Here is a 115,343-nt window from a genome sequence, read left to right as displayed (position 1 = left end):
CGATGTTGACGAGGGTCGGGACGATCGCGACCCCGCGCTCCGCGAACAGCGGAATGGTCTCCTCGGTCAGCCCGGTGGCGTGCTCGATGCAGTCGATGCCCGCCTCCACCAGCGGGGCCAACGTCTCCTCCGCGAAGCAGTGGGCGGTGACGCGGGCGCCCAACCGGTGCGCTTCGTCGATCGCCGCCTGGACCGCACCGCGCGGCCAGCAGGCGGCGAGGTCCCCGGTCCCGCGGTCGATCCAGTCGCCCACGAGCTTGACCCAGCCGTCGCCCACCCGCGCCTCCTGCGCCACGTACGCGACCAGGTCCTCGGGCTCGATCTCGTAGGCGTAGTTGCGGATGTAGCGCTTGGTACGGGCGATGTGGCGGCCCGCGCGGATGATCCGCGGCAGGTCCTCCCGGTCGTCGATCCAGCGGGTGTCCGAGGGCGACCCGGCGTCGCGGAGCAGCAGTGCGCCCGCGTCCCGCTCGGTCAGGGCCTGCTTCTCGGTCGTGGAGTCGTCGACCGCGCCGTTGGCGTCGAGCCCGACGTGGCAGTGTGCGTCGACGAGGCCGGGAAGCACCCAGCCGGACACCGTCGTCACATCGCGCGCATCCGCCGGCCGCGCGTAAGAGATCCTGCCGTCCACGACCCACAGTTCGTCACGGACCTCTTCCGGGCCGACCAGAACCCGCCCCTTGATGTGCAGCACCGCGCTCTCGCTCATGCCACGCACTGTACGAGCCGGGACACCTTCGCTGCACCGGTCCCCGCCCAGGCTATCGCGGGCATTCGCCTCGACATGGTCCACGATATCTTTTGCGGGCGAATTCCCACTTTGCGCTGAGCATAGATTTATGGTTTCTTCTTCCCCGGTTTCTCGAGCTCAAACGCCAAAGTTTCGTCAGGCCGAACACGGCAATTCAGACCCTCGTCTCGCCACGGTTACAGACGTGTGACGGACTCCACATCCGGCGGCATTTTCACCATATGTCCGGAGCAAACTTCGCATATCAACCGCCATCCGCGTGCGCGCGCACCCGCGCGTGATAACACATCGACGCCGGATCCGTAACCCCTTCCCGAGATGCGATTTCAATTTTCCCTGGGTAAATTGAATTTACATGAGCGCCGCACGAGCAGACCTGGCAGGCACCTCCAGAGAATTCCTTGAAATGCCGGAGGGGCTGGAACTCGACACCCCTCGAGTCGAGGACGGGGCCGCGATCTGGCGCATCGCGCGCGACTCGAAGGTGCTCGACCTCAACTCCTCGTACAGCTACCTGCTGTGGTGTCGTGACTTCGCCGGCACCTCGGTGGTGGCCCGGGACGGACGGGGTGAGCCGGTCGGCTTTGTGACCGGCTACATACGCCCCGAGCGCCCCGAGACACTGGTCGTCTGGCAGGTCGCCGTCGATCACGGGCAGCGCGGCCGAGGTCTGGCCGGTGCGCTCCTCGACGGACTGGCCGCCCGGGTCACCGAACGGCTGGGCGTGCGCCGGGTGGAGACCACCATCACGCCCGACAACACCGCATCCAACCGGCTCTTCACCTCGTTCGCCGAACGGCACGGCGCCGCCGTGGACCGTGACGTGCTGTTCGACGGCGGGCTCTTCCCCGACGGCGGACACCAGCCGGAGGTCCTGTACCGGATCGGTCCACTCGCGGACGCGGCCGCACCCCGCTGACGTCTGCCCCACGAACTTCGTTGTTTCCCCCCTCACATCTCTCCCAGGAGCATGCTGTGACCATCACCCCGCCCGCCCTGAGCGTCTTCGAGACCCTCGAGTCGGAGGTGCGCAGCTACTGCCGTGGCTGGCCGGCCGTCTTCGACCGAGCACAGGGCAGCTACATGTACGACGAGGACGGCCATACCTACCTCGACTTCTTCGCCGGGGCCGGAGCCCTGAACTACGGCCACAACAACCCGGTGCTGAAACGGGCGCTGATCGACTACATCGAGCGCGACGGCGTCACCCATGGGCTCGACATGGGCACCACGGCCAAACGGGCCTTCCTGGAGTCCTTCCAGAACACGATCCTGCGGCCTCGCGACCTGCCGTACAAGGTCATGTTCCCGGGCCCCACGGGCACCAACGCCGTCGAGGCGGCACTGAAGCTGGCCCGCAAGGTCAAGGGCCGCGAGTCGATCGTCAGCTTCACCAACGCCTTCCACGGCATGTCGCTGGGCGCGCTCGCCGTCACCGGCAACTCGATGAAGCGGGCCGGTGCGGGCATCCCGCTGGTGCACGGCACCCCGATGCCCTTCGACAACTACTTCGACGGCGTCGTCCCGGACTTCCTCTGGTTCGAGCGGCTGCTGGAGGACCAGGGCTCCGGCCTCAACCAGCCGGCCGCCGTGATCGTCGAAACCGTCCAGGGCGAGGGCGGCATCAACGTCGCCCGCCCGGAGTGGCTGCGCGCACTGGCCGATCTGTGCCAGCGCCGCGACATGCTGCTGATCGTCGACGACATCCAGATGGGCTGCGGTCGCACCGGCGCCTTCTTCTCCTTCGAGGAGGCGGGCATCACCCCGGACATCGTGACGCTGTCGAAGTCCATCAGCGGCTACGGCATGCCGATGTCGCTCACCCTCTTCAAGCCCGAGCTGGACATCTGGGAGCCGGGCGAGCACAACGGCACCTTCCGGGGCAACAACCCGGCCTTCGTCACCGCCGCGGCCACGTTGGACACGTACTGGATGGACAGCCAGACCGAGAAGCAGACCATCGCCCGCGGCGAGCAGGTCGAAGAGGCACTGCGCACGATCGTCGAGGAGCACCCGCAGCTCGGCGGCCAGTACCGGGGCCGCGGTCTCGCCTGGGGCGTGGAGTTCGCCGACAAGTCCCGCGCCTCGGACATCGCCTCCCGCGCCTTCGAGCTGGGGCTGCTGATCGAGACCTCGGGCCCGGAGAGCGAGGTGGTGAAGCTGCTGCCGCCGCTGACCGTGACCCCGGAGGAGCTGGACGAGGGGCTCCGGACCCTCGCCCGGGCGGTGCGCGAGACGGCCTGACGGCCCTCACATCAGGCGCTGCGACCGCACCCCCGACCGTAGAGAAGAAAGGCACCGACACCGTGATCGTCCGATCCTTCCAGGACATCGAGGGCACCGACCGACATGTGAAGTCCCAGTCCGGGACGTGGGAGAGCAAGCGCATCATCCTCGCCAAAGAGAAGGTGGGCTTCTCGCTCCACGAGACCATCCTCTACGCGGGCACGGAGACCTCGATGTGGTACGCCAACCACGTCGAGGCCGTGCTCTGCGTGGAGGGCGAGGCCGAGCTCAGCAACGACGAGACCGGCGAGAAGCACTGGATCACTCCCGGCACGATGTACCTCCTGGACGGGCACGAGCGGCACACCCTGCGCCCGAAGACCGACTTCCGCTGCGTCTGCGTCTTCAACCCGCCCGTCACCGGCCGCGAAGACCACGACGAGAACGGTGTGTACCCGCTGCTCACCGAGCCCGCCGAGCCTGCGGGGAGCTGAACCACCAAGGGGGGCGCACGACAGGGCCGTACGAGAGGAGAAGGAGCACCACCATGACCACCGCACCCGAGCGAACGGCGGATCTCTACCCGACGCGCGGTACCAGCGAGGTGATCACACCACGTCTGGATCCGGTCGTCTGGTCGGAGCCGGGGGCATCGGGCCCCATCCAGCCCTCGGAGCTGCGTGACTTCGACCGTGACGGGTTTCTCACGGTCGAGCAGCTGATCAGCCCCGACGAGGTGGTGACTTACCGGGCCGAGCTGGAACGGCTGATCGCCGACCCGCAGATCCGCGCCGACGAGCGCTCGATCATCGAGCCGAAGTCGCAGGACGTGCGGTCGGTGTTCGAGGTGCACAAGATCAGCGAGGTTTTCGCCGAGCTGGTCCACGACCCGCGCGTCGTGGGCCGGGCCCGCCAGATCCTGGGCTCGGACGTGTACGTCCACCAGAGCCGGATCAACGTCAAGCCGGGCTTCGGAGCCTCCGGCTTCTACTGGCACTCGGACTTCGAGACCTGGCACGCCGAGGACGGTCTGCCCAACATGCGGACGGTGTCCGTCTCGATCGCGCTGACCGAGAACTACGACACCAACGGCGGATTGATGATCATGCCGGGTTCGCACCGGACTTTCCTCGGCTGCGCCGGGGCCACGCCGAAGGACAACTACAAGCAGTCGCTCAAGATGCAGGACGCGGGCACCCCGTCGGACGAGGCGCTGACGAACCTCGCGGAACGGCACGGCATCAAGCTGTTCACCGGCAAGGCCGGGTCGGCGACCTGGTTCGACTGCAACTGCATGCACGGCTCGGGCGACAACATCACGCCCTACCCGCGCAGCAATGTCTTCATCGTCTTCAACAGCGTGGAGAACGCGGCGGTGGAGCCCTTCGCCGCGCCGATCCGGCGTCCGGAGTTCATCGGGGCGCGTGACTTCACGCCAGTGAAGTGAGGCGATAGCCCTCCGTATGTACGGGAGCCCCGCCCGGCTGTGGTATCCCCACGCCGGGCGGGGCTCCCGTACATCAGGCGTAGGTCAGGGGTACGTACGTCATGCCTCGGCGCCGGACAGCGCGTCGAGCAGCCGGTCGACGTCGGCGGCGGTGTTGTAGAGGTGGAAGGCGGCGCGCAGTCGGCCCGCCCGGACGGAGACGCTGATGCCGGCCTGGGCCAGGCGATCAGCGGCATGGCCGAGGCCCGGGACCGAGACGATCGCCGATCCGGGCGCCGGCACCGGCTCGTACCCCAGCCCGGACATGCCCGCGCGGAACCGGTCGGCGAGCGCCGCGTCGTGGGCCTGGATCGTCTCGGGACCGAGCTCCTCGACGAGCGCCAGGGAGTGCTGGGCGGCGACATACGAGAGGAGGTTGGGGCTCTCGTCGAAGCGACGCGCGGAGCGGGCGAGCTGCTTGACGGGGCCGTAGGTGCTCTCCCAGGGCTCCTCGCCCGCGACCCAGCCGGCGAACAGCGGGGTCAGCGCGTCGAGATCCTCGGGCACGGTGAGGAACGCGACGCCCTTCGCACCCATCAGCCACTTGAAGCCGACGGCCGCGGTGTAGTCGAAGTCCTGCGCGCTCAGCGGCAGCCAGCCCGCCGCCTGGGAGGCGTCGACGAACGTCCGGGCGCCGTGGGCGCGGGCCGCGGCCCGGATGGCCGCGAGGTCGGCGATCCGGCCGTCGGCCGACTGCACGGCGCTGACCGCGACGAGGTCGGTGCCGGGGCGTACGGCGTCGGCCAGGCCGTCGAGCGGCGCACTGCGGAAGGTGAGATCGCGGCGGACGGCGAACGGGTTGACGAGGGAGCTGAAGTCGCCGTCGGCGACGAGGACTTCCGCCCCGGAGGGCAGCGAGGCGGCGATCAGCCCGGCGTACACGGCGACCGAGGCACCGGCCGCGACCCGGGTGACGGGCACACCCACGAGGCGGGCGTAGGTGGCCCGCGACACCTCCACCGCCTCGAAGGCTCCCTCGTACGGCTCGCCGGCGGCCATGTCGTCGAGCGCGGCGCGCAGGGCGGTCAGGGACCGCGCGGGGAGCAGACCGCTCTGGGCAGTGTTGAGATAGGTGGTCCGGGGCGCGAACTCGGCTTCCGCGAGGCTCTTCTCCATACCTCCCCAATATGGGCCCCGTCGATCTTCCGGTCCATCGCAATAGCGGCCTCCGGCGGCGGGCGGTGCCGGCGGTCGTCGGCTTCGGTCGCCCGCGCAGCGGAGCCGCCCGCGGCGAAATGGTGTTGACCGCGGACGGGACCGGCATGCGACGATCACGGCCGAGCGCAACACCTGACCGTGCACCAATACCGTGCCTCAGGAGGGCCGTTGGACACCGCAGACACTTCTGACGGGGCGCTCTCCCGGAGGCGCTTTCTCCAAGCCACCGCGGGAACAGCCGCCGCAGTCGGCCTCACCGCGGAGGCCGCGGCCGCCGCCACACCCCTCACCTCCTCACCCACTTCCTCAATCACGTCGTCCCTCTCGTTCACCGCCGCCACCAACGGCTCCGCCACGCTCTCCCCGGCCCGCGACCACCTGATCGCCGAGGTGCAGAGCGTCCTGTGGTCGATCCCGCCGGAAGGTGGCCGGGCCACCCCGCTCACCCCGCCCGGTCTCGAGCCCACCCGGCCCGTCTTCTCACCCGACGGGAAGCTCATCGCGATCTGCGCCTACCGCGGGGGCGGCTTCCACATCTGGACGCTGCGCCCGGACGGTTCCGGCCTCCAGCAGCGCACCGACGGCCCGTGGGACGACCGCGGCCCCTCCTGGTCTCCGGACGGCACCCGGATCGCCTTCGCCTCAGAGCGGGGCGGCGACCCGGTGGCGGGCAGCCCCTATCGCGTGTGGGTGCTGAATCTGGCGAGCGGCGGATTGACCCGTATCACCGGACTCCCGGGACAGAGCGGTCCGTTACAGGACGGCCCCTGGGAGGACTTCGACCCGACCTGGTCGCCGGACGGTGAACGCCTGCTGTTCGTCCGCGGCCGCGTCGCCCAGACCGGGCTGGACGCGCGGACCATCGCCTCCGTACGGGCCGACGGCACGGGACCGGTGGCGGTGGTACACACCGAGTCCGCACCGGCACCGGCCCAGGTGATGGCACCGGCGGTCTCGGCCGACGGGCGGCTGGCCTACCTGCGGACCACGGCTTCTCCCGACGGGTCCTGCACCCTGGTCGTGGACGGCGAGCCGGTCACCGTGGACGGCGACGTCCTGGCCGTACCGCCCCGCTGGACCTCTCGCGACGAACTGCTGCTGTCGGTGGACGGCCGGTACGTTCTGGTGCGGCCCGAGGCGCCGGACGACGGCCGGGAGATCCCGTTCACCGCCACGATGCCGGTCGACCGGCCCCGCTATCGCGTCAAGTCCTACGACTTCGACGGCGGCGGGGTCCGCCCGGTGCGCGGAGTGCACCTGCCCGCGCTGTCCCCCGACGGACGGCAAGTGGCGTTCGCCGCCCTCAACGCCGTATGGGTGGCGGGCATATCGGGCGGGCGGCCGCGCAGGGTCGTCCGGGCGGATCCCACGCGGTACGTCCTCGGACCGGTGTGGACCCGCGACGGGCGCGCGCTGGTGTACGCCGACGACCGCGACGGCCTGTACGCGGTACGCCGGCACGACCTCGGCTCCGGTGCGGAGACCGTGCTCGCCTCCGGCGGCCGGGTCCACCCGGCGCTCTCCCCGGACGGCACCCGCCTCGCCTGCCTGGACATGGCAGGGAACCTGCTGGTCCGGGATCTCGCTTCCGGTACGGAGCGCGTGCTCGCGCCGCCCCTGAGCGCCGGCGGGCTCCCCGGCAGACCGAGCTGGTCACCGGACGGCCGCTTCCTCGCCCTGTGCGATCGCAACCGGCTCAATCAGCGGTTCCGTGAGGGCTACAACCTCATCCGGGTGGTCGACGCCGGCAGCGGCGCCGCCCGGCTGCACGCCATCGCCCCGCACGCCTCGCTCTCCGACCGCTACGACTCCGGGCCCGTGTGGTCCCCCGACGGCCGGCACATGGCGCTGATCTGCGAATCCGCGCTGTGGCTGCTTCCCGTACGGCCCGACGGGACACCCGACGGCGAGCCGCGGCGGCTGACCGACGAAGCCGCCGACCACCCGTCGTGGTCCGGCGACTCCCGCGTCCTCCTGTACCTGTCGGGGGGCCGGCTGCGGCTGCTCGATGTGCACTCCGGCTCTGCGCGCACCATCCGTGTTCCGCTCGACTACCGACGGCCGGCGCCCGCCGACACCGTGGTGCACGCCGGAAGGCTGTGGGACGGCACCGGGGAGCGGGTGCGCGAGGACGTCGACGTGGTGGTGCGGGGCGGACGGATCGCCGCCGTCGAGCCGCACCGCGCGCGGCGACCCGCGGTGCACCGTGTCGACGCGTCCCGGCGGACGGTCCTCCCCGGCCTGTGGGACGCCCACACCCACCCGTGGCAGTACACGTACGGCGGTCGGCAGACGGTGACGCAGCTGGCGTACGGGATCACCACGGCGGTCTCGCTCGGCGGCTTCGCCTACGAGCAGGCCCGGATCCGTGAGGCCGTCGCGGCCGGGGCGCTGGCCGGGCCTCGGCTGCTGACCTCGGGAGAGCTGCTGGACGGGGCGCGCGTCGCGTACAGCATGGGCAGGGCGCACCGCACCCGTGACGGGCTGCGCCGCTCGCTGGACCGGGCCGCGGCGCTCGACTGGGACTTCGTCAAGACGTACGTGCGCGCTCCTGGATGGGTGATGGAGCAGGCCGCGCGGTTCGCGCACGAGCGGCTCGGGGTCCGCGCCGGCGGCCATCTGTGCTCCCCCGGCGTCCAGCTCGGGCAGGACCTCACCACTCATCTGCAGGCCACGCAGCGTCTGGAGTACGGGCACGCCACCTCCACGACCGGGCGGGCGTACCAGGACGTGCAGGAGATCTACACGGGCACCGACTTCCGGCTGGTCGCCACGCCCTTCACGGCGATGGTTCTGCTAGGGGCCGATCCGGATCTCGCCGAGGACCCGCGAGTCAGCGCTCTGATGCCGCCCTGGGACGTCGCACTGGTGCGGCAACAGGCCGCGCAGCCGCCGAGCCCGGCGCAGCTCGCCACGCTCGGTCGGGAGATGGACGTGTACCGGCGGGTGCTGTCGGGCGGCGGGGTGGTCGCGCTGGGTACGGACGCGCCGCTCGTGCCGGTGGGCCTCGCCCTGCACCTGGGGCTGCGCGCCCTGCACCGCCACGGGCTGTCGCCGGCCCAGGCGTTGCGCACGGCGACCGTGCTCCCGGCGGTGGCGTTCGGCGCGGACCGGGATCTCGGGACCGCGGAGGTCGGCAAGTTCGCCGACCTGACGCTCGTGGACGGCGATCCGTTCACCGACTTCGACTCGCTCGTCCGGACGGTGTCGGTGGTGCGCGGCGGAGTGCCGTACGACCAGGACCGCCTGGTGCGAGCCTTCGCCGGAGCAGCGGCTTCGCGGCGCGCCGACCGCACTACGGGCGAGTGGCTGGAGGTGGGACGGCAGCTGCGGCGGGACACCTGCTGCGACACGCACGTGTGAACGGCCGTACAGGGCCTGGCGATCAGGTTCCGGGCTCAGGGCCGGCGTTCAGGTGTCCTCAGGCATCCGGGAAGCGCCACCGCCCGCGCTGGGCTGCGGCCGGTCAGGCTTCCGGCCGGCCGTTCACCCGGCGCGGCAGCCCGTACGGATTGTCGTCCCGCAGTTCCGGTGGCAGCAGGGCCGCGGGAGTGCCCTGGAAGACCACCGGTCGCAGCCAGCGCTCAATGGCGGTCCCGCCCACCGACGTCGACGTCGAGGTGGTGGCCGGATACGGACCTCCGTGGTGCTGGGCGGGCGCGACGGCGACACCGGTGGGCCAGCCGTTGACCAGCACCCGGCCTGCGAGGGGGGTGAGTTCGGCCAGCAGCGCGGCCGCCGGGCCGTCGCTCTCGGCGGCTTCGTCCTCGCCGAGGTGGACGGTGGCGGTGAGGTTGCCGGGCAGGGTGCCGAGCACCGCGGAGACCTCGGCCGGGTCCGCGTACCGTGCGACGACGGTGACAGGCCCGAAGCACTCCTCCATCAGCAGTCCGTGATCGCCGCCGTCGGCGAGCCGCGCCGCCGGGACGACGAGGAAGCCCGCGCTGACAGCGTGTTCCCCGCTCTCGCCGGGGGTGACCGGGCTCTCCACCTCGGGCAGGGCCGCCCGGGCCCGCACGCCGGCGACGAAGGCCTCCCGCATCCGTGAGTCGAGCAGCACGCCGGCCGCCGTCTCACTGACGGCACTGGTCAGCGACTTCAGCAGGCGGTCCCCCGGGTCACCCACGGGGGCGAGCACGAGCCCGGGCTTGACGCAGAACTGCCCGACTCCAAGGGTGACGGACCCGGCCAGGCCCGTCCCGATCTGTTCGGCGCGCTCGCTCGCCGCGGCTTCGGTGATCACGACGGGATTGAGGCTGCCGAGCTCACCGTGGAAGGGGATGGGTGTGGGGCGGGCGGCAGCCGCGTCGAAGAGCGCCCGCCCGCCGCGTACCGAGCCGGTGAATCCGGCCGCCGCGATGAGCGGGTGCTGCACCAGCGCCACTCCTGCCTCGAAGCCGTGCACCAGTCCCACCACGTCCTCGGGCAGACCGTGCCGCGCGGCCGCCCGGCGCAGCACGGCGGCGCACAGCTCGGAGGTGGCGGGGTGGTCCGGGTGCGCCTTGACGACCAACGGACAGCCCGCGGCGAGCGCGCTGGCGGTGTCACCGCCGGGGACGGAGAAGGCGAGCGGGAAATTGCTGGCGGAGTAGACCGCGACGACGCCGAGCGGCACCTTGTAGCGGCGCAGGTCGGGACGCGGCACGGGCCCGGCGTCCGGGTCCGCGTGGTCGATGAGGATGTCGAGGAACGCCCCCTGGTCGACGATGTCGGCGAAGGAGCGGAGCTGGTAGGTCGTACGGGCCAGCTCCCCGGTCAGCCGGCCGGGCCCGAGGGCGGTCTCCGCGTCGGCGGCCTCGACCACCTGCTCACCGGCCTCCTCGAGCAGGTCGGCGGCGGTACGGAGGAAGGCCGCGCGCACGGTGCGGTCCGCGAGGGATTCGCGTGCGGCGTGCGCGGCCCGCACCGTCCGGTCGACCTCGTCGGCCGTCGCTTCGGCGGCAACCTGCTCCCGCTGCTTCCCGGTTCGGGGGTCCACACTCCAGACTGGTGCTGCCACCGAGCATCCTCCAGCTTGCCGCATACGGGGCGCTGTTCGATATGCTGAACACTGTCCCTGTTGATGAATACTGCCGGGACTCTATTTCCGGTCGAACGAAAGGGTCAAGGGCGATGTCGGCTGCGAATGCGGAGGCCTCCGGGCGCGGGCTCGGGGAGGGCGGGGCCCAGGTGAAGTCCGCTGTGCGCACAGTGGAGTTGCTCGAGTTCTTCGCCGGGCGACCCGGCATGCACAGCCTCGCCGCCGTCCAGGAAGCTGTCGGCTATCCCAAGTCGAGCCTTTACATGCTGCTGCGCACACTCGTGGATCTGGGCTGGGTCGAGACGGACGCGACCGGCACCCGGTACGGCATCGGCGTCCGCGCGCTGCTGGTCGGCACCTCCTACATCGACGGTGACGAGGTCGTGGCCGCCGCCCGGCCCACACTGGACCGGCTCTCGGACGACACCACCGAAACCATTCACCTCGCCCGCCTCGACGGCACCAATGTCGTCTACCTCGCCACCCGGCAGTCACAGCACTATCTGCGCCCCTTCACACGGGTCGGCCGCCGCCTTCCCGCCCACTCCACGTCACTGGGCAAGGCCCTGCTGGCCACCTACTCCGACGAGCAGGTGCGCAAGCTGCTCCCCGAGACGCTGAGCGCGCTGACCGAGCACACGATCACCGATCGCGAGCAGCTGATCGAGGAGCTGCACGTCGTCCGCGAGCAGGGCTATGCGGTGGACCGCGAGGAGAACACGCTCGGGCTACGCTGCTTCGGGGTGGCGATCCCGTACCGCACCCCGGCGCGGGACGCGATCAGCTGCTCGGTGCCTGTGGCCCGGCTGACACCCGGACACGAGCAGATGATCAAGGATGCGCTGTTCGACGCCCGCGACCGGCTGACCCTCGCCACCCGCCGACTCTGACGGATCACGCCGCCGTCCCACTGAGCGTGCCCGCCGGCAACCGCCGCCCTGGCGAAGCGCGGGCCGGGCGGGCTGGCTCGTCACCGCCCGACCCGCGCGCTCAGGGGGCGCCCGGCCCGGCGGTCAGGGCGGACCGGACCGCGGCGAGGTCGGCGTCCGAGGCCAGTCCGGCGTGGTAGAGCCGGAGTTCGGTGGCCCCGAGCGCGCGGGCGTGCGCGGCGTCGGCGGCCAGCGTCCGCGGGCTGCCGCCCATGCCGGAGACGATGGTGAAGTTGGCCGCCAGAGTGGTGCGGTCGGTGCGGTGTGCGGCGAACGGAGCCAGTACGGCGGCCCGTTCGGCCTCCGAACCGGTGCAGGGCAGTACGGCACCGTCCGCGTGGGCCAGCAGGCCCGCCGGGTCCACGCCGACGTTGGCTCCGCAGCGGTGGACGCCCGGGTCGGCGTGCAGCAGGACCCTGAACTCCGGCCCGGCCGCCCCCCGTACCGCCGCGACCGCCGCCTGCTGGAGGTCCTGCGCCACACGGCGGCGCCACACGCGCGTGGCGGCGGCCAGGTCAGCGCCGAGCAGCTTCTCCACTTCCGCCCATTCGCCCGCGCGGTCTCCCGGCCCCGGCCCCGAGTCCCCGGCCCACAGCGGCGCCATGGCCCGCAGGACGGTCGGCCGCAGTTCGTCGGGGTCGGCACCCGCGCCGGCGTAGCCGTCCTGACACACCCCGCAGAAGCAGAGCGACATCAAGTACTGCCCCGCGCCGCCGAGCCGGACCCCGGCGGTCTTGTCGTGGGCGTGGAGGTGGGCTAGGCCGTACCAGCCGCAGGACTCCAGCTCGGTGCCGCGCGTGCCGGGTCGTACGGCCGCTTCCGCCGCCAGGGAGACGACGTACTCCCGCACTTCAGGGCGGGCGATGCACGGTGCCCAGGGGTAGCGGTCGCCGTAGGCGTTGCGCACGGCGATGTCCGGATGCTCGGCGCCGAGGCGGGAGTTGTGGGCCAGGACCACCCAGGAGTGGACCTCGAGGCCTGCGTCGGTGAGCGCTGCGGCGGCCGCGCCGTACGGATCGGGCCCGGCCGTCCAGGTCTGCTCGTACGGGCGCAGGGCCCGGGCCGCCCAGTGCTCGTGGTCCGGCGGGTACAGCACGGCGGCGTGCTCGGCGGTGACGATGCGGTGCCGGGGGTGGCGCGGGGTCAGGGCGCGGGTGGAGTGGTAGGCGGAGGCGAGGGTGACCTGTTGCACGCCGAGTCCGGCGACGCGGGAGGCCGCCTGGGGGTCGCCGACGACGTCCCAGGGGTAGAGGAAGGCGGAGGCCCGCATGCCGAGGGCTGACCTGCGGGGGCCCGTCGGCGCGGGGTCTGACGTGCGGGGGGCCGTTGGGTCGGGGGCGGGGCCGGGGGCGGGCACAGCGGCTCCTCAGGGCGTCAGGTGGCGGACAGGAGCGCCATGCCGCGCTCGATCAACTCGGCGAGTTCCTTGACATGGGCGGGGCTCGGCTCGGTGAGCGGCGGACGCACTTCGCCGACGTCGAGGCCACGGAGCCGGACCCCTGCCTTCACCAGCGAGACGGCATAGCCACGGCCCTGATTGCGCAGCTCGACGAGCGGCCGGTAGAAGCCGTCGAGGAGCTTGTCCACCGTTCGGTCGTCCCCGGAGAGCAGGGCCTGATGGAAGGCGAGGGCGATCTCGGGGGCGAAGCAGAAGACGGCGGAGGAGTAGAGCCGTACGCCGATGCCGCGGTAGGCGAGGCCGGTGAGTTCGGCGGTGGGCAGACCGTTGAAGTAGAGGAAGTCCCGGTCTGGCAGTTCGGTGCGGACGGCGCTGATGATGCGCTGCATCAGATCGAGATCGCCGTGGCCGTCCTTGAGACCGATGATCCGCGGGATGCGGGCCAGTCCCACGACCGTGCGGGGTTCGAAGACGACGTTGTCGCGCTGATAGACGATCAGGTCGAGGGAGGTGGCGTTCGCGAGGGCGGCGTAGTGCTGCAACAGGCCCTCCTGATCGGGGACCACAAGGTACGGCGGCATGGCCAGCAGTCCATCCACGCCCGCCGCTTCGGCGATCCGCGCATACCGGATGGCGAGCGCGGTGCCGTATCCGGCGCCGGCGATCACGGGTACGCGACCAGCGGCCTCTTCGACCGCGGCCGCGACGCAGATCCGGAACTCCTCGGGGTCGAGTGCGTGGAACTCGCCGGTGCCGCAGCATGCGAAGACGGCGGCGGCGCCCGCCTCGATGCCCTGCCGGATGTGGGTGCGGAAGGCCTCGACGTCTGGTGCGCCGTCGGGCCCGAAGGCGGTCACGGGGAAGAACAACAGCCCGTCGAGGCGCTGGAGCCCCTCGCGACGATGGGGGTGCCCCCAGCGAAGCGAAGGGGAGCCAGGGGCGAGTGAGGCTGAGGTCACGGGCTCTCCTGAGTCTGTTTCGGCACGCCGCCGGATCCCTTGTGCACGTTTCTGATCGTCGTCTATATTTCTGAACATCACCACGCTAGGGCAGCGCCGCGTGGCCGGTCAAGGGAGCACACCGCTTCTCAGGGGTGTGGAACCGAGGGCGCGGGAGGCACGCGGGAGGCCCCTTGACGGAGATCCACCAGCTCCCTAGCTTGTCCATGCATATGAATCACATCCGAGCATGGGTTCACCGCCGCCTAGCATGAATTCACCGCATGAGTTCACCTCCGAGGAGACCGCCATGCCCGCTCCCCGCACCGTCCTGCTCACCGGCGCCGCAGGCGGCGTCGGCACCCTGATGCGGGAGCGACTCCCCGGCTACGGCTATGAACTGCGGCTGCTGGACCTCGTACCGGTCGCGGGCGAGCCCGATGCGATCATCGCGGACCTGGCCGACACGGAGGCGCTGCGCGAGGCAGTGCGGGGGGTCGATGCGATCATCCATCTCGCCGGCATCTCCCTGGAATCGACCTTCGACAAGATCCTGCACTCCAACATCCAGGGGACGTACAACCTCTACGAGGCGGCGCGCGCCGAGGGCGTGCGCCGGATCGTCTTCGCCTCCAGCAATCACACGGTCGGCTTCACCCCGCGCCCCGAGCCCGGCGACCCCCTGATCCCGGTCGACACCCCGCGCCGGCCCGACACCCTCTACGGCCTCTCCAAGTGCTTCGGCGAGGACCTCGCCTCCCTCTACTGGGACTTGCACGGCCTCGAGACGGTCTCCATCCGCATCGGCTCCTGCTTCCCCGAGCCGACGTCCGTCCGGATGCTGTCGGTCTGGATGAGCCCCGACGACGGCGCCCGGCTGCTGCACGCGGCGCTCACCGCCGAGAACGTGGGGCACACCGTCGTCTATGGCAGCTCGGCCAACACCCGGCTGTGGTGGGACCTCTCGACCGCGCGGGCCCTGGGCTACGAGCCGCAGGACGACTCGGAGCCGTATGCGGAGAAGCTCCTCGCCGAGCAAGGGGAGCTGGATCCCGCGAACCCCGACCACGCCCACCTCGGCGGCCACTTCTGCACCAACCCACCCATCTGGCCCCACTGACCGCCTCATTGAGCACCTGACGTCGGCTTCCGTAGAGTCCGGCCATGACCGACGCAGCAGAACCACTGGTCACGGACCACCGCGGGCTGGCGCTGTACGACTTCCGCCGCGCGGCCGAGGGCGGTCGCTTCGACGGTGTCGCGCTGCTCTTCTCCGTCGTCGCACTCTGGCAGGGCGACCAGCTGCTCATGGTGCACGAGCGCGGCCGCCAGTGCTGGGAACTGCCCGGCGGCGGCATCGAGCCGGGCGAGACACCGCGAGAAGCGGCGGTCCGAGAGCTGCGCGAGGAGTCGGGGCAGACCGCCGACGGGCTCCGGTTCATCGGCTGCGGCAGATTCGCGCTGGGAGCGGAGCGACGGATAGCCTACGGCGCCCTGTACGCGGGCGAGACGTCCACACCACGCGAGTTCACCCCGAACCCCGAGATCACCGCGATCGCGTGGTGGGACCGCGCCGACCCGCTGCCCGGCCGGACACAGCCGGTCGACGTCTATCTGGCCGGGTTGACGCACTCGGGAGCGGACGGGTTTGGACGGGCTGTGTAATGGAACCGTAAAGCGCGGTCGTTCGTTAGCCCGGGCATGACCGCTATGACGCCTGGCTCGAATATCCCACTCTCCGTCCCGCGCGTGGTCGTGGACGTCAGCGCTCCGGTGCGGCTCGACGTGTCGGGTCTGCTGCTCACCGAGAGCGGCAAGGTGCGCTCCGACGACGACTTCATCTTCTACAACCAGCCGTCAGGCCCCGGTGTCAGCTACCGGTCCGGGGGCGGCGCAGCCCCCGACGCGATCATTGTGGACACCGGCAGTGTGCCCGCCGACATCGAGAAGATCGTGGTCACCGCGAGCCCGGACGCGCCGGGCCAGACCTTCTCCGGCATCGAGCCGACCGCGACCATCCGCAACGCCGACGACAGCACGGCGCTCGCCACGTTCACCCCACCGCAACTGGGCAGCGAGACGGCGCTGATCATCGTGGAGGTGTACCGGCGAGGCGGGGCGTGGAAGGCGCGCGCGGTCGGGCAGGGGTATGCGAACGGGCTGGCCGGCATCGCGACCGACTTCGGCGTCACCGTCGACGAGCCCGCCGCGCCTCCCCAGCCGGCGCAGCCCGCCGCCCAACCTGCCACTCCCCCACAGCCTGCCGCTCCCCCGCAACCCGCAGCGGCTCCCGCCGCGCCCGCTCCCGCCGCCGGAGCCGGAGCCGGAGCCGGGAAGATCAATCTCGACAAGGGCCGGGTCAACCTCCAGAAGAACCAGACCGTCTCCCTCGTCAAGGGCGGCCGCCCGTTCCTCACCTCCGTGAAGATGGGCCTCGGCTGGGAGCCCGCCTACCGCAGCAAGGACATCGACCTCGACGCGTCCGTCATCGCCTACGGCCCCGACCGCAAGAAGATCGACGCCTGCTACTTCGGCAAGCTCGCCATCCTGGGCGGCGTCATCCAGCACTCCGGAGACAACCTCACCGGCGAGGGCGCGGGCGACGACGAGGCCATCACCGTCCACCTGGGCGACCTGCCCCCGAACGTCACCGGTCTCGTCTTCACCGTGAACTCGTTCTCGGGACAGCGCTTCACCGAGGTGGCCAAGGCGTACTGCCGACTGCTCGACGCCGGGACCGGCCAGGAGCTCGTCCGCTTCGACCTGACCAACGCCGAGCCGCGTACGGGCGTCATGATGTGCAAAATGATCCGCCAGTTCTCCGGCGAGTGGGAGATGACGGCCCTGGGCGAGTACGTCGACTCACGCACAGTGCGCGGGATGGTCAAACCGGGCAGCCAGGCGCTCTGAAGTCACCTGGGCAGGAGCCGGAGACGCCCGTACGAGGGCCGAGAAGCGCTCGGGCGGCCGGAGCCTCCCCTGGGGGTACCACCCGGGCCGTTAAGCCCCGGGGGGACTAACCTCCCCCAGCTACCGCTGGGGGTGCCCCCAGGGGTGCGCCCACCGGCCGCACCGCGCGCCGATCGGCTGACTCCTCGTCACCGCTGGCGCCGCCACGGGCCCGTGATCGCCAGCATGATGCCGGGGTCCTGGATGCTGGCGTACAGCGTCCGCCCGTCCGGTGCGAACACCACCCCGGCGAACTCGCTGAACTCCGGCTCCGCCGCGGTGCCGATGTTGACTTCGTTGCGGGCGATCGGATAGGTCCGGCCGTCGTCCGTCGCACCGAAGAGGTGTTGGATGCCCTCGCCGTCCTCCGCGAGAATCAACCCGCCGTACGGGGACACGGTGATGTTGTCCGGACCGTCGAGGGGGCCGTCCTTCGACGGGTCGGGGTTGACGCCGAGCAGCACCTTGAGGGTGAGCGTGCGGCGGCGAGGGTTGTAGAACCACACCTGGCCGTCGTGCGGCTTGCCGGGACTGTCCTCCTCGCGGGCGTACGAGGACACGATGTACGCGCCGCCGTCCGCCCACCACATGCCCTCAAGCTTGCGGGCGCGGGTGATCTCGCCGACGTCGAACTGCTCGCGCACCGGCACCTTCTGGGCATCCCGGTCCGGCACCTCCACCCAGTCCACGCCGTAGACCGTCCCGGTCTTCGTCGCCCTCGAGAGGTCATCGACGAACCGGCCGCCCGAGTCGTAGCACTTCGACGCCTGGAGCTCTCCCGCGTCGTCGGCGAGCCTGCGCAGCTGCCCTCGGCCGTGTTTGAAGCCGCGCGGCGGAACCCAGCGGTAGAACAGGCCGTTGGGCTCGTCGGCGTCCTCTGTCAGATACACGTGGCCGCGCTCCGGGTCGACGACCACGGCCTCATGGTCGTAGCGGCCCAAAGCCTTGATCGGCTTCGGGTTCCGGTTAGCCCGGCGGTCGTACGGGTCGACCTCGAAGACGTAGCCGTGGTCCTTGGTCATGCCGTTCTCGCCGGCTCGGTCGGAGTTCTCCTCGCACGTCAGCCAGGTGCGCCACGGGGTGCGGCCACCCGCGCAGTTGGTCGACGTACCGGCGATGCCGACCCATTCCGCCACCTGGCCACCGTGCCGGTGCACCTCCACGACCGTGCAGCCGCCGGATGCCGCCGGGTCGTAGACGAGACCGTCGGCGAGCGGGACCGGATGCTTCCACTTCCACCGCGGCCCTTTGAGCTCGTGGTTGTTGACGAGCAGGGTCACCCCGCGCGGAGCCGCGAAAGCGGCCGTGCCGTCGTGCTTGGACGGCGTGAACTCCCCCGACTCCAGCTTCGTGACACCGCTGCGGGTGATGATCCGGTACGTGAAACCCTCGGGCAGGGCGAGGATGCCGTCCGGGTCCGGCACGAGCGGTCCGTAGCCGAGCTTCCGGGCGTCGTCCCGCTCCGCGCCCTCCTCGGTGTCGTCCCCGGTCTCCGTGCCGATGGCTCCCTGAGCCGTGGCCAGCACTCCGACACTGCCGACGAGAGCGACGCCCGCGCCGGTATAGGCGGAGCGCTTCGCGAAGTCTCTGCGGGTGAGCGGCATCTTCATCTCCTGGACAGCCAGATCAGTACCCGTGGTGTGCTGCGACCACGGTGCCGCGCCCCGCCGAACGGCGGTTGAACGGGACGCGACATTGAAGATCCGATTGCCGGATGCGCACGTACCGCTCACCGGTCGACCGGTCGGCAGGACTCCTGCCCGCGCCCGCCCGGCGTGCCCTACACCCCGCTCAGCGCTCCTTCAGCCCCGCTCAGCCGCAGGCTCCGGGCTTCGAACGGGCTTTGAAGGCCGCCTTGCGCGCCTCCTTGGCACGCTTCTTGTCCGGGTGCAGCCGGCCGATCGCCTCCAGGACGTCGGCGGTGGCCGGGTGGTCCACCCGCCAGGCCGCGTCGAAGAAGCCGCCGTGCTGCCCGACGACGCCTTCGATCAACTCCCGCAGTTCCGTGGTGTCGTCCACGTACCCGACCTGGGCCGCGATGGTGTCGATGGTGAGCCAGAAGATCATGTCCTGGGACGGGGGCGGTACGTCGGTGAAGCCGCGCTCGGCCAGACCCACCCGGGCGAGACCGCCGAGCTGAGGGTCGTCGAGCACCTCGCGCAGCGCCGGTCCGGCCTCCGGTCCGAGGAGCAGGAGGGCCTGCTGGCAGGAGAGGCGGCGCCTGGGGGCCTGGGGGTCGTCGCCCCGGGCCGCGGCGAGGAGTTCGCGAGCGGCGTCGGCGGGCTCGTGTCGGGCCAGCCACTGTTCCGCTTCCGCCTGGGCGATGCCGTCCGGATAGCCGGGCAGCCGGTCCAGCAGCACGTCGGCGCCCTTGTCGGCGAGGTCCCCGACGGCGGGGGCGTCGGCTCCGGCTTCGAGCATCCGGGCCCGTACGCCGTACACGCCCAGCGGCGTGAGCCGGACCATGCCGTAGCGCGAGACGTCCCCCTCGTCGACGGCCTCTCCGGGGACGAGCCCGGCGCGGTCCGATGCGGCACCGTCGGATCCGGCGCTCGCGTCCGGCTCCTCGGCCGACTCCTCGTCCAGCTCGTCGATCAGCGCCTCGTCCACCGGTTGGTAGTCGACGAGCCCGATCGTGGCGAGCAGCCGGAACTGGTCGTCGAGCCGCATCATGGCCACGGAGACCTCTTCGAGGACGTCGTCGGTCGGCTCGTCCATGTCGTCGGGGACGATCACGGAGGCTGCGAGCGCGGGCAGCGGTACGGCCCTCTCGGCCAAGCCCTCGTCAAGGGCGGTCAGCAGATACAGATTGCCCAACACGCTGTCGAGGAAGTCGGCGTCCTCCTCGGGGTCCCAGTCCGGCACGTCGACGCCCTCGCCGCCGCTCCCGCCCAAGCTCTCGACCAGCTCGGCGAGATCGGCGAGATCGGGCGCGACGGCATCGTCGAGTACGGTCTCCAGCCCGGCCCGCCAGATCTCCAGTACGTCCCGAGGGCTCCCCGTGGTGACCCGAGCTGACTCCTCCCCAGGGGCCGCGGTCCCCACGGCGGCGTCACCAGCGGCGTCACCGGAGGCGAGCCCCTGAGCTCCGCGTTCCGGCGCCTCCTCGGCCCGATCCTGCGGTCCGACTCCAGCCTCGTCGGCCTCGTCCTCGACCATGTCCAGGTCCACGTCCACGTCCACGTCCACCAGGCCGGTGTCGACGGCGAACCGCCAGGCCTGAAGCGCGGACTCCTGGCCGTCCTCGTCGTCGTCGAGCCCGAGGTGGGCCACCGCCCGCCGGAGGCCGGCGTCGAGCAGTTCACCACCGACGCCCACCGGGGTGTCCGGACCGGCCCAGCGGGCCAGGCGTACGGCCCGGGCGAACAGTGGCGCGGCGAGCGCGTCCCGGGCCAGCTCGGCGTCGGAGGGCAGCCGCACCGGCGGCATGGTGGCACGGTCTCCAGACATCAGCAGGATTCTCCTCGGGAACGCGATGCGCGGGTCGGGCGCTCCACAAGCCTAGACGGATTTCGCCCCATGCCACCCGGTTCACGAGTCCGTCGGGCGCCGTACACCGGCCATCCCTTGACAAGTCCCGTGGAGGGCCACGAGATTGACGCGCGTAGAGAGCCCGCGTGGACCGCCTGCGGTGCACGCTCGGACCGACGTGGACCGCGCGCTCCTCGACCCCTCACCTCTTCCGGAGATCTTGATGCCCGCTCTTCCCATCCGCAGGCCGGTCGCGCTCGGTGCCCTGATCGCCGCCGCGGTGACCGCCGGACTGCTCGCCGCACCCTCGTCCGCATCCGCCGGCGAGGTACGCATCCATGACATCCAGGGCGGCACACGAATATCCCCGCTCGCGGGCAAGCCGGTGACCGACGTGCCGGGCACCGTCACGGCGATCCGCGCCTTCGGCTCCTCGCGCGGCTTCTGGTTCCAGGACCCGGACCCCGACCGGGACCGGGCGACGAGCGAGGGCGTCTTCGTCTTCACCGGCAGCAAGACCCCGGACGTGGCGGTCGGCGACGCGGTGCTGGTGTCCGGCACCGTCTCCGAGTACTACCCCGGCGGGGAGTCGGCGGGCCTGCAGTCGGTCACCCAGATCACCCGGCCCACGTGGACCGTCGTCTCCTCCGGCAAGGCGCTGCCCGCGGCCTTCCGGCTGAACTCCTCGACCGTGCCGAATCGTTACTCCGCAGCGGCCGACGGCGGCAGCATCGAAGCGTTGCCGCTCCGCCCGCACCGTTACGCCCTCGACCGCTACGAGTCGCTGGAAGGCATGCGGACCGAGATCACCGACGCCCCCGTGGTCGGTGCGAGCAGCGAGCACCACGAGCTGTGGGTGACGGCCGAGCCGCACCGGAACCGCACGGTGCGCGGCGGCACCCTCTACGCCTCCTACCGCGACCAGAACGGCGGCCGCGTCAAGGTCGCCTCTCTCATCCCCTTCGCCGAGCGGCCCTTCCCCCAGGCGAACGTCGGCGACAGCCTGTCCGGGGTCACCGCCGGCCCGCTGGACTACGACCAGTTCGGCGGCTACGAGCTCCAGGCCACCACGCTCGGCGCGCTCAAGGACGGCGGGACCGAACGCGAGAAGACCCGCAAGCACTCCGCGTCCGAACTGTCCATCGCCACCTACAACGTGGAGAACCTCTCCCCCAAGGACTCCGCCGCCAAGTTCCGCCGCCTCGCCGAGGCCGCCGTCACCAACCTCGCCTCCCCCGACATCATCACGTTGGAGGAGGTGCAGGACGACAACGGCCCCACCAACGACGCGGTCGTCTCGGCCGAGGTCACGCTCAAGAAGATCACCGAGGCGATCACGGCCGCGGGCGGCCCCTCGTACGCCTGGCGACAGATCGACCCCGCGGACGACCAGGACGGCGGCCAGCCCGGTGGCAACATCCGCGTGGCCTTCCTCTACAACCCCGAGCGGGTTTCCTTCAAGGAGGTCCCAGGCGGCGACGCCACGACCCCCGCGACCCCGGTCCGGTCGGGCGGCGAGGTCACCCTCTCCGCCAACCCCGGTCGCATCGACCCCGCGAACGCCGCCTGGAAGAACAGCCGCAAGCCGCTCGCCGCCCGGTTCACCTTCCGCGGCGAGTCGGTCTTCGTCGTCGCCAACCACTTCAACAGCAAGGGCGGCGACCAGGGCCTGGACAGCCGTTTCCAGCCGCCGGCCCGCTCCTCCGAGACCCAGCGCACCGCACAGGCCACCGCGGTGAACACCTGGGTGAAGTCCCTCCTCGCGCTGGACCCGAAGGCCAAGGTCGTCGTCGCGGGCGACATCAACGACTTCGACTTCTCCCCCGCCCTCGACGCGCTCACCGCGGACGGCGCCCTGACCGACCTGGTGACCCGCCTTCCGCGGGGTGAGCGATACGGCTATGTCTTCAACGGCAACTCCCAGGTCCTGGACCACATCCTCACCAGCCGGGCGATCCGCCGCGCGGACTACGACATCGTCCACATCAACGCGGAGTTCGCCGACCAGGCGAGCGACCACGACCCGCAGGTGCTGCGCATCCGCCCATGATCTCGTAGCGCTGCTACAAGGTTCCGCGAGAAGGATTCAGTATTGCTCGGGCCGAGGAGGGGGCAGGACTCGCCGTGAGTCCTGCCCCCTCCTTCCTCGAAAGGCCACTCATGGAACCCATCGCGACGACGCCCCGCCCCTTCGGACGTACCGTCTGCGCGATGGTCACACCGTTCACCGAGGACGGTTCGCTCGACCTCGAAGGTGCGCAGAAGCTGGCCGACCACCTGGTCCACAGCGGTGGTTGCGACGGCCTGGTGCTGAGCGGCACCACCGGGGAGTCGCCCACCACGTCCGACGCCGAGAAGACCCGGCTCGTACGGGCCGTGGTCGAGGCCGTGGGCGACCGGGCGCGGATCACGGCGGGCGTGGGCTCGAGCGACACCCGGCACACCGCCGAGCTGGCCCGGGCCGCCGAGGACGCCGGGGCGCACGGGGTGATCGTCGTGACGCCGTACTACAGCCGCCCTCCGCAGGACGCGGTCGAGGCGCACTTCCGGACCGTGGCCGACGCGGTGGGCGTGCCGGTGATGCTCTACGACATCCCGGCCAGGACCGGCACCCGGATCGAGCCCGCCACGTTGATCCGGCTGGCCGGACACCCGCGCATCATGGGGGTGAAGGACTGCGCGTACGACCTGATGGGCAGCGCGAAGGTGATCGCCGCCACCGGTCTCGCCTACTACTCGGGCTGCGAGGAGCTGAACCTCCCGCTGTACGCGATCGGCGGCGCCGGGTTCATCAGCACGGTCGCGAACGCGGCCGGGCCCGAGCTGCGGGCCGTGCTCGACGCCCACGACCGGGGCGCGAACCGCGAGGCCGCCCGTCTCCACCAGCTCCTACTCCCGCTGACGGAGCTGATGATGGGCGATGGGCTGCCCGGGACGGTGACCGCCAAGGCGCTGCTGGGCACCCTCGGGCTGCCCGGCGGTCCGGTACGGGCGCCGCTGCTGCCCGCCGGCCCCGAGCGGGCCGCCGGTCTGCGCCGCGCCTACGAGGAGCTGCGCCGCACCGCCTGCGTCGAGGCCGTATCCGGCTGACCGCCGACGTCCGGCACGCAGAAGCCGTGACGGACGCGCTCCGGGCCCACGAGAACTACGTTGTTCGGGTGGATTGGCAGCACCAAAGTTGGCGAGAGGACCGTGATGGCAGTAGAGCTCAACCACACCGTCGTCCAGGCCAAGGACAAGCAGGCCTCGGCCGAGTTTCTGGCCGGCATCCTGGGGCTGGAGGTCGGCGCCCCGTTCGGTCCGTTCATCCCCGTGGAGACCAGCAACGGCGTGACGCTCGACTTCTACGAGAGCACCGACATGCCGTTCGCGCCGCAGCATTACGCGTTTCTTGTCTCCGACGAGGAGTTCGACGTCATGCTGGGCCGGATCGAGGCGGCCGGGGTCACGTACTACGCCGACCCCAGCCACACCGAGCCCGGCCGGATCAACCATCTCTTCGGCGGCCGTGGGGCGTACTTCGACGACCCTGACGGCCACAACATGGAGATCCTGACTCGCCCCTACGCCCGGCCCTCCTAGGTTCCGTCCGCCGACGTGCTGCAATGAACCGCGAACCGACCCCCTTGGGACTTCAGCGAGGACCGCGATGAGAAAAATCATCTTGATGATGTCGGTGTCCCTCGATGGCTTCATCGAGGGACCGGACCGCCAGATTGATTGGCACCGGGTCGACGACGAGCTGCACAGCTACGTCAACGAGCAGGTCAGGGCGATGGGCGGCCTCCTGAGCGGACGGGTCACCCACGAGCTCATGGCCGGCTTCTGGCCGACCGCCGACTCCGATCCCGCAAGTACCGGGCCCATGGTGGAGTTTGCCGGCATCTGGCGGGACATGCCCAAGATCGTGTTCTCCAGGACCTTGGAGCGGGCCGACTGGAACACCACCATCAAGCGAGACGTCGTCGTCGAGGAGATCATGGCGCTCAAGGCGCAGCCGGGCGGGGATCTGGCGCTCGGCGGTGCCGATCTCGCCGCGGCCTTCAGGCAGCACGACCTGATCGACGAGTACCGGATCTACGTCCATCCGGTCCTCATCGGAGAGGGCAAACCCCTGTTCCCGGCATCGGGTTACGCCGAGACCCCGCTCCGGCTCGCCGAGACCCGGACCTTCGGCAACGGAGTCGTCCTCCTCCGTCACCAACGCGACCGAGACTGAGAAACGTCGGAACGCACACGAGAGCGCCCTCTCATGGCCCATGGCCGGGCCGTGAGAGGGCGCTCTGTGCAGGGCCGCACCCGGCGGCGCGGCCCTGCATGATCAGTTGTGGCTGTGCAGGGCCTCGTTGAGGCCTCCCCAGGAGCCGCTGCGCTGCAGCGCCTCGACCGTGCCGGTGGTGGAGTTGCGGCGGAAGAGGAGGTTGTGGGCGCCGGACAGCTCCAGCGCCTTGACGATCTTGCCGTCGGGCAGCGTGACCCGCGTGCCGGCGGTCACGTAGAGGCCGGCCTCCACGATGCAGTCATCACCGAGCGCGATGCCGATGCCGGCCTGGGCGCCGAGCAGGCAGCGCTCGCCGATCGAGACGATCTGCTTGCCGCCGCCGGAGAGGGTACCCATGATCGATGCGCCGCCGCCGATGTCGGAGCCGTCGCCGACGACGACGCCCGCGCTGATCCGGCCCTCGACCATGGAGGTGCCGAGGGTGCCGGCGTTGAAGTTGACGAAGCCCTCGTGCATCACAGTCGTACCGGACGCGAGGTGGGCACCGAGGCGGACCCGGTCGGCGTCGCCGATCCGGACTCCGGACGGGGCGACGTAGTCGGTCATCCGCGGGAACTTGTCGATGCTGGTCACGACGAGGTTCAGGCCCTCGGCGCGGGCGGCAAGACGGACCTTCTCGACGTCGTCCACGGCCACCGGGCCGAGGTTGGTCCAGGCGACGTTGGCGAGCAGGCCGAAGATGCCCTCGAGGCTCTGGCCGTGCGGCTTGACCAGGCGGTGGCTGAGCAGGTGCAGCCGGAGGTAGGTCTCGTGCGCGTCGAGCGGCTTGTCGTCGAGCGAGGCGATGACCGTACGCACGGCGACGACCTCGACACCGCGGCGCGGGTCCGGGCCGAGGGCCTTGGGGGCGGCCTCGCCCAGCAGCTCGGCCGCACGCTCGGGCTGCAGCCGCTCGGTCCCGGCAGGACCCGGGTCGGCGACGAGCTCGGGGGCCGGAAACCAGGTGTCGAGAACAGTGCCGTCGGCGGCGACGGTGGCGAGGCCGGCGGCGACGGCGCCGGTGGTGCTGTGAGCAGTCGTGTCGGTCATGCTCGAAACCTAACCGGCCGCGCCCCGCCGAGGCGAACCGGTCTCATCGATCAGACGTGATCAGCTCCCCCGCCGCGGCGGAAGCGGCCCCCCGGGTTGTACGGGCCGCTTACGGGCGCATACCCGGCGCCGCAGCCACCGACCGACCGCGCGGCGAAGCCCGTGCGACGCGAGGGCGACGCCCCGCGCCGTGGCCCCAGCAGCCCAGGCACTGCCACGAGCGCGCCGCCCGGGGATCAGTCGCCGATGACGCGGGCCAGCGCCCGGCGGGCCTCGGCGCGATCGAACGGCCGGCCGGAGAGCAGGAGTTGCAGCATCAGGCCGTCGATCAGGGCGATCAGTACGCGGGCGGTCGCCTCGTCGGCGGTGTAGCGGCCGAGCGTCCCGACCGCCGCGTCGAGCCACTCGGCGGCCACCGGCTGCAGGGCCTCCCGGCGCAGGGCCGCGAGGTAGAGCTCGTACTCGAGGCGAATGCGGCCGCGGTCTCCCGTCATGGCCGCCTCGAGGAGATCGGCGAGCCGCTCCGCGAGAGGGGCGTCCTTCCCGAGGTGGCGGTGCCAGCCCTCGATCGCGGTCGGCGGCTCCACACAGACCTTCCGCAGGGCCGCGACCAGCAGATCGTCCAGGGTCGCGAAGTGGTAGGTGGTGGACCCGAGGGGGACGTCGGCCTCGGCCGCGACGGACCGGTGGCTGAGGCCTTCGATGCCGCGCTCCGCCACCACCCGTATCGCCGCGTCGATGATGCGCTGCCGGCGGTCGGGGTCGTATCTACGGGTCGGCGGTGGCGTCATCAGTGGACCCCGCCGAGGTTGAGCACGAGGACGCCGACGATCACCAGCACAATGCCGATGAGCTTGGCGGCGCTCGCCGCTTCACCGAGGAAGACCATGCCGATCGCGGCGATGGCCGCCGTGCCGACCCCGGACCAGACGGCGTACGCGGTCCCGACGGACATCGTCTTGAGGGTCTGCGCCAGGAGGATGAAGGCGATCAGGTATCCGACCGCCGTGCCCAGGGACGGCCACAGCTTGGTGAATCCGTCGCTGTACTTCATCGCAGTGGTGCCCAGGACCTCGGCGACGATCGCGGAGGCCAGCGTCAGCCAGATCATGTGGACGAGCGTACACAGCGTTGCGTACGACCGTACACAGCCCCTCGCCCGTCAGGCGCTGAGCGATGTCTTCGGGCGCAGCACGCAGAACTCGTTCCCCTCCGGATCGGCCAGCACGACCCAGGTGACGTCCCTGCCCTGTCCGACGTCCACCCGGCGCGCCCCGAGCGCCAGCAGCCGCTCGATTTCGGCCTCCTGGTCGTCCGGGCTGAGGTCGAGATGGAGCCGGTTCTTGACCGTCTTGCGCTCCGGCACGGGCAGGAAGACCATGCCCGGCCAGGCGTTCCCGTCCGCGCCGATGACGACCTCCTCGGGGTCGTCGTAGAGCACCTTCCAGTCCAGGGCCTGGCACCAGAAGTGGGCGAGTCCTCGTAGATCACGGGCGTCGACGGCGATCTGATACAGCGAAAGAGCCATGCCCGCCAGTCTGCCGGAATGCGACGCCCCCCACCCGCCACGGCGCCGCTCAGGGCGTTGCGGGGCAGTGCAATGGCCGCCCGTTCCCGGGCGGCCATCGTCGTGCGCCTCAGACGTTGAAGCCGAGCGCCCGCAGCTGCTCCCGGCCGTCGTCCGTGATCTTGTCCGGGCCCCACGGCGGCATCCAGACCCAGTTGATCCGGAGCTCGTTGACGAGGCCCTCGGTCGCGGACCTCGCCTGGTCCTCGATCACATCGGTCAGCGGGCAGGCCGCGGACGTCAGCGTCATGTCCAGCGTGGCGACGTTCGACTCGTCGATGTGGATGCCGTACACCAGGCCCAGGTTGACCACGTCGATGCCCAGCTCGGGGTCGACGACGTCCATCATGGCCTCGCGGACCTCTTCTTCGCTGGCGGGCTTGGTCGTGGTCTCGCTCATACGGTCTCCTTCGCAGCGCCCTCGCCCAGCGCCTGGGCGGTGGCGTCCTTCCATGCCATCCAGCTCAGCAGAGCACACTTCACGCGGGCCGGGTACTTGGAGACGCCGGCGAACGCGACGGCGTCCTCCAGCACCTCCTCCATCGCGTCGTCCGGCTCGATCCGGCCCTTGGACTGCATCAGTTCCAGAAAGGTCTCCTGGATCTTCTGGGCCTCGGCCAGGTCCTTGCCGACCACCAGCTCGTTGAGCACGGACGCGCTGGCCTGGCTGATCGAACAGCCCTGGCTCTCGTACGACACATCCGCGACGGTGGTGCCGTCGTACCGGACCCGGAGGGTGATCTCGTCGCCGCACGTCGGGTTGACGTGGTGCACCTCGGCGTCCCCGTCCCGCAGCCCCCGCCCGTGCGGGTGCTTGTAGTGGTCCAGGATGACGTCCTGGTACATCGAATCCAGCTTCACGAGCGACCCCTCTACCCGAAGAAGTTCCGTACGTGCTCCAGCCCGTCGACCAGGGCGTCCACCTCGGCCGGCGTGGAGTACAGATAGAACGACGCTCGCGTGGTCGCGGGAATTCCGTACCGCAGGCAGACCGGCCGCGCGCAGTGGTGCCCGACCCGAACCGCGATGCCCTGCTCGTCGAGCACCTGGCCCACGTCGTGCGGGTGGATGTCGCCGAGCGTGAAGGAGATCGCGGCGCCGCGGTCCTCGGCCGTCGTGGGGCCGATGATCCGCAGATCGGGGACCTCCAGCAGGCGCTTCACCGCGTACTCGGTGATGGCATGCTCATGGGCCTGGATGGCCTCCATGCCGACCGAGGAGAGGTAGTCCACAGCCGCGCCGAGGCCCACCGCCTGCGCGATCGGGGGCGTGCCCGCCTCGAACTTGTGCGGCGCCGGGGCGTACGTCGAGGAGTGCATCGAGACGGTTTCGATCATCTCGCCGCCGCCGAGGAACGGCGGCAGGTCCTCGAGCAGTTCCTGCCGGCCCCACAGCACCCCGATGCCGGTCGGGCCGCACATCTTGTGGCCGGTGAAGGCCACGAAGTCGGCCTGCAGGGCCTGGACGTCGAGCGGCATGTGCGGCGCGGCCTGCGAAGCGTCGACCACGACGAGCGCGCCGACCTCCTGGGCCCGCCGGACGATCGCCTCGACCGGGTTGACCGTGCCCAGGATGTTGGAGACCAGCACGAACGAGACGACCTTGGTCTTCTCGGTGATGATCTCGTCGATGGTGGACAGGTCGAGCCGGCCGTCGTCGGTGAGACCGAACCACTTCAGCTTCGCGCCCGTGCGCTGCGCCAGCAGCTGCCACGGCACGATGTTGGAGTGGTGCTCCATCTCGGTGATGACGATCTCGGTCTCATGGTCCACGCGGTAGGGCTCGTCGGCCCAGCCCAGCATGTTCGCCACGAGGTTGAGCGACTCAGAGGCGTTCTTGGTGAAGATCACCTCGTCGCGGCTCGGCGCGTTGATGAAGGCGGCGACCTTGTCGCGCGCGCCCTCGTACAGCGCCGTGGCCTCCTCGGCGAGGACGTGCACACCGCGGTGGACGTTCGCGTTGTACCTCTCGTAGTACCCGCTCAGCACGTCGAGGACCTGGCGCGGTTTCTGCGAGGTCGCCGCGTTGTCCAGGTACACGAGCTTCTTCCCGTCGTGGACCAGGCGGTCCAGGATGGGGAAGTCCTTGCGGATCGCCTCGGTGTCGAGGAGGCCCGGCAGCTCTGTCACTCGGATGCGCCACCCTTCGTGTATGCCTCGTAGCCCTCGTCCTCGAGCTTGTCGGCGAGCTCGGCGCCACCGGACTCGGCGATCCGACCGTTCGCGAAGACGTGCACGTGGTCGGGCTTGATGTAGCGCAGGATGCGCGTGTAGTGGGTGATCAGCAGGGTGCCGACCTCGCCGCTCTCGTGTACTCGGTTGACGCCTTCGGAGACGACGCGCAGGGCGTCGACGTCCAGTCCGGAGTCGGTCTCGTCGAGGATCGCGATCCTCGGCTTGAGCAGCTCGAGCTGGAGGATCTCGTGGCGCTTCTTCTCACCGCCGGAGAAGCCCTCGTTGACGTTGCGCTCGGCGAAGGCGGGGTCGATGTTGAGGCGCTCCATGGCCTCCTTGACCTCCTTCACCCAGGTGCGCAGCTTGGGGGCCTCGCCGCGGATCGCGGTCGCGGAGGTGCGCAGGAAGTTGGACACGGAGACGCCGGGGACCTCGACCGGGTACTGCATGGCGAGGAAGACGCCGGCCCGCGCGCGCTCGTCGACGGACATCTCCAGGACGTCCTCGCCGTCCAGCGTCACGGTGCCACGGGTGACCGTGTACTTCGGGTGACCCGCGAGGGAGTACGCCAGGGTGGACTTGCCGGAGCCGTTGGGGCCCATGATGGCGTGCGTCTCGCCCTGCTTCACGGTCAGGTCGACGCCGCGCAGGATCTCGCGGGGGCCGGCTTCGGCCTCGACGGAGACGTGCAGGTCGTGGATCTCAAGCGTTGCCATGGGTACCTCAGGACTCCTGGGTGACGGAGACGAGCACAGATGCGTCTGGGCCCTCTCCTTCGATCTTTACGGGGTATACGGGGACGGGGCGGGTGGCGGGCAGGCCGGTCGGCTTGCCGGTCCGCAGGTCGAAACGCGAGCCGTGCAGCCAGCACTCGATGGTGCAGTCGTCGACCTCGCCCTCGGACAACGAGACGTTCGCGTGCGAGCAGATGTCGTAGATCGCGAACACGTCATCGTCGGTGCGGACGACCGACACCGGCGTGCCCTCGAGCTCGACCCGCTTGGGGGTGTCCTCTTCGAGCTCGCTCAGCGCGCAGACGCGGACGAAGCCTTCGGCTGTCATGCGACGGACGCCTCCAGCTCGGCCTCGATCTTGGCGATCAGGCGCTCCTCGAGGTCCGGCAGGCCGATCTGCTGGACGAGCTCGGCGAAGAAGCCGCGGACGACCAAGCGGCGGGCCTCTTCGGCCGGGATGCCGCGCGCCATCAGGTAGAACAGCTGCTCGTCGTCGAAGCGGCCGGTCGCCGAGGCGTGGCCGGCGCCGACGATCTCACCGGTCTCGATCTCCAGGTTGGGGACCGAGTCGACCCGGGCGCCGTCGGTGAGCACCAGGTTGCGGTTCAGCTCGTAGGTGTCCGTGCCCGTCGCGGAGGCCTCGATCAGCACGTCGCCGATCCACACGGCGTGCGCGTCCTGGCCCTGCAGCGCGCCCTTGTACGCGACGTTGCTGCGGCAGTTCGGCGCCTGGTGGTCGACGAAGAGCCGGTGCTCCTGGTGCTGGCCGTTGTCGGTGAAGTACAGGCCGTAAAGCTCGGCCTCACCGCCCGGGCCCGCGTACTCCACGCGGGGGTGCAGGCGCACCAGGTCACCGCCGAAGGTCACCACGACGGACTTGAAGGACGCGTCGCGGCCCACCAGCGCCGTGTGCTGTCCGGCGTGCACCGCGGTGTCGTCCCAGTCCTGGACGGATACGACGGTCAGCTTGGCGCCGTCGCCGAGGTGGTACTCGACGTTGGCCGCCAGCACGGCGTCGCCGGTGTGGTCGATCACGACGACGGCCTCGGCGAAGGCACCCAGCTCGATCACCTGGTGGCCGAAGGCGGTGCCGCCCACGCCGTGCACGGCGATCCGGATGGGGTCCTTCAGCACGGCCTCCTTGGGCACCGAGACGACCGAGGCCTTCTCGAAGCCGGAGAACGCCTGCGCGGCGACCCGGTCCACCGGTCTGCCGGCCCGGCCCACCCGGGCGTCGTCACGGCCCACGGTCTCGACCGTCACGCCGTCGGGCGCGCTGACCTCGACCTTGATGCCGCCGCCGGCCACGACGGCGGTGCCGTCGTGGAGGCCCTTCAGCCGCTCGAGCGGAGTGAAGCGCCACTCCTCCTCGCGGCCGTGCGGCACCGGGAAGTCCGCCACGTCGAAGGACGGCGGTGCACTCATCCGGGTGGCGATGGTGGACTCGGCGGCCACCGCGATGGATCCGGAGGTGGTGGAACCCGCCGGAATGTTCTGAGCCTCAGCCATGGCTGTCGTCGTGCTCTCTCTCTTACGTCAGAAAACAGTGCTGCATCGGGTGGACCTGGGGGCACTCCCCCGCTACCGCCAGGGGCGGTAGCCGGGGAAGTCAGCCGACCGCGCCCTCCATCTGCAGCTCGATCAGCCGGTTGAGCTCCAGCGCGTACTCCATGGGCAGCTCGCGGGCGATCGGCTCGACGAAGCCGCGCACGATCATCGCCATGGCCTCGTTCTCTTCCAGGCCCCGGCTCATGAGGTAGAACAGCTGGTCCTCGCTGACCTTGGAGACGGTCGCCTCGTGGCCCATGGACACGTCGTCCTCGCGCACATCCACGTACGGGTAGGTGTCCGAGCGGGAGATCGTGTCGACGAGCAGTGCGTCGCACAGCACGTTGGACTTCGCGCCCGCGGCGCCCTCGCCGATCTCGATCAGACCGCGGTAGGAGGTACGGCCGCCGCCGCGCGCCACCGACTTGGAGACGATGCTCGACGAGGTGTTCGGGGCCATGTGGACCATCTTGGCGCCGGCGTCCTGGTGCTGGCCCTCGCCCGCGAAGGCGATGGACAGGGTCTCGCCCTTGGCGTGCTCACCCATCAGGTAGACGGCCGGGTACTTCATCGTGACCTTGGAACCGATGTTGCCGTCGACCCACTCCATGGTCGCGCCCTCGTAGGCCACGGCGCGCTTGGTGACCAGGTTGTAGACGTTGTTCGACCAGTTCTGGATGGTCGTGTAGCGGCAGCGGGCGTTCTTCTTGACGATGATCTCGACGACCGCGGAGTGCAGCGAGTCCGACTTGTAGATCGGCGCGGTGCAGCCCTCGACGTAGTGGACGTAGGCGCCCTCGTCGACGATGATCAGCGTCCGCTCGAACTGGCCCATGTTCTCGGTGTTGATCCGGAAGTAGGCCTGGAGCGGGATCTCCACGTGCACGCCCTTCGGCACGTAGATGAAGGAGCCGCCCGACCACACGGCGGTGTTCAGCGAGGCGAACTTGTTGTCACCCGCGGGGATGACGGTGCCGAAGTACTCCTTGAAGAGCTCGGGGTGCTCCCGGAGACCGGTGTCGGTGTCCAGGAAGATGACGCCCTGCTCCTCGAGGTCCTCGCGGATCTTGTGGTAGACGACCTCGGACTCGTACTGGGCGGCGACACCGGCGACCAGGCGCTGCTTCTCGGCCTCCGGGATGCCCAGCTTGTCGTAGGTGTTCTTGATGTCCTCGGGCAGCTCCTCCCAGGAAGCGGCCTGCTTCTCGGTGGAGCGGACGAAGTACTTGATGTTGTCGAAGTCGATGCCCGAGAGGTCGGAGCCCCAGTTGGGCATGGGCTTCTTGCCAAACAGACGCAGACCCTTCAGACGCAGCTTCAGCATCCAGTCGGGCTCGGACTTCTTCGCGGAGATGTCACGGACGACCTCGTCCGACAGACCGCGCTTCGCGGAAGCGCCGGCGACGTCGGAGTCGGCCCAGCCGTACTCATAGGTGCCCAGCCCCTCGAGCTCGGGGTGGGCAGTCTCCGTGGGGAGAGTCATACGGGGTTCCTCCCGGCCGTGCTTGCAGATGCTGTAGTGGTCTTGCTGGTGAATCTGGGGCTGCCGGCCTTCGGGATGAAGGTGGTGCACACCCCGTCGCCATGGGCGATGGTGGCCAGCCGCTGGACATGTGTGCCGAGCAGGCGGGAGAAGACCTCGGTCTCCGCCTCGCACAGCTGCGGGAACTGCTCGGCGACATGGGCGACCGGGCAGTGGTGCTGGCAGAGCTGCTCACCCTGGTGCGGACGCGGCGCGCTGCGCGCCGTGGCAGCGTACCCGTCCGCGGTCAACGCCTCGGCCAGGGCCTCGGTGCGGTCCTCGGGGGCCGCACGGTCGACAGCTTCGCGGTAACCCTCGGCCTGGGCTGCCATACGGGCGCGGGCGAACGCCGCGACCGCGGCGTCGCCCTTCTCACCTCCGCCCGCGATCTGCGCGATCCAGCGCAGCGCATCGACGGCGAGCGTGTCGTAGGCCTGGTCGAAGGCGTCCCGCCCGCAGTCGGTGAGGGCGAACACCTTCGCCGGGCGGCCGCGGCCGCGCGAGCCGTAGACCCGCTGTTCACGGGGCTCGACGACGCCATCGGACACCAGCGAGTCCAGGTGTCGGCGGACCGCGGCCTGGGTCAGCTCCAGCCGCTGGGCGAGCTCGGCCGCAGTCGAGGGACCGTGGTCGAGGATCGAGCGGGCCACCCGGTTACGGGTGCTGCGCTGGCCGTCGTCGCCGAAAGACGCGACGGCAGGCGTCACGGACCCGGCGGCCGTCCCGGCCGCCGTCGTCCCCTGAGCCTCGCCAACGTATTTCACAACGCCATTGTTGCGTAATTCCTGGGCTTGCGCCAAGCCGCGATCTGCCGAGGTCGGGGTGTGCTCCGTCACTAAGGGTTACCTAATTCCGGGTTTCCGGCCGTCGGCAAGGGGTGCCTGGCCCGGCACCCGCCACCGGTTCGTAGACTCCCCGGCATGCGCAGCGTCTTCCCGGGGGATCCGTCCCCAGCTACGGCGGGGGGTGCCCCCAGGACCCCCGGGGGAGACTCCGTCGTCCAGGTCCGGGGCCTGGTCAAGCGGTATGGCAGCACGATCGCGGTCGACGGCCTCGACCTGTCCGTCGCGGCGGGGGGCGTCACCGCGGTCCTCGGCCCCAACGGCGCCGGGAAGACCACGACCGTCGAGATCTGTGAGGGATACCGCCGCCCGGACGACGGGACGGTCCGGGTGCTCGGTCTCGACCCGATCGCCGACGCGGCGGCCCTGCGCCCCCGCATCGGCGTGATGCTCCAATCGGGTGGGGTCTATGCGGGAGCTCGTGCCGAGGAGATGCTGCGCCATATCGCCGGCCTCCACGCCCACCCCGTCGACGTGGACCTGTTGATCGAGCGCCTCGGCCTCGGCAGCTGCGGCCGTACGGCCTACCGCCGGCTCTCCGGCGGCCAGCGGCAACGGCTCGCGCTCGCCATGGCCGTCGTCGGCCGCCCGGAGCTGGTCTTCCTCGACGAGCCGACGGCCGGCCTCGACCCGCAGGCCCGGCACGCCACCTGGGACCTGGTGCGCGAGCTGCGCGCGGACGGCGTGTCGGTCGTCCTCACCACGCATTACATGGACGAGGCCGAGCAGCTCGCCGACGATGTCGCGATCATCGACGGCGGGAAGGTCGTCGCCCAGGGATCCCCCGAGGAGCTGTGCCGGGGCGGCGCGGAGAACAGTCTCCGCTTCACCGGACGGCCCGGACTCGACCTGGCCGCGCTGCTCACGGCCCTGCCCGCCGACACGGCTGCCGCCGAACTCACGCCCGGCGCGTACCGGGTGACCGGCAAGGTCGACCCACAGCTGCTGGCCACCGTCACCTCCTGGTGTGCGCAGAACGGCGTGCTGCCGGACCGGATCTCCGTCGAGCGGCACACCCTGGAGGACGTGTTCTTGGAGCTGACCGGCAAGGAGCTGCGCGCATGACCGCGACCGGCACGTTCGCCCCGAGGCCGGGGGCGGCGCCCCTGGGACGGATGATCGCCGCGCAGACGGCTCTGGAGACCCGGATGCTGCTGCGCAACGGAGAGCAGCTGCTGCTCACGGTGGTGATCCCGACGCTGCTGCTGACGCTCTTCAGCGCGGTCGACATCGTCGACACGGGCGAGGGGAAGGCCGTGGACTTCCTGGCCCCCGGCGTACTCGCGCTCGCCGTCATGTCCACCGCCTTCACCGGGCAGGCCATCGCCACGGGCTTCGAGCGGCGGTACGGCGTGCTGAAGCGGCTCGGCACCTCGCCGCTGCCGCGCTGGGCGCTGATGACGGCGAAGACGGGGTCGGTGCTGGTCACCGAGGGGCTGCAGATCGCTCTGCTGACGACGGTGGCCTTCGCACTGGGCTGGTCCCCGCACGGCCCCGGCAGCGTGCTGTACGTCCTGCTGCTGCTCGTCCTGGGAACGGCCGCCTTCTCGGGGCTGGGGCTGCTGATGGCCGGGACGCTGCGGGCCGAAGCCACCCTGGCCGCGGCCAACTTGGTCTTCCTGTTGCTGCTGGTCGGCGGCGGAGTCGTCGTACCGCTGGAGAAGTTCCCGGACGCGGTGCGGGACGTGCTGGGGCTGCTGCCGATCTCGGCTCTGTCGGACGGCCTGCGCGACGTGCTGCAGGGCGGTGCCGGTATGCCGTGGGGCGACCTGGGGATCCTGGCCGGCTGGGCGGCGCTGGGCCTGGGCGCGGCGGCGCGCTTCTTCCGCTGGGAGTAGAGCGGGAAGCCACTCACCCGTTCGCCCTTTGGTCGGCCGCAGCGCCGCTCCTGCCCCTCGACACGGACCCTCTTCACGGACCCTCGTGAATGCATGCACAAGCCGCCCCCTACGATGAGCCCGTGCCGAAGTTGCTCGAAGCCGTGCGAAACCCCCTCGCCTTCATCGCCCACCGCTGGGCCCCGGCCCCCCGGACGCTCCAGCGGGCCGCCCTCGCCGCCCTGGTGATGAGCGTGGTCATCGTGGTCACCGGGGGCGCCGTCCGGCTCACCGGCTCCGGCTTGGGGTGCGACACCTGGCCCGGATGCTCCGACGACAGTCTGGTCGCCACCCCCGAGATGGGTCTGCATGGGGCGATCGAGTTCGGCAACCGCATGCTGACGTACGTGCTCTGCGCGGCGGTTGGCTGGTCGATCATCGCGGCCCGTGCGAGCAAGCCCTGGCGGCGCAGCCTCACCCGGCTCGGCTGGGCCCAGTTCTGGGTGGTGCTGAGCAACGCCGTGCTCGGCGGCATCACAGTGAAAACCGGGCTCAACCCCTATTCCGTCGCGGGCCACTTCGTCCTGGCCACCATTCTGATCACGCTCACGACGGTGACCTGGCAGCGCACCCGCGAGGGCGACGCCTCCCCACGGCCGCTGGTGGGCCCGCGGGTTCGGCAGCTGGCCTGGACCCTCGCCGCGGTGACGGCCGTCCTTGTGCTGATCGGCACCGTGGTGACGGGGGCCGGCCCGCACGCGGGCGACAGCAGTGAGGTGGAGCGGATCCAGGTCCCCTGGGAGACCGTCGCCCGGCTGCACGCCGCTTCGGCCTGGGCAGTTGTGGGACTGGCTGCCCTGCTGTGGATCGTGCTGCGCGTGGTCGACGCTCCGGGCGTCCCGCAGGCCCGTACCCGGGACCTGCTGCTCGTCCTCCTCTCGCAGGGCGCCATCGGCTATGCGCAGTATCTGACCGAGCTGCCCGAGGTTCTCGTGGGCGTGCACATGCTCGGCTCCTGCCTGGTGTGGATCGCCGTGGTCCGCCTGCTGCTGTCGCTGCGCGAGCGGTCGGTCACGGAGTTCGGCACACCGGGTCCCGCGCAGGAGGGTTCAGCGGTTCCCGCGACCGTCTGAGCGGTCCGCAAGCCCGTACACCCGACGTGCGTTGCCCGCCGCGATCAGGCCTGCGACCCGCTCGGCGTCGGTACGCGACCAGACGCCTTCGGCGACCCATTCGGCCAGCAGACTGCCGAGCGCTTCGTGGAACAGGCGCGCCCCGACCACGTGCAGCTCCGGCAGCCCGTGCCCGCCGGTGGAGAAGAGCAGCTTCCCGAAGGGCGCCAGCTCCAGGGCCTCCGCCAGGACGGTGCGCGCCCGTGACCCGGTGCGGGCGAGTGCGGGTCCGAGGTCCGCGTAGACGTGGGGGAAGACGTCGGCCAGACATGCGGCCTGCCGGTGGTAGGGGTAGCCGTGCAGGAGCACCAGGTCCGTGCCCAGCCCGGCCGTCGCCCGTACGAAGTCGGTGAGCAGCATCGGGTCCGTACGGTCGATGCGCAGCTCGGGTGCTCCGACCCCGCCGTGCAGCTGCAGCGGGCGCCCGGTCGCCACCGCCGTCCAGAGCAGATGGCGCAGAAGCACGGGATCGGTGAGCCGCCCGGCCTCGCCGGTCCGCGGACCGGGCCCTCCTGTCCGGCCGCTCCCCCAGACGGCTTCCCCGGACGCCTGCACCGGAATCCGTCCGAAGGCGGCTACGCCCCGGCTGCCTCCCCCTGGGGAAACTCCCCCAGCTAGCGCCGGGGGGACCTCCACCTGGGCCGCCGGGCCCAAGAGACCCACGTCCGGGAGGGAATCCCCCACCCGCGCCGCTCTTCGCTGCTCGCGGCGGTCGGCCAGCCAACGGCCGGCGGCCCGGCGCACCTCTCCGGGGCCGGGCGGCTCCGGTGCGAACGCGAGCCCGTGCCGGCAGCCCGCGACGGAGCTGAAGCCGACGGCGGACAGCGCGGCTCCGTGCACCGCTTCCGCGACGTTGGTCATGAAGTCGTCGGCGGTCCCCGAGGTGTCGGCGACCTGTTCGGCCAGCAGCTCCAGGCGCACGATCTCGAACGCCGCGGCGTCCCCCGCGGCGGCGAGTTCGGCCGGTTCGGTGAGGTCGCCGGTCAGTCCGGTGTCCACCAGATACGTGCCGATGCCGGTGGAGCGCAGCAGCCTCCGGCCGGTCTCCAGGACGCCGAGTTCGCGGCGGCGCGCGAGATAGAGGGCTGGCGGACTGTGCGGCTCGAGCCCGAGCAGCGGCGGGCACCAGCGGCGAACGGCGAAGCCGGTCTGGGTGTCGAAGAAGGTGGTGCCGGATGCGGCGGGAGCCGTGGACTGCGTGAGATAGGCCTCGAAGGTGCCGAGGCCGAGCTCGGTGCGCAGCACGCCGTGGCAGTGCTGATCCACCAGCAGTGGCAATTCGATCACAGCGCCCGCCCCTGTCGTCGGAACCGTCGTAACGGTCTAACGGGCGGGCGGTACCTCAGGTGTTGCCGGGGCCTCCGACCTGGATCCCTGCCATGCGCGTCCACTCGTACGGACCGGTGCGGACCTTGGCCGCGAACTCGCCGTCGAAGGACTCGTGGAGCGTGATCCCGGACAGCCCGGCGGCGCGCTCGGCGATCGCATGGCTGGGGGCCACCAGGTCGCCCCAGGTTCCGTCCTCGCCGACGAGCACGATGCGGGTGCCCATCTGGCCGAGGTAGGCGAGCTGGCCCTCGGCGCTGCCGCCGTGGCTCTTGGCGAAGTGCGTGATCTGCTTCGCGAGCCGGGTCGCACGGCGCTCGGCACCGGAGTCCAGTGCGCTCTCGCCGGCCTGCGTGGTGTCTGCCATGGTCCCGATGCTACCGGCAGGTAGGTCAACCGTCGACGGTCCCCCAGCTAACGCTGGGGGTGCCCCCAGGGAGTGGCTTCGGCCACGCCCGCGCTCGCGTTCGCCGGGTGGTCGGTACGTGTCCGACCGACCGGGGGTTCAGCGCAGGAAGGGGTCCACCGCGATGGCGACGAAGAGCAGCGAGACATAGGTGATGGACCAGTGGAACAGCCGCATCTCCTTGAGCTTCGCGCCCGTGGTCCCGGCCTTGGCGCGAGCCTGCAGGGCGTGCGCCTCCCGGAGCCACCAGCCGCCTGCCGCGACCGCGACCAAGGGGTAGAACCAGCCGACGTACCCCAGCGGCCACAGCAGCAGGGAGACGCCGACCATCACCCAGCTGTAGAGCACGATCTGCCGGGCGACCACGGTGTTGGCGGCGACGACCGGGAGCATGGGCACGCCCACCCGCGCGTAGTCCGCCTTCACCTTCATCGACAGCGGCCAGTAGTGCGGCGGCGTCCAGAAGAAGATGACGAGGAAGAGGACGACCGCCGCCCAGGAGAGGGAGTTCGTCACCGCGGACCAGCCGATGAAGACCGGCATGCAGCCGGCGATGCCGCCCCAGACGATGTTCTGGGCGGTGCGCCGCTTGAGGATCATCGTGTAGACGACCACGTAGAACAGCAGAGCCCCGAGGGAGAGGGCCGCCGAGAGCCAGTTGACGAGCAGGCCGAACCAGAAGGTGGAGATCACGGCGAGGGCGAGGCCGAAGACCAGCCCCTCGCGCGGCGTGACCATTCCGGTCACCAGCGGTCGCTGCGCGGTGCGGTCCATCAGCGCGTCGATGTCGCGGTCGAGGTACATGTTGAGCGCGTTAGCGCCGCCCGCGGAGAGGTAGCCGCCGATGCACGTGGCGAGCACCAGCCCGAGGTCGGGCACGCCCTGCTCGGCGAGGAACATCACAGGGACGGTGGTGATCAGCAGCAGCTCGATGATCCGCGGCTTGGTGAGTGCCACGAACGCCTTGACCCGCGCACCGAACGGCCGGTGACCGGGACCTTCCGGGAGCTCCCCCACAACCCTTCGGGCAGGGGTGGGGGTCCCCCCGGCGCAGCCAGGGGGCGTGCCCCCACCCGCAGGACGGGAATCGACGGCCGTCACGCACACCCCTGTATAGCGACCTCAGCGGCTCGCGCCGCGGGCACAGACCAGCAAGCACCGGAGATGAAGGGCCGGTAAAGACTTGCGCGTACCACGCCACTCTAGACGTAGCGGATACCGCCCTCGCCGCCGGGGTGGGTCGTGTTGTCCACCGCCCCTCATGGGCACGGGCGCGAGGGGGCGGCACCGAGGGTAGTACCGCCAGCGCCTCGTAAGAACACGCCCGCCGGGCGGAGCGGGGCGCCTACCGGAAGTCCGCGGAAAGTCGCCGCTCACCTGAGACGGGAGCGGCCGGAGCACGTATATCCGTAGCGTCGGACGCCCGATCCGGCGCTCATCCGGTTGCGTTTTTCCGCCCATCCGGTCGCGCCGGATCCCGACCCGTGGACGGCCGAAAAGGGTGCGGTTCCGGCGAGGGTAGGCTCAACAGCGCCCGGTGTGCACAAAGTCACCGGCATTCGACATTGTGGAGAGGAGCCCTGACCCAGGGTGAGCACGCATCCGACCACCACAGACCTCGAGTGGACCGAACTGGACCGGCGCGCCGTCGACACCGCCCGCGTCCTGGCCATGGACGCCGTGCAGAAGGTCGGCAACGGCCACCCGGGCACGGCCATGAGCCTCGCTCCCGCCGCGTACCTGCTCTTCCAGAAGCTGATGCGGCACGACCCGGCGGACGCGGGCTGGACGGGCCGCGACCGGTTCGTCCTCTCGTGCGGTCACACGAGTCTGACCCTCTACATCCAGCTCTACCTGGCCGGCTTCGGCCTGGAGCTGGACGACCTGAAGGCGTTCCGCACCTGGGGCAGCAAGACCCCGGGCCACCCGGAGTACGGCCACACCACCGGCGTGGAGACCACCACCGGCCCGCTCGGCCAGGGCATGGCCAACGCGGTCGGCATGGCGATGGCCGCCCGCTACGAGCGCGGCCTGTTCGACCCCGACACCCCGCAGGGCTCCTCCCCGTTCGACCACACCATCTGGGCGATCGTCTCCGACGGCGATCTGGAGGAGGGCATCTCAGCGGAGGCCAGTTCGCTGGCGGGCCACCAGAAGCTCGGGAACATCGTCGCCCTGTACGACGACAACCACATCTCGATCGAGGGCGACACCGCGACCGCGCTCTCCGAAGACGTACTGCAGCGGTACGAGGCCTACGGCTGGCACGTCCAGCGCGTCGAACAGGCCCCGAACGGCGACTTCGACGTGGCCGCGCTGTACGCGGCGTTCAAGGCGGCACAGGCCGAGACCGATCGGCCGTCGATCATCGCCGCCCGCACGATCATCGCCTGGCCCGCCCCGAACGCGCAGAACACTGAGGCCGCTCACGGCTCCGCCCTCGGTGAGGCGGAGGTCGCCGCGACCAAGGAGGTGCTCGGCTTCGACCCCGCGCAGTACTTCCAGGTCGACGACGAGGTCATCGCGCACGCCCGCAAGGCGCTGGACCGCGGCCGCGAGGCACGTGCGGCGTGGGACAAGCAGTTCCAGGAGTGGCGGAACGCCAACCCGCAGCGGGCCGCGGAGTTCGACCGCATCGCGGCGGGCGAGCTGCCCGAGGGTTGGGAGCAGAAGCTTCCGATCTTCGAGGCCGGCAAGGACGTCGCCACCCGCAAGGCGTCCGGCGAAGTCCTCAAGGCGCTGGGCGGGGTGATCCCCGAGCTGTGGGGCGGCTCCGCCGACCTCGCGGGCTCGAACAACACCACCATCGACGCCTCGTCGTCCTTCCTGCCCGCGGACAGCCCGCTGCCGGAGGCGAACCCGTACGGCCGCACCATCCACTTCGGCATCCGCGAGCACGCCATGGGCTCGACGATGAACGGTGTCGCGCTGCACGGGAACACCCGCATCTACGGCGGCACCTTCCTCGTCTTCTCCGACTACATGCGCCCGGCCGTCCGGCTGGCCGCGCTGATGCGGCTGCCGGTCACCTACGTCTGGACGCACGACTCCATCGGCCTCGGCGAGGACGGCCCGACCCACCAGCCGGTCGAGCACCTGGCGGCCCTGCGCGCCATCCCGGGCCTGACCATGGTCCGCCCGGCCGACGCCAATGAGACCGCAGTCGCCTGGCGCGAGATCATGCGCCGGCACAGCGCCTCGCCCGCCCCGCACGGCCTGGCCCTGACCCGGCAGAACGTGCCGACGTACGAGTTCAACGAGGATGCAGCCAGGGGCGGTTACGTACTGCTCGAGGCCGAGGGCGACGCGCCCGAGGTGCTCCTCATCGCCACCGGCTCCGAGGTACAGCTCGCCGTCCAGGCGCGGGAGCGCCTCCAGGCCACCGGTGTCCCCGCCCGCGTCGTCTCGATGCCGTCCGTCGAGTGGTTCGAGGAGCAGGACCAGGGGTACCGCGACAGCGTGCTGCCGCCATCGGTGAAGGCCCGGGTGGCGGTCGAGGCCGGAGTCGGCCTGACCTGGCACCGCTACGTCGGCGACACCGGCCGGATCGTCTCGCTGGAGCACTTCGGCGGCTCCGCCGACTACAAGGTGCTGTTCCGCGAGTTCGGCCTGACCGCCGACGCCGTCGAGGCCGCCGCACGGGAATCTCTCGCGGCCGCCGGTCGCTGACGCTCGTATACGACTAGAGGAGACACCACTCTCATGGCAGACGCACTCCAGCGCCTCAGCGACAGCGGCGTGGCGATCTGGCTGGACGACCTGTCGCGCCAGCGCATCACCTCCGGCGGCCTCGCCGAGCTGATCGACGAGCAGCACGTGGCCGGGGTCACCACGAACCCGACGATCTTCCAGAAGGCGATCGCCGCCGGTGACGGCTACCAGCAGCAGCTCTCCGACCTCGCCGCCCGCCAGGTCACGGTCGAGGAAGCCCTCCGGATGATCACGACCGCGGACGTCCGGGACGCGGCGGACGTGCTGCGCCCGGTCTTCGAGGCCACCGGCGGCCGCGACGGCCGGGTCTCCATCGAGGTCGATCCGCGCCTGGCGCACAACGCCCGGGCCACGGTCGCCGAAGCCAAGCAGCTGGCCTGGCTGGTGGACCGGCCGAACACCTTCATCAAGATCCCGGCCACCCAGGCGGGCCTCCCGGCGATCACCGAGACCATCGCCAAGGGCATCAGCGTCAATGTCACGCTGATCTTCTCGCTGGATCGCTACCGCGCGGTGATAGACGCCTACCTGTCCGGGCTGGAGCAGGCCAACGCCGCGGGCCTGGACATCTCCCGGATCGAGTCGGTCGCGTCCTTCTTCGTGTCCCGGGTGGACACCGAGGTCGACAAGCGGCTCGACGCCCTGGACACCCCGGAGGCGAAGAAGCTGCGGGGCAAGGCGGCCATCGCCAACGCCCGGCTCGCCTACCAGGCGTACGAGGAGGTGTTCGGCTCGGTGGACGGATCGACCCCGCCGAGCGACCGCTGGGCTGCGCTGGAGAAGGCCGGCGCCAACCGGCAGCGTCCGCTGTGGGCCTCCACCGGCGTCAAGGACAAGGCGTACAAGGACACGCTGTACGTCGACGAGCTGGTCGCCCCCGGCACCGTGAACACCATGCCGGAGGCCACCCTGGAGGCCGTCGCCGGCCATGGGGACATCGCGGGCGACACCGTCCGCGGCAGCTATGAGCAGGCCCGGGCCGACCTGGACGCCCTCGAACGACTCGGCATCTCGTACGACGAGGTCGTGCAGCTCCTCGAGGACGAGGGCGTCGACAAGTTCGAGGTGTCCTGGAACGAGCTGCTCAAGTCCACCGAGGCGGAGCTGAAGCGCCGCGCTCCTTCGGAGGCGTGAATTGACCCTGCTGTCCGCGCGTGGCGACAACCCGCTGCGTGACGTACGGGACCGGCGGCTCCCGCGTATCGCGGGGCCGTCCGGCCTGGTCATTTTCGGCGTCACGGGCGATTTGTCCCGTAAGAAGTTGATGCCTGCCGTGTACGACCTGGCCAACCGCGGACTGCTGCCGCCGGGCTTCTCCCTGGTGGGCTTCGCCCGCCGCGACTGGCAGCACGAGGACTTCGCACAGGTCGTGCACGACGCGGTCAAGGAACACGCGCGGACGCCGTTCCGCGAGGAGGTCTGGCAGCAGCTTGCCCAGGGCTTCCGCTTCGTACCCGGCGAGTTCTCCGACGACGAGGCGTTCCAAAGGCTGCGGTCGACGATCGAAGAGCTGGACAAGTCGCGCGGTACGGGCGGCAACTTCGCCTTCTATCTGTCGGTCCCGCCGAAGTTCTTCCCCATGGTGGTGACACAGCTCAAGAGGCACGGCCTCTCCGACGCCCCGGCCGACTCCTGGCGGCGCGCGGTCATCGAGAAGCCGTTCGGGCACGACCTGAAGAGCGCGCAGGGCCTCAACCAGGTCGTCCACCAGGTCTTCCGTCCGGTCGACGTGTTCCGGATCGACCACTATCTGGGCAAGGAGACGGTCCAGAACATCCTGGCGCTGCGCTTCGCCAACACGATGTTCGAGCCGCTGTGGAACCGGTCGTACGTCGACCACGTACAGATCACGATGGCCGAGGACATCGGCATCGGCGGCCGCGCCGGCTACTACGACGGCATCGGCGCCGCCCGCGATGTGATCCAGAACCACCTGCTCCAGCTGCTTGCGCTGACCGCCATGGAGGAGCCGTCCTCCTTCGACGCCAAGGCGCTGGTCACCGAGAAGCTGAAGGTCCTCAAGGCCGTCAAACTGCCGAGGGAGTTGGGCGAGCACACCGTGCGCGGCCAGTATGCGCACGGCTGGCAGGGCGGCGAGGAGGTGCTCGGCTACCTCGAGGAGGACGGCATCGACCCGGGCTCGCGCACCGACACCTATGCCGCGATCAAGCTGGAGATCGACAACCGCCGCTGGGCGGGCATCCCCTTCTACCTGCGGACAGGGAAGCGGCTCGGCCGCCGGGTGACCGAGATCGCGGTGATCTTCCAGCGCGCACCCCACTCGCCGTTCGACGCCACCGACACTCAGGAGCTGGGACAGAACGCCCTGGTCATCCGGGTCCAGCCGGACGAAGGCGTCACCATCCGGTTCGGCTCCAAGGTCCCGGGCACCCAGATGGAGATCCGGGACGTGACGATGGACTTTGCGTACGGCGAGTCCTTCACCGAGACCAGCCCCGAGGCGTACGAACGGCTGCTGCTCGACGTGCTGCTGGGCGACGCGAACCTCTTCCCCCGCCACCAGGAGGTGGAGGAGTCCTGGCGCATCCTCGATCCCGTGGAGGAGTACTGGGACACGCACGGCAAGCCCGAGCAGTACACCGCGGGGACCTGGGGGCCGAAGGCCGCGGACGAGATGCTCGCACGAGATGGACGGAGCTGGCGCCGGCCATGAACATCGATCTCACGGACACCACGTCCAGCCAGATCAACGCCGCGCTGGTCAGGGCCCGCCGGTCGACCGGGACGCCGGCCATCGGCATGGTGCTCACCTTCGTCATCGTCACCGACGAGGGCAGCCACTACGACGCGCTGCGGGCCGCACGAGAGGCGTCCAAGGAACACCCCTCCCGCATCCTCGTCGTGATCAAGCGGCCGGGGCGCTCGCCCCGCGACCGCGCCATGGCCCGGCTGGACGCGGAGGTACGGGCCGGGGGCGAGACCGGCAGCGGGGAGACCGTGCTGCTCCGCCTGCACGGCGAACTCGCCCACCACGCCCACTCGGCCGTGCTGCCACTGCTGCTGCCGGACGCTCCGGTGGTCGTGTGGTGGCCGGAGGACGCCCCCGAGGACCCGCACGAGGACCTGCTCGGGCAGCTGTCGGCGCGCCGGATCACCGACGCGGCGGCGACCGAGGACCCGGTCGGGACCTTGGCCCAGCGGGCCAGGACCTACACCCCGGGCGACACGGACCTGGCCTGGACCCGCATCACCGGGTGGCGGAGCGTGCTGGCGGCCGCCCTGGACCAGAAGCACTCCGAGATCACCTCGGCCGTGGTGGAGGGGGAGGCGTACAACCCGAGCAGCGAGCTGCTCGCGCTGTGGCTGGCCGACCGGCTGGGCGTGCCCGTCGAGCGGACGGTGTCCGAGGGGCCGGGACTGACGGCCGTACGGCTGGAGACCGCCGACGGCACGATCTGCCTGGACCGGGCTGACGGCTCGCTGGCGGAGCTGGCGATGCCCGGCCAGCCCGACCGGCATGTGGCCCTGCACCGGCGGAACACCGCCGAGCTGATCGCCGAGGAGCTGCGGCGGCTCGACCCGGACGAGGCGTACGCGTCCGCGGTCAAGTTCGGGGTCAGCAAGCTGGGCAAGGCCGTGATCGAGCCGGGCGGGGGCACGGCCTCCCCGAATGGCGCCGAGGCCGCGGAAGCCTCGGAGCCGGCGGCACCTGGGGGCCCGGCGGCGCAGGCGAACGCGGCGGACCGGGCGGGGAGGGAGAGGGCGACGTGAGCACCCCGCAGGTCGTCGTCCACCGGGACAAGGAGCTGATGGCCAGGGCTGCGGCGGCCCGGCTGATCACGAAAGTGGTGGACGCCCAGGCCGCCCGCGGCTCCGCGTCAGTGGTGCTCACCGGCGGCCGCAACGGCAACGGGCTGCTGGCGGCGCTCGCCGAATCCCCGGCCCGGGACGCGGTCGACTGGGCACGGCTGGACCTCTGGTGGGGCGACGAGCGCTTCCTGCCCGAGGGGGATCCCGAGCGCAATGTCACCCAGGCGCGCGAGGCGCTGCTGGACGCCGTACCGCTCGATCCGCATCGGGTGCACCCGATGCCTGCCTCGGACGGGCCCTACGGGAACGACGTGGAGGCGGCGGCAGAGGCGTACGCCACCGAACTGGCGGCCGCCGCGCGGCCGGAGAACCACGCCTCGGTCCCTCAGTTCGACGTGCTGCTGCTGGGTGTCGGGCCGGACACCCACATCGCCTCGCTGTTCCCGGAGCTGCCGGCCGTGCGGGAGACCGAGCGCACCGTCGTCGGCGTGCGCGGTGCGCCCAAGCCGCCGCCCACCCGGATCTCGCTCACGCTTCCGGCGATCCGCGCCGCACGCGAGGTCTGGCTGCTCGCGGCTGGCGAGGACAAGGCGAACGCGGCAGCGATCGCCCTCTCCGGGGCCGGGGAGATCCAGGTCCCCGCGGCAGGGGCGTACGGCCGCGGCCGTACGCTGTGGCTCCTCGACGCCCCGGCCGCCTCGCACCTCCCCCGCGCCCTGTATCCCCCGGCTTCCCCCTGAACCAGCGCCCCCGCGGCGAGCGCTCCGGTCTGGACACCTGTCGTATACGTGCGTCAGGCTGTGCGATCTCAGGTCGCCGTCGCACAGGGGGTACCGATGACCTCGCCGTCCCGCCTCGCACTCCGCAGATCCTCCGCACTGGCCCTCGCCGCCGCCCTCACACTCGCCGTCGCGGGTTGCGGCTCCGGGGAGTCGGCTTCCGCAACCGTCAAGGGCGTGCAGCTGGTCAAGCCCGGACAGCTCACCACCTGCACCCATCTCCCCTATCCGCCCTTCCAGTTCGAGAAGGACGGGAAGATCGTCGGCTTCGACGTGGCGATGATCGACCTCGTGGCCAAGGAACTGGGTGTCAAGCAGGTCATCGTCGACAAGGCCTTCGAGACCATCAAGACCGGCGCCGATCTCAATGCGAACACCTGCGACGTCGCCGCGGCCGGAATGACCATCACCGACGAGCGCAAGAAGTACCTCGACTTCTCGGTGCCGTACTTCGACGCCACGCAGGCACTGCTGGCTCGCAAGGGGCTGAATGTCGCCTCGCTTGACGAGGTGAAGGCGCAGAAGCTGAAGATCGGTTCCCAGTCCTCGACGACCGGCGAGGACTTCGCCCGCCAGGCGGGGCTCGACCCGAAGTCGTTCGAGTCCTCCGACGCCGAGCTGAACGGGCTGCGCACCGGAGATGTCGATGTGATCATCCAGGACTTCCCGGTGGTGCAGACCTGGCTCAAGGCGCCCGCCACCTCAGCGAAGTTCGAACTGGTCGGCAACCTCGACACCGGTGAGCAGTACGGCTTCGCGGTGAAGAAGGACGGCAACCCGAATCTGCTGAAGAAGATCAACGCAGCGATCGACAAGGCGCGTGCGGACGGCACGTACAAGAAGCTCTACGAGCAGTGGGTCGGTCCGATGCCGAAGGGCGACGCCGCCCAGTGAGCACGCGTTCGTCGCCACGACAGCGGCAGCGACGTCTCCGCGGTGTGCAGTACGCCGGCTTCGTGGTCGCGGTGGTGCTGCTGGCGACGCTCGCCGACTGGCAGCGGCTCCAGGAGCAGTTCCTCGATCCGGGCGTGGCGCAGCAGCTGTTCCCCGATCTGATCACGGTCGCGCTGCTGAACACCGTGATCTACACGCTCACCGGCTTCGGTGTGGGGCTGGTGCTCGGGCTGGTCGTGGCCCTGATGCGGCTGTCGTCGGTCGGCCCGTACCGCTGGCTGGCGATGGCGTACATCGAGTTCTTCCGCGGCCTCCCGGCTCTGCTGATCTTCATCTTCGTCGGGGTCGGCGTACCGCTGGCCTTCCCGGGGCTGGTGTTCCCCGGCGGCACGTACGGTCAGGTCGCCTGCGCACTGGGCCTGGTCTCCGCCGCGTACATGGCGGAGACCATCCGGGCCGGCATCCAGGCCGTGCCACGCGGTCAGATGGAGGCGGCCCGGACGCTGGGGATGTCGTACGCGACGGCCATGCGGTCGATCGTCATCCCCCAGGCCTTCCGGATCATCGTGCCGCCGCTGACGAACGAGCTGGTGCTGCTCTTCAAGGACTCCTCGCTGGTCCTGTTCCTCGGGGTCACCCTTGAGCAGCGCGAACTCACCAAGTTCGGTCGCGACCTGGCCAGCCAGGAGGCCAACACCACGCCCATCTTCGTCGCGGGGCTGTGCTATCTCCTCGTGACGATCCCGCTCGGGCTGCTGGTGCGGCGGCTCGAGGCCCGGCACGCGAAGGCACGGTGAGCACGGTGAGTCCGGCGATGAAGGCGGCGACGGAGCCGACGGCCGAGTCGGCGCTCGAGATCCGGGGACTGCACAAGTCCTTCGGCGACTTGGAGGTGCTGCGCGGCATCGACTTCCGGATCGCACAGAGGGAGGTGGTGTGCGTCATCGGGCCGTCGGGGTCCGGGAAGTCGACCCTGCTGCGCTGTGCGAATCTGCTGGAGCGGCCGACGGCGGGGACCGTGCTGGTGCACGGAGTCGACATCACCGACCCGGACGTCGACATCGACCGGGTGCGCCGCCGGATCGGCATGGTCTTCCAGTCCTTCAACCTTTTTCCGCACCTGACGGTCATGGAGAACCTGACGATCGCCCAGCGGCGCGTGCTGCGGCGCGACCAGGACGCCGCGGTGGAGGTGGCGCGCGAGAACCTCGCGAAGGTGGGCCTGCTCGACAAGGAGAGCGGCTATCCCGCGCAGCTGTCGGGCGGCCAGCAGCAGCGGGTGGCGATCGCCAGAGCGCTCTCGATGGGGCCGGAGCTGATGCTGTTCGACGAGCCCACGAGCGCGCTCGACCCGGAGCTGGTCGGTGACGTGCTGGCCGTGATGCGCAGGCTCGCGGACGAGGGCATGACGATGATGGTCGTGACGCACGAGATGGGCTTCGCCCGGGAGGTCGCCGACCGGGTGGTGTTCATGGACGACGGCAACGTGGTGGAGGAGGGCGGCCCGGAGGACGTGCTCGTCCGCCCGGGCCACCCACGGACCCGAGCCTTCCTCGCCCGGGTCACCTAGGTCCTGTCCGGTCGGTCAGGCCGGGTCAGCGAGCGGGGTCTGGTGCAGGGGGCACCTCCCAGCGATAGCTGGGGGAGCATCGCAAGGCGGAGGAGGGAGCCCATGCGGTGGGGGCACCTCCCAGCGGTAGCTGGGGGCCATCGGCGACCGACGACAACGCAGCGAGGCGCGGTGCCAGGCGTCGCGAGCCCGGCATGACCGGCCGGACAGGGCCTAGCCTCAGCGGCCGCGCAGCGAGCGGTAGCGCGCCACCAGGGAAGCCGTGGAGCCGTCCAGGCTCTCGGCTCCGCTGCCCGCCGTGAGGACCGGCTCGATGCGCTTGGCCAGGACCTTGCCGAGCTCGACGCCCCACTGGTCGAAGGAGTCGACGTTCCACACGGCGCCCTGTACGAACACCTTGTGCTCGTACAGCGCGATCAGTTGGCCGAGCACGGACGGGCTGAGCTCCTTGGCCAGGATCGTGGTGGTGGGACGGTTGCCGCGGAAGGTGCGGTGCGGCACCTGCTCGGCGGGCACACCCTCGGCCGCCACTTCCTCGGCGGTCTTGCCGAACGCCAGCGCCTGGCCCTGAGCGAACAGATTGGCCATCAAAAGGTCGTGCTGTGCGGCGAGTTCGGGCCGCAGCTCGTCGACCGGCCGGGCGAAGCCGATGAGATCGGCCGGGATGAGCTTGGTGCCCTGGTGGAGCAGCTGGAAGTAGGCGTGCTGGCCATTGGTGCCCGGAGTGCCCCATACGACCGGACCGGTCTGCCACGGCACCGGGCCGCCTTCGCGGTCCACGGACTTGCCGTTGGACTCCATGTCGAGCTGCTGGAGGTAGGCCGTGAACTTCGAGAGGTAGTGGCTGTAGGGCAGCACCGCGTGTGCCTGCGCGTCGTGGAAGTTGCCGTACCAGATGCCCAGCAGGCCCAGCAGCAGCGGGGCGTTGGCCTCCGGCGGAGCGGTACGGAAGTGGTCGTCGATGCGACGGAAGCCGTCCAGCAGCTCGCGGAAGCGCTCCGGGCCGATGGCGATCATCAGGGAGAGGCCGATGGCCGAGTCGAACGAGTAGCGACCACCGACCCAGTCCCAGAACTCGAACATGTTCCCGGTGTCGATGCCGAACTTCTCCACCTCCGCCGCGTTCGTGGACAGAGCGACGAAGTGGAAGGGAACCGCACTCTCGTCCGCGCCGAGACCGTTGAGCAACCAGGTGCGTGCGGAGATCGCGTTGGTGACCGTCTCGATGGTGGTGAACGTCTTCGAGGCGACGATGAACAGCGTCTCGGCGGGGTCCAGGTCCCGCACGGCCTCGTGCAGGTCCGCACCGTCCACATTGGAGACGAAGCGGAAGGTGAGCGACCGGTCGGTGTACGGACGCAGTGCCTCGTACGCCATCGCCGGGCCCAGATCCGAGCCCCCGATACCGATGTTGACGATATTGCGGATCCGCACGCCCGTGGAGCCGACCCACTTGCCGGAGCGGACCGATTCGGCGAAGCCCGTCATCCTGTCGAGCACGGCGTGCACCTTGGGCACGACGTTCTCGCCGTCGACCGTGACGACGGCCTCGCGCGGAGCGCGCAGGGCGGTGTGCAGCACCGCGCGGTCCTCGGTGTTGTTGATCTTCTCGCCGCGGAACATCGCGTCCCGCAGCCCCGCGACGCCGGACGCCGCCGCGAGGTCGCGCAGCAGCCGCAGAGTCTCGTCCGTCACCAGGTGCTTGGAGTAGTCGAGGTACAGATCACCCACCTGGAGGCAGTAGCGCCCGGCACGCTCCGGGTCGGCGGCGAACAGCTCGCGCAACGACACCTCGCCCAGCTGTTCCCGGTGCCGGGCGAGCGCGGCCCACTCGGGCATCCGGTCGAGCCTGCGTCCCACCCTCCCCCAGCTACCGCCGGGAGGTACCCCCTGCCCGCCACCGCCCTTGTTAGGAGCGCTGCGCGCGTACCCCTTACTCGCATTCATCTCGGACATCAGCCCACTTCTTCTCGTGCCTTCCCCGCTGCGGCTCCCAACCTAATTGATGAGAGCAGGCACAAGTGCGGCCACGCCGAGCCCGGCCCGCCCACCATGGCGGGCGGTGAAGACTCCCTCCGCGACGGCGGAGACGCCCGACGGCGCGGACTGGGGCACTCCCCCCGGGGGTACCTCCCGGGCCGTCAGGCCCAGGGGGACTACCGCCGGGAGACCCCCACCCAGCGGTAGCTGGGGGAGGCGCCGGACCGGCCCGGGGGCCGGGAAACACTTCTGGCCCGGCCGTAGGGCGGAACTACGGCCAGGCCAGGGGGGCCGCCGGCGCGGGCCCACCGTGGGCCCGACGCGTTGCGAGCGAGATCGCTAGATCTCGCCGCGGAGCTTGGCGAGCGCCTCGGCGAGAATCGCCTCGCCGTCGGCATCGCTGCGCCGCTCCCGTACGTACGCGAGATGGGTCTTGTACGGCTCGGTGCGCGGCGGGTCCGGCGGGTTGTCCCGGTCCTTACCGGCCGGGAAGCCGCATCGGGGGCAGTCCCACGTGTCGGGAATCTGCGCGTCGCTGGCGAAGCTCGGCTGCGTCTCGTGCCCGTTCGAGCACCAGAAGGAGATGCGGAGGCGTGGCGCGGACTCGCCCCGCTCGGCCTCACCCATCGGCCCCGCGCCGACCCGACTACCACGGATCGCGTTGCCACTTGCCACGGTCGTAACTCCCTGCGTGATGGTGCCGCGAAGCGTCGATATGCAGCTCCGCCGCGGGCGCCCAGTCTACGTAAGGCCCAACGCACGTCCAGTGACAGGAGTTACACCCCGCCCCAGGGTGGACGCCGAGCTCATGATAGGCCGCGCTGGCCGCGCTGTATCGGACGAACGGGTCAGCTGTCCAGCTTGATCAGCAGACCAAGAGCGACAATGCACGCGAACCACAGCAGACCGACCACGACGGTGATCCGGTCCAAGTTGCGCTCGGCCACCGAGGAGCCACCGACGGAGGACTGCATGCCGCCACCGAACATATCGGACAGACCGCCGCCCTTCCCCTTGTGCATGAGCACCAGCAGCATCAGCAGCAGGCTGAAGACGATCAGGGCGATCGAGAATCCCGTAATCACGGCTGGACCAACTCTCTCGGGCTTGGATCGGTGTCGGGGCCGGGCTTGGATCCTCCCAGCGGTAGCTGGGGACTGTGTCCGGCCCCGACAGAGTACGACGGAGTGCGGCCTTCGGCCTACTTACCGGTCACGTCACTGGTCACGGAACCGGACGATCTTGACGAATTCGTCGGCGTCCAGCGATGCGCCACCGATCAGAGCGCCGTCCACATCCGGCTGCGCCATGATCGCGGCGACGTTCCCGGACTTCACCGAGCCGCCGTACTGGATGCGGACCTGATCGGCCAGCTCCTGGCTGTACAGCTCGGCCAGCCGGCCACGGATCGCCCCACAGACCTCCTGGGCGTCCTCCGGTGTGGCGACCTCGCCGGTGCCGATGGCCCAGACCGGCTCGTAGGCGATCACGATCGTCTCGGCGTGCTCGGCCGGCACGTCCTTCAGGGCGCCGTCGACCTGGGCGAGGGTGTGCGCGACCTGGTTGCCCGCCTTGCGAACGTCCAGCCCCTCGCCGACGCAGAGGATCGGAGTCAGACCGTTACGGAACGCAGCCTTCACCTTGGCGTTGACGATCTCCTCGGCCTCGCCGTGGTACTGGCGGCGCTCGGAGTGCCCGATCACCACATAGGTGCACTTCAGCTTGGCCAGCATCGGCCCGGAGATCTCACCGGTGTACGCGCCCGAGTCGTGCGCGGACAGGTCCTGGGCACCGTAGGCGATCTTCAGCTTGTCGCCGTCGACCAAGGTCTGCACCGAGCGCAGGTCGGTGTAAGGGGGCAGGACCGCGACCTCGACGGCCTCGTAGTCCTTGTCATTCAGGGCGAAGGCGAGCTTCTGGACGTGGGCGATGGCCTCGAGGTGGTTGAGGTTCATCTTCCAGTTGCCCGCCATCAGCGGAGTGCGGCTGCTCATCAGGGGGTCAGTCCTCCAGTGCTGCGAGGCCGGGGAGCGTCTTGCCCTCGAGGTATTCGAGGCTCGCCCCGCCGCCGGTGGAAATGTGGCCGAATGCGTTCTCGTCGAAGCCCAGGGTGCGCACGGCAGCGGCGGAGTCGCCCCCGCCGACGACGGTGAAGGCAGGGCTGTCGATCAGGCCCTGAGCCACCGCGCGGGTGCCCTCGGCGTAGTCGGGGTGCTCGAAGACACCCATCGGGCCGTTCCAGAAGACCGTGGCCGCGTCCGCGAGCTTCGCGGCGTACAGCTTGCGGGTCTCCGGACCGATGTCCAGGCCCTGCTGATCGGCCGGGATGGCGTCCGCACCGACGACCGCCGGATGGGCCGGGGCCTTGGTCTTCAGGTCCGGGAACTCCGGCGCGACGAGCACGTCGACGGGGAGCACGAACTCCACGCCCTTGGCCTTCGCACGCTCCAGGTAGTCCACGACGGCCGAGATCTGGTCCTCCTGGAGCAGCGAGGTGCCGATCTCGTGGCCCTGGGCCTTGAGGAAGGTGTACGCCATGCCGCCGCCGATCAGGATACGGTCGGCCTTCTCCAGCAGGTGGTCGATGACCCCCAGCTTGTCGGAGACCTTGGCGCCGCCCAGCACCACCGCGTACGGGCGCCCCACGTCCTCGGTGAGCCGCTTCAGGACGGCGACCTCGGCGGCGATCAAGCCACCCGCGGCATGCGGGAGCCGGGCCGGGAGGTCGTAGACGGAGGCGTGCTTGCGGTGCACGGCGCCGAAGCCGTCGCCCACGTACACATCGGCCAGGGACGCCAACTCGTCGGCGAACGCGCCACGCTCGGCATCGTCCTTGCTGGTCTCGCCCGCGTTGAAGCGCAGGTTCTCCAGCACCGCGACCTGGCCGTCGGCCAGCCCCGCGACGGTGGCGCGGGCGGACTCCCCCACCGTGTCGGTCGCGAAGGCGACGTCTTTGCCGAGGAGTTCACCGAGCCGCGCGGCGGCCGGGGCGAGGGAGAACTGCGGGTCCGGCGCGCCCTTGGGACGGCCGAGGTGGGAGGCGACGATCACCTTGGCGCCGGCGTCGGCGAGCGCGGCGATGGTGGGCAGGACGGCCCGGATCCGGCCGTCGTCGGTGATCGTGGTGCCCTCGAGCGGCACGTTCAGGTCGGCGCGGACGAACACCCGCCTGCCCGAGACCCCGGCCCGGATAAGATCGTCAATTGTCTTCATGTACGTGGACTCCAAGATAGCGACCCAGCTCTTGCGTGGAACACGGCAACCATCAATTGCGTAACCCCTACGGCGAGCAACCACGTCCGCGAGAGCGGCGGCGGTTTAGCCGCAAAGAGGGGAGCTCGTATCGACGCGCCATCGCGTCGATACGAGCCCCGTCCTTACATCGCTGGCGGATGGTCAGAGCTGACCGCCGACGAAGGTGGTCAGGTCCACCAGTCGGTTGGAGTAGCCCCACTCGTTGTCGTACCAGCCGACGACCTTGACCTGCTTGCCCTGAACCATGGTCAGCTGCGAGTCGAAGGTGCAGGAGGCGGGCCAGTTCACGATGTCCGAGGAGACGATCGGGTCCTCGGTGTACTCCAGGATGCCCTTCAGCTGACCCTCGGCGGCCTTCTGGAAGGCGGAGTTGATCTCGTCCTTGGTGACCTCGCGGTCGAGCTCGAGGACGAGGTCGGTGACCGAGCCGGTCGGCACGGGCACGCGCATGGCGATACCGTCCAGCTTGCCCTTGAGCTGCGGGAGGACCAGCGCGGTGGCCTTGGCGGCACCGGTGGAGGTCGGGATGATGTTCTCCGCGGCGGCGCGGGCGCGCCGCAGGTCCTTGTGCGGGAAGTCCAGGATGCGCTGGTCGTTGGTGTACGCGTGGACCGTCGTCATCATGCCCTTGACGATGCCGAAGCTCTCGTCGAGGACCTTCGCCATCGGCGCCACACAGTTGGTGGTGCAGGAGGCGTTGGAGATGACGTGGTGCTGGGCGGCGTCGTACTTGTCGTGGTTGACGCCCATCACGATGGTGATGTCCTCGTCCTTGGCGGGCGCGGAGATCAGGACCTTCTTCGCTCCGGCTGCGAGGTGCTTCGCGGCGTCCGCACGCTTGGTGAAGATGCCGGTGGACTCGATGACGATGTCGGCGCCGAGCTCGCCCCAGGGGAGCTGAGCCGGGTCGCGCTCGGCCATCGTCTTGAAGGTCTGGTTGCCGACCGTGATGGTGTCCTCGGTGTGGCTGACCTCATGCTTCAGCCGGCCGAGGATGCTGTCGTACTTGAGCAGGTGGACCAGAGTGGCGTTGTCGGTCAGGTCGTTGACACCGACGATCTCGATGTCCGCACCCTGCTCAAGGAGCGCGCGGAAGTAGTTACGACCGATGCGGCCGAAGCCGTTGATGCCTACGCGGATCGTCACGAACCGATCTCCTCGTTGGTACGCCGGTGAAGGGTGCCGGCGAGCTGTATGGGATGTGTCCCCGACCACCCCCGACCCTACCCCGCCCGGGCGCGTCGGGTGACATCAGGCGGTCGGGGACACGCAGCGTCAGCGGCGCAGTGCGCGCAGTGCCGCCCCCACCAGCCGGGCCCGTTCCTTCGCCCCGGTCACATGCTCCAGCCCGAAGCCGAGAAGCACGGTGTCCCGGGTGGCCACGGCGGCCGAGGAGCGGAACAGCTCGCGGGAGCGGGCCCAGTCCGCACCGGTCGCCGGGCTGCCCGGCGGCGGCCCGGCGACCGTCCACGGACCGAGCGCCGTCTCGAAGCCCTCGGTCTCCTGGCCGGTGCCGCCGACGACGAGCCGGGTGTTGTCGACGAAGACGCCGCGCCCGCCGGTACCCGGGTCCGTGATGTACGAGACGGACAGCTCGACCTTCTTGCCGGCGTAGCCGCTGAGGTCGAAGGCGACGGACTGCCAGCCGTCGGAGGAGCCGGTGAAGCGGTTCCAGCTGCCGGTGCTGCCCTTGGCCTGGCAACTGTCCTCACCGACGGTGAGGTAGTGGGTCAGGAAGGGGTGCCCGCGGACGTAGAAGCCCGCGGAGCACTCGGCGGGAACCTCGGTGCCGGTGCCGCCGTGCACGTCGGGCAGGGTGGTCCAGTCGTCCTGGCCGACGGTGTGCGCCTCGACGACCACATTGTCGTAGTCCTGCTCGGTGTCGAAGCTGAGCTTGAACTCCAGCGTCGGCTTCGCCGCGACGTCCGTCCCGGTCAGGTCGACGGTGCGGGAGAGCCGCATCCAGGAGTTGTCCGCATGCTTCGCCGCGGCGAACCAGTCGCCCTCGTACGGCTGGAACGGAGTCCGCACACCCGGGTAGTCCCCCGCGGTGGCGCTGCGGAACTGCGGGAAGTCCTTCGGCGGCAGCTCGTCGGAGATGACGCTGTACGCACCGGCGCCGTCCAGCGGGTTTCCGCCGGCGTCACCGAGCGATGCCTGGGCACCGTCGAGGTTCCCGGTGCCCGCGAAGACGGGTGGGGACTTCAGCGAGATACGGCCGCCCGCGCCCAGGTAGTACTGGCTGAAGTCGTCGGTCGAGGCCCGCCCGACCCGGGAGCTGCCGCCGGCCTTCTCGCCGGTGGTGATGAGTTTGCCGCCCTCGTTGAGGTAGTCGCGCACGGCGAGCAGCGTGGCGCCGCCGGGCTGGCCGGCGCCGGTGTACCAGAGCACGGTGCGGAAGTGGCTCAGGACGCCGAGGGGGTGGGGTACGCCCTGGGTGGCGACGTCCCAGACGGCCGCTCTGCGTCCGTTGTCGGCGAGGGCCTTGGTGTACGCGATGGTGTGCTGTGCCGGACCGGTGCCGCCTTCTTCGGCGATGACGAGGGTGTCGGCGCGGGGCCGTTCGGCGACGGTGTAGGTGAACGGCTCGCTGGAGGTCCGCTTCCCGTCCCGCGTCCGGCCGGTGAACCAGACCTCGACCTTGTCGCCGGGTTCGGCGTCCTCGATCTCGGCGCGGTACTGGTCGAACCGGAGGTTGTCCTTTCCGCCGTACCGCTCGCCGCCTTCCCAGGCCTCCAGACGCTCGGTGTGCCTGCCGCCGCCGTCGATGCGGTAGTTGAGGCGCTTGTCGCGCACGCTCTTGCGGGCGGTGACGGAGACCTCCTGGTCGCCGCCGCGGGCGTAGGAGGTGGTGAAGGTGTCGGGGGTGAAGTCCGGGGCGTCGAGGCCGACCGGGGAGGAGGGCTGGTCGGGGTGAGCGGCGGTCTCGGCGACGGCAAGCGCGAACGGGACGTTCTTGGCGAACTCCTGCTGGATCAGCTTCTCGTCGTCGGGGAAGTGGAAGCCGGACCGGCAGTCGGCCGGGTTCCAGGCGTCGTCCGGGTCGATACGGGATGCGGTGGCGCAGGTCGTCATCTCGGGGGTGAACATCAGCATCCCGTTGACGTTGGCCGCGTGGCCGTCGGACTCGCCGTTGGTGGTGTAGAGCTCGGAGGAGAGCTGCGGACGGTAGCCGGGTATCGCGGACTTCTCCGGCGTACCGGCGAGGGCCCGGTAGAGGACGTCGTCGGGGGTCGGGGTGGCGACCTGCCAGCCGACCCCGTAGAGAATCAGTTCCGCGGCGGAGTGCCAGTTGATGCCGTATTCGAAGCCGATGCGCTTCTGGAAGCGGTCGAGCGCCTTGGTCTCGGGCTCGGACATGGGGCCGGTGCCGCGGAACGTCTCACTCGCGGGATCGGGCGAGGATCCCTCGTTGTCGTAACCCCACTTGTAGGCGAAGTTGCGGTTGAGGTCGACACCGTCGCCGGGGACGATCTTTCCGTCGCCGTCGTTGTCGCGGAGGTTCTTGCGCCAGAGGCGGTTGCCGGGGGTGAAGGTGAAGTCGTAGCCGTCGGGGTTCGCGGAGATCACGAACCACAGCTCGGTGGAGTCCACGATCTTGGTGATGCGGTCGTTCTCGCGGTAGCCGTCGAGGTAGTGGTGCATCAGGCGGCGGGTCATCTCGGGGGTGATCCACTCGCGGGCGTGCTGGTTGGAGAGGTAGAGGGCGGAGGGCTTGGACCCGTCCTTCAGCCTGTCGGCGCCCTTGCTGATCTTCAGGGCGAGAATGTCCTCGCCGTTCAGGGACTTGCCGATGCTGACGACCTTGGTGAGGGAGGGGTGCGCCTGCGCGGTGGCGAGGATCTCCTTCTTGAGGCCGTTCTCGCCGCCGTACGGGCGGAAGACGCCGTCGCCCGCCGCCTTGAGGCGCTGCTCCGCCTTCCGGGAGATCGTCCGCTCGGTGAGTTCGACCCCCTTGCTCTCGAGCTGGTCGGCCTGCTCGCCGGTGAGGAAGAGCTCGACCTGCGTGGTGCCCTTCTCCGGCACGTGTTCCATCTCATGGCCGTCGGCGCCCGCCTGCAGGAGCAGCGGTACCTGCTCCTTGGTGACCTTCGCGTTCCATACGGACAGTTCGTCGTCGTCGGTCGCGCCGCCCTGCCAGGCCTGGGCGACAGGTGCTGCCGCCAGCACGCCCAGGAGCAGTGAAGCCGCTGCGAGGATCGATCTCGCCTTGCGTCTCATGGACCCCCCTAGCTGTGGTCAGCCACGTCTGTGGCTGACGACAGGCTTGCCATGCTGCATGATCATGTCAATAGCCCCGCCGGAGCCCCCAGCCCGGGGAACGACTGGCCCCCGGCACCCGCATCGGGCACCGGGGGCGGAAGGCTTCGGCCCAGCGGCTCAGCCGACCATGCCGTCGGCCATCTCCTCGGTGAGATTGGACTCGGTGCCGGGGATGCCCAGGTCCGCGGCCCGCTTGTCCGCCATGGCCAGCAGCCGGCGGATGCGGCCCGCGACGGCGTCCTTCGTCAGCGGCGGATCCGCAAGCGCCCCCAGCTCCTCCAGTGACGCCTGCTTGTGCTCCATCCGCAGCCGCCCGGCCGCCGCCAGGTGCTCCGGCACCTCCTCGCCCAGGATCTCCAGCGCACGCTGGACCCGCGCGCCCGCGGCGACGGCGGCCCGCGCCGAGCGGCGCAGATTGGCGTCGTCGAAATTGGCGAGCCGGTTCGCGGTGGCCCGGACCTCGCGCCGCATCCGCCGCTCCTCCCAGGCCAGCACCGATTCGTGCGCCCCGAGCCGGGTCAGCAGCGCGCCGATCGCATCCCCGTCCCGTACGACGACCCGGTCGACGCCCCGGACCTCGCGCGCCTTGGCCGCGATGCCGAGCCGGCGGGCGGCTCCGACCAGCGCGAGGGCCGCTTCGGGCCCCGGGCAGGTCACCTCGAGCGAGGAGGACCGGCCAGGTTCGGTGAGCGAGCCGTGCGCGAGGAACGCACCGCGCCAGGCGGCCTCGGCGTCACAGGTCGCGCCGGAGACCACCTGCGGCGGCAGCCCCCGGATCGGGCGGCCACGTCCGTCCACCAGCCCGGTCTGCCGCGCCAGTTGGTCACCGCCCGCCACGACGCGTACGACATAGCGGCTGCCGCGCCGCAACCCGCCGGGGGCCATCACCACCAGGTCGGAGGCGTGCCCGAAGATCTCCAGGATGTCCTTGCGCAGCCGCCGGGCGGCGATGCCGGTGTCCAGCTCCGCCTCGATCACGATCCGGCCGCTGACGAGGTGCAGCCCGCCCGCGAACCGCAGGATCGACGAGACCTCGGACTTCCGGCAGCAGGTCCGGGTGACGGGGAGCCGGGAGATTTCGTCCTTCACCGCTGCCGTCATCGCCATGGGCCGATCCTTCCATGCATCCGAAAAATACGGTCGTACGCGGCGGCCAGCAGCTCCGGGTCGTGCTTCGGCGTGGAGGCGCCCCCAGCCTGCGGCTGGGTGGCGCCCCCGAGCGCGGCCACCGGTGCCAGCTCGACCGCGCCGCCGAGCCGCTTGGCGGCATCGGTCAGGCTTTCCCGGTCAGGCACGGCGGCCTCGTCGGCCAGCACCACGTCGAAGGCGAGTTTAGGGGCGTGTCGGGCCAAAACCTCCAAATGACGCTGCGGGGAAAAGCCTTCGGTTTCGCCGGGCTGCGGCGCGAGGTTCAGCGACAGCACCCGGCGGGCCTTGGTCTCCATGAGTGCGTCCAGCAGCTGGGGCACCAGGAGGTGCGGGATGACGGAGGAGAACCAGGATCCGGGGCCGAGCACCACCCAGTCCGCGTCGAGGACCGCCTCGAGCGCCTCGGGGACGGCCGGCGGGTCGTGCGGTACGAGGTGCACCGACAGGACCTCGCCGGGGGTCAGTGCGACCGTGGCCTGGCCACGGACGGTGGAGATCTCGTCGGGATGCGCGGGGTCGTGGCCGCGCACCTGCGCCTGGAGCTCCAGCGGAACAGCCGACATGGGCAGCACCCGGCCGTGCGCGCCGAGCAGCCTGCCGACCCACTCCAAGGCCTTGACGTGGTCGCCGAGCTGCTCCCACAGGGCGACGATCAGCAGGTTCCCCACGGCGTGCCCGTGCAGGTCGCCCTCGCTCGCAAAGCGGTGCTGAATGACCCGGGCCCAGGTCTGGCCCCAGTCGTCGTCGCCGCACAGCGCGGCGAGCGCCTTGCGGAGATCCCCGGGCGGCAGGACGCCCAGCTCGTCGCGGAGCCGGCCGCTGGACCCGCCGTCGTCGGCGACCGTGACGACCGCGGTCAGATCACCGGTGATCCGGCGCAGGGCCGCGAGCGAGGCCGACAGACCCCGCCCGCCGCCGAGCGCGACCACCTTGGGCTGCGTGCCGCGCCGGCGGAACGTGCGGACACCGCGGCCGGTGGCGAAGCCCGTACGCTCCGGGACCAGTTGTCGTACGCGGCGCATCCGAGAGGACTTTCCCGAGGTCACTCGCGCCCCATGTCCCGGTGGACGACGACGGTCTCGACCCCTTCCGCGGCGAGCCGCGCGGCGAGCTTCTCGGACATGGCGACGCTGCGGTGCTTGCCGCCGGTGCAGCCGACGGCGATGGTCACATAGCGCTTGCCCTCGCGGCGGTAACCCGTGGCGATGAGCTGGAGCAACTCGGCGTAGCGGTCCAGGAACTCCTTGGCGCCGGGCTGGTTGAAGACATAGCCCGCCACCTCCTCGTTGAGACCGGTGAAGGGGCGCAGCTCCGGGACCCAGTGCGGGTTCGGCAGGAAGCGGCAGTCCACCACCAGATCGGCGTCGACCGGCAGGCCGTACTTGTAGCCGAACGACATCACGGTGGCGCGCAGCTCCGGCTCCTCCTCGCCCGCGAACTGGGCGTCCAGCTTGGCGCGCAGCTCATGGACGTTGAGGCTGGAGGTGTCGATCACCAGGTCGGCGTCGCCGCGCAGTTCGCGCAGCAGCTCCCGCTCGGCGGCGATGCCGTCGACGATCCGGCCGGAGCCCTGGAGCGGGTGCGGGCGGCGTACGGACTCGAAGCGGCGGACGAGGGCCTCGTCGGACGCCTCCAGGAAGATCACCCGGCGCTTGACGTTCTTGGCCTTCAGATCGGCGAGGGATTCGCGGAGGTTGTCGAAGAAGCGCCGGCCACGGACGTCCACGACCACGGCGATCCGGGCCACATTGCCCTGCGACCGGGCGCCGAGGTCCACCATGGTCGGGATCAGGGCGGGCGGCAGGTTGTCGACCACGAACCAGCCGAGGTCCTCCAGACACTTGGCCGCGGTACTGCGGCCCGCACCCGACATCCCAGAGATGATCACCAGCTCGGGGATGGCCGCCGCGTCGACGGCGCCGCCTTCCGCCGCAGTGCCCGTACTCACCTGTGCTCCGTCTCCGTCGATCTCGGTCATCTGTCCTGCCCCCGTTCCGATGAGGACGCCACGCTCGCCGCGGTTTCCTCTTCAATGATCTCTCCTGTCGCGGTGTTCACCGCCGGGGCGACCGGTGCGGCGCCGGCGAGGGCCGCCGCCACGGTCTCCGCCGTCTTGCGGCCGATGCCGGGCACCTCGCAGATCTGGTCGACCGTGGCGGCCCGCAGCCGCCTGACCGACCCGAAGTGCTTCAGCAGCATCTGGCGGCGGGTCTCCCCGAGCCCGGGGACCGTGTCGAGCGGCCCCGCCTTCATACGCTTGCCGCGCTTGCTGCGCTGGTAGGTGATGGCGAACCGGTGGGCCTCGTCGCGGATCCGCTGCAGGAGGTAGAGCCCTTCACTGGTGCGCGGCAGCACGACGGGGTCGTGCTCACCGGGCAGCCAGACCTCTTCGAGCCGCTTGGCGAGGCCGCAGACGGCCACGTCGTCGATGCCCAGCTCGTCCAAGGCCCGCTGGGCGGCCGCGACCTGAGGCTGTCCGCCGTCGACGACCACGAGCTGGGGCGGGTAGGCGAAGCGGCGCGGCCGGCCGGTCTCGGGGTCGACGGGCCCACCGGCCACGGCGCCCGGCTCGCCCTCGCCCGCGTCGCCCGCCTCCTCGTCCCACTCCCCGGTCTTCTGCTTCTCCAGAAGATAGCGCCGGAAGCGGCGGCTGATCACCTCGTGCATGGACCGTACGTCGTCCTGTCCTTCGCCGTGCCAGACCTGGGTGTCACCGACCCGGCCCTTGATCTGGAAGCGGCGGTACTCGCTCTTCCGCGCGAGCCCGTCCTCGAAGACCACCATCGAAGCCACCACGTCCTGCCCCTGGAGGTGCGAGATGTCGAAGCACTCGATGCGCAGCGGCGCCGAGTCCAGGTCCAGCGCCTCGGCGATCTCCTCCAGGGCCCGGGAACGGGTGGTCAGGTCGGAGGCGCGCTTGGTCTTGTGCAGTGCGAGCGCCTGCTGGGCGTTGCGCTGCACGGTGGCCATGAGGTCCTTCTTGTCACCGCGCTGCGGGACACGGAGGTTGACGTTCGAGCCGCGGTGTTCGGAGAGCCACTGCGCGATCGGCTCGACCGGGTCGGGCAGCGCGGGAACCAGCACCTCGCGGGGCACCCCCTCACCGGACTCCTCGCCGTAGAGCTGCTGAAGGGCGTGCTCGACGAGGCCCGCGGTGTCGACCGCCTCGACCTTGTCGGTGACCCAGCCGCGCTGGCCGCGCACCCGGCCGCCGCGGACGTGGAAGATCTGGACGGCGGCCTCCAGCTCGTCCTCGGCGACGGCGATCAGGTCGGCGTCGGTGGCATCGGCGAGGACGACGGCGTTCTTCTCCATGGCGCGGCGCAGCGCCTCGATGTCGTCGCGCAGCCGGGCCGCCTTCTCGTACTCCATGGCCTCGGCGGCGTCCTGCATCTGCCGCTCGAGTCGGCGCAGATACGTTCCGGTTCGGCCGGCCATGAAGTCGCAGAACTCCTCGGCGAGTTCGCGGTGTTCCTCGGGGGTGACCCGGCCGACGCAGGGCGCGGAGCACTTGCCGATGTAGCCGAGCAGACAGGGGCGCCCGATCTGCGCGGAACGCTTGAAGACCCCGGCGGAGCAGGTGCGGACGGGGAAGACCCGCAGCAGGAGATCGACGGTCTCGCGGATCGCCCACGCATGGGCGTACGGGCCGAAGTACCGCACCCCCTTCTTCTTGGGGCCGCGCATGACCTGGACCCGGGGGAACTCTTCATTGAGGGTGACCGCGAGGGACGGATAGCTCTTGTCGTCGCGGTACTTGACGTTGAAGCGGGGGTCGAACTCCTTGATCCAGGAGTACTCCAGCTGCAGCGCCTCGACCTCGGTGGAGACGACCGTCCACTCGACGGAGGCCGCGGTGGTGACCATGGTCCGGGTGCGCGGGTGCAGCCCGGCGAGGTCCTGGAAGTACGAGGAGAGCCGCTGGCGGAGGCTCTTCGCCTTCCCGACGTAGATCACCCGGCGGTGCTCGTCGCGGAACCGATAGACCCCCGGCGAGTCGGGGATCTGTCCCGGCTTGGGTCGGTAGCTGCTGGGGTCGGCCATGCCTTCACCCTACTGTCGCGGGCCGACACGGGACCGCGCCGCCGACCATCGGCCACCGGTTGTGGGCATTCGTTCCGCAGGGCTGGGGGCACCCCCAGCGTTAGCTGGGGGAGGGTGGGCACAACCGGCCACCGGGCGGCAGCCTCGTACGAAGCGGAAACCCATGGTGCGGGGTGGCGCGCACCGTTGCCGTCTGCGGGCCGCTGTGCCCACCCGTTCCGCCTCGCGGAACGATTGCCCACAGCTGTGGGGGGTGTCAGCCGCGGCGCGCCTTCGTTCTGGGTGCCTTCCCCTTCGCGGCTGAGGTCTTCTTCGCCGCGTTCGGCATGCCCGAGCGGGGCCGCGGGACCGCGTCGCTGACCCGCTCCCCCAGCAGGTCGCGCAGGAACTTGCCGGTGTGGCTCGCGGGGACCGCCGCGACTTCCTCCGGTGTGCCCTCCGCGATCACCAGGCCGCCGCCGCTGCCGCCCTCCGGGCCCATGTCCACGACCCAGTCGGCGGTCTTGATCACATCGAGGTTGTGCTCGATGACGATCACCGTGTTGCCCTTGTCGACCAGACCGGAGAGCACGTTGAGCAGCTTGCTGATGTCCTCGAAGTGCAGGCCCGTGGTCGGCTCGTCCAGGACGTAGACCGTCCGGCCCGTCGAGCGCTTCTGCAGCTCGCTCGCCAGCTTCACGCGCTGGGCCTCGCCACCGGAGAGGGTGGGCGCCGGCTGCCCGAGGCGGACGTATCCCAGCCCGACCTCGTCCAGCGTCCGCAGATGCCGGGAGATGGAGGGCACGGCCTCGAAGAAGTCCAGCGCCTCCTCGATCGGCATCTCCAGCACCTCGGCGATGGACTTGCCCTTGTAGTGGACCTCCAGGGTCTCCCGGTTGTAGCGCGCCCCGTGGCAGACCTCGCACGGCACATAGACGTCCGGCAGGAAGTTCATCTCGATCTTGATGGTCCCGTCGCCGGAGCAGTTCTCGCAGCGCCCGCCCTTGACGTTGAAGGAGAAGCGGCCCGGCAGATAGCCGCGCACCTTCGCCTCCATGGTCTCCGCGAAGAGCTTCCGCACATGGTCGAAGACCCCGGTGTACGTCGCCGGGTTCGACCGTGGCGTACGGCCGATGGGCGACTGGTCTACGTGCACCACCTTGTCGACGAGGTCGTCCCCGTCCACGCGCGTGTGCCGCCCCGGCACCGTGCGGGCGCCCTGCAGCTCGCGCGCCAGATGCGTGTACAGGATGTCGTTGACCAGCGTCGACTTGCCGGACCCGGAGACACCGGTGACGGCGGTGAACACCCCGAGCGGGAAGGACACATCGATGTCCTGGAGGTTGTTCTCCCGGGCTCCGCGCACTGTGAGCCGCTTCGAGCCGTTCACCGGCCGGCGGATCTCCGGCGTCGGAATGGCCTTCTTGCCGACCAGATACTGCCCGGTCACGGAGTCCTTGTTGGTCAGCAGCTCGCTCAGGGGCCCGCTGTGCACCACCTTGCCGCCGTGCTCCCCCGCACCGGGCCCGATGTCGACGACCCAGTCCGAAGTCTTGATCGTGTCCTCGTCGTGCTCCACCACGATCAGCGTGTTGCCCAGGTCCCTCAGCCGTACGAGCGTCTCGATCAGCCGGTGGTTGTCCCGCTGGTGCAGGCCGATCGACGGCTCGTCCAGCACGTAGAGCACGCCGACGAGTCCGGAGCCGATCTGCGTGGCGAGCCGGATGCGCTGGGCCTCGCCCCCCGAGAGCGTGCCCGCGGCCCGGTTGAGCGACAGATAGTCCAGGCCCACGTCGACCAGGAAGCGCAGCCGTTCGTTGACCTCCTTCAGCACCCGCTCGGCGATCGTCTTCTCGCGCGCGGTGAGCTTCATGTCCCGGAGGAAGTCGGCACAGTCGCTGATCGACATCGCGGCGACCTCCGCGATCGACCTCCCCTGCACGGTGACGGCGAGCACGACCGGCTTGAGCCGGGTGCCCTCACAGGTCGGGCAGGGCACCTCGCGCATATAGCCCTCGAAGCGCTCGCGGCTGCTGTCGCTCTCCGCCTCCGCGTGCCGCCGCTTGACGAACGGCACCGCGCCCTCGAAGGAGGTGGTGTACGCGCGCTGGCGCCCGTAGCGGTTGCGGTACCGCACCTCGATCTGCGTCCGGTGGCCGTGCAGCAGGGCCTTCTTCGCACGCTGCGGCAGCCCGGCCCACGGGATGTCCGTACGGAAGCCCAGCTCGTCGGCCAGTGCCCCCACCAGCCGGGAGAAGTAGTCCTTGGTGTGCCCGTGCGACCAGGGGTTGATGGCGCCCTCGTCGAGGGACTTCTCCTCGTCCGGGACGATCAGATCCGGATCGACCTCCATGCGGGTGCCGATGCCGGTGCACTCGGGGCATGCGCCGAACGGCGAGTTGAAGGAGAAGGAGCGCGGCTCCAGCTCCTCGAAGGACAGGTCGTCGTACGGGCAGTAGAGGTGCTCGGAGAACATCCGCTCGCGCTGCGGGTCGTCCTCGTCCAGGTCCACGAAGTCGAGGATCACCATGCCTCCGGAGAGACCGAGCGCGGTCTCCACGGAGTCGGTGAGCCGGCGCTTCGCGCCCTCCTTGACAGTGAGCCGGTCGACGACCACCTCGATGGTGTGCTTCTCCTGCTTCTTCAGCTTCGGCGGCTCCGTCAGATGGACCGTCGTGCCGTCCACCCGGGCCCGGCTGTAGCCCTTGCTCTGGAGGTCGGAGAAGAGGTCCACGAACTCGCCCTTGCGCTCGCGCACCAGTGGCGAGAGGACCTGGAAGCGGCTGCCCGGCTCCAGGCTGAGCACCTTGTCGACGATCGCCTGCGGCGACTGGCGGGAGATCGGGCGGCCGCACTGGGGGCAGTGCGGCTTGCCGATGCGGGCGAAGAGGAGCCGGAGGTAGTCGTAGACCTCGGTGATCGTGCCGACCGTCGAGCGGGGGTTGCGCGAGGTCGACTTCTGGTCGATGGACACCGCCGGGGAGAGGCCCTCGATGAAGTCCACATCGGGCTTGTCCATCTGCCCCAGGAACTGACGGGCGTACGAGGACAGCGACTCGACGTAACGGCGCTGTCCCTCGGCGAAGATCGTGTCGAACGCGAGCGAAGACTTCCCCGATCCCGACAGCCCGGTGAAGACGATGAGGGAGTCCCGGGGCAGGTCGAGCGAGACGTTCTTGAGGTTGTGCTCGCGAGCGCCACGGACGATGAGACGGTCGGCCACGCCGGTCGGCACCTTTCTTGAGAGAGGTGGGATGCGCCGCACCCCCGGTCCAGGGTATGGGGAGGCGCCACAACGATGTCGTGCGGATGCCAGAGCTGAGCCTATAGCACGCACATTCGATTTCTGGCCCCTCTTCACCTCCTTCACCCGAACGTGTGGCGGCGATAGCGTCGGGTCATGACCGATCACGCACAGGACATGGCCGCCGTACGCGAAGCCACCGACCGGCTGATCGCCACGGCGGGCAAGCTCGACGACGCGGCCCTCCGCGAGCCGTCCCGGCTCCCGGGCTGGTCACGGGGGCACGTGCTGGCCCACGTCGCGCGCAATGCCGACGCGCTCGTCAACGTCCTCACCGCCGCCCGCACAGGCACCCACATCCCCATGTACGCCAGCGCCGAGAGCCGGGACGCGGACATCGAGCGCGACGCCGCACGCCCGCTCGAGGCCCAACTCGAGGACCTCGCCGCGAGCGCCGACCGTTTCAACGCCGCGGCCGCCGCGCTTCATCCCGAGGCCTGGCAGCGCACGGTCGAACTCCGAAACAAGATCACCGACCGCGCCGACCGCATCCCCTTCCGCCGCCTCATCGAGGTCGAGCTCCACCACGTGGACCTCGGCACCGGCTGCGAAGTCGAGTCCCTGCCGACCTCCTTCGTCGACCGCGACCTGGACTACGTGGCCGGAGAGCGCTTCGCGGGCCGCCCGGACGTCCCGGCCCTGGAGATCCGCGCCGCCGACGGACGCGTCTGGCGTACCGGCCGCACCGACGCCGAGCCCACCTCCGTCTCGGGCTCCGCCGCCGCCCTGCTCGGCTGGCTGACGGGCCGTGCCGACGGCAGCGGACTCGACACCGGCGGCTCCGTCCTGCCCGCGCTGCCGCCACTAGGCTGACACCATGACCTACAGCGGAGCGGTGCAGGTCGGCGGACCTGCGGATGTGCACGAGCTGCCGGACCTCATCATCTCGAAGGTCGCGGTCGGCCCCATGGAGAACAACTCCTATCTGCTGCGCTGCCGCGCGACCGACGTGCAACTGCTGATCGACGCGGCGAACGAGCCCCGGACGCTGCTCAACCTCATCGGCGAGGGCGGCATCGCCTCGGTGGTCACCACCCACCGGCACGCCGACCACTGGCAGGCCCTCGCCGACATCGTCGAGACGACCGGCGCCCGGACCTACGCCGGCCGCCACGACGCCGCGGGCATTCCCGTCCCGACCGACGTCCTGGTCGACGACGGAGACACGATCCGGGTCGGCCGCGTCGAGCTCACCGCACGCCGGCTCGTCGGCCACACCCCGGGGAGCATCGTGCTGATCTACGACGACCCGCACGGCCACCCGCACGTCTTCACCGGGGACTGCCTCTTCCCGGGCGGTGTGGGCAACACCCGAGGCGACGCGGACGCCTTCGACAGCCTGATCTCCGACGTCGAGGCCAAGTTGTTCGACCAGCTCCCGGACGAGACCTGGGTCTACCCCGGACACGGCAACGACACGACGCTGGGCGCGGAGCGGCCGCATCTGCCGGAGTGGCGCGAACGCGGCTGGTAGCGCGGACGAACCGCGCGGGCTGGGAGAACGTAATCCGAGTGCCGCGCCCGTCGCGGCGCGGCTACCCTCCGGTGGATGCCGACTCCCGCGTACCCGCCGAAGCCCCGGTCCGGTGACCGGATCGCAGTCGTCTCCCCCTCCTCCGGCCTGCCCGAGCTGTTGCCGCTGCCGTACGAACTCGGACTTCGCCGGCTGGAGAGGGAGTTCGGCGTGGTTCCGGTGGAGTACCCGAGCACCCGCCGCATGCACTCGACGCCACGGCAGCGGGCCGACGACATCCACGCGGCCTTCTCCGATCCGACCGTCACAGCGGTCATGGCCACCATCGGCGGTGACGACCAGTTGACCGTCCTGCCCCTGCTCGACCGCGAGCTGATCCGCGCCAACCCCAAACCGTTCTTCGGCTACAGCGACAACACCAACCTGCTCATGTTCCTGTGGAACGAGGGGATCGTCGGCTACCACGGCGCGAGCGTGATGACCGAGCTCGGCCGCCCCGGCGCGATTCACCCGCTCACCGCCGACTCGCTGCGCGCCGCTCTCTTCCGGTCCGGCCGCTACGACCTGTCGCCCGTCTACCGGTACGGGAACGGGAGCGGCGACTGGGCCGACCCCGCCACCTTCGACTCCGAGCCCCGCATGGAGCAGTGCGACGGTTGGCTCTGGCACGGCCCCGCCCGCGTCGTCGAGGGGATCAGCTGGGGCGGCAATCTGGAGATCCTCTCGTGGCTGCTCATGGCGAACCGCGAGATCCAGCCGGACGAGAGCGCGTACGAGGGGTGTGTGCTGTTCCTGGAGACCTCGGAGGAGATGCCGAGCCCCGGGGAGGTCTTCCGGATCCTGCGGAACATGGGCGAGCGCGGCCTGTTGCGGCGTTTCCCCGCGCTGCTTATGGGACGGGCGAAGACCGCGGGCTTCGACCGGCCCAAGGAGCCGGAGGAGAAGGCGAGATACGCCCGTGAGCAGCGCGAGGCGGTGCTGCGCGCACTGGAGGCGTACGCCCCCGAGACGATGGTGGTCTTCGACGTCGATCTGGGCCACACCGACCCGCAGCAGGTGATCCCGTACGGCGGCACGATCCGGGTCGACGGCCCGGCGCGCCGGATCACCGTCACCTACTGAAGCGGTGGTGGCGTACCGGCTGCGTCCGGTACTCCCCCAGCTACCTCCCCCAGCTAACGCTGGGAGGTGCCCCCAGGGTGGGGGTACCCCCGGCGGTAGCTGGGGGAGTGCCCCCAAGCGCTCCCGCGCGCCCGGTGACCCGCCCGCCGCGGACCTCGTTGAGTGCGGCGTGACGGATCGCAGCGACACCGCCCGCCGCCCCTCGATGACGCGCCTGGCCGCGGCGTCGCTCGCGGGCACGGCCATCGAGTTCTACGACTTCTTCGTCTACGGCACCGCCGCGGCGCTGGTCCTCGGCCCGCTCTTCTTCCCGACCTTCTCGCCCCTCGCGGGGACCCTCGCCGCCTTCGGCACCTTCGCCGTCGGGTTCCTGTCCCGGCCGCTGGGCTCGGTGGTCTTCGGGCATGTCGGCGATCGCTGTGGACGCCGGCCGGTGCTCGTCGCCTCGCTACTGCTGACCGGGATCGCGACCGTCGCCGTCGGCTGTGTGCCCCCGTACGAGACGATCGGCGTCGCCGCTCCGGCGCTGCTGCTCGCCCTGCGCTTCCTCCAGGGGCTGGGGCTCGGCGGGGAGTGGGGTGGCGCGGTGCTGCTGACCGCCGAACACGCGCCCGAGCGTCGGCGGGCGCTGTGGGCGAGCTTCCCGCAGATCGGGCCCTCCGTGGGGTTCCTGCTGGCGAACGGCGTGATGCTCGCACTCTCCGCCTCGCTCACCGAGGCCCAATTCCGGTCCTGGGGCTGGCGGGTGCCCTTCTGGGCCGCCGGCGGCCTCGCCCTGGCGGGTCTGCTGCTGCGTGCTTCGCTGGCCGAGAGCCCGCAGTTCCGGGAGTTGGCCGAGCGCGGAGCACGCGCCCGGGTGCCCCTGGTCGAAGTGGTGCGCGGTCACTGGCGGCTGGTGCTGCTGACGGCCGGGGCGCTGGCCGTGGGGTACGCCGTGTTCTACGCGGTGACGACCTGGTCGCTCGCGTACGCCACCGAGGAGCTCGGGGTGAGCCGGACGGTGATGCTCGCGTGCATCATGGCGGCGGTGGCGGTCAAGGGAGCGGGTACGCCCTTCCTGGCCATGCTGGGCGACCGGTACGGGCGACGGCCGATGTGCCTGACGGGCTGCGCGGCCGTGGCCTTGTGGATGTTCCCGATGATCGCGCTGCTGCGTACGGCGCAGCCGCTGCTGATGTTCCTGGGATTCCTCGTCGCGATGCTGGCCTTCATGACGATGTTCTCGGTGATCGCGGCGTATCTGCCGGAGCTGTACGAGCCGCGGGTGCGCTGCACGGGAGCGGCCGTCGGGTACAACCTGGCCGGCGTCGTCGGGGGCGCGCTCACCCCCATCGTCGCGACGGCGGTGGCGGGCGGTCCGGGGCCGCCGTGGGGTGTCGCCGCGTACCTCACGGCGATCGCGCTGCTGAGCCTGGGCTGCTTCACGCTGCTGCCCGAGACGCGGCCGGTGGTCGCGGGCAGCGAGGCAGGCGAGGCCCCGGCACCGGCCACGGCCTGATCCCAGGAGTCCGCCGGGCACGGGATTCCGCCCGGCAACGCAGTCCGCCGGGCACGGGATTCCGCTTGGCAACCCACTCGGCCCGGCGGGCCCACAGTCCGGTCATCGGCAGCCGGGGCTATCGGTCCGTCAGCCCCGCCTTGGCCGCCGCCTCGCACCGGCCGCTCCCCGCAGCGCAGCGCGGCCGCCAGCGCGGCGAAGTCCGCGCGGCGGAAGCCGCCGGGGCGGTCGCCCCGGGTGACCCAATGGGCCGGTCCGCCGGTGGCCGCGGCGGCGGGGCGGTCGATGCCCACGCGGGCCAGCTCGCGCTGGGCGGCGGCGATCCGCTCCGGCGTCTCGGCCAGCAGAGTCTCCCGTTTGCCCCAGGGCATCAGCCAGGCCAGGTAAGTGGCGAGTTGACCGCCGCCCTCGAAGTTGTACGAGCCGCGCAGATGCCCTTCGACGAGGTAGCTGCGGTTGCCGAGCCCCGCCGTCTCCAGGGTGTCGATGACGTGCATGGGAGACCTCTCCCCGGGACGGCGCGAGCCTCACCGCACGACCGGGGGGCGGCCGGAGAGGTACGCCCGGGCCGCCCCGCGGCCCTTCGGCGGCGTCAGGCGTCGAGCTGCTGCTCGGGCTCGGGGCGGGACTCGGGCTCGGGCTGCGCCCCGGCACGGACTCCCGCTTCGGCGTCCGCCTGCTTCCGCGCCTGCCTCTTCGACGCGTACAGGCTGGTGACCGTGGTGACCACGAGGACCGCACAAATCACACCGAGGGAGAACGGGATGCTGATCTCGGGGACGTGCACCCCGGACTCGTGCAGCGCGTGCAGCACCAGCTTCACGCCGATGAAGCCGAGGATGACCGAGAGCCCGTACGACAGGTGGATCAGCTTCCTCAGCAGCCCCCCGATGAGGAAGTACAGCTGACGCAGGCCCATCAGCGCGAAGGCGTTGGCCGTGAAGACGATGTACGGGTCCTGGGTGAGGCCGAAGATCGCGGGGATGGAGTCCAGCGCGAACAGGACGTCGGTGCTGCCGATGGCCAGCATGACCACCAGCATCGGGGTCATGACGCGCTTGCCGTGCTGCCGGATGAGCAGCTTGGTGCCGTGGTAGCGGTCGGCGACACCGAAGCGCTGCTCGGCCGCTTTGAGTAGGCGGTTCTCCTCGTACTCCGCGTCGTGCTCCTCGGCCCGCGCCTCCTGGATGAGCTTCCAGGCGGTCCAGATGAGGAAGGCGCCGAAGAGATAGAAGACCCAGGCGAAGTTGGCGATGATCGCGGCGCCGGCGGCGATGAAGATCGCCCGCAGGACGAGCGCGACCAGGACGCCGATCATCAGCACGCGCTGCTGATACACCGACGGGACGGCGAACTTCGCCATGATCAGGACGAAGACGAAGAGGTTGTCGACGCTCAGCGACTTCTCGGTGATGTAGCCGGCGAAGAACTCGCCCGTGGGCCCGCCGCCGCCGAACGCGTACAGCCCAAGACCGAAGAGCACGGCGAGCACGATCCAGACGATCGTCCAGGTGCCGGCCTCTTTGATCGAGACCTCGTGCGGCTTACGGCCGCCGATGAAGAAGTCGACGGCGATGAGGGCACACAGACCCGCAATGGTCAGCACCCACACGGTCAGGGAAACATCCATGTCCTGCTCCTCCGGCATGCGTACGGCAACGTCGGCGTCGTAGTTGCCGGAGGTCTCTTCCGCCCGCGATCGCGCACCGCGCTACGGGCCGGCGCCCCGGGATCTCAGAGATCCGTAGTGACGGGTACGCCGCAGCAGGAGTACTCCCCTCCGCGCCAAGGACAGTACCGGAAACACCAAGGAACGGTAAAGGGGAAGGCAAGAACGAGGCAAAGCGCCGGATGAACTCGCGGCTCAGCGGCCGTACTTCCGCTGCGCGTCGGCGACCTGCCCGAGGACCTGATGCAGCACCTGGCTGCCCGCCGGGACCAGTGGGGGCTCGTACGTCCAGGTGTGCCCGACCCAGGGGTCGGCCAGGTGGTCGTCGGGGACGGGGGTGATCCGGAGCAGGGCTCGCCACAGAGGGTCCAGCAGCGGCCCGTAAGCCCGCGCGTCCTCTCGGTCGGCGACCATCATCAGGTGCACGCCGACGTCCGGACCCTCGTCGGCCAGATAACGCAGTTGGGTGACCGCCCGGTCGTCGAATCCATGCGGGAAGTCGTTGACGATCAACAGCTGCCCGGCGGTGTCCAGATCCGGCGGAAGCGCGTCGGACGCGCCGCCCCGGATCGCCATCTGCACCAGGTCCACCCGTTGCGTGAGCGCGCCCAGTACGGCGGCCACTCCCCCGGCGCCTGCCGCGGGCGGCTCCTGGAGCGCGCCGGACCCGACGAGCGGGGTCAGCGAGGACGCGCCCGACCCGGCGGGGTCGATCACCTGGACGCGGAACTCGCCCGGCGGGTGGACGGCCAGCAGCCGGGCAGCCTGGGCCACGGCGGTGTCCATGGCGAGTCGCCGCAGTTCGACGGGGTCGGCCAGCTCGCCGTCGGCCGAGACATTGGGGCCGCTGTCCACCCACAGTCCGCGCTCCAGCGGCAGCCGGATCAGCATGGGGATGCGCAGCTCCGGGCACTCCGGGAGATGCAGGTCACCGAGGCGCAGCGCCATCGGGAACTCCATCGGGACCTGGTAGGCCTGCCACACCGGGCTGTCCCAGCGCGCGAAGGCGGGTGGCATGGCGGGCTCGACGACCTCGGCCTCGGCGGTGAGCTGGGCCAGGTCCCGGTCGAAGGCCGCGCGGGCGTGGTCGACCAGGTCGGTGTGCTTGGCGCGGGCCGCGTCGCGGGCTATGTCGCCCTCGGTGCCGATCCGGGACCTCGGGTCGGAGAGGACGCGGTCGAGCTCCTGCTCCATCCGGGAGTCGGCGAAGGCGACCGCGCTGCGGTAGGCGGCGGCCGACCTGGCCAGGTCCTCGAACATCCCCCAGACCTGGTTGTAGAGCCGCTCGTCCATCGTCCAGCCGGTGGCGTCGCCCGCGACCGGCTGCGCGGGCTGTCCGGGCCGGGCAGGCGCGGTGACCGGCCCCGGGGTGGGAGGCGCCGAGGGCGTACGGCCGGGATGCCGGTAGTCGATCGGGCCCGCGGAGACCGGCTGGGTGGGCTCGGAGGCCTGGGCCGACGGGGCGCCCACGGTCTCTGCGCTTCCGCTCGCGCCGTTGCTCCCGCTCCCCCCGCCGTTGCCGCTTCCGCTGCTCCCGCCCGTCGCGGCGGTACGGACCCGGCCGCCTTCCTCGGCGGCGCGCGGCGGGGACTGGGCCGCCCCGGACCGTGGGCCGGGGGAGACCGACCGCACCATGCCCTGGACGACGGCTTCGTTGATGGTGGTGGCGAGTTCGGCGGCCTGCGGCAGGCCCTGGTCCGCCAGCATGGCGGCCAGCCCGCCCGCGTAGCCCTGGCCGACGGCCCGTACCTTCCAGGCGCCCTCCCTGCGATACAGCTCGAGGGCGACGACCGCGGACTCGGTGTCCAGGCCCGTGATCGTGTAGCTGGCCACCTCGGTGCCGTCGAGGCCGGTGACGGCGACGAACGGCACGGCGATCGCGCCGAAGCGCACGGGCCCGCCCACGCCCTCCGGCAGGGCGAGCAGCACATTCACCCGGTGGACCCCTTCGGGCAGCGCACCGAGGTCCACGGCGAGCCGGTGGTCGGCCGCGGCCTGCTTCGAGACCTCGAGTCCGGGGAGGTGCGGCGCGGCCGGGTGGGCCACCCACTCGGCACCGCGCACGGTCCCCTGCTCGTCGCCCAGGGTGGCACCCGCCACGACGGGCGTGCCCGCCGAGACCCGGATCTCCAAGCGGGTCCGGGGCAGCGGGTGGTTCTGCCCCCGCACCAGCTCGGCCGTCATCCTGCGCCCCCTCGTCGTGTCGTCCGTGCGCTGTGCCGTACAGCTCCCGCTCCGCGGAGTTCCGTGGCCCGGGAGCCGTGCCCCGGGAGCCGTCCGTACGGGTGGTGCCTGGAGCCCGGCCGGCTACAGCAGCGGCAGGATCGTCGGCAGCAGGTCCTGGAAGGTGCGGCCGTCGGCGGCGGAGCCCAGGGCGGTCATCTGCCAGCCATTGCCCACGCGGTGCACCTTCGCCATGATCTGAGCGGTGTACCGGCCGCCGCCGGTGAGCGTGTACCGCGCCAGCTCCTGGCCGTTGGACTCGTCGACGATCCGGCAGAAAGCGTTCTGCACCTCGGCGAAGGTCTGCCCGGTGAAGGAGTTCACCGTGAAGACGATCTGGTCGATGTGGACCGGCACTCGCTGCAGATCGACGAGGATGGCCTCGTCGTCGCCCCCCTGGCCGGCGCCGCCCACCACGTTGTCGCCGGTGTGCCGTACGGAGCCGTCGTCGCTGACGAGGTGGCGGAAGAACACCACGTCCACCGGCTGCTTGTCGGCGAACAGCACGGCCGAGGCGTCGAGGTCGATCTCCTTCGTCCGTGATCCGAACAGCCCGCGGCGCGGGGCCGCCTGCCAGCCCAGACCCATCCGCACCGCGGTCAGGACGCCCCCGTCGGACTTCTGCAGGCTGATCCCCTGTCCCTTGGACAAGTTGACGCTCACGCGCTGTCCCCTCTCCACATTCCCCTCGACCGCCTGTCCGGGCGGCTGGACTGAAACCCTACGCAGCGTGGCCGACGCCACGGCACAGGTCAGCCCACTTTGTGGCGCTCTTGCAACACACGGGGGATCACCGCGGTCACGACAGGCCCACCTCCCTCATTTGGCGCAGTTCCTTCTTCAACTCCCCGACCTCGTCCCGCAGTCGCGCCGCGACCTCGAACTGGAGCTCCGCCGCCGCGGCGCGCATCCGCTCCGTCATGTCGTCGATCAGCTGGGCGAGCTCGGCGGCCGGCCGGTCCGTCGGCGCCGGCCCGGCCTTCGCGCCGCCCTTGCCCGCGGCGCCGCTCAGCGCGGGAACGGGGGCCTTGGCCTCCCTGGTCTGGCGATAGCCGGTCCCGAGCAGCTCCTCGGTGTCGACCTCCTCGCGGGCGATGGTGGCCACGATGTCGTTGATCTTCTTGCGCAGCGGCTGCGGATCGATGCCGCGCTCCTTGTTGTACGCGACCTGCTTCTCGCGCCGGCGGTTGGTCTCCTCGATCGCCTTCTCCATGGCCGGCGTCATCTTGTCGGCGTACATGTGCACCTGGCCGGAGACATTGCGCGCCGCGCGGCCGATGGTCTGGATCAGGGACGTCCCGGAGCGCAGGAAGCCCTCCTTGTCGGCGTCGAGGATCGCGACCAGCGACACCTCGGGCAGGTCGAGGCCCTCGCGCAGCAGGTTGATGCCGACCAGGACGTCGAACTCACCGGAGCGCAGCTCGCGCAGCAGTTCCACCCGGCGCAGGGTGTCGACATCGCTGTGCAGATAGCGGACCTGGATGCCGAGTTCGAGGAAGTACTCGGTCAGGTCCTCGGCCATCTTCTTGGTGAGCGTGGTGACCAGGACGCGCTCGTCCTTCTCCGCACGGGTCCGGATCTCGTGCACCAGATCGTCGATCTGGCCATGGGTGGGCTTGACGACGACCTCGGGGTCGACCAGGCCCGTGGGACGGATGATCTGCTCGACGACGCCCTGGGAACGGGAGAGTTCATACGGCCCGGGGGTCGCGGAGAGATAGACGGTCTGGCCGATGCGCTGGAGGAACTCCTCCCACTTCAGCGGCCGGTTGTCCATGGCCGACGGGAGCCGGAAGCCGTGCTCGACGAGTGTCCGCTTACGGGAGGCGTCGCCCTCGTACATCGCGCCGATCTGCGGCACGGTGACATGGGACTCGTCGATGACCAGGACGAAGTCATCCGGGAAGTAGTCGAGAAGGGTGTGCGGCGCGGAGCCCGACTCACGGCCGTCGATGTGCAGCGAGTAGTTCTCGATGCCCGAGCAGCTGCCGATCTGGCGCATCATCTCGATGTCGTACGTGGTGCGCATCCGCAGCCGCTGGGCCTCCAGCAGCTTGCCCTGCTTCTCCAGCTCGGCGAGGCGCACCTCCAGCTCGGCCTCGATGCCGGAGATCGCCTTCTCCATGCGCTCAGGACCGGCGACGTAGTGGCTGGCCGGGAAGACGTACAGCTCCTGGTCCTCGCTGATGACCTCGCCGGTGATCGGGTGGAGGGTGTACAGCGCCTCGATCTCGTCACCGAACATCTCGATCCGGACGGCCAGCTCCTCATAGACCGGGAAGATCTCGACGGTGTCGCCGCGGACGCGGAAGGTGCCCCGGGTGAAGGCCACGTCGTTGCGGGTGTACTGGATGTCGACGAAGCGACGCAGCAGCTGGTCGCGGTCGATCTCCTCACCGAGCTTCAGGGGCACCATCCGGTCGACGTACTCCTGAGGGGTGCCCAGACCGTAGATGCAGGAGACGGATGCCACCACGATCACGTCACGCCGGGTGAGCAGCGAGTTTGTCGCCGAGTGGCGCAGCCGCTCGACCTCCTCATTAATCGAGGAGTCCTTCTCGATGTAGGTGTCGGACTGCGGGACGTACGCCTCTGGCTGATAGTAGTCGTAGTACGACACAAAGTATTCGACGGCATTGTGCGGCAGCAGTTCACGGAACTCATTGGCGAGCTGGGCCGCCAAGGTCTTGTTCGGCGCCATGACCAGCGTCGGCCGCTGAAGCTTCTCGATCATCCAGGCCGTGGTCGCCGACTTGCCGGTGCCGGTGGCACCCAGCAGCACGACGTCCTTCTCGCCTGCCAGGATGCGCCGCTCCAGGTCGGCGATGGCGGTGGGCTGGTCGCCGCTGGGCTGATAGTTGCTGACGACCTCGAAGGGCGCCACAGTGCGTTCGATCTGGGATACGGGCCGCATGGAACCACCGTACGACTCGCCACTGACAGCGGGCTCCCGCAGGGCATAGGGCGTCTTCATGGCTGAAAATGACTCATCCAGGACCTCTTTACGTGCTCCGTTCAACTTCTGGCCATTCCGCGCCTGTGCCCTATTGGTCCCGTGCTGGGACGCTCCAGGCACATCGTGAACACACGACGCGAGGAGTCCACGTGCAGATACGCCCTCTCGCAGCCGCAACAACGGCCCTCGGCACGATTCTCGGGTTCTCCGCACTCTGGCTCTCCGCCCCCACGGCACACGCCGCCGAACTCCGGCACGGGCCGACGGTCATCGCGCACCGCGGCGCCTCCGCGTACGCACCGGAGAACACGCTCGCGGCCGTCGACAAGGCCGACGACCTCGGCATCAGATGGGTGGAGAACGACGTCCAGCGCACCAAGGACGGCGAGTTAGTGGTGATCCACGACACCAACCTCAAGCGCACCACCGACGTCGAGGAGGTCTTCCCCGACCGCTCCCCGTGGAAGGTCTCCGACTTCACCCTGAAGGAGATCCGCCGGCTCGATGCGGGCAGCTGGTTCTCGCCCTCCTACGCGGGCGCGCGCGTGCCCACCCTGGAGCAGTATCTGGACAGGGTGAGCGACAACCACCAGAAACTGCTGCTGGAGATCAAGGCTCCCGAGCTCTACCCGGGCATCGAACGGCAGACGCTGCGGGAGCTGCGCCAGGGGGGCTGGCTCGACCGGTACCACGTCAAGCACCGGCTGATCATCCAGGCGTTCAGCGCGGACTCCATCAAGACGGTGCATTCGCTCCGGCCCGACGTGAAGACCGGCTTCCTCGGCACCCCGGCGGTGGCCGACCTGCCGAACTACGCGACGTTCACGGATCAGATCAACCCGAATCACAAGACGGTGACACGCGAGTACGTGGCAGCGGTGCACGGCTTCCGCGGCCCGCACGGTCGCCCGCTCGAGGTCTTCACCTGGACGGTCGACGACGGGCCGACCGCGGCCCGGCTGGCGGAGTACGGCGTGGACGGGATCATCTCGAACAAGCCCGATGTCATCCGGGACGCGACGAGGGAGGGCTCCAGGGCCGGAGGCTCCGCGGCCCTCGCCGGAGCCGGGGCACCGTAGCTCCGGGCCGCGTCCGCCCGACGGCTCCGCTCCCGGTGCCGTCGGGCGGCGACTGCGCTCCCGGCGCCGTCGGGGAGCTACCCTGCGTTACATGAGCACCGTTGCCTGGACCGTGACCGGCACCCCGATCGGCCCCCTGCTGCTCGCGGCGACCGCCGAGGGCGTGGTCAACGTCGTGTTCCACGCCGACGAGCGGACGGCCCGCCGTGCGGTGGCGCGGCTGGCCGACCGGTTCGGAAGCGAGCCCGTGGAGGCGTCGGAGGCCCCCCTGCTCGCCGAGGCGGTCCGGGAGTTGCGCGGCTACTTCGCCGGTACCCTGCGCGCGTTCGACGTCGCCCTGGACTGGTCCCTGTCGGCCGGCTTCAACCGGCGGGTGCTGCACGAGCTCGCGACCGGCGTCCCGTACGGCACGGTCGTCGGCTACCAGGACCTGGCCGACCGGGTCGGCGAGCCCGGTGCGGCACGGGCCGTGGGCGCGGCCATGGGATCGAACCCGCTGCCGGTGCTGGTCCCCTGCCACCGCGTCGTCGGAAGCGACGGCGGCATCGGCGGCTTCGGCGGCGGCCTGGAGACCAAACGCGCTCTGCTGGCACTGGAAGGCGTACTCCCGCAACCCCTGTTCTGACGGCAGCCCCTGTTCTGACCACAGCCTGCGCACCGCCGTGGAGGCCGCCCGGGCCGCACCGGTACGCATCGGTCCCCGGTAATGCCGTGGCTGCACGGGGCACGGGACTGGCAGACTGCGCCCGTGTCCGACTCCTCCGCTTCGCCCGCATCCACGCCCCCGCACATATCCCCGGACCCCGCGCCACAGGCCCCGGCCGCACTCGACCTGCCCGCCCTGCGCCGCCGCATCGCGGCCGTCCTGATCGTCAGTCAGATACTCGGTGGCCTGGGCGTCGCCACCGGTATCGCACTCGCCGCCGTGCTGGCGCAGCAGGTCAGCGGCTCCGAGGCGTACTCCGGCCTGGCCCCCACAGCGTCGGTCGCGGGCACCGCCGTCCTGTCCATGCCGCTCGCCGCCCTGATGAGCAGCCGCGGCAGGCGGCCCGGCCTGACCCTGGCGTACGTGATCGGCGCGGCCGGCGCGGGTCTCGTCGTCCTCGGCGCGGTGACCAAGAGCTTCCCGCTGCTCCTGCTGGGCATGGCGGGCTTCGGCGCGGGCTCGTCCGCCAACCTCCAGGCGCGCTTCGCCGCGGCGGACCTCGCACCGGCCGAGAAACGGGGCCGAGCCATCTCCGCGGTCGTCTGGGCCACGACGATCGGTGCCGTCCTCGGCCCGAACATCGCGGCCCCGGCCGGCCGCAGCGTCTCGGGCCTGGGGATCCCCGCCGCGGCCGGCCCGTTCGTGTGGGCCGCGGCGGTGTTCCTGCTCGCGGGCGCGTTCGTCGCGCTGCTGCTGCGCCCCGATCCGCTGCTGACGGCCCGTGCACTCGCGCCGGGCGACGCGCAGGCATCGGAGAAGCGCTCCCTGCGTGCGGGACTGACGGCGATCGCGGCCTCTCCGGGAGCGCGACTGGCCCTGGTCACGATCAGCGGCGCGCACACGGCGATGGTCGCGATCATGGTGATGACCCCCGTGGACCTGGGCCACCACGGTGCGGACATCGAACTCATCGGCCTGGTGATCAGTGGTCACATCGCCGGGATGTACGCGTTCTCACCGGCGATGGGCTGGCTGTGCGACCGCGTCGGCCGCTTCTCGGTGATCTCGCTGTCCATCGCCCTGCTGTCGTGCGCGGCGCTGCTCGCGGGTACGGCCGGCCCGAGCCACACCCGTACGGCCGCAGGTCTCTTCCTCCTCGGCCTGGGCTGGTCGGCAGGTCTCGTCGCGGGCTCGGCCCTGCTCACGGACTCCGTTCCGCAGGCCGCCCGCGCGGCCGCCCAGGGCCTGTCGGACCTGACGATGAACACCGCGGCCGGCATCGGCGGCGCGACCGCGGGGCTGGTGGTGGCGCACGCGAGCTACGCCTGGCTGAACGCGGTGGGCGCCGCGCTGCTGCTCCCCGTGGCGGCCCTGCTCCTCCTCACCCTCCCCCAGCTAACGCCGGGTGGGGGTCCCCCCGGCGAAGCCAGGGGGCGTACCCCCAGCCCGGCGCCCCCGACGGCACCCACCGCACCGGCGCCACCGTCGGCCGATGACTGATCTGTGCACCGACAGTTGGGCCCGTAGGCGACGGAGGCCGCGTTCCTCGCGTACTCGGAGACCGATGTCGAGCACGATCTCATTCGGATCATCCATCTCCTCAACGGGAACAAGGGCAGGGCCGATCGGCTTCCCGGCAGGCGTCGGCTGCTCCGTCGGCGGCGGGGACCGGGCAGGGTGCACGTCCATCCGGTGGTGGTCCTCGACGAAGTCGACAAGCTGACCGACAACCGGCAAGAGGCCATCGCGGAGCTGGAGTTGCTGCTCGGCCGGCTCAAGAACGTTCTCACCGCCCGCGGGGCCCACTTCATCCTCGTGGCCGGGCCCGATCTCCACGACCAAGCACTGGACGACGCGGACCGCGGCAACGGCGTGTACGAGAACACTGACGCGTACTGGGACCATGGTCGGAACGCTGACCTACCTCTGATCTTCCGCACTGCTCCCTCGTTTATGAGGGAGGTGAAGCGCATGCTTGACTTCCCGGCGTGGAGCGCCGGGGCGTCACTGTGAAGCGGGAAAGCTCAGACGGGGCGTTGTTGGTTCTCGATGTACTGGCGTACGACGGTCGACGGTGGTCCACCGCATGATCCGGCGAAGTAGGAGCCGGACCAGAGGCGCCCTCCCCACAGGTAATGGCGGACGTGTGCGTCGTATTCCTTGCGCAGCAGTCGGGCGGAGACGCCCTTGAGGGAGTTGACCAGCTTGGAGAGCTGGACCTTCGGCGGGTAGTGGACGAGCAGGTGGACGTGATCGTGTTCGCCGTTGAACTGCTTCAGCTCGGCCTCAAAGTCGCGGCAGACCTCGCCCATGATCTCTTCGCAGCGCCTCAGCATCTCGTTGGTGAAGACGCCACGCCGGTACTTGGTGACGAAAACCAAGTGGGCATGGAGGTTGTGTACGACGAGGCGGCCAGTGCGTACATCCGGGTTGGGGTTCCATCGTGGCGACATAAACCAATGGTACGATCATGGCGTGAAGGATGAACTCGTCGGGATGAAGCGGCAGTTCGGGCATCGAGCCCGGCTGGCACTGTCTCCTCCCGAGATTCGTCTGATCGACGACCAGGCGCATGCAGGGCGGGCGATGTGGAATCTGCTGCACGACTGGTGGACGATGCTCCCGAAGGACAAGCGTTCACTGACCGCTGCGGACACCGCGATACGCCAGGCCCGCAAGGAGATCGACTGGCTCGGCGTGCTCCCCGCCCAGGCCGCACAGGCGGTGCTGAAAACGTACTTCCAGGCGTGGAAGAACTGCTGGGACGGGCGTGCCGAGGAGCCGAACTTCAAGGCCCGCTTCCGCACGGTGATGTCCGTGGACATTCCGCAGGGCCGCGACCTGAACATCACCCGCGTCCACCGCCGCTGGGGCATGGTCAACATCCCCAAGGTCGGACGGGTCCGGTTCCGCTGGACCAAGGACCTGCCTGTGGGCAAGCGAGCCAACAAGAACAACCGGATCACCGGAGCCCGGCTCGTGAAGGACGCGCTCGGCTGGCAGATCGCCTTCCGCGTCCAGACCCTGGAGCCCAAGCCCGACCCCCACGCCGGGCCGGAAGTCGGGATCGACGTGGGCGTGACCGTGCCCCTGGCCCTCTCGGACGGAAAGAGGTACGACCACGACGAGTGGCTGACCGAGAAGGAGAAGGGCAAGCTCCTCCGCTTGGAGCAGCGGGCCGCGCACCGCAGGACCTGCCGTAAGCGAGGAGAGCGCACCTCGAACCGCCTGCGGGCAACCTATGACCAGATCCAGGAGCTTCGTGCGAGAGCCAAGCGCAGGCACCTGGACTGGCAGCACCAGACCACGACCGACATCGCTACCAAGTACGGCACCGTCGTGGTGGAACAGCTCAACATCCCGAACATGGTCAAGTCCGCCAAGGGAACCATCGAGCAGCCAGGCAAGAACGTCGCCCAGAAAGTCGGCCTGAACCGCTCCATCAGCCAGGAGGCATGGGGCCGAACGGTCGAGCTGCTGACATACAAGCTCGCTCAGCGCGGCGGCTCCCTGCACAGGGTTCCCGCCTCCGGCACCTCCCAGCGCTGCTCAGCGTGCGGCTTCACCACGCCGGGCAGCCGGGAGGACCAGGCCACGTTCGCATGCAAGAACCCGGATTGCGGCTGGTCCGGCAACGCCGACCACAACGCAGCCCGGAACGTCTTGCACCTGTACCGGATGGGCCTCGCGCTCGTCCCGGCTGCCGGGAGGGCAGTCGTCAGGCGCGCTCATCGCGTCAAGCCCGCCACCGCAAGGTAGGCGGAAATCTCCCGGACTCATCCAGGAGAGCACTCCAAATGGCACCCGAGCAGGGATGTTCCAGCTGCTCTTCCAGATCGTCAATCAGGACGTTTCGGTGGAGGAGCTCGACGTCTCCCCCGAACTGCGTGAGCTGCTCCGGAAGGCCACGGCGCGCTCCCCGTCCGACCGTCCGCAGGTGCCGGATGACTTCCTCAGCGACCTGGCCGGCACCCCGGAGGCGCATGCGGAGGTGGGCCTGGAGGCGGTGGCTCCGCCGCTGGATGCAAAGATCCCGTCCCCATGGGCCCAGTCGGCGCCGCCGCCCCCGCCACCCGCTCCGGCCTCGAGCTCGGCCCGTCTGGCCCCGGCCGCGGACCTGCCCTCGGCTTCGGACCCGGCTTCGGACCCGGACCTGGACCCGGACCCGGCCTCGGAGGATTCCTTCCCCGTTCCGCCACCTCAACCCCCGGTGCCGAGTGACGGAGGCGAGGCGACGACGTGACGGGGCGCCGCACCGGGCGTCGAGCGCGGCTCAGCACCGCGGGACGGGCTTGCTGTACGTCGTATTGCTGGCGTTGGCCACGTAGTAGTCGGAGACCCAGCGTCCCGTGTCGAGCTTGTTCCACACCTTCGTACCGCTCACGGTCGAGCCGGGCGCCTGGCAGACCACCCAGGCGAGCGCGCCCCCGGGCAGCGTGCCCGCCGTGGCGTACGAGGTGCCGGGTCCGGTGCGCTGGTTGACGCCGCCGGGGGCCGTCACCTGGTAGGGGTAGGTGCAGCGGGGCAGGGGGGCGCTGTAGCCGGTGTTGGACGGGGTGCTGACGTAGTAGTCGGAGGCGTACGTGCCGTCGGAGAGCTTGTCCCAGACGGAGGTCGTACCGACCTTGGAGCCCGGTGCCTGGCAGACCACCTTGACGGACGATCCGGGCGCGAGGGTCCGCACGACCGGGGAAGAGGTGGACGGTCCGCTGCGGGCCGAGAGACCGGAGGAACTGGTCACCTTGTAGGTGTGGGCGACGGTGGCGACGGGTGCGTCGAGCCGGTCGTTGTCGATGTTGATGGTCACGCCGCCGTACGTCTCGTTGTGGCTGTTGGTGTACTGCTTCGCGCGCTGGTGCACCGCCCACTTGGAGTCGGCGATGCCAGCCCATCCCTTGAGGGAGCTGGAGCCGTCGTAGCGGGCGATCCAGAGGGCGTCGGGCCGGGCGTACGCCGTCGAGTCGTAGACGTCGGCCAGGTCCTTGGCGCCGAGGTTGAGGTTCATGTAGACGCCGGAGAGGTAGCCGCGCGCGTGCAGTTCCTTGGTCCACGCCGACAGGTACTTCAGAACGGCCGTCCGGCAGGTGGCGTCGGTCCGCGAGTAGTGCTCGATGTCGTTGTAGAAGGCGCTGCCCGGGAGCAGGCCGAGCGCCTTGGCCTTGGCGATGGCATCGGTGGCCGCGGCCTTGCCTTCGGCGGTCGCCCCCGCCGGGGTGATCTTCTGGTCCTGGGGCCGTGCTCCGCAGGGCGGCTGGAGGCCCTTGTAGATCGGCAGCAGCCGCCACCTCAGCTTGGACACCTCGGTGACCCAGCTCGCCGTCAGCTGGGGCTGGGCGCAGGTGCGGTTGACGCCGCCGAAGTAGATCCCGACGGCGCGGTACGGGGAGGCACCCCAGGCCTTCATGGCCGCGAGGCTGGGCGCGGTGCAGGTGTCGAAGGCGAGCCCGGAGTAGCGGGTCGAGGTCCCACCCGAGGGATAGGCGATGGAGGTAGCGGGCTCGGCGGCCGCGGGCGGCGCCAGGACGAGCGCCAGAGCACCACCGGTGAACGCGGCGACGGCGCCTCGGAGCAGCCGACGTCTGATGCGGAACGGGGTACGAGGACGGGACATGGTGCCTCCCCGACGAAAGTCGGCCGAGTCCGGCTGCTCGGCCGCCCTGTCGGTACACCCCTTGGGGTCACGCACCCTGACGACACATCGGACTCTATGGATTTTTCGGCTTGTGTCATAGTTTTCCCACCTGTATGGAGTTGGCGTCAAGGATCGCGCGCCAGGTTGCGTCCGTGGCGGGTACGCCAGGATGTGGGGAATGGCACGGCGAAGACCGTGGCTGGGAGACGGAAGGCGCAGCGATGGCCACACCCCTGATGGTCCTGTCCGACGAGGTGGAGCAGGCGCTCGCGCGGCGACACCCGGTCGTCGCCCTGGAGTCGACGATCATCGCGCACGGCCTCCCCCGCCCCCGCAATCTGCGGGTGGCCGGGGAACTGGAGGGGCTCGTACGGGCGGCCGGCGCCGTACCGGCCACCGTCGCGGTCCTCGACGGCCGCGCGCACATCGGCCTGAACAAGAGCCAGCTGGAGCGCGTCGCCGACGACCCCACCCTGCGCAAGCTGGGCCACCGCGATCTGGCCCCGGCGCTGGCGACGGGCGCGAGCGGGGCGACGACCGTCTCCGGTACCGCCTTCCTCGCCGCCCGCGCGGGTATCCGGGTGTTCGCGACGGGCGGTCTGGGCGGCGTACACCGCGAGTGGACGACGACGCAGGACGAGTCGGCCGACCTCCGCCTGCTGGGCCGTACCCGTATCACGGTGGTCTGCGCGGGCGTGAAGTCGATCCTCGATGTGCCCGCCACACTGCAGCGCCTGGAGACGCTGGGCGTCGGCGTGATCGGCTACCGCACGGACCGCTTCCCCGGCTTCTACCTCAGCGACTCGGGCGAGCCGGTCGACTGGACGGTCACCGAGCCGGCGGACGTAGCAGCGATCATGCGATCCCAGGACGCCCTTGACGGCCCCGAGTCGGCCCTGATCGTCGCGAACCCGGTGCGGGAGTCGGAACAGCTGGACCCTGTGCTGCACGACCGCGTACTGGCCGATGCCCTCGCGGCCTGCGGCCGTGAAGGCATCACGGGCCAGGCCGTCACCCCCTTTCTCCTCGACTACTTGGTCCGCCACACGGGGGGCGCCTCCCTGGAGGCCAACCTGGCGGCGGTCCGCGGCAACGTCCACCTGGCAACCGAGATCGCCACGGCCTGGTCGAACGCGTCATGACCGGCGGCTCGAAGTTTTCTGGCGGCCCACGCGGAACCACATCCGGTATGCCCGGCGCCCTGCTGGTGATCGGCGACGTGGTGACGGACGTCGTCGCCCGCCACGCCACGCCCCTGGCCCCGGCGACCGACACGGCGGCGCGGATCGCGTTGCTCCCGGGCGGCGCGGGCGCGAACGCGGCCTGCTGGGCGGCTCATACAGGAGCCGCGGACGTACGCCTCCTGGCGTGCGTGGGCGCCGACTCCGCGGCCTGGCACGAGGAGACTCTCATGCGCTCCGGCGTCCGCCCGCTGCTCCGCGTCGACCCGGGTGCCGCCACAGGCGTGGTCATCTCGCTCGTGGATCCCACCGCCGAACGCACCTTCCTCACCGACAGCGGCGCCGCCCTCCGCCTCTCCCCCGGCGACTGGTACGACGACCTCCTCCGCGGAGTCGCCCACGTCCACCTCTCCGGCTACCTCTTCTTCGCCGACTCGAGCCGCCGCCTCGCCCGTACGGCCCTGTCGGCGGCCCGTGAGCGCTCCATCCCCACCAGCGTGGACCCGGCGTCCGCGGGGTTCATCGAACACCTTGGAGTCGACCGCTTCCTTGAACTGGCATCAGGCGCGGACCTCCTCTTCCCCAACCGCGACGAGGCCGCACTCCTGACCGGCCTCACGGAACCGGCCGAAGCGGCACGGAAGTTGAGCCAGGCCTTCCCTCTCGTAGCGGTGACACTGGGCGCGGAGGGAGCCATCCTCGCCTCCCACGGCGAACTCCTCGCCCACGTCCCGGGCCACCCCACAACGCCCCTGGACACCACGGGCGCGGGCGACGCCTTCACGGGCGCTTTCCTCGCGGCCCGCCTTTCCTCCGCCGACCCGGTGACCGCCGGCATGTCCGGCTCCCGCGCGGGCGCGGAGGCCGTCACCCGGCCGGGCGGCCGCCCTCCCCCGCTCGACTCGCCCGGCCGGGCGCGGTAGGCGAAGGTCAGCCGCGTGCCGACGTGATCCACAGGCGCCGCCGAGCCGGGCGGCGCACACTGAAGTGAGTGGACATTTCCGCTCCGCGAGGTGATGCCTATGGGTCGCATCCTCAGAGCAGGCTCCGCGTTTCTCCTGGCAGGCACGGTTGCGGTGGTAGGAGTCGGGGGCTGTGGTAACGGCGACGGGGAGAAGGCGGAGGAACCCAGTCCGACGGTCACCAGCACCCGGACCGTCACCGCCCAGCCGACGCCTTCTCCCACCCCGCCGAAGGAGCCGCAAACTGCGACTCCCACTCTTGACGCCGCCTCCACCGTCGAGGCCTACTTCGCGGCCATCAACGCGCGCGACTACCGACGAGCGTGGGATCTCGGAGGCAAGAACCTCGGCGGCTCCTACTCGTCCTTCCAGGCAGGATTCGCAGACACCGTCCACGACGCCGTCAACATCCTGGATGTCCAAGGCAGTACCGTCACGGTCACGCTCGACGCCCTGCAGACGGATGGGACCGTGCGGTCCTTCGCAGGCACGTACACGGTCAGAAGCGGAGTCATCGTCGCCGCCGACATACACGCTGTGACAAGCCCCACCGAGCCGACGGCACCGGAGGAAACCACGCAGAGGCCGTCACCCTGACCGGCGGTCGTCCGGCGCGGCCGGGAATCCGGAGCGGGCGGCCCACTGGGTGAGCTCCTTCTGCGCCGCGGCGCGCAGTTCCGCCGAGGGAGCGGCCGTACCGTCGCTGACCAGCGCGTAGTGGAGGGTGCCCGAGCCGGCCGGGACGGAGAGCAGAAGGCGACGGGCGGCCGTACCGCCCGTACCCCCGGTGTCGCCGGCTTCCGGCGCGGTCGCGATGGGGTGGTCGGCGGTACGGCCCTGGGCGGTGTACGCGGGCGGACCGGTGACCGTACCGAGGTCGGATATGACGACGGTCCTGGCCGGGTCGAAGCTGCGGGGCAGATGCAGCTCGGTAGGCACATCCGCACCAGTGCGCCCATCCGTCGTGGCGCCGGAACGCCATACGAGCACGCCGTACTGCCCGGAACCGACGAGCCGGCCGACGTTCGGCAGGCTGTCGGGGATACGGTCCCATGTCAGTGTCTTGTCGCCGTCGCGGGACCGGTCCTCATAGGTGAACGCGAGGGTCCGGCCCTGCACCGCGCTCGGGTAGAGGCGGTCGATCAGCCGCGCGTCCTGCCGCAGCACGGTCTCGCCGGACTCATTGAGCCCGACCGAGGAGAGATCTTCATCGTTCCACGCGTCGCCCTCGGTAAGCACCTTGTCCGGGTTGTCGTTCATCAACTCGTGGTGGCGGCCGCTGTAGATGTCCCACTGCCACTGCGTGGACGACAGTACGGGGCCCGAGTCGGCCGTCTTCGTCCACCAATTCCGCCCGGAGAGGCGGGAGTCGAGCCCCTGATACATCGCTTTGAGTACGGTCGGCGCCTTGTCGGCGACGCTGCCGTTGAGCGGATGCCCGAATTCGCTGACTACCGCGGCCGTGTTCGTGGCAGCGGCACGGTCCCGCACCTTCGCGAAATCCCCGGAGTTTTGGCCGTCCTGCGCCTTGCCCGGCATGAAGATGCCGGATATCGCCTTCTGGTCGTAGAAGTGGGTGTTGAAGACATACCGGGGACCGAGCTTCCCGGCATCGAGCAGGCCACCCTCCTGCCGTGCGAAGTCCAGGTTGGAGTTCCAGAACATGTTCGGCTCCACAAAGGCCGGCTTGTCCTGCCAGCCTGCGGCGTCCATGCGGGAGCGGAACCGCTCGTAGAACGGCCACAACACGTCCTGCTCCCAGGCGCGGCTCTTCTGGTCCTTGTCGTACGTCCCGGCGTACGGCTCGTTATACGGGTCGAAGCCGACCACGCGGGCGAACTGATCCGCGCTGAGATGCTGTCGGATATAGCTCATCGTCTTCTGCGCAGAATCCAGGAACGCATCCTGGATCCCGAGGCGGCCGGCAGCCGTGCTCACCACGCGGTTGTGCCAGAAGTCGCGACTCGCGTCCATGACGGCCTTGTTCTGCGTGATGTTCTGCCCCCAGTGGACGCAGATACCGCAGAACTCCTTGCCGTAACCGCCCGCTTCGACCACCCACTTGGGTGCGCCGTCGCCGCTGTACCAGCTGTCCTTGTTGAACAGATGGCGGGAGAAGAGGTCCTGGTGAAAATCGGGATAGACACGCAGCCCGGCGTCCAGGAAGACCTGCATCTGCTCGGTCGCCTTGGCCAGGTAGGCCTGATCGACGCGTCCGGGCTCGGGCTCCGCATGCGCCCAGGACAGCAGGAACCGCACGGAGTTCCCACCGGCCAGCTCGCGCAGCGCCCGGGCGGACTTGCGGGCATCGGCCGTACTGGCGAAGGGCAGTCCGTGGTTCTCCTCCAACTTGACCTCGCCGGACACGTTGAACCCGCGCAGGACGACCTCGCGCCCGTGCCCGTCAACGAACCGCGTGCCCTGCACTGACACCTCGGCCGCTGCCCGGTTGTCGAACCACAGCGGGCTCGTGCCGGCGCTCCCGGTCTCAGCCCCCGACGCAGCCCCGTACAACCCGGTCGCCGCCAGCAGCGCGACCACCACCCCGAACACCGGGCCGCGCCAGGCTCGCGACCTGTCGCCCCTGGACTCTCCTGCCACACCGGTCATCATGGGACTCACGGTCGCGTAAAACTTGAACATTCGTCAAGTTCTCTCGGAGGTGGAATCCCGTGCTGTGATGGGGAGAACCAGCATGGAATCACCCTGCACCCCTCCCAAACGTGCCTGGGCTGCCCGTTGCCGTACGGGTAGAACCTCCGCATAACGGATCGCCCCCTGTTCCTGCTCGACCCGACGGCCCGCTCAACCCGTACGCCGCCCCCGCGGCTACACCACCCACCGCTTCCACCCCGCCAACTGGCTCGCCCACCAGACCCCCGGCTCCCGCCGCCACCGCCGCGGACTACGCGTCCGCCTCAACCCCAGCCACGGACCGCGCCTGGCCGCCCTCTGGGTTACGGCCCTGACCCGGACCAGCGGCAGCGTCTGCTCGACATCCGGGACAACCTCATCAATCGGATCGCCGAGGCGGAACGAGAAGGTTGGCTCGGAGAAGTCGAGGGGTTGCGCGTAAGCCTTTCAGCCGCTGAAGACACAATTGCCCAACTCGACAAGACGATCAGTCATCGGGCGACAAACGTGGACCTCGGAATGCCGACTTCACGCAGATCGCCGGCCGGAATTCGAGGGCAGCAGGCCCGGATACGGTTTCGTAGGGGCATCCACCGGACGGGCGGACAACCTCGGACTGATGGCCGACCGCTAGTGGCTCGTGAAGAGGGTGAAGAACGTCTCGTTCCGCAGCTGCATCCGTAGGCCCATGGGAGATCCTCCTGAGCCGACGGTACCGCCCTACGCGGCGCGGCGCCGCTTCCCGAGGAGTTGTCCGTCCACAGCGGACGATAAAGGGCAAGGAGAGTACCCACTCCTTGCCACTCTTAACTTATAGCGCACCGGGGGGCTTGCGGCAAGACCCGGGTCGTGCCGCAGAATCGCCGACCGAAGCCAGAACCTGCGGAAATGAGAGTCACGAAATGCGTGTGTTGTTGTCGGGGTATGACTCGCGCGGGGGCGTCGAACCGCTGGTGGGACTCGCGGTGCGGTTGCGGGAACTCGGCGCGGAGGTGCGGGTGTGCGCCCCGCCGGACGAGGAGTTCGCGGAGCGGCTGGCCGGTGTCGGCGTGCCGCTGGTGCCGGTCGGCCAGTCGGTGCGCGCACTGGTGACCGCGGCGACGCCGCCGTCGGCGGCCGACCTGCCCCGGCGCGCGGCCGAGTTGACCGTCGCGCAGCTCGACGCGGTCGCCGCGGCGGCCGAGGGATGTGACGCGCTGGTGGCGACCGGCTTGATGCCGGCCGCGGCCGCCGCGCGGTCGGTGGCCCAGAAACTGGGCATCCGCTCCGTGTACGCGACCTTCCAGCAGCTCACCCTGCCGTCGCCGCACCACCCGCCGCTGGCGTATCCAGGCCGGCCGTTCCCGCCGGAGGTGACCGACAACCGGGTGCTGTGGGACCTGGACGCCCAAAGCATCAACGCGCTGTTCGGTGAGGCGCTCAACACCAACCGGGCGTCGATCGGCCTGCCACCGGTGGACAACGTCCGCGACTACGTCATCGGCGACCAGCCGTGGCTGGCGACGGACCCGACCCTGGACCCGTGGCAGGAGCCGGCGGACCTCGACGTCGTGCAGACCGGCGCGTGGTTCCTGCCGGACGAACGCCCGCTGCCGGCCGAGTTGGAGGCGTTCCTGGACGCCGGCACACCACCGGTGTACGTGGGCTTCGGCAGCATGCCCATGCGCACATCGACGGACGTCGCCCAGGTGGCCATCGAGGCGATCCGCGCGCAAGGCCGCCGCGCGGTCGTGGCCCGCGGCTGGGCCGACCTGGCCCTGATCGACGACCAGGACGACTGCTTCGCCGTCGGCGAGGTCAACCAGCAGGCGCTGTTCGGCCGGGTGGCCGCCGTCGTGCACCACGGCGGCGCGGGTACCACGACGACGGCTGCCCGGGCCGGCGCGCCTCAGGTGGTGGTACCCCAGGCGGGGGACCAGCCGTACTGGGCCGGCCGGGTGGCCGACCTGGGCATCGGCGCGGCACACGACGGTCCGACTCCGACCACCGAGCCCCTGTCCGCCGCGCTCAAGACGACCCTGACCCCCGAGACCCGCGCACGAGCGACCGCCGTTGCCAGCGCGATCCGCACGGACGGGACAACGGTGGCCGCGAAGCTGCTGCTCGACGCGATCAGCCGAGAAAGGCCGCCCATGCCCGCGTGAACCACGCGGGATCGTCGAGCCAGGACCCAGAACACGAGAACGTACAAACCCTGGTGACCTGAACCGACAACGGCGACGGGGTCGACGTCAGGCGGAGCGTTGCTCGTCATGGCCACCAGGTTCGTCACGCCGGTCCAGACGCCTTGCTGCGCGCAATGGTCGCAAGCGACCTCAGATCGGAGCTGATGACGTGAACCCCCTGACTATCAGCGCGTTCGACCTTCCCGACCACCTCTCCCCCAAGGCCGACCCGACGCTGATCGCCGGCGATGAGCAGCACTTCGCGGCCATCGCGGAGTGCCTCGAGCAGTCGATCGCCGATCTGTCCGACCGCCTCGATGCCGAGCTCAAGGCGCCTGGCGGCAAAGGCCGGCAGGCGATGGACCGGGACATGGAGATCCACCGGCTGACCGCTCGCCTGCGCGCACTGCGTCGCTTCGGTTTGGACCTGTGCCTCGGACACATCGTCAGCGCGGACAACCCCGAGCCCGTGTACGTCGGACGCCTTGGCCTTACAGACAGCGCGGGTCGTCGGCTGCTGCTCGACTGGCGCTCCCCCGCGGCTGAGCCGTTCTTCGGAGCCACCCACGCCAACCCGATGGGTCTGGCAAGCCGCCGCAGGTATCGCTGGACCCGCGGCCGGATCAGCGACTACTGGGACGAGGTGTTCACCGCCGACGGGTTTGAAGGGCACGCCGCGCTCGACGACCAGTCCGCCTTCATCGCCAGCCTGGGCAGCAACCGGTCGCCACGGATGCGAGACGTGCTCGGCACCATCCAGGCCGACCAGGACGCCATCATCCGCGCGGGATCCCGCGGCGCTCTCGTCGTCGACGGCGGTCCGGGTACGGGGAAGACCATCGTCGCTCTGCACCGCTCCGCCTACCTCCTCTACTCCGACCCTCGCCTCGGTCACCGGCGGGGCGGCGTGTTGTTCGTCGGTCCGCACCGGCCCTACCTGGCCTACGTCGCCGACGTCCTCCCCAGCCTCGGAGAGGAGGGCGTGCAGATCTGCACCCTGCGGGACCTCGTCGCCGAGGGAGCCGGAGCAGCGATCGAGGCCGACCCGGACGTGGCCTTTCTGAAGTCGTCCGCGAACATGGTGCAGGCGATCGAGCCGGCCGTCGGTATCTACGAGGAGCCGCCCACCAAGGGGATGACGGTCTCGACCCACTGGTCCGACATCTGGCTGAGCGCCGACGATTGGGCCGAGGCATTCGAAGCAGTGGAACCAGGCACTCCGCACAACGAGGCGCGCGACCAGATCTGGGAGGAACTGGTCACGATCCTGATGGACAAGCACGACGGCGACGACGTCTCGCCCGACCTGTTCCGGAGGTCGCTGCTGCAGGACAGAGAGCTGGTCGAGACCCTCAACCGCGCGTGGCCGCTGCTCGAAGCGGCTGACCTCGTCGGAGACTTGTGGTCGGTACCTGCCTACCTGCGCAAGTGCGCTCCCTGGCTCAGCTCCGATGACGTTCGTAAGCTGCAGCGCAAGGACGCCCAGGCCTGGACGGTGTCCGACCTGCCGCTCCTGGACGCGGCACGGCAGCGGCTCGGCGACCCGGAGGCGTCACTGCGTAAGCGTCGGCACGACGCCTCTGTCGCCGCCGAACGCGAGCGCATGGCCGACGTCATCGACAACGTGCTCGCGGCCGATGACGACGGTGAAGGAGCGGTGACGATGCTGCGCGGACAGGACCTGCAGGACAGCCTGATCGACGAGACCGCACTGCCCAGCACCGAACCGGACCTGCTCGCCAGCCAGTTCGCGCACATCGTCGTGGACGAGGCTCAGGAACTGACCGACGCAGAGTGGCAGATGCTGCTACTCCGGTGCCCGTCCCGGAGCTTCACCATCGTCGGAGACCGCGCCCAGGCCAGGCACGGGTTCACGGAGTCGTGGCAAGAACGGCTCGAGCGGATCGGGCTCGACCGGATCAACCTGGCCTCCCTGAGCATCAACTACCGGACGCCGGAGGAGGTCATGGCGGAAGCCGAGCCGGTCATCCGGGCCGTGCTCCCGGACGCCAACGTGCCGACCTCCATCCGCAGTGGCGGCTCCCCCGTCGTACACGGATCTGCTTCGGATCTGAGCTCGATCCTCGACACCTGGCTAGCCGCCCATGCCGACGGGATCGCCTGCGTCATCGGCGATCCCACGTTCCGGACGACGTCCCGCGTCCGGTCGCTGACCCCGGAGCTGTCGAAGGGGCTCGAGTTCGACCTGGTCGTCCTCATCGACCCGGAGGAGTTCGGCAAGGGCATCGAAGGAGCGGTCGACCGCTATGTCGCGATGACCCGAGCGACCCAGCAACTCGTCATCCTCACGAGCTCCTGACGTCGGCCGGACGAACGCCCACTCCCGGCCGAGTTGGAGACCTTCCTGGACGCTGGCACACCACCGGTGTACGTGGGCTTCGGCAGCCTGCCCATGCGCGCCTCGACGGACGTCGCGCGTGTGGCCATCGAGGCGATCCGCGCGCAGGGCCGCCGCGCACTCGTCGCCCGCGGCTGGGCCGACCTGGCCCTGATCGACGACCGGGACGACTGCTTCGCCATCGGCGAGGTCAACCACCAGGCACTGTTCGGCCGGGTCGCCGCCGTCGTGCACCACGGCGGCGCGGGCACCACGACAACGGCCACCCGGGGCCGGCACGCCTCAGGTGGTGGTACCCCAGATCGTGGACCAGCCGTACCGGGCCGGCCGGGTGGCCGACCTGGGCATCGGCACGGCACACGACGGCCCGACGCCGACCACCGAGTCCCTGTCAGCCGCGCTCAAGACAGCCCTGCCCCCCGAGACCCGCGCACGAGCGAGGGCCGTGGCCGGCACGATCCGCACCGACGGTGCGACGGTGGCCGCGAAGCTACTGCTCGATGCGATCCGACGAGAAAGGCCGCCAGTGTCCGCGTGAACCGCACGGGATCGTCGAGCCACGGAAAGTGCCCGGCGCCGCCGCACCGAACTCCACGACGCCTTCATGGGGGCTTCCCCCCCACGTCCTGAAGTGGACAGCGGGCCGCCCCTTCGCCTGGGTCGACGACTTCATCAGCGCCGAAACGGCCAACGTCGCCACCCACAACGACGCCCCGGCCCTGCTCCTCCGCATCAACCCCCGCCACGGCCTGCGCGACCACGACTTCGCGACACTGGCTCGCTGGGCACAACAGCTCTAAGCGCTCCACGCGAGAGGTGGGTCGGGGAGCGAGCAGCGCTCCGCCGAATGTCGATCACCTCGATACGAAGGTGAAAGAGTCGCCCTGGCCGGATACGGGCCCAAGGGCAAGGCAGAGCCGGAAACCCCGGCCGGGGACGCGACCGTGCGTGGCCTCGTTCGGCGACCCGGCAGGGGCGGCGCCCTCTCTGTCGTACAGCACAAGACGGCGAGTTGATAACCAGCCAGCCGCGTTCGTCCAGCGGCTTGTGGACGACCGGAATCGAAAGCTCGACGACACTGGTACGGCTCCAGTCACGACCAGCACCCATTAGTCAGGAGCTCTCGGAGCCGGGGCTATGGCAGGTACGCCTGGGGGTGCCAGGCCGCGGGCGGTGAGGGTTTCGGTGATGGTGCGGGACGGTCGCAGGCCGAGCTCGTAGTGGTCGCGATCCCAGCGGTCGAGATAGAAATCTCGGTACAGGCCGCGGGCGTGGAGGTAGGCGGCCACGGCGGCGGCTCGGGCGCGGGACTGTTCGAGCTGGATGTGTGTCGTCTCATGGAGGGTGACCGTGTGCCCTTCGTCCTTGGCCTCTTCCTCGTCGATGAGCATGCGGTGAACGACTTCCCGAAGGACCTCGGCCATGGTCTCGAGATCTGGCCGGTTCTCGGGGCGTTCGCCGCTGGTTGCCTCGTTCCAACTGCTGAGGCGATTGTGCGCCGTGTCGAGCTCCTGAGCCGCCTCGCGGGCGAACTTTTCCGCCTGGTCGCGGGCGTCTTCGAAGTACTTGGTTATCCAGCCGACGGCCAGGTCCTCGTTGTACGGGTTCGGGGCATGGGTACCAGGCAGCGGCGTAGTTTCAGCCATGTTCACTGCGGCCTGGGTGCGCTTGTGGCCGCTGGCGCTCCAGCGGGGGTGGGGGGTCACGGTGGCGGTCCTTTCAGGTTTTGAGCTGGTCACCGACGACACGGCCTATACCAACCCTCGCCAACTTTCTGAGCACGGCCAGCAGTTCAACTGACCTAGAGACAGACCATTCCGGCACTAGCCCACCCCCATCGAGCCACTTCGGGCGTCGAGGATGCTGTTAGGGACGCCGGTGAGACTCCCCTGCTCGCCAAGATCAGCGATGTCACTGACCAGCGCGCGTCGAATATCCCCACCCACTCGGCTCCAGCCGAAGAAGCGGGCGACGTGCACGATCAGTTCATCTTCCGTCATGCCGGGTGATTCACCTGCCAGTTCCACGATTGCGATGCAGCGCTCAGCGGCAGGTACTTGAACGACCTTTCGGGCTGGCACGCCGGGGGCGGGCACCCGCGGTTTCAACTCGGAGCGTCCGATGACGTCCAGGAATGCTCCATCGCCGCTGCGCTGAATTCGACCCGAGGACGCCAATGTGGCCACGACGCGGTCAAAGTTGGCCTTGATCCGGGTACCCGACCGACCCACCCCCCAGGCCTCACGCACTCTCTGCAGCACCAGATCCACGTGCACTGGGCCTTCCACCTGGACCACGGCAAGGACTGCTCGCTGCAGTGCGGGGCAGGCCTCAGCGGTGTGCAGTTCGACTCCGAGATCAGCCAAGTGGTTGACGTCGGCAATCTGATAGGGCGTACTCCAGTCCCGCTCGGCTCCGAACTCAACAGGGGTGAAGGTCACGGGCTGTCGGCCGTCAGTGCGCGGCGCCGGGTGGTGCAGAGCCTCGAGCTGCTCCCGCGCCTCGATTGTGCGTACTTCTTCCCCAAGAGCCGCCTCATCGTCCGCACCCACCTCCACTACATCGGCACGGCTACGCGGGGCAGGTGATTCCGCTGCCGGAGTCGGCGTCCGCGTGGGGAATGGGTCAGTAGAGACTGCGCGTTCAACCACCTCCTTCAGCCTGCGCTCCGCCTGCGGCCGGTTGCGGTACCAGTCGGTTCCCCAAATCCGGTACAGAGTCCATCCCTGGCCTTCCAGCACCTGCTGACGCAGCCGGTCACGGTCCCGAGCCACCCGTGAAGAGTGGTACATCGCTCCGTCACACTCGATCCCCAGGACGTAGGTGCCGACGGCCTTGGGATGACGCAGGCCGAAGTCGACCCGGTATCCGGCGACACCAACCTGAGGTTGTACGTCGTAGCCCCAATCCTGCAGAGTCCGCAGCACGGACTCCTCGAAGGGGCTTTCGGGCTCGGCAGCGGATACAGCAGCCTCCACCGATAGCGCAGCAGGGCCGCGCTCGGCGTACTCGAGATAGCGCTTTAGTTCCTGGACTCCCCTGTTGTGGCTGTCCTGCAGCTCTCCGCCGCGGAAGGAAGCGACAACCTCCATCCGGGTGCGAGCCCGGGTGACGGCGACATTGAGACGCCGCCAGCCCCCCTCCTTGATGACCGGGCCGAACTGCGAGGTCAGCTTGCCATGTGCATCCGGGCCGTACCCGACGGAAAGGATCATGACATCGCGCTCGTCGCCCTGGACCGCTTCGAGGTTCTTGACGAAGAAGCCGTCGAGACGGTCCTCGGTGAAGTGGGAATCCAGATCAGGGCGGGCCAGCCGGGCCTGCTCGACCGTCTCGGCGATGGTGTCCGCCTGGTCCATGGACAGGGCGACGACACCGAGGCTCATCCCCGGCCGAGTGTCGAAGTGGTGAAGCACCCGGCGAGCGACGAACTCCGCCTCGGCGCGGTTGTCGTGGCGACCGTGACCGCCCCGGGCGTACACCCCATCGACCTTGAAGAAGGCAACGCCAGTGTCCTCGCCATGCTCACTGGCGCCGGGAAATGTGACCATGCTGCCGTCGTAGAAGCGGTGGTTACTGAAGGCGATGAGGTCCTCATGGTGGCTGCGGTAATGCCAGCGCAACGGGAGACTCCGGACAATGCCGCTGCCCTTGCACATCTCCAGCAGCGAAGGAAACGAGTCCAGTGCATCCTCCGTCCACTCCTCTTCCTCGTCGTCGCCACTGCCGGCGGCGAAGAACTCGGTGGGCGGCAATTGCTTGGCGTCACCGGCGACGATCAGGGAGTCCGCCCGGTAGATGCAGCTGACTGCGTCACCCGGCCGTACCTGTGAGGCCTCGTCGAAGATGACGACGTCGAAGCGGAAATCGGGCGGTAGGTGGGAGCTGACGGTGAGCGGGCTCATCATGAAGCACGGCTTGAGCTTGTGAACCACGTCCCGTGTACGGGAGAGCAGTTCACGCACCGGCATGTGGCGCCTCTTCTTCTCCGCCTCCCTACGGATGATGGCGGCCTGCCCCGTAGCACCGACCGGACGGCGGGCATCGCAAGCCTCGAGCACGGCCCAGCGTGCGGACTCGACCAGGCGCCTGTCAGCCTCGCGGAACCGATCAACAAGCGCGTCGCGGTCCTCAGCCCTGACAGTCGTGCGAAGACGGGCATCAGCGGCGATCTGGGCGTCGGCCCAGGCCCGGAGCACGGCACGCTCCACAGCCGGGGGTAGGAGCTTCGCATCCCAACCGTGTTCAGCGAACCGGGCCACTATGCCGTCGGCGCGATGGGACCGCAGCATGGAGAGGCCGGCCTGGTGGGCGTACCAGTCATCGGGGCCGGAGCTGTCGTCACACAGCCGCTCCAGGGTGCGTCGTGCGCGGTCGAGGCTGTCCCTGTGTCCCTCACCGATCAGTTCGGCGCCAAGGCTGGCTCTGCGGCCGGCGTGGAAGAGCGAGAGGAGGTCATCGGTGGTGCGCTGCCAGTCGTCCAGGCGGGTGGCCAGGTCGGTGCGCCAGCGGATCAGTGCGACGCGCAGTTGAGCAACATCCGCACGCAGCACCATGTCAGGAGCTCCCCCCTTTGCGAGGCAGTACTCCAGGCGCTTGCGCCGGACTGGGTCGGCTATGGCGTGGGGAGCCAGTTCAGCGACCCGGTCAGCGGTGGTGAGCGCAGCGTGCAGCACAGCAAAATTGGTTTGTTCACCACGCGCGTAAGAGCCCAGCAGCGACGCGTGATCTGCCATGACACGTGCCAAGGACTGGTGCGCGGATTGCCACGCCAGGGCTTGGGGCAATCGCTCGGCGTACGCCTTGTCCCATCCACCCCGTGCACCCCTTGTGGTGAGTGCGGTCACCGCGGCGCGGTCGGCGCGGTAGCGGCCAGAGAGGCGTCCGAGCACGCCGCGATGCTCCTCGCGGAACCGCCGGTCCAGTTCTGCAAGGTCTTCATGATCGAGTACTCGGGGGTCGAAGAGGTCTTCGGCAGCAGCCCTGGCGTCGCGGAGCGCGGTGACCGCTGCCCGGAGTTCCTCGGCGGCGGCATGGGCCTGACGAAGAACAGCTGGGTCAAGCCAGTTCGCAAGCGGACGGTGCACCGCCTGTGCTAGGTCGGCCAGCAAACAGGTATCCACGGCCTCAGCAACGTCCTGCGGCTCGGCGAGACCGTGTCCATCCGCTACACGGTGCAGTAGCTCAGACACGTCGGCCGATACAGGCGACGCTGAGCGATACGCCGCTGCGTCATCGTCATCGAGTTCGAGACGGTCCAGCTTCCGTACGGCCCGCCGGATGCCACTGAACGTCTTCATGTCGAGGCCGTCGGCAACTGTGAGCGCCGAGTGCCTGGTGGCGGTGCGGCGCAGATCGTTGAGGGCGGCGAGCGCAGTGTCGGCCAGCCTTCGCGGATCGGCGATGCCACCCGTCTCATGCAGCCCGTGCCAGGGGAATAGCTCTTCTTCAAGGACCGGACGCCATGCACGCGCCACTTGCCCGGCTGCCTGGCGCAATTCGTCGAGAGCTGCGGCGTCGAACCGGCCCACCCACTCCGAGTCGGCTGATGGGCCGACGAGAGTGGGCAAACCGGCAGGGGCGAGCCGACGGTCTAGCAGCGAGATCATGCCAACGACGTGGTGCAGCGAGTATCCCAGCGGCGCACGAGGCTCGTTCATCGCGGCGGCGTACGCGGAGAGTTCCTCACGCAGGCGGCGGACTTGCTGCGGGTCCTGGCGGGCCGACTTCGGCGCCCGGGCACGATACTCAAGGGATCTGCCGAGTTCGGCAGCCACTGCTTTCCTGCTGGTGTCGTGGCTGTGGAGAGCGAGGACGAAGGAGTCCAGCCCGACGTCACGAAGCCGGTTGCGTACGACGTCGAGCGCCGCGGCCTTCTCGCTGACGAAGAGGATGCTGCGGCCGGCCTGCATCAGGGCCGCGATTATGTTGGTGATGGTCTGGCTCTTGCCAGTCCCAGGTGGGCCGTCCATGACAAAGGACCGCCCTTCGAGAGCGGCGGCGACAGCCTTGCGCTGGGAGGCATCGGCGTCCAGTACGAGGGGGGTAGTCTCGGGCACCTGAAGTTCGTCGATGCGCTGCTCGTCGTACGGCTCGAACCACAGGCCGTCACCAGGGAGGGCAGCGTCAGCGCCCAACCCGACGGCCTGGATCAGAGTACTGGCGAGGATCTGCTCCTCGTTGTCGAGGAGGTCGCGGTGCATCGCCTCCTTGTGGGAGGCGAACGGGGACAGCACGGTGCGGTCAGCGACCTGCCAGCCCTCGAGACGGGCGACAGCGGCTCGAGCGGCCCGTCGCACGGCGGCCGAGTCGGCAGGATCGACCTGGGAGACGAGCTCCCAGTCAACGCCAAGCTGGTCCAGCTTCACGGCAAGAGCCGGGTTGTGGACAGGGTCCTGGCCCTCTGCTCGGAGCAGGTGAAAACCACCATATGCAGTGCGTTCGAGAGCGACCGGAATCAGAGCCAGCGGGGCCTCGCTGGTCTCCCGTGCGTCTTGGCTTTCTCTCCACTCGAGGATGCCGACACCAAGCCAGAGCACCCACAGCCCGAAGTCGTTGTATGCCTGGGTTGAGGTCCGGTAAAGGGTGCGCAGTGCCGTGTCGAGGCGGGCCTGAGTGGTCTTCTGCGTAGTAATCACCTGACGCCGGGATGCCTTGTCGAGATCTACTCCGACACTCTCGAGCACCTCCTCCTCGGCCGATTCCGTCACCGGAGCGAATTCCCAGCCCCGCCCCAGCCCGGCGAGCAATGTCACCGCGTCCGGAGCGGTGATCTCCAGGGTGGCGGTCTTCGTGTGCCGGAAGTGAAGCAGCCGGTTACGTCCGCCGAGGTCGATCAGCGAGGAGCGCCAGTCTGCGAGCACCGCACGGAGCCGCCGGGATGCGGGAGCGTCCGCGGAACCGTGTGCGCCATTGATCGTCTCCTGCTGCCCCACGGGAACTGCCTCCGTCGATGCTCACGAGGCGTGGGCGTCTGTTCTGGTCCTATAGCCCAGTATGCGTCGGCACCCGCCATCGACCAGGGACCATTGATCTTGGCCGCTAACCGGCTCGCCGGAGGTTGCCTCCCAGCAACAGGGGCCAGGACGACGCCAACGCTTCGATCTCGATATCGAAGGTCATTCCACCGCTCACAGAATCATTCCCAGACAGATATCGGATCGACCACCCACAACATAGGTTGATCAAAGCCAGTAAGCATGGCGACACCCTTAGAGCGATACGCTCCTTTTATGAGGATTTTGGCTCAGGGTTTCTCCACTGAGCCGTCTTCGGTAACGAGCTAGTGATCACGTGATGTCGGTGCTCTGGACGCGCTACGGTGCGCCCGCGTTTGACGCGCTGCGTAGGGCAGTCTCTGAAGTGAAGCGTGGGGACCCGCTGGCGCCGGTCACAGTCCTTGTGCCCACGGAACTGTCCGGCGTCGTTGCCCGACGTGCGCTCGCGCGCGGCGTCGGCGATCTTCCCGGCGTAGCGGGACTCTCCGTCCTTACGGTTGATCGTCTCGCCGAGCGTCTCGGCGGACGCGCGCTGGCCCGCAGCGGGCGGCGGCCCGCGACAGGACCAGTTCTGACAGCGGCGTGGCGTCATGCGCTGGACCAGGAGGCCGGCCCCTTCGCTCCTGTAGCGGAACATCCAGCAACGGTCCGGGCGCTCGTCGAGGTGTACCGGGAGCTGCGTGAGGTTGATGAGACTGGGCTGTCACTGATCATCGGCAGCTGCGAACCGATTCCTGCCGACCTTGTCCGCCTGCACCGGCAAGTGGTCGCACTACTCAGCCCCCACTGGTACGACGTCGCTGATCTGCGGCGTGTCGCTGCCGACATTCTGCGATCAGAACCTGAGCGGGCTCAGGAGCTGGGCGCGATGGTCCTGTTCCTGCCGCAAGAAGTCCCGCGCGGCGCTGTTGCGCTGTTGGACGCGTTCGGCGCTTGCGGGCCCATGCAGGTAGTCGCCGGAACGACCGGAGACACGCGCGCTGACAGTGGCATCTTGCGGTCTCTGCAGCGGCTGCACGTGGTCCTCAGTGACGCCACCCCTGTCGATTGCCCTACTGCCACCCGGGTCTTCCACGCCTCTGATGCTGACGATGAGGTCCGGTGTGTGGTTCGGATGCTGACCTCGGAGTTGCGGCGTGTCCCAGCCCACCGCATTGCGGTGCTTTACGGACGGCCCGATCCGTATGCACGATTGCTGTCCGAGCACCTAGCGGCGGCGAAGATCGTGAGCAATGGAGCCGGTGTGCGACCGACGATCGAGCGGACCCTGGCTCGTACGCTGATCGACGCACTCGCTCTGCCCGATCATCACTGGCGACGGGACGAGATCCTTGCTGTGCTCGCCTCGGCTCCGATCCGTGGCGCCGAAGGCACCCGGGTCCCTGCAGCACGCTGGGATCGCATCTCCCGGGCTGCCGGTGTCGTCGCCGGCGATGAGTGGGCCGAGCGGCTCGAGGCCTACGCCGCGCGGGAGCGCACCGCCGCAGAAGAAGAGAGGGCAACCGAGGCTCCGCGCGAGGCGCTCATCTCTCGGAGAGAGCGCGATGCGGAAGCCGCCGACGCGCTCCGCGCTTTCGTAGCAGGCTTGCGAGTCCTACTCGATCAAGGTGCGGACCTGCACACGTGGCCCGAGCTCGCTGGGTGGGCCGGCGATGTGTTCCGCGAACTCGTCGGCGATGTGGAAGGCGACCCTTCGGTGCCCGAGGACGAGGCCCGCGCGGCGCAGAAGATTCAGCGGATCCTCTCTGGCCTTGCCGACCTCGGGAGCATGGAGATCGCTCCGGATCTCGGTGAAGTGCGCGCAACTCTCGAGGTGGAGCTCTCCGACGATCTGCCGAGGCACGGCCGTTTCGGCGAGGGGGTGCTTGTCGCTCCGATATCCTCCAGCGTCGGTCTGGAGGCCGATGCCGTCTTCGTCGTGGGAATGGCTGAGGAGCTCGTACCGGGGCAGCTCGGCGAGGACGCACTACTCCACGAGCGCGTACGTGCTCTCACGGACGGGCAGCTGGCGACGCAGCGTGATCGCCTGGAGCGGCATCACCGCCAGGTGCTGGCTGCGCTCGCTGCCGCACCCAAGTGCACCGTGTCCTTCCCCCGCGGCGACCTACGCCGCAGCCGGTCTCACCTGCCCTCCCGGTGGCTGCTGCCGTCACTGCGCAAACTGTCCAGCGACGAGAAGCTTCAGGCCACCCAGTGGGAGTCGGTGAACGGTCCGTGGATGGTGGCCTCCCCGTCGTACGCAACCAGCCTCGAGCTCACGGACGAGTTCACCACCGACCAGGAGTGGCGCATCCGCGCCGCCATCGCCCGGAACCCTGGGACGAGCGTTGACGATGCCCTGCCCGAAGACGAGGTCGTACGGCGTGCGATGGCCCTGGTGCGTGCCAGGGCAAGCAGCTCGCTCACCCGGTTCGATGGTGACGTTTCAGCTCACCACGTGGGCGATCCCAGCGCTGCTGGCATGGTGGTCTCCCCCACGGAGCTGGAGGCGTGGGCCACCTGTCCGCACGCGTACTTCTGCGAACGGCGGCTAGGGATCGAACCGGTCGAGTCTCCCGAGGAACTGGTCCAGATCAGCCCACTGGAGCTCGGCAAACTCATCCACGACGTGCTTGACCGCTTCTTCCAAGAACAGGCACGCGCAGGCGCCGTCCCCGGCGGCGCGGAGCCGTGGATGGCGCAGCAGCGGGCCGAGCTGCGCCGAATCGCAACCGAGGTAGCCGCGGAATTCGAGACGCGTGGCGTCACCGGACACCGGCTGCTGTGGGAACAGGAGCGGGCCCGCATTCTGGCCGACTTGGAGTTCCTGCTCACCGACGACGAACACCTGCGCCGGGAAACCGGGCGTCGGCAGGTGCGCTCCGAATTGGTCTTCGGAATGCGGGGCTTCGATCCAGTCCTGGTGTCCCTGCCGGACGGCCGGTGTATCCACCTCTGCGGGAGTGCCGACCGGGTTGACCGTGCCGACGACTCGATTGTCGTGGTCGACTACAAGACCGGCAGCCCGGAAGAGTTCAAGGTCTCCGCGGCGAATCCAACGGCCGGTGGCACGAAGCTGCAACTTCCGGTCTATGCCTATGCCGCCCAGTTGGCGTTGGGCATGCCGGGCTCGGCGGCGTCCGCCGAGTACTGGTTCCTACGAAAGGAGCGCGGCAAGCGCATCCCTCTGCCGCTGACCCCCGACGTGCAGGACACCTACAGAGCGACGCTCGCCGTCATCGTAGACGGCATCGCCGGCGGGCTGTTCCCACACCGACCGCCGGCCGAGGACACCTTCAGTGGCTTCATCGAGTGCCGCTACTGCGACCCGGACGGCCTCGGTGTGACAGAGCACCGCGCCCGCTGGCAGCGCAAACGCCACGACCCGCGGCTTGCCGCCTACCTCGCGCTGGTGGAGCCCAAGGCCGCCGCCAACACACCTGGGACGCGCCATGAGCGAGCTTCCTGACGCCACCGCCCGGCGGCAGATCACCCAGCAGCTCGACCGCACACTGTTCGTCGAAGCCGGCGCCGGCTCGGGGAAGACACGCTCGCTGGTCGATCGGATCGTGGCCACCGTTCTGGCTCCGGAAGATGCCGTCCCGCTGCGCCACATCGCCGCCGTCACCTTCACCGAGAAGGCCGCGGCAGAACTCCGCGACCGGCTGCGCATCGCCTTCCAGGACAAGCTCGCCGAGGCCCGGACCGGCTCCGCAGCCGCCACGCGCGCGGCCGAGGCACTCAAGGACCTGGACTCGGCTGCCATCGGCACCCTGCACTCCTTCGCACGGCGCATCCTCACCGAGCACCCGGTCGAAGCCGGACTCCCGCCGGTGATCGAGGTCCTGGACGAGGTGGCATCCGGAGTCGCCTTCGACGATCGGTGGACTGCGCTGCGCGCCGAACTCCTGGACGACTCCAAGATCTCCGCGGCGCTTATTGCCGCATTGGCCGCAGGGGTACAGCTCGACCATCTGCGGTCCATAGCACAGAAGTTCAATGCGAAGTGGGACTTGCTCGAAGCCCGCCTTCTTGCCACACCCGCCGACGAAATAACTCCGCTGGACGTCACGGAACTGGCCAAGGACGCCTACCGCATTGCTGCCCTGCGAAACCACTGCACGAACGACCAGGACAAGTTCCTTCCCCATCTGGATGACCTGGCGGCCTGGGCCGAGCGCTTGTCCTCCGCCCGAGATGACCCGGCCCGATTGGCAATACTCAGCGAGGCGACCAACCTCAAGTGGAGTTACGGCCGTTCGGCGAACTGGACGGGATACGACCTCGCCGGACTCAAGAACGAGTGCCGCGAGCTCGTACGTCAAGTCGTGGCGCTACGCGATCGCGTGGTCAACCTCTCGCTGCGCATACTCGCAAGCCGCATCGCCCAGGCGACACTGCAGGCTGCGCAGACCCGCCGTGACGAAGGGCGGCTGGAGTTCCACGACCTGCTCGTCCTGGCCCGCGACCTGCTTCGTAGCCGCGAACACGGCGCGACGGTTCGTGCGAGGCTCCAGGAGCAGTATCGGCGGCTGCTGCTGGATGAGCTCCAGGACGCCGATCCCATCCAAATCGAGCTGGCCGCGCGGATCGCGGGCGGCGCAGATGCCGCAGGGACCGACTGGACCGATATCGACGTGCCCGACGGCAGCCTCTTCGCCGTCGGCGACCCCAAGCAGTCGATCTACCGGTTCCGCCGCGCCGACATCACGACATACCTCGACGCCCAGCAGCGGATCGGCGATCACGTCATTCTGGAGACGAACTTCCGCACGAGTGCACGCGTGCTCAACTGGATCAACCACGTGTTCGGCCGCCTCATTCAGCCCCGAGACGGTTCGCAACCGGAATACCACCTCCTGCGCGCAGACCGCCTCGAGAATCCAACCGGCCCGCCTGTGCTTCTCCTCGGAATGCAGCCACACGAACCCAAATGCTCTGCCAACGAACTACGCACCCTCGAGGCAACCGATGTGGCCTCCGCCGTCCGGACCATCATCGACGAGCGGTGGCAGGTGCTTGACAAGCACCAAGGACCCGAGGGCGAAACCAGGAATGCGTGGCGCCCCGCGACGTTGTCCGACATCGCGGTGCTCATACCTACGCGTACCTCTCTCCCCGACCTCGAGCGTGCCCTCGACCACGCCGGCATCCCCTATCACGCAGAGGCCAGCTCGCTTATCTACGGCACCCGTGAGGTCCGCGACCTGCACATGGCAGCCCGCGCTGTCGACGACCCGAGCGACTCGCTCGCGCTGGTGACTGCACTGCGCTCGCCACTGTTCGGATGCGGCGACGACGACCTGTGGACATGGCACCAAGCGGGAGGCCGCTGGAACATCCTCGCGCCGCCACCAGACACCATCCCCGCGACCCACCCGGTCCGAGAGGCGGTGACGTACCTTCAGCGCCTCCACGGCGATCGGATGTGGCATACGCCCAGCGAGATACTCGGACGACTCGTCGAGGAACGGCGGATGTTCGAAGTTGCCGCCGACAGCCCTCGCGCCCGCGACATCTGGCGGCGTCTGCGCTTCGTCATCGACCACGCCCGCGCCTGGTCCGAGGCCGAACACGGAGCATTGCGCAACTACCTCGCATGGGCGGAGCGGCAAGGCAGCGACACCGGCGGCGTCGCGGAAGCGGTGCTGCCGGAGACTGATACCGACACGTTGCGGATCATGACCATCCACGCAGCGAAGGGGCTGGAATTCCCCGTCGTGATCGTATCCGGGATAACCAGAAAGCCCAGCCGCAAACGCCGCGGCATCCAGGTGCTCTGGCCGCGCGACGGCGGCTGCGAGTTCAAGGTGCGCGAGGACCTGCGAACTACTGAATTCGACATCGCCAAGCCGATGGACGAGCAGATGGACCATCACGAACGGCTTCGCCTGCTCTACGTCGCCTGTACTCGCGCACGCGACCACCTTGTCGTGTCACTGCACCGCAATGCGTCGAGCACGTCACCCGAGGAAAGGAACCGCACCGACGCGGAACTCCTGGCCGACGCCTGCGCCGATGCACCTGAGCAGGTGCCCTTGACTGCCGCTCCGGAGACCGTCGACGTCGCTCCCGTCAGTCACCCCCGCCGTATCGATCCGCCACCACCGTACGACCAGTGGCATGGGGCCATCTCCACCATCCGCGAGCGAGCAGCTCGGCCAGCCGCAATAAGCGCCTCCCATCTTGAAGGATCACTGGAAACTGCGACACCACACGCGGCTACGACCGACCAGCTTGGTGAGTCCACCACTCCAGGTTTGGCCAAAGACGCACGCGACCTAGAACTGCCACCTTGGGTCAAGGGTCGATACGGCACGGCCATCGGTCGCGCGGTCCACGCGGTGCTCCAAACTGTGGACCTCCGCACCGGCGAGGGACTCGCCGGAGCTGTCGCCGAGCAAATTCTCGCCGAAGCCGTGACCGACCATGCCGACGTTGTGTCGCAACTGGCACGCACAGCTCTGCAGTCGAACACCGTCCAGCGCGCCGCGACCCGCCCGCACTGGCGCGAGACCTACGTCGGTACGGTCCTCGGCGACCGAGTGCTCGAAGGCGTCGTCGACCTGATGTATCGCGACGACGACGGCCTCGTTGTCGTCGACTACAAGACCGACGCCGTACCCGCGAATGCGCTCGACCGACGGGTCGCCTTCTACCGTCCCCAGATGGCCGCCTACGCGGCGGCCCTCCAGGCCGCTACCGGCGAGCACGTGGCTCGCTGTGTCCTCATCTTCCTGTCCCCCGACGGCGCGGTTGAACGCCAAGTGGCAGACCTCGACGAGGCCGTGCAGCAGATCCGCACGATGGTGAAAGACAGCTGAACGGACGAAGAGACAGGGCAGACGGTAACGGCACGGCCAGACGTGCGGTCCGACGTACTCAATGGGCATGCACTGGGAGTGTGCCGGAAACGCTGGCCTCCCGCGTCCACCACCGACTTGGGCGCGCTATCGCCGCTGTACCAACTGTCCTTGTTGAACAGATGGCTAGAGAGGAGGTGCTGGTGAAGGTCGAGGAATACCCACAGACCGGCATCAAGGAACGCCTACTGCTCGGTACTTGGCCAATAAGCCGTGATCGACTCATCCGGACTGGCTCCGCATGTGCACAGGACAACAGAAACCGCACGGCGTTCCCACCGGCCAGAATCCGGAGCGCGCCGGCGGACTTGCGGGTATCGGCGACACTGGCGAAGGGCAGTCCGTCGTTCTACTCCGACTTGGCCTCACCGGACACGTTGAACTCCACGCAGCACGACCTCACGCCTATGACCCGTCAATGAATCGCGTGCCCTCCACGGGGACACCTCGCTGGCCACCCTGGTGTCGAACCACAATGGCCTTTCGGCTTCGCTCCCAGACTCACACCTACCCGAGCACCGGTACAACCGCCCGCCACCGGAGCCCCGAAGACCACCACCAATACCCGTCCGCCCCTGGTCCTCCGCGACCTCTCCGCTGGGGGCCGTCTCGCGCGTCGGTTGGCCATAGCCATACCGTCGCCCTCAAGCTGATGAGGCTGTCTAGTGATCTGAGCCCCCTCACAACAAAGGACGACATCGGCCCAAGCAACTCGACACCCCAGCCCTGCTCCTCCGCATCAACCCCTGCCACGGCCTGCGCGACCCCGACTTCACGACACTGTCCTGCTGGGCGGAACAACTGTGAGCTTCAAGCGGTGTTCAGGGCCGCAGCAGTGGCAGGCCGGGCATCTGCGGGTGCCGCAGGTGCTGTCCGCCGTCGTAGACGTGCAGCCTGAATGTCTCGGGCCCCGGTCGGTCGGTCGCGTCGTAGGTGTCGAGGACGTTCTCGATCCGCTCCCACAGCCGGACCGGGCCGCCCTCACGCACCTGCCAGCCGTCCCCGTCGGGGGTGAGGGTGGCGGCCGAGCCGGTGACGACGTCGACCAGGTGCACCACCTCGCCGACCGTGGTCATCTGCGCGTCCGGCACCGCGCTTTGAGCGAGGAACCGCAGGTGGAAAGCTTCCTCGGTGGCGGCGGTGATCCGCTCGGGGCTGTGCCGGGCCATCCGTGCCTTCTCCGGCAGGCCGGCGGCCCAGTGGGTGGGGTTCCCGAATGCCGGGGCAGCGTGCGTGCGGGCCGACATGAAGGAGACGGTGCCGCCCAGCAGCGGCCCCTCGGCGGTGCCGTCCTCGGCGACGGTTAGCAGCACCCGGGCGTATCCGTAGAGCCACCCGCTAAGGGTGAGCAGGATCTTCCCGCCCGGCCGGCTCTGGGCGAGCAGGGCTGAGGGGACGGCACGGAACGAGCAGGCGGCCACGATCCGGTCGAAGTGCGCCTCAGGCCAATAGCCGTACACCCCGTCCGCTACCGCCAGGGTGGGTGTGTAGCCCAAGCCGTACAGCGCGCTCCCGGCCTGGTCCAGCCGGTGTGGGTCCACCTCGATGGAGGTAACGGAGGCGGAGTCGAGGCGTTCGCAGGCCAGCGCGGTGGAGTAGCCGGTCCCGGTACCGATCTCCAGTACCGTTTGCCCCTCCTGCACGTCCGCGTCCGCCCACATCCGCACGACAAGCGACGGCAGGGTGGAGGAGGACGTCGGGGCGCCGCCGTGCCGGGCGGCCGGTGCCTCCCAGTTGGGCTCTTCGCCGTCGAATTGCGTGATCAGCGTGGCGTCGGAGTACGCGGCGGCCAGCCACCGGCCGTAGTTCAGTGTGGCGGTGACTGGCTGCCACACCGTCAGCCCCTGCCCGTCGCGCTCGTCGTCGGGCAGGTAGAAGCCGGGCACGAACCGGTGCCGGGGCACCGTCTCCACCGCCGCCCGCCAGGCGGGATCGGTGAGGGCGCCGTTCTCGGCGAGAGCCTTCGCTAGGGCCTCGCGCAGGCGGGCCGCGTCGATCTCACAGTCGGCGGGCATGGTCATGGGGCACCGCCTCCTTCCTGCTCAGGATGTCCGCGAACGCCTCGGTGATCCGGTCCGCGTCGGGCAGCCAGCCCCACTGACCGTTTGGATTGCACTCGATCCAGGTCCAGTGCTCCGGGTCGTCTCCGTCGCTGGTGAGGGCGAAGTCGAAGCAGCCGAAGACTAGTCCGAAGGCGGCCAGGTAGCTGTGGAGCGCTGCCTCGATGGACGGCGGTACGGTGATGGGGGCGTGGATGAGGGCGTTCCAGTCCCCGCGGCGCCAGTCCAGTGCGCCGTCCGGGGCGGCGATCTGCTGGGCGAAGACGCGGGGGCCGACCACGGTCACCCGCACATCGCCGGTTTTGGGCACCTCGGCCTGGAACAGGTGCGCGGTCACCGTGAGGGAGTTGTCGAAGGTTTCGGGGTCGACGCGCTGGGTCCAGATCGCCCCGGTGTGCCCGTCCTCGCCTCGGGGTAAGCCGCGGAAGGTCTTGTAGACGACCGGGCCGTGCTCGGAGGCGAACTTCCGCGCGGCCTTGACGTCGTTGGTGACCAAGGTCGGTGGGATGATGAGCCCCACTTGGGCGGCCATCTGGAGCTGGGCGGGCTTGAAGTCGGCACGTGTGACCGCAGCCGGGTGGTTCACGTACAGGGCGCCGTGCAGGTTGTTCAGGATGCCGCCGAGCCCGTGCCGGGCCTCGGTGGTGGCGAAGGCGCGCTGCTGGGCGGGTAGTTGGACGAACCGGGCGGAGTACGGGGTGGGGCGGCGGTAGTACACCGCCGCCACCTCCCCCAGCTCCACCTCGCGGCTGGCCGTCCGCAGCTGCCCGCTCCACCCCGGCACCCTGGCGTCGAAGCGGGCGCCGAACAGCAGCTCGGGCCCGACGTCGGCCGGGTCGACGCGGGTTACGCGGACGCTGCGCTCATTCAGCGCGGCGATGACCATGTCGGCGGTGACGTCCTCCAGGGACGTGACGACCAGAACGAGGGGAGCCATCGTGGTCAGTCCGACTCGTAGTCGGTGGTGTTGTCGTCCTGCGACTGCGGCTGCGGGTTCTGCCCGTCACCCCCGCCGGACATTGATGCGGTGCCCTTGGTCTTGCTGGTGCCGTGCTTGCCCATCTCAACCCGCTGGCCGGCACCGTCGAAGTAGCGGGCAGTCTGCGTGGACTTGTCCAGCGTCACCATCGCGTACGACGGCGAACCCACCGGCAGCCGGTCGGTGACCAGTCGCATCGCCCACGGTGCATGCGTTGCAAGAGTCGCCATGCGTTGACCTTCCCCTCTAGGGATCAGACGGAAGCCGATCGACTCCCGGACAAGCAGAATCGGCTCCCTTCGCCCGCCCTGACCAGTACCGTAGGGGTCGCGAACGGTGGCGAACATGCCACACTCCGTGACATGGGTTGGGGATGGTGAGGCGCACGTGGCGAGCGGAACCGGTAACCCGCACCTGGCACTGTGGATCGCGGCGACCGGCCTGTCCCACGGGGAGATCGCCCGCCGGATCAGCGCGGCCGCCAAAGCGCAGGGTCACCGGCAGGTCGCCCCGGACGCCACCCGGGTGCGCCGCTGGATCGACGGTGAGCGACCCCGCCCGCCGGTCCCCGCCCTGCTCGCGGGAGTGCTCTCCGAGGCGGTCAGCCAACCGCTCACGCCCGGTGATCTCGGGTTAACGGCCGCGGGTCCAGTGCTGGATACGATCCAGCTACCGTTGCTGACCGAAGCAGCCGCCCAGGCACTGGCCGGATGGACGCAGATGGACCTGTTCATAAGCCGTCGCGACACCCTCAAGCTCGCCGTCGGTGCCCCGCTGATCTTGGCTGCCGAACGGATGCTGGGCGGCACTGCCCGCCCACTGAATCGTGGCAGCAAGGGGTTCGACGCCGATACCGTCACCGCGCTCGAAGAGGTGACCGCGTTCTTCACCCGGGCAGACGCCTCCAAGGGCGGCGGCCTGTACCGGGCGGCGATCGTCGCCCAACTCGCCGAGGTCGCCCGCCGCATCCAAGACGGCATCCCCGCCGGCCTACGGGCACGGGTCTTCGCCGCGACCGCCGACCTGGCAGCGCTGGCCGGATGGGTCAGCCACGACTCCGGGAGCTACGCGACCGCTCAGAGGTACTGGAGCTATGGCATCTACGCGGCTGGGGAGGCCGGGCAGCGCGACCGCGGGGTGGAGATCGTCACCCGCATGTCGCACCAGATGATCTACCTCGGCCGTCCCGATGACGCCCTCGGCCTGCTCGGCGTGGCGGCCCGCAAGGCCACGATGCCCGCGGTCAAGGCACTGGTCGCCTCGCAGACCGGCCGGGTGCACGCGGCCCTCGGCGACGAGCGCCAGGCCGACAAGCACCTCGGCGACGCCGACGAGCTCCTGGCCGAGGGGCTCGGCGACGACCTGCCGGAGTGGGTGGTGTACTTCGACGGTGCCGAGCACGCCGGTGCCCGTGCGGTCTCCGCCCGCGATCTCGCCGGGCTCGGCCGTCCCAGCAGGCCAGCGAGCGTCCACTTCGAGGACGCGCTGAAGCTGCGCAAGCCCGGGTTCGAACGTGTCCGCGTCATGGACCGCTTCGGGCTCGCCGCCGCGCTGTTCGACCAAGGCGAGGTCGAGCAGGGGGCTGAGGCAGCCCAACAGGCGCTCGACGACGCGGCCCGCGTTGACTCCACGCTCGTGACCTCCCGGCTCAACACACTGCTGGACGCGGCCCATCCGTACCGCACCGCCGCGGTGAACGAGGTGCGTACGAGGGCGAAGGATCTCGCCGCCGCCCGGCCAACCACGATCGCCGCCTGAGACCATCAAGGCCATGGGCAAGCACCGCCGACCCGGACCGCCGAATCAGCCGTCACGCGCCACCCCGCGCGTCGACCCCGACGACCCGCTCGCGCCGTACAACAAGCGACGCCGCCCTCCGATGGACCAGTACCGGCGCCACGGGCCCGTGCACGGCGGCGCCGACCACCTCCGGCCAGACGAGCCGCGTGTCCTGGAGGAGTGGGACGACTTCGCCTATCAGGTGATTGGCACCGCCCTGGACCTCGCCGCGGCGCAGGCGTGGGTGAACGAACTCGTGCCCGACGACGACCCCGCGGCATAAGGCGACAACACGGCGTGACAACTGTGCGCTCCGTGATTCTCGAAAGTGACCAGTTACGAGAGTTCTACGAGCAGCCCGGAACGCCTCCGGTTTGCCCCGATAGCCACTTGCAGAAAACCTCGCAAAAACCGGGTCATCTGCGAGACGCTTCTGAGGGACTTCCGGCCTGGAGCTGACGCCCCCGTATCAGTCCACGAGTGCGATGGAACACCACGACTGCCCCCAGGTGCGAAGCCTGGCCCGGAGTCCGCGCCGCACGCGCGGTGGCAAGTCCGCGACGAAGTACCACACTGCGCGCTTTATCCTCGTCCCCGCCCTTCAGACCATCGCTGCGCTTCTCCCGACCTCTTGGACGCGTCACCTTGAGGACGAGCGCCTCGATAGCCGCCAGAGCGCCGCATGAACATGACGCGATGGGCCTTCCACCTGGTCTGCCTTGCGTAAACTGGTCTCTGAGATTTCCGAATGGGGACGGGGAGCTGGCGTCGTGGACGACCGACTTCGTGATCTTGCGAAGGCGTCACCAAACTTCGGGGTGCTGTATCAGCACCAGTCACTGCTGTCCCTGTACGGCGCCTTGGCCGAGGCCACCGTCTTCACCAATCCGAACTCCTCCCTGGTCCAGGCTGGCCAGTTCGGTGAAGTGCTGGCCGAGGAGCTGGCCAGCCGCACGGGCATGCGGGTTGAGGGGACCCGCCAGGTCGATCGTCTGAACGCCCTCACGCGGGCTGGCGTGCTCGTCGCCGAGATCCGCGCCGACTTCGACACGCTGCGCCGCGACCGGAACCGGGCTGCGCACAGTCACCTCTTCGACACGGCCCGTGCCCTCACTGCCGTGCGAGTCTGCTACAAGCTGGGGCTCTGGTTCCACGACGCCCTGACCGGCCGTCGCACGGTCGCGGAGTTCGTTCCGCCGGTCGACCCTCGCGACGCCACGCAGATTACGGACCCGGCCGAGCTCGCCGAGCTGCGCGAGGCTCTGGACGGACACCGCCAGGCCCTCACCCAGGCACGCACCCGCCTCACAGATTCGATCGGTGAGCTCGAAGCCGAGCGCAGGGCGCGCGCCGAGGCCGAGCACCTCATCGCCAGCGCAGACGCGAACAAGCATGAACTGCTGGCGCGCATCGACCAGTTGACGGCTCAGGTCGATGACCTGCGCGGAGCGCAGCAGGCCGCATACGAGGTCGCACGCCGTACGCCCCGCAGCGTGGATGCCGCCGCCCGCGACGCGATCATCCACCGGGCGCAGCGGCCCGCCCCGCTCAATGAGGTACAAGCGCGCGAGGCCATCGACGCCATGCTCCGTGCCGCGGGGTGGCTGGTCCAGGACCGGGACAAGGTCCATCCACTTGCG

General features: G+C 69.8%; 91 protein-coding genes and 3 pseudogenes (2 of these 94 only partly in view). 47 read left to right on the top strand and 47 right to left on the bottom strand.

What is annotated here, in order from left to right; translation table 11 throughout:
• A protein-coding gene (locus ACTWQI_RS10825) for an amidohydrolase family protein (RefSeq protein ID WP_443269567.1) crosses the window boundary here: on the bottom strand, nt 1-709 show its 5' portion. 383 nt of this gene lie to the left of the window's left edge; the window shows 709 of its 1,092 coding nt (coding positions 1-709); its start codon is at nt 707-709; the stop codon falls past the left edge of the window.
• A gap of 397 nt (nt 710-1,106) precedes the next feature.
• Here ACTWQI_RS10825 and ectA point away from each other — a divergent pair, with 397 nt between their 5' ends.
• The 4 genes from ectA to thpD all read left to right on the top strand — a co-directional run bounded on the left by ectA (nt 1,107) and on the right by thpD (nt 4,424).
• Nucleotides 1,107-1,670 carry a diaminobutyrate acetyltransferase gene (ectA, locus tag ACTWQI_RS10820; protein WP_443269566.1) on the top strand — a complete coding sequence of 188 codons (564 nt, stop codon included), beginning with the start codon at nt 1,107-1,109 and terminating at the stop codon, nt 1,668-1,670.
• 56 nt (nt 1,671-1,726) lie between these two features.
• Nucleotides 1,727-2,995 carry a diaminobutyrate--2-oxoglutarate transaminase gene (gene ectB, locus ACTWQI_RS10815; RefSeq protein ID WP_443269565.1) on the top strand — a complete coding sequence of 423 codons (1,269 nt, stop codon included), beginning with the start codon at nt 1,727-1,729 and terminating at the stop codon, nt 2,993-2,995.
• A 62-nt stretch (nt 2,996-3,057) separates the two neighbouring features.
• The gene (locus ACTWQI_RS10810) at nt 3,058-3,471 is read left to right on the top strand and encodes an ectoine synthase (RefSeq protein ID WP_443269564.1); all 414 of its coding nucleotides are present in this window, start codon (nt 3,058-3,060) and stop codon (nt 3,469-3,471) included.
• A gap of 53 nt (nt 3,472-3,524) precedes the next feature.
• Nucleotides 3,525-4,424, top strand: coding sequence for an ectoine hydroxylase (gene thpD / locus ACTWQI_RS10805; protein WP_443269563.1), 900 nt, complete (start codon nt 3,525-3,527; stop codon nt 4,422-4,424).
• 99 nt (nt 4,425-4,523) lie between these two features.
• Here thpD and ACTWQI_RS10800 read toward each other — a convergent pair whose 3' ends face one another.
• Nucleotides 4,524-5,579 (bottom strand): aminotransferase class V-fold PLP-dependent enzyme, encoded by a 1,056-nt coding sequence (locus tag ACTWQI_RS10800; protein ID WP_443269562.1) that lies wholly within the window; start codon nt 5,577-5,579, stop codon nt 4,524-4,526.
• Nucleotides 5,580-5,789: 210 nt separating this feature from the next.
• Between ACTWQI_RS10800 and ACTWQI_RS10795 the strand changes: the two genes are divergently transcribed.
• Nucleotides 5,790-8,984, top strand: a complete 3,195-nt coding sequence (locus ACTWQI_RS10795) for an amidohydrolase family protein (protein ID WP_443269561.1) — start codon at nt 5,790-5,792, stop codon at nt 8,982-8,984.
• 103 nt (nt 8,985-9,087) lie between these two features.
• Here ACTWQI_RS10795 and ACTWQI_RS10790 read toward each other — a convergent pair whose 3' ends face one another.
• The gene (locus tag ACTWQI_RS10790) at nt 9,088-10,620 is read right to left on the bottom strand and encodes an aldehyde dehydrogenase (NADP(+)) (RefSeq protein ID WP_443269560.1); all 1,533 of its coding nucleotides are present in this window, start codon (nt 10,618-10,620) and stop codon (nt 9,088-9,090) included.
• 113 nt (nt 10,621-10,733) lie between these two features.
• Between ACTWQI_RS10790 and ACTWQI_RS10785 the strand changes: the two genes are divergently transcribed.
• Complete coding sequence (locus tag ACTWQI_RS10785) at nt 10,734-11,531, top strand: IclR family transcriptional regulator (protein ID WP_443269559.1); 798 nt, start codon at nt 10,734-10,736, stop codon at nt 11,529-11,531.
• A gap of 100 nt (nt 11,532-11,631) precedes the next feature.
• Here the strand turns inward: ACTWQI_RS10785 and ACTWQI_RS10780 are convergent, their stop codons facing one another.
• On the bottom strand, nt 11,632-12,840 hold the full coding sequence (locus tag ACTWQI_RS10780) for a hypothetical protein (protein WP_443269558.1): 1,209 nt from the start codon (nt 12,838-12,840) through the stop codon (nt 11,632-11,634).
• A 104-nt stretch (nt 12,841-12,944) separates the two neighbouring features.
• Nucleotides 12,945-13,841 (bottom strand): 5-dehydro-4-deoxyglucarate dehydratase, encoded by an 897-nt coding sequence (locus ACTWQI_RS10775; protein ID WP_443269647.1) that lies wholly within the window; start codon nt 13,839-13,841, stop codon nt 12,945-12,947.
• A gap of 376 nt (nt 13,842-14,217) precedes the next feature.
• Between ACTWQI_RS10775 and ACTWQI_RS10770 the strand changes: the two genes are divergently transcribed.
• The 3 genes from ACTWQI_RS10770 to ACTWQI_RS10760 are packed head-to-tail and all read left to right on the top strand — an operon-like array spanning nt 14,218 to nt 16,817.
• The gene (locus ACTWQI_RS10770) at nt 14,218-15,027 is read left to right on the top strand and encodes an NAD-dependent epimerase/dehydratase family protein (RefSeq protein ID WP_443269646.1); all 810 of its coding nucleotides are present in this window, start codon (nt 14,218-14,220) and stop codon (nt 15,025-15,027) included.
• A 44-nt stretch (nt 15,028-15,071) separates the two neighbouring features.
• Nucleotides 15,072-15,572 (top strand): NUDIX domain-containing protein, encoded by a 501-nt coding sequence (locus ACTWQI_RS10765; RefSeq protein ID WP_443269557.1) that lies wholly within the window; start codon nt 15,072-15,074, stop codon nt 15,570-15,572.
• A gap of 45 nt (nt 15,573-15,617) precedes the next feature.
• Nucleotides 15,618-16,817 carry a TerD family protein gene (locus ACTWQI_RS10760; RefSeq protein ID WP_443269645.1) on the top strand — a complete coding sequence of 400 codons (1,200 nt, stop codon included), beginning with the start codon at nt 15,618-15,620 and terminating at the stop codon, nt 16,815-16,817.
• 188 nt (nt 16,818-17,005) lie between these two features.
• Here ACTWQI_RS10760 and ACTWQI_RS10755 read toward each other — a convergent pair whose 3' ends face one another.
• A complete protein-coding gene (locus tag ACTWQI_RS10755) occupies nt 17,006-18,460 on the bottom strand; it encodes an alkaline phosphatase PhoX (protein ID WP_443269556.1) in 1,455 nt (484 codons plus the stop codon).
• Between the two features lie 208 nt (nt 18,461-18,668).
• Nucleotides 18,669-20,306 (bottom strand): hypothetical protein, encoded by a 1,638-nt coding sequence (locus tag ACTWQI_RS10750; protein ID WP_443269555.1) that lies wholly within the window; start codon nt 20,304-20,306, stop codon nt 18,669-18,671.
• 244 nt (nt 20,307-20,550) lie between these two features.
• Here ACTWQI_RS10750 and ACTWQI_RS10745 point away from each other — a divergent pair, with 244 nt between their 5' ends.
• From ACTWQI_RS10745 to ACTWQI_RS10730, 4 genes are all read left to right on the top strand, one after another.
• Nucleotides 20,551-22,377 (top strand): endonuclease/exonuclease/phosphatase family protein, encoded by a 1,827-nt coding sequence (locus tag ACTWQI_RS10745; RefSeq protein WP_443269554.1) that lies wholly within the window; start codon nt 20,551-20,553, stop codon nt 22,375-22,377.
• 110 nt (nt 22,378-22,487) lie between these two features.
• Nucleotides 22,488-23,417 (top strand): 4-hydroxy-tetrahydrodipicolinate synthase, encoded by a 930-nt coding sequence (dapA, locus tag ACTWQI_RS10740; protein WP_443269644.1) that lies wholly within the window; start codon nt 22,488-22,490, stop codon nt 23,415-23,417.
• 105 nt (nt 23,418-23,522) lie between these two features.
• Entirely contained in the window at nt 23,523-23,909 is a 387-nt protein-coding gene (locus tag ACTWQI_RS10735; protein ID WP_443269553.1) for a VOC family protein, read from the top strand.
• 67 nt (nt 23,910-23,976) lie between these two features.
• Nucleotides 23,977-24,546, top strand: coding sequence for a dihydrofolate reductase family protein (locus tag ACTWQI_RS10730; protein ID WP_443269552.1), 570 nt, complete (start codon nt 23,977-23,979; stop codon nt 24,544-24,546).
• Between the two features lie 102 nt (nt 24,547-24,648).
• On the opposite strand, the gene dapD is transcribed toward ACTWQI_RS10730, so the two are convergent.
• From dapD to ACTWQI_RS10670, 12 genes are all read right to left on the bottom strand, one after another.
• Nucleotides 24,649-25,638 (bottom strand): 2,3,4,5-tetrahydropyridine-2,6-dicarboxylate N-succinyltransferase, encoded by a 990-nt coding sequence (dapD, locus tag ACTWQI_RS10725; protein WP_443269551.1) that lies wholly within the window; start codon nt 25,636-25,638, stop codon nt 24,649-24,651.
• A 236-nt stretch (nt 25,639-25,874) separates the two neighbouring features.
• Nucleotides 25,875-26,429 carry a TetR/AcrR family transcriptional regulator gene (locus tag ACTWQI_RS10720; protein ID WP_443269550.1) on the bottom strand — a complete coding sequence of 185 codons (555 nt, stop codon included), beginning with the start codon at nt 26,427-26,429 and terminating at the stop codon, nt 25,875-25,877.
• Nucleotides 26,429-26,749 carry a DMT family transporter gene (locus ACTWQI_RS10715; protein ID WP_443269549.1) on the bottom strand — a complete coding sequence of 107 codons (321 nt, stop codon included), beginning with the start codon at nt 26,747-26,749 and terminating at the stop codon, nt 26,429-26,431. The genes ACTWQI_RS10720 and ACTWQI_RS10715 overlap by 1 nt, the downstream gene beginning before the upstream one ends.
• 51 nt (nt 26,750-26,800) lie before the next feature.
• Entirely contained in the window at nt 26,801-27,166 is a 366-nt protein-coding gene (locus tag ACTWQI_RS10710; protein WP_443269548.1) for a VOC family protein, read from the bottom strand.
• Between the two features lie 109 nt (nt 27,167-27,275).
• Nucleotides 27,276-27,605 (bottom strand): metal-sulfur cluster assembly factor, encoded by a 330-nt coding sequence (locus ACTWQI_RS10705; RefSeq protein WP_443269547.1) that lies wholly within the window; start codon nt 27,603-27,605, stop codon nt 27,276-27,278.
• On the bottom strand, nt 27,602-28,066 hold the full coding sequence (sufU, locus tag ACTWQI_RS10700; RefSeq protein ID WP_443269546.1) for a Fe-S cluster assembly sulfur transfer protein SufU: 465 nt from the start codon (nt 28,064-28,066) through the stop codon (nt 27,602-27,604). The genes ACTWQI_RS10705 and sufU overlap by 4 nt, the downstream gene beginning before the upstream one ends.
• An 11-nt stretch (nt 28,067-28,077) precedes the next feature.
• Entirely contained in the window at nt 28,078-29,334 is a 1,257-nt protein-coding gene (locus tag ACTWQI_RS10695; protein ID WP_443269545.1) for a cysteine desulfurase, read from the bottom strand.
• Nucleotides 29,331-30,095, bottom strand: a complete 765-nt coding sequence (gene sufC, locus ACTWQI_RS10690; protein WP_443269544.1) for a Fe-S cluster assembly ATPase SufC — start codon at nt 30,093-30,095, stop codon at nt 29,331-29,333. Before sufC ends, ACTWQI_RS10695 begins: the two co-directional genes overlap by 4 nt.
• A gap of 7 nt (nt 30,096-30,102) precedes the next feature.
• On the bottom strand, nt 30,103-30,441 hold the full coding sequence (locus ACTWQI_RS10685; RefSeq protein ID WP_443269543.1) for a non-heme iron oxygenase ferredoxin subunit: 339 nt from the start codon (nt 30,439-30,441) through the stop codon (nt 30,103-30,105).
• On the bottom strand, nt 30,438-31,622 hold the full coding sequence (gene sufD / locus ACTWQI_RS10680) for a Fe-S cluster assembly protein SufD (protein WP_443269542.1): 1,185 nt from the start codon (nt 31,620-31,622) through the stop codon (nt 30,438-30,440). Before sufD ends, ACTWQI_RS10685 begins: the two co-directional genes overlap by 4 nt.
• Before the next feature lie 100 nt (nt 31,623-31,722).
• Nucleotides 31,723-33,144: a Fe-S cluster assembly protein SufB gene (sufB, locus tag ACTWQI_RS10675; protein WP_443269541.1), complete on the bottom strand. Its 1,422-nt coding sequence runs from the start codon at nt 33,142-33,144 to the stop codon at nt 31,723-31,725.
• Nucleotides 33,141-33,947 (bottom strand): helix-turn-helix transcriptional regulator, encoded by an 807-nt coding sequence (locus ACTWQI_RS10670; protein ID WP_443269540.1) that lies wholly within the window; start codon nt 33,945-33,947, stop codon nt 33,141-33,143. Before ACTWQI_RS10670 ends, sufB begins: the two co-directional genes overlap by 4 nt.
• A 156-nt stretch (nt 33,948-34,103) precedes the next feature.
• Between ACTWQI_RS10670 and ACTWQI_RS10665 the strand changes: the two genes are divergently transcribed.
• The 3 genes from ACTWQI_RS10665 (at nt 34,104) to ACTWQI_RS10655 (ending at nt 36,975) form a co-directional block, all read left to right on the top strand.
• Nucleotides 34,104-35,090 (top strand): ABC transporter ATP-binding protein, encoded by a 987-nt coding sequence (locus ACTWQI_RS10665; RefSeq protein ID WP_443269539.1) that lies wholly within the window; start codon nt 34,104-34,106, stop codon nt 35,088-35,090.
• On the top strand, nt 35,087-35,863 hold the full coding sequence (locus tag ACTWQI_RS10660; RefSeq protein WP_443269538.1) for an ABC transporter permease: 777 nt from the start codon (nt 35,087-35,089) through the stop codon (nt 35,861-35,863). The genes ACTWQI_RS10665 and ACTWQI_RS10660 overlap by 4 nt, the downstream gene beginning before the upstream one ends.
• Before the next feature lie 122 nt (nt 35,864-35,985).
• A complete protein-coding gene (locus tag ACTWQI_RS10655) occupies nt 35,986-36,975 on the top strand; it encodes a COX15/CtaA family protein (RefSeq protein ID WP_443269537.1) in 990 nt (329 codons plus the stop codon).
• On the opposite strand, the gene ACTWQI_RS10650 is transcribed toward ACTWQI_RS10655, so the two are convergent.
• The 3 genes from ACTWQI_RS10650 to ACTWQI_RS10640 form a co-directional block, all read right to left on the bottom strand.
• Entirely contained in the window at nt 36,952-38,301 is a 1,350-nt protein-coding gene (locus tag ACTWQI_RS10650) for an amidohydrolase family protein (protein ID WP_443269536.1), read from the bottom strand. The genes ACTWQI_RS10655 and ACTWQI_RS10650 overlap by 24 nt on opposite strands.
• Before the next feature lie 55 nt (nt 38,302-38,356).
• Nucleotides 38,357-38,707 (bottom strand): hypothetical protein, encoded by a 351-nt coding sequence (locus ACTWQI_RS10645; protein WP_443269535.1) that lies wholly within the window; start codon nt 38,705-38,707, stop codon nt 38,357-38,359.
• 138 nt (nt 38,708-38,845) lie between these two features.
• Complete coding sequence (locus tag ACTWQI_RS10640; RefSeq protein WP_443269534.1) at nt 38,846-39,847, bottom strand: heme o synthase; 1,002 nt, start codon at nt 39,845-39,847, stop codon at nt 38,846-38,848.
• A gap of 489 nt (nt 39,848-40,336) precedes the next feature.
• Here ACTWQI_RS10640 and tkt point away from each other — a divergent pair, with 489 nt between their 5' ends.
• The 8 genes from tkt to ACTWQI_RS10600 all read left to right on the top strand — a co-directional run bounded on the left by tkt (nt 40,337) and on the right by ACTWQI_RS10600 (nt 49,471).
• Nucleotides 40,337-42,415, top strand: a complete 2,079-nt coding sequence (tkt, locus tag ACTWQI_RS10635; RefSeq protein ID WP_443269533.1) for a transketolase — start codon at nt 40,337-40,339, stop codon at nt 42,413-42,415.
• A gap of 33 nt (nt 42,416-42,448) precedes the next feature.
• On the top strand, nt 42,449-43,591 hold the full coding sequence (gene tal, locus ACTWQI_RS10630) for a transaldolase (protein ID WP_443269532.1): 1,143 nt from the start codon (nt 42,449-42,451) through the stop codon (nt 43,589-43,591).
• A gap of 10 nt (nt 43,592-43,601) precedes the next feature.
• Nucleotides 43,602-45,131, top strand: a complete 1,530-nt coding sequence (gene zwf / locus ACTWQI_RS10625) for a glucose-6-phosphate dehydrogenase (protein ID WP_443269643.1) — start codon at nt 43,602-43,604, stop codon at nt 45,129-45,131.
• The gene (gene opcA, locus ACTWQI_RS10620) at nt 45,128-46,189 is read left to right on the top strand and encodes a glucose-6-phosphate dehydrogenase assembly protein OpcA (protein WP_443269531.1); all 1,062 of its coding nucleotides are present in this window, start codon (nt 45,128-45,130) and stop codon (nt 46,187-46,189) included. The genes zwf and opcA overlap by 4 nt, the downstream gene beginning before the upstream one ends.
• The gene (pgl, locus tag ACTWQI_RS10615; protein WP_443269530.1) at nt 46,186-46,968 is read left to right on the top strand and encodes a 6-phosphogluconolactonase; all 783 of its coding nucleotides are present in this window, start codon (nt 46,186-46,188) and stop codon (nt 46,966-46,968) included. Before opcA ends, pgl begins: the two co-directional genes overlap by 4 nt.
• A gap of 96 nt (nt 46,969-47,064) precedes the next feature.
• On the top strand, nt 47,065-47,901 hold the full coding sequence (locus ACTWQI_RS10610; RefSeq protein WP_443269529.1) for an ABC transporter substrate-binding protein: 837 nt from the start codon (nt 47,065-47,067) through the stop codon (nt 47,899-47,901).
• Nucleotides 47,898-48,698, top strand: a complete 801-nt coding sequence (locus ACTWQI_RS10605; RefSeq protein ID WP_443269528.1) for an amino acid ABC transporter permease — start codon at nt 47,898-47,900, stop codon at nt 48,696-48,698. The genes ACTWQI_RS10610 and ACTWQI_RS10605 overlap by 4 nt, the downstream gene beginning before the upstream one ends.
• A gap of 17 nt (nt 48,699-48,715) precedes the next feature.
• Nucleotides 48,716-49,471, top strand: a complete 756-nt coding sequence (locus ACTWQI_RS10600; RefSeq protein WP_443269642.1) for an amino acid ABC transporter ATP-binding protein — start codon at nt 48,716-48,718, stop codon at nt 49,469-49,471.
• A 219-nt stretch (nt 49,472-49,690) separates the two neighbouring features.
• Here ACTWQI_RS10600 and pgi read toward each other — a convergent pair whose 3' ends face one another.
• From pgi to uvrA, 12 genes are all read right to left on the bottom strand, one after another.
• Nucleotides 49,691-51,310, bottom strand: a complete 1,620-nt coding sequence (gene pgi / locus ACTWQI_RS10595; protein ID WP_443269641.1) for a glucose-6-phosphate isomerase — start codon at nt 51,308-51,310, stop codon at nt 49,691-49,693.
• Nucleotides 51,311-51,790: 480 nt separating this feature from the next.
• Nucleotides 51,791-52,126, bottom strand: coding sequence for an RNA polymerase-binding protein RbpA (locus ACTWQI_RS10590; protein WP_076971064.1), 336 nt, complete (start codon nt 52,124-52,126; stop codon nt 51,791-51,793).
• 173 nt (nt 52,127-52,299) lie between these two features.
• Nucleotides 52,300-52,536 (bottom strand): preprotein translocase subunit SecG, encoded by a 237-nt coding sequence (gene secG / locus ACTWQI_RS10585; RefSeq protein ID WP_443269527.1) that lies wholly within the window; start codon nt 52,534-52,536, stop codon nt 52,300-52,302.
• A gap of 132 nt (nt 52,537-52,668) precedes the next feature.
• Complete coding sequence (gene tpiA / locus ACTWQI_RS10580; RefSeq protein WP_443269526.1) at nt 52,669-53,445, bottom strand: triose-phosphate isomerase; 777 nt, start codon at nt 53,443-53,445, stop codon at nt 52,669-52,671.
• A 7-nt stretch (nt 53,446-53,452) separates the two neighbouring features.
• Nucleotides 53,453-54,664 carry a phosphoglycerate kinase gene (locus ACTWQI_RS10575; protein WP_443269525.1) on the bottom strand — a complete coding sequence of 404 codons (1,212 nt, stop codon included), beginning with the start codon at nt 54,662-54,664 and terminating at the stop codon, nt 53,453-53,455.
• A 183-nt stretch (nt 54,665-54,847) separates the two neighbouring features.
• Nucleotides 54,848-55,852 carry a type I glyceraldehyde-3-phosphate dehydrogenase gene (gene gap, locus ACTWQI_RS10570; protein ID WP_443269524.1) on the bottom strand — a complete coding sequence of 335 codons (1,005 nt, stop codon included), beginning with the start codon at nt 55,850-55,852 and terminating at the stop codon, nt 54,848-54,850.
• Between the two features lie 129 nt (nt 55,853-55,981).
• Nucleotides 55,982-58,927 (bottom strand): M14 family zinc carboxypeptidase, encoded by a 2,946-nt coding sequence (locus ACTWQI_RS10565; protein WP_443269523.1) that lies wholly within the window; start codon nt 58,925-58,927, stop codon nt 55,982-55,984.
• A gap of 159 nt (nt 58,928-59,086) precedes the next feature.
• On the bottom strand, nt 59,087-60,076 hold the full coding sequence (gene whiA / locus ACTWQI_RS10560; RefSeq protein ID WP_443269522.1) for a DNA-binding protein WhiA: 990 nt from the start codon (nt 60,074-60,076) through the stop codon (nt 59,087-59,089).
• Nucleotides 60,067-61,140, bottom strand: coding sequence for a gluconeogenesis factor YvcK family protein (locus ACTWQI_RS10555; RefSeq protein WP_443269521.1), 1,074 nt, complete (start codon nt 61,138-61,140; stop codon nt 60,067-60,069). The genes whiA and ACTWQI_RS10555 overlap by 10 nt, the downstream gene beginning before the upstream one ends.
• Nucleotides 61,141-61,160: 20 nt before the next feature.
• Entirely contained in the window at nt 61,161-62,096 is a 936-nt protein-coding gene (rapZ, locus tag ACTWQI_RS10550) for an RNase adapter RapZ (RefSeq protein WP_443269520.1), read from the bottom strand.
• Nucleotides 62,093-64,162, bottom strand: a complete 2,070-nt coding sequence (uvrC, locus tag ACTWQI_RS10545) for an excinuclease ABC subunit UvrC (RefSeq protein WP_443269519.1) — start codon at nt 64,160-64,162, stop codon at nt 62,093-62,095. Before uvrC ends, rapZ begins: the two co-directional genes overlap by 4 nt.
• A gap of 256 nt (nt 64,163-64,418) precedes the next feature.
• On the bottom strand, nt 64,419-67,364 hold the full coding sequence (gene uvrA / locus ACTWQI_RS10540) for an excinuclease ABC subunit UvrA (protein WP_443269518.1): 2,946 nt from the start codon (nt 67,362-67,364) through the stop codon (nt 64,419-64,421).
• Nucleotides 67,365-67,541: 177 nt separating this feature from the next.
• Between uvrA and ACTWQI_RS10535 the strand changes: the two genes are divergently transcribed.
• From ACTWQI_RS10535 to ACTWQI_RS10520, 4 genes are all read left to right on the top strand, one after another.
• Nucleotides 67,542-68,258 (top strand): maleylpyruvate isomerase family mycothiol-dependent enzyme, encoded by a 717-nt coding sequence (locus tag ACTWQI_RS10535; protein WP_443269517.1) that lies wholly within the window; start codon nt 67,542-67,544, stop codon nt 68,256-68,258.
• 4 nt (nt 68,259-68,262) lie between these two features.
• Complete coding sequence (locus ACTWQI_RS10530; RefSeq protein WP_443269516.1) at nt 68,263-68,919, top strand: MBL fold metallo-hydrolase; 657 nt, start codon at nt 68,263-68,265, stop codon at nt 68,917-68,919.
• Between the two features lie 75 nt (nt 68,920-68,994).
• On the top strand, nt 68,995-70,041 hold the full coding sequence (locus ACTWQI_RS10525; protein ID WP_443269515.1) for a S66 family peptidase: 1,047 nt from the start codon (nt 68,995-68,997) through the stop codon (nt 70,039-70,041).
• Nucleotides 70,042-70,246: 205 nt separating this feature from the next.
• Nucleotides 70,247-71,539 carry an MFS transporter gene (locus ACTWQI_RS10520; RefSeq protein WP_443269640.1) on the top strand — a complete coding sequence of 431 codons (1,293 nt, stop codon included), beginning with the start codon at nt 70,247-70,249 and terminating at the stop codon, nt 71,537-71,539.
• Between the two features lie 164 nt (nt 71,540-71,703).
• Here the strand turns inward: ACTWQI_RS10520 and ACTWQI_RS10515 are convergent.
• The 5 genes and pseudogenes from ACTWQI_RS10515 to uvrB all read right to left on the bottom strand — a co-directional run.
• Nucleotides 71,704-72,003, bottom strand: a pseudogene (locus ACTWQI_RS10515) (MBL fold metallo-hydrolase); the annotation flags it as partial.
• 128 nt (nt 72,004-72,131) lie between these two features.
• Nucleotides 72,132-73,169, bottom strand: coding sequence for a TerC family protein (locus ACTWQI_RS10510; RefSeq protein WP_443269514.1), 1,038 nt, complete (start codon nt 73,167-73,169; stop codon nt 72,132-72,134).
• Nucleotides 73,170-73,403: 234 nt separating this feature from the next.
• The gene (locus ACTWQI_RS10505; protein ID WP_443269513.1) at nt 73,404-75,392 is read right to left on the bottom strand and encodes a TerD family protein; all 1,989 of its coding nucleotides are present in this window, start codon (nt 75,390-75,392) and stop codon (nt 73,404-73,406) included.
• Between the two features lie 123 nt (nt 75,393-75,515).
• Nucleotides 75,516-76,094, bottom strand: coding sequence for a TerD family protein (locus tag ACTWQI_RS10500; protein WP_443269512.1), 579 nt, complete (start codon nt 76,092-76,094; stop codon nt 75,516-75,518).
• A 136-nt stretch (nt 76,095-76,230) separates the two neighbouring features.
• The gene (gene uvrB / locus ACTWQI_RS10495) at nt 76,231-78,345 is read right to left on the bottom strand and encodes an excinuclease ABC subunit UvrB (protein WP_443269511.1); all 2,115 of its coding nucleotides are present in this window, start codon (nt 78,343-78,345) and stop codon (nt 76,231-76,233) included.
• A gap of 191 nt (nt 78,346-78,536) precedes the next feature.
• Between uvrB and ACTWQI_RS10490 the strand changes: the two genes are divergently transcribed.
• The 4 genes from ACTWQI_RS10490 (at nt 78,537) to ACTWQI_RS10475 (ending at nt 82,125) form a co-directional block, all read left to right on the top strand.
• On the top strand, nt 78,537-79,466 hold the full coding sequence (locus ACTWQI_RS10490; RefSeq protein WP_443269510.1) for a glycerophosphodiester phosphodiesterase: 930 nt from the start codon (nt 78,537-78,539) through the stop codon (nt 79,464-79,466).
• A gap of 91 nt (nt 79,467-79,557) precedes the next feature.
• Nucleotides 79,558-80,091: a methylated-DNA--[protein]-cysteine S-methyltransferase gene (locus ACTWQI_RS10485; protein WP_443269509.1), complete on the top strand. Its 534-nt coding sequence runs from the start codon at nt 79,558-79,560 to the stop codon at nt 80,089-80,091.
• A 123-nt stretch (nt 80,092-80,214) separates the two neighbouring features.
• Nucleotides 80,215-81,612: an MFS transporter gene (locus ACTWQI_RS10480; RefSeq protein ID WP_443269508.1), complete on the top strand. Its 1,398-nt coding sequence runs from the start codon at nt 80,215-80,217 to the stop codon at nt 81,610-81,612.
• Between the two features lie 177 nt (nt 81,613-81,789).
• On the top strand, nt 81,790-82,125 hold the full coding sequence (locus ACTWQI_RS10475) for a hypothetical protein (RefSeq protein WP_443269507.1): 336 nt from the start codon (nt 81,790-81,792) through the stop codon (nt 82,123-82,125).
• Nucleotides 82,126-82,136: 11 nt separating this feature from the next.
• Here ACTWQI_RS10475 and tnpA read toward each other — a convergent pair whose 3' ends face one another.
• A complete protein-coding gene (gene tnpA / locus ACTWQI_RS10470) occupies nt 82,137-82,565 on the bottom strand; it encodes an IS200/IS605 family transposase (RefSeq protein WP_443269506.1) in 429 nt (142 codons plus the stop codon).
• A gap of 43 nt (nt 82,566-82,608) precedes the next feature.
• Here tnpA and ACTWQI_RS10465 point away from each other — a divergent pair, with 43 nt between their 5' ends.
• Both ACTWQI_RS10465 and ACTWQI_RS10460 read left to right on the top strand, forming a co-directional pair.
• Nucleotides 82,609-83,871, top strand: coding sequence for an RNA-guided endonuclease InsQ/TnpB family protein (locus ACTWQI_RS10465; RefSeq protein ID WP_443269639.1), 1,263 nt, complete (start codon nt 82,609-82,611; stop codon nt 83,869-83,871).
• Between the two features lie 55 nt (nt 83,872-83,926).
• Nucleotides 83,927-84,355, top strand: coding sequence for a hypothetical protein (locus ACTWQI_RS10460; RefSeq protein ID WP_443269505.1), 429 nt, complete (start codon nt 83,927-83,929; stop codon nt 84,353-84,355).
• A gap of 30 nt (nt 84,356-84,385) precedes the next feature.
• Here ACTWQI_RS10460 and ACTWQI_RS10455 read toward each other — a convergent pair whose 3' ends face one another.
• Nucleotides 84,386-85,723: a glycoside hydrolase domain-containing protein gene (locus ACTWQI_RS10455; RefSeq protein WP_443269504.1), complete on the bottom strand. Its 1,338-nt coding sequence runs from the start codon at nt 85,721-85,723 to the stop codon at nt 84,386-84,388.
• Nucleotides 85,724-85,965: 242 nt separating this feature from the next.
• Between ACTWQI_RS10455 and ACTWQI_RS10450 the strand changes: the two genes are divergently transcribed.
• The 3 genes from ACTWQI_RS10450 to ACTWQI_RS10440 all read left to right on the top strand — a co-directional run bounded on the left by ACTWQI_RS10450 (nt 85,966) and on the right by ACTWQI_RS10440 (nt 88,484).
• A complete protein-coding gene (locus ACTWQI_RS10450; RefSeq protein ID WP_443269503.1) occupies nt 85,966-86,886 on the top strand; it encodes a pseudouridine-5'-phosphate glycosidase in 921 nt (306 codons plus the stop codon).
• A 47-nt stretch (nt 86,887-86,933) separates the two neighbouring features.
• Nucleotides 86,934-87,848 (top strand): carbohydrate kinase family protein, encoded by a 915-nt coding sequence (locus ACTWQI_RS10445; protein ID WP_443269502.1) that lies wholly within the window; start codon nt 86,934-86,936, stop codon nt 87,846-87,848.
• A gap of 99 nt (nt 87,849-87,947) precedes the next feature.
• A complete protein-coding gene (locus ACTWQI_RS10440) occupies nt 87,948-88,484 on the top strand; it encodes an excalibur calcium-binding domain-containing protein (RefSeq protein WP_443269501.1) in 537 nt (178 codons plus the stop codon).
• On the opposite strand, the gene ACTWQI_RS10435 is transcribed toward ACTWQI_RS10440, so the two are convergent.
• Nucleotides 88,476-90,431, bottom strand: coding sequence for a cellulase family glycosylhydrolase (locus tag ACTWQI_RS10435; protein ID WP_443269638.1), 1,956 nt, complete (start codon nt 90,429-90,431; stop codon nt 88,476-88,478). The genes ACTWQI_RS10440 and ACTWQI_RS10435 overlap by 9 nt on opposite strands.
• A 219-nt stretch (nt 90,432-90,650) precedes the next feature.
• On the opposite strand from ACTWQI_RS10435, the pseudogene ACTWQI_RS10430 reads away from it, so the two are divergent.
• The 5 genes and pseudogenes from ACTWQI_RS10430 to ACTWQI_RS10410 all read left to right on the top strand — a co-directional run.
• Nucleotides 90,651-90,840: pseudogene (locus tag ACTWQI_RS10430) on the top strand (hypothetical protein); the annotation flags it as partial.
• A gap of 583 nt (nt 90,841-91,423) precedes the next feature.
• A complete protein-coding gene (locus ACTWQI_RS10425; protein WP_443269500.1) occupies nt 91,424-92,665 on the top strand; it encodes a glycosyltransferase in 1,242 nt (413 codons plus the stop codon).
• A gap of 190 nt (nt 92,666-92,855) precedes the next feature.
• Nucleotides 92,856-95,006, top strand: coding sequence for an RNA polymerase recycling motor ATPase HelR (gene helR / locus ACTWQI_RS10420; RefSeq protein ID WP_443269499.1), 2,151 nt, complete (start codon nt 92,856-92,858; stop codon nt 95,004-95,006).
• Nucleotides 95,007-95,012: 6 nt separating this feature from the next.
• Nucleotides 95,013-95,583: pseudogene (locus tag ACTWQI_RS10415) on the top strand (glycosyltransferase); the annotation flags it as partial.
• Nucleotides 95,546-95,845, top strand: coding sequence for a hypothetical protein (locus ACTWQI_RS10410; protein WP_443269498.1), 300 nt, complete (start codon nt 95,546-95,548; stop codon nt 95,843-95,845). The pseudogene ACTWQI_RS10415 and the gene ACTWQI_RS10410, both read left to right, overlap by 38 nt.
• A 309-nt stretch (nt 95,846-96,154) precedes the next feature.
• On the opposite strand, the gene ACTWQI_RS10405 is transcribed toward ACTWQI_RS10410, so the two are convergent.
• Nucleotides 96,155-96,751 carry a hypothetical protein gene (locus ACTWQI_RS10405; protein ID WP_443269497.1) on the bottom strand — a complete coding sequence of 199 codons (597 nt, stop codon included), beginning with the start codon at nt 96,749-96,751 and terminating at the stop codon, nt 96,155-96,157.
• Nucleotides 96,752-96,868: 117 nt separating this feature from the next.
• The gene (locus ACTWQI_RS10400; RefSeq protein WP_443269496.1) at nt 96,869-101,980 is read right to left on the bottom strand and encodes a DUF3320 domain-containing protein; all 5,112 of its coding nucleotides are present in this window, start codon (nt 101,978-101,980) and stop codon (nt 96,869-96,871) included.
• A gap of 466 nt (nt 101,981-102,446) precedes the next feature.
• Between ACTWQI_RS10400 and ACTWQI_RS10395 the strand changes: the two genes are divergently transcribed.
• Both ACTWQI_RS10395 and ACTWQI_RS10390 read left to right on the top strand, forming a co-directional pair.
• Entirely contained in the window at nt 102,447-105,491 is a 3,045-nt protein-coding gene (locus tag ACTWQI_RS10395) for a PD-(D/E)XK nuclease family protein (protein ID WP_443269495.1), read from the top strand.
• Entirely contained in the window at nt 105,475-108,846 is a 3,372-nt protein-coding gene (locus ACTWQI_RS10390) for a UvrD-helicase domain-containing protein (RefSeq protein ID WP_443269494.1), read from the top strand. The genes ACTWQI_RS10395 and ACTWQI_RS10390 overlap by 17 nt, the downstream gene beginning before the upstream one ends.
• Nucleotides 108,847-109,706: 860 nt before the next feature.
• On the opposite strand, the gene tgmC is transcribed toward ACTWQI_RS10390, so the two are convergent.
• Genes tgmC through ACTWQI_RS10375 form a run of 3 tightly spaced genes read right to left on the bottom strand, consistent with a single transcriptional unit; the run spans nt 109,707 to nt 112,154 of the window.
• Nucleotides 109,707-110,906 carry an ATP-grasp peptide maturase system methyltransferase gene (tgmC, locus tag ACTWQI_RS10385; protein WP_443269493.1) on the bottom strand — a complete coding sequence of 400 codons (1,200 nt, stop codon included), beginning with the start codon at nt 110,904-110,906 and terminating at the stop codon, nt 109,707-109,709.
• The gene (tgmB, locus tag ACTWQI_RS10380; RefSeq protein ID WP_443269492.1) at nt 110,884-111,882 is read right to left on the bottom strand and encodes an ATP-grasp ribosomal peptide maturase; all 999 of its coding nucleotides are present in this window, start codon (nt 111,880-111,882) and stop codon (nt 110,884-110,886) included. The genes tgmC and tgmB overlap by 23 nt, the downstream gene beginning before the upstream one ends.
• 5 nt (nt 111,883-111,887) lie before the next feature.
• Nucleotides 111,888-112,154: a putative ATP-grasp-modified RiPP gene (locus ACTWQI_RS10375; protein ID WP_443269491.1), complete on the bottom strand. Its 267-nt coding sequence runs from the start codon at nt 112,152-112,154 to the stop codon at nt 111,888-111,890.
• 157 nt (nt 112,155-112,311) lie between these two features.
• On the opposite strand from ACTWQI_RS10375, the gene ACTWQI_RS10370 reads away from it, so the two are divergent.
• The 3 genes from ACTWQI_RS10370 to ACTWQI_RS10360 form a co-directional block, all read left to right on the top strand.
• Nucleotides 112,312-113,682, top strand: coding sequence for a Tat pathway signal protein (locus tag ACTWQI_RS10370; protein ID WP_443269490.1), 1,371 nt, complete (start codon nt 112,312-112,314; stop codon nt 113,680-113,682).
• 13 nt (nt 113,683-113,695) lie between these two features.
• The gene (locus tag ACTWQI_RS10365; RefSeq protein WP_443269489.1) at nt 113,696-113,986 is read left to right on the top strand and encodes a DUF6087 family protein; all 291 of its coding nucleotides are present in this window, start codon (nt 113,696-113,698) and stop codon (nt 113,984-113,986) included.
• A 487-nt stretch (nt 113,987-114,473) separates the two neighbouring features.
• Nucleotides 114,474-115,343, top strand: partial view of a type I restriction endonuclease subunit R gene (locus tag ACTWQI_RS10360; protein ID WP_443269488.1) — the start only. Its footprint extends 2,691 nt past the window's final position; the window shows 870 of its 3,561 coding nt (coding positions 1-870); the start codon lies at nt 114,474-114,476; its stop codon lies off the right edge, out of view.

Source organism: Streptomyces sp. KR80, assembly GCF_052245555.1.
Classification (GTDB): domain Bacteria; phylum Actinomycetota; class Actinomycetes; order Streptomycetales; family Streptomycetaceae; genus Streptomyces.
This window is presented reverse-complemented; position numbering and strand designations above follow the sequence as displayed.

Coding starts and splice junctions, on each gene's coding strand:
- ectA (WP_443269566.1), top strand. CDS start 1,107: ATGAGCGCCGCACGAGCAGACCTGGCAGGCACCTCCAGAGAATTCCTT.
- thpD (WP_443269563.1), top strand. CDS start 3,525: ATGACCACCGCACCCGAGCGAACGGCGGATCTCTACCCGACGCGCGGT.
- ACTWQI_RS10800 (WP_443269562.1), bottom strand. CDS start 5,579: ATGGAGAAGAGCCTCGCGGAAGCCGAGTTCGCGCCCCGGACCACCTAT.
- ACTWQI_RS10785 (WP_443269559.1), top strand. CDS start 10,734: ATGTCGGCTGCGAATGCGGAGGCCTCCGGGCGCGGGCTCGGGGAGGGC.
- ACTWQI_RS10780 (WP_443269558.1), bottom strand. CDS start 12,840: ATGCGGGCCTCCGCCTTCCTCTACCCCTGGGACGTCGTCGGCGACCCC.
- ACTWQI_RS10770 (WP_443269646.1), top strand. CDS start 14,218: ATGCCCGCTCCCCGCACCGTCCTGCTCACCGGCGCCGCAGGCGGCGTC.
- ACTWQI_RS10765 (WP_443269557.1), top strand. CDS start 15,072: ATGACCGACGCAGCAGAACCACTGGTCACGGACCACCGCGGGCTGGCG.
- ACTWQI_RS10760 (WP_443269645.1), top strand. CDS start 15,618: ATGACGCCTGGCTCGAATATCCCACTCTCCGTCCCGCGCGTGGTCGTG.
- ACTWQI_RS10755 (WP_443269556.1), bottom strand. CDS start 18,460: ATGCCGCTCACCCGCAGAGACTTCGCGAAGCGCTCCGCCTATACCGGC.
- ACTWQI_RS10750 (WP_443269555.1), bottom strand. CDS start 20,306: ATGTCTGGAGACCGTGCCACCATGCCGCCGGTGCGGCTGCCCTCCGAC.
- ACTWQI_RS10745 (WP_443269554.1), top strand. CDS start 20,551: ATGCCCGCTCTTCCCATCCGCAGGCCGGTCGCGCTCGGTGCCCTGATC.
- dapA (WP_443269644.1), top strand. CDS start 22,488: ATGGAACCCATCGCGACGACGCCCCGCCCCTTCGGACGTACCGTCTGC.
- ACTWQI_RS10735 (WP_443269553.1), top strand. CDS start 23,523: ATGGCAGTAGAGCTCAACCACACCGTCGTCCAGGCCAAGGACAAGCAG.
- ACTWQI_RS10730 (WP_443269552.1), top strand. CDS start 23,977: ATGAGAAAAATCATCTTGATGATGTCGGTGTCCCTCGATGGCTTCATC.
- dapD (WP_443269551.1), bottom strand. CDS start 25,638: ATGACCGACACGACTGCTCACAGCACCACCGGCGCCGTCGCCGCCGGC.
- ACTWQI_RS10720 (WP_443269550.1), bottom strand. CDS start 26,429: ATGACGCCACCGCCGACCCGTAGATACGACCCCGACCGCCGGCAGCGC.
- ACTWQI_RS10715 (WP_443269549.1), bottom strand. CDS start 26,749: ATGATCTGGCTGACGCTGGCCTCCGCGATCGTCGCCGAGGTCCTGGGC.
- ACTWQI_RS10710 (WP_443269548.1), bottom strand. CDS start 27,166: ATGGCTCTTTCGCTGTATCAGATCGCCGTCGACGCCCGTGATCTACGA.
- ACTWQI_RS10705 (WP_443269547.1), bottom strand. CDS start 27,605: ATGAGCGAGACCACGACCAAGCCCGCCAGCGAAGAAGAGGTCCGCGAG.
- sufC (WP_443269544.1), bottom strand. CDS start 30,095: ATGGCAACGCTTGAGATCCACGACCTGCACGTCTCCGTCGAGGCCGAA.
- ACTWQI_RS10685 (WP_443269543.1), bottom strand. CDS start 30,441: ATGACAGCCGAAGGCTTCGTCCGCGTCTGCGCGCTGAGCGAGCTCGAA.
- sufD (WP_443269542.1), bottom strand. CDS start 31,622: ATGGCTGAGGCTCAGAACATTCCGGCGGGTTCCACCACCTCCGGATCC.
- sufB (WP_443269541.1), bottom strand. CDS start 33,144: ATGACTCTCCCCACGGAGACTGCCCACCCCGAGCTCGAGGGGCTGGGC.
- ACTWQI_RS10665 (WP_443269539.1), top strand. CDS start 34,104: ATGCGCAGCGTCTTCCCGGGGGATCCGTCCCCAGCTACGGCGGGGGGT.
- ACTWQI_RS10660 (WP_443269538.1), top strand. CDS start 35,087: ATGACCGCGACCGGCACGTTCGCCCCGAGGCCGGGGGCGGCGCCCCTG.
- ACTWQI_RS10645 (WP_443269535.1), bottom strand. CDS start 38,707: ATGGCAGACACCACGCAGGCCGGCGAGAGCGCACTGGACTCCGGTGCC.
- tal (WP_443269532.1), top strand. CDS start 42,449: ATGGCAGACGCACTCCAGCGCCTCAGCGACAGCGGCGTGGCGATCTGG.
- opcA (WP_443269531.1), top strand. CDS start 45,128: ATGAACATCGATCTCACGGACACCACGTCCAGCCAGATCAACGCCGCG.
- ACTWQI_RS10610 (WP_443269529.1), top strand. CDS start 47,065: ATGACCTCGCCGTCCCGCCTCGCACTCCGCAGATCCTCCGCACTGGCC.
- ACTWQI_RS10600 (WP_443269642.1), top strand. CDS start 48,716: ATGAAGGCGGCGACGGAGCCGACGGCCGAGTCGGCGCTCGAGATCCGG.
- pgi (WP_443269641.1), bottom strand. CDS start 51,310: ATGCCCGAGTGGGCCGCGCTCGCCCGGCACCGGGAACAGCTGGGCGAG.
- tpiA (WP_443269526.1), bottom strand. CDS start 53,445: ATGAGCAGCCGCACTCCGCTGATGGCGGGCAACTGGAAGATGAACCTC.
- ACTWQI_RS10575 (WP_443269525.1), bottom strand. CDS start 54,664: ATGAAGACAATTGACGATCTTATCCGGGCCGGGGTCTCGGGCAGGCGG.
- ACTWQI_RS10565 (WP_443269523.1), bottom strand. CDS start 58,927: ATGAGACGCAAGGCGAGATCGATCCTCGCAGCGGCTTCACTGCTCCTG.
- whiA (WP_443269522.1), bottom strand. CDS start 60,076: ATGGCGATGACGGCAGCGGTGAAGGACGAAATCTCCCGGCTCCCCGTC.
- ACTWQI_RS10555 (WP_443269521.1), bottom strand. CDS start 61,140: ATGCGCCGCGTACGACAACTGGTCCCGGAGCGTACGGGCTTCGCCACC.
- rapZ (WP_443269520.1), bottom strand. CDS start 62,096: ATGACCGAGATCGACGGAGACGGAGCACAGGTGAGTACGGGCACTGCG.
- uvrC (WP_443269519.1), bottom strand. CDS start 64,162: ATGGCCGACCCCAGCAGCTACCGACCCAAGCCGGGACAGATCCCCGAC.
- ACTWQI_RS10535 (WP_443269517.1), top strand. CDS start 67,542: ATGACCGATCACGCACAGGACATGGCCGCCGTACGCGAAGCCACCGAC.
- ACTWQI_RS10530 (WP_443269516.1), top strand. CDS start 68,263: ATGACCTACAGCGGAGCGGTGCAGGTCGGCGGACCTGCGGATGTGCAC.
- ACTWQI_RS10525 (WP_443269515.1), top strand. CDS start 68,995: ATGCCGACTCCCGCGTACCCGCCGAAGCCCCGGTCCGGTGACCGGATC.
- ACTWQI_RS10520 (WP_443269640.1), top strand. CDS start 70,247: ATGACGCGCCTGGCCGCGGCGTCGCTCGCGGGCACGGCCATCGAGTTC.
- ACTWQI_RS10510 (WP_443269514.1), bottom strand. CDS start 73,169: ATGGATGTTTCCCTGACCGTGTGGGTGCTGACCATTGCGGGTCTGTGT.
- ACTWQI_RS10505 (WP_443269513.1), bottom strand. CDS start 75,392: ATGACGGCCGAGCTGGTGCGGGGGCAGAACCACCCGCTGCCCCGGACC.
- uvrB (WP_443269511.1), bottom strand. CDS start 78,345: ATGCGGCCCGTATCCCAGATCGAACGCACTGTGGCGCCCTTCGAGGTC.
- ACTWQI_RS10485 (WP_443269509.1), top strand. CDS start 79,558: ATGAGCACCGTTGCCTGGACCGTGACCGGCACCCCGATCGGCCCCCTG.
- tnpA (WP_443269506.1), bottom strand. CDS start 82,565: ATGTCGCCACGATGGAACCCCAACCCGGATGTACGCACTGGCCGCCTC.
- ACTWQI_RS10465 (WP_443269639.1), top strand. CDS start 82,609: ATGAAGCGGCAGTTCGGGCATCGAGCCCGGCTGGCACTGTCTCCTCCC.
- ACTWQI_RS10460 (WP_443269505.1), top strand. CDS start 83,927: ATGTTCCAGCTGCTCTTCCAGATCGTCAATCAGGACGTTTCGGTGGAG.
- ACTWQI_RS10455 (WP_443269504.1), bottom strand. CDS start 85,723: ATGTCCCGTCCTCGTACCCCGTTCCGCATCAGACGTCGGCTGCTCCGA.
- ACTWQI_RS10450 (WP_443269503.1), top strand. CDS start 85,966: ATGGCCACACCCCTGATGGTCCTGTCCGACGAGGTGGAGCAGGCGCTC.
- ACTWQI_RS10445 (WP_443269502.1), top strand. CDS start 86,934: ATGCCCGGCGCCCTGCTGGTGATCGGCGACGTGGTGACGGACGTCGTC.
- ACTWQI_RS10440 (WP_443269501.1), top strand. CDS start 87,948: ATGGGTCGCATCCTCAGAGCAGGCTCCGCGTTTCTCCTGGCAGGCACG.
- ACTWQI_RS10425 (WP_443269500.1), top strand. CDS start 91,424: ATGCGTGTGTTGTTGTCGGGGTATGACTCGCGCGGGGGCGTCGAACCG.
- ACTWQI_RS10410 (WP_443269498.1), top strand. CDS start 95,546: ATGCGATCCGACGAGAAAGGCCGCCAGTGTCCGCGTGAACCGCACGGG.
- ACTWQI_RS10390 (WP_443269494.1), top strand. CDS start 105,475: ATGAGCGAGCTTCCTGACGCCACCGCCCGGCGGCAGATCACCCAGCAG.
- tgmC (WP_443269493.1), bottom strand. CDS start 110,906: ATGACCATGCCCGCCGACTGTGAGATCGACGCGGCCCGCCTGCGCGAG.
- tgmB (WP_443269492.1), bottom strand. CDS start 111,882: ATGGCTCCCCTCGTTCTGGTCGTCACGTCCCTGGAGGACGTCACCGCC.
- ACTWQI_RS10375 (WP_443269491.1), bottom strand. CDS start 112,154: ATGGCGACTCTTGCAACGCATGCACCGTGGGCGATGCGACTGGTCACC.
- ACTWQI_RS10365 (WP_443269489.1), top strand. CDS start 113,696: ATGGGCAAGCACCGCCGACCCGGACCGCCGAATCAGCCGTCACGCGCC.